At 72.0% G+C, this 113485-nt stretch carries 98 protein-coding genes and 1 tRNA gene (2 of these 99 only partly in view); 37 read left to right on the plus strand and 62 right to left on the minus strand.

Annotated features, from left to right (window positions below):
- On the minus strand, positions 1-119 hold the start of the coding sequence (locus JQC91_RS04395; protein ID WP_203285580.1) for a DM13 domain-containing protein. Its footprint begins 268 nt before the window's first position; 119 of the gene's 387 nt are visible here — the first part of the coding sequence; its start codon is at positions 117-119; its stop codon lies beyond the left edge, outside the window.
- Positions 120-281: 162 nt separating this feature from the next.
- On the opposite strand from JQC91_RS04395, the gene hslU reads away from it, so the two are divergent.
- Both hslU and JQC91_RS04405 read left to right on the plus strand, forming a co-directional pair.
- Positions 282-1583 carry an ATP-dependent protease ATPase subunit HslU gene (gene hslU / locus JQC91_RS04400; protein WP_203285581.1) on the plus strand — a complete coding sequence of 434 codons (1302 nt, stop codon included), beginning with the start codon at positions 282-284 and terminating at the stop codon, positions 1581-1583.
- Positions 1584-1711: 128 nt separating this feature from the next.
- Positions 1712-2992: an HWE histidine kinase domain-containing protein gene (locus JQC91_RS04405; RefSeq protein ID WP_203285582.1), complete on the plus strand. Its 1281-nt coding sequence runs from the start codon at positions 1712-1714 to the stop codon at positions 2990-2992.
- On the opposite strand, the gene JQC91_RS04410 is transcribed toward JQC91_RS04405, so the two are convergent.
- Genes JQC91_RS04410 through JQC91_RS04420 form a run of 3 tightly spaced genes read right to left on the minus strand, consistent with a single transcriptional unit; the run spans position 2982 to position 5077 of the window.
- On the minus strand, positions 2982-3581 hold the full coding sequence (locus JQC91_RS04410) for a Smr/MutS family protein (protein ID WP_203285583.1): 600 nt from the start codon (positions 3579-3581) through the stop codon (positions 2982-2984). The two genes, JQC91_RS04405 and JQC91_RS04410, sit on opposite strands and share 11 nt — an antisense overlap.
- Complete coding sequence (locus JQC91_RS04415) at positions 3578-4414, minus strand: MltA domain-containing protein (RefSeq protein WP_203285584.1); 837 nt, start codon at positions 4412-4414, stop codon at positions 3578-3580. Before JQC91_RS04415 ends, JQC91_RS04410 begins: the two co-directional genes overlap by 4 nt.
- 3 nt (positions 4415-4417) lie before the next feature.
- Complete coding sequence (locus JQC91_RS04420) at positions 4418-5077, minus strand: Tim44/TimA family putative adaptor protein (protein ID WP_203285585.1); 660 nt, start codon at positions 5075-5077, stop codon at positions 4418-4420.
- Between the two features lie 107 nt (positions 5078-5184).
- Here JQC91_RS04420 and JQC91_RS04425 point away from each other — a divergent pair, with 107 nt between their 5' ends.
- Together JQC91_RS04425 and secB are read left to right on the plus strand one after the other, a co-directional pair.
- Positions 5185-5682: an FxsA family protein gene (locus JQC91_RS04425; protein ID WP_203285586.1), complete on the plus strand. Its 498-nt coding sequence runs from the start codon at positions 5185-5187 to the stop codon at positions 5680-5682.
- 72 nt (positions 5683-5754) lie between these two features.
- The gene (secB, locus tag JQC91_RS04430; protein WP_203285587.1) at positions 5755-6270 is read left to right on the plus strand and encodes a protein-export chaperone SecB; all 516 of its coding nucleotides are present in this window, start codon (positions 5755-5757) and stop codon (positions 6268-6270) included.
- An 89-nt stretch (positions 6271-6359) separates the two neighbouring features.
- On the opposite strand, the gene dnaQ is transcribed toward secB, so the two are convergent.
- From dnaQ to JQC91_RS04450, 4 genes are read right to left on the minus strand one after another with little or no spacing between them, the layout of a single operon-like run.
- The gene (dnaQ, locus tag JQC91_RS04435; RefSeq protein WP_203285588.1) at positions 6360-7049 is read right to left on the minus strand and encodes a DNA polymerase III subunit epsilon; all 690 of its coding nucleotides are present in this window, start codon (positions 7047-7049) and stop codon (positions 6360-6362) included.
- Positions 7046-7615, minus strand: coding sequence for a dephospho-CoA kinase (gene coaE / locus JQC91_RS04440; RefSeq protein WP_343069901.1), 570 nt, complete (start codon positions 7613-7615; stop codon positions 7046-7048). Before coaE ends, dnaQ begins: the two co-directional genes overlap by 4 nt.
- Positions 7612-8415, minus strand: a complete 804-nt coding sequence (locus tag JQC91_RS04445) for a shikimate dehydrogenase (protein WP_203285589.1) — start codon at positions 8413-8415, stop codon at positions 7612-7614. The genes coaE and JQC91_RS04445 overlap by 4 nt, the downstream gene beginning before the upstream one ends.
- Positions 8412-8984, minus strand: a complete 573-nt coding sequence (locus JQC91_RS04450) for a nucleoside triphosphate pyrophosphatase (RefSeq protein WP_203285590.1) — start codon at positions 8982-8984, stop codon at positions 8412-8414. The genes JQC91_RS04445 and JQC91_RS04450 overlap by 4 nt, the downstream gene beginning before the upstream one ends.
- 508 nt (positions 8985-9492) lie before the next feature.
- On the opposite strand from JQC91_RS04450, the gene rho reads away from it, so the two are divergent.
- From rho to JQC91_RS04480, 6 genes are read left to right on the plus strand one after another with little or no spacing between them, the layout of a single operon-like run.
- The gene (gene rho / locus JQC91_RS04455) at positions 9493-10773 is read left to right on the plus strand and encodes a transcription termination factor Rho (protein ID WP_203285591.1); all 1281 of its coding nucleotides are present in this window, start codon (positions 9493-9495) and stop codon (positions 10771-10773) included.
- Between the two features lie 12 nt (positions 10774-10785).
- Positions 10786-12063, plus strand: coding sequence for a tRNA uridine-5-carboxymethylaminomethyl(34) synthesis GTPase MnmE (mnmE, locus tag JQC91_RS04460; RefSeq protein ID WP_203285592.1), 1278 nt, complete (start codon positions 10786-10788; stop codon positions 12061-12063).
- A 9-nt stretch (positions 12064-12072) separates the two neighbouring features.
- Positions 12073-13929: a tRNA uridine-5-carboxymethylaminomethyl(34) synthesis enzyme MnmG gene (gene mnmG, locus JQC91_RS04465; RefSeq protein ID WP_203285593.1), complete on the plus strand. Its 1857-nt coding sequence runs from the start codon at positions 12073-12075 to the stop codon at positions 13927-13929.
- The gene (locus JQC91_RS04470; RefSeq protein WP_203285594.1) at positions 13926-14519 is read left to right on the plus strand and encodes a 16S rRNA (guanine(527)-N(7))-methyltransferase RsmG; all 594 of its coding nucleotides are present in this window, start codon (positions 13926-13928) and stop codon (positions 14517-14519) included. Before mnmG ends, JQC91_RS04470 begins: the two co-directional genes overlap by 4 nt.
- Positions 14497-15303 (plus strand): ParA family protein, encoded by an 807-nt coding sequence (locus tag JQC91_RS04475; protein ID WP_203285595.1) that lies wholly within the window; start codon positions 14497-14499, stop codon positions 15301-15303. Before JQC91_RS04470 ends, JQC91_RS04475 begins: the two co-directional genes overlap by 23 nt.
- Positions 15296-16183 carry a ParB/RepB/Spo0J family partition protein gene (locus JQC91_RS04480; protein ID WP_203285596.1) on the plus strand — a complete coding sequence of 296 codons (888 nt, stop codon included), beginning with the start codon at positions 15296-15298 and terminating at the stop codon, positions 16181-16183. Before JQC91_RS04475 ends, JQC91_RS04480 begins: the two co-directional genes overlap by 8 nt.
- Here JQC91_RS04480 and hemW read toward each other — a convergent pair.
- The 3 genes from hemW to rph are packed head-to-tail and all read right to left on the minus strand — an operon-like array spanning position 16178 to position 18707.
- Positions 16178-17323, minus strand: coding sequence for a radical SAM family heme chaperone HemW (gene hemW / locus JQC91_RS04485; protein ID WP_203285597.1), 1146 nt, complete (start codon positions 17321-17323; stop codon positions 16178-16180). The genes JQC91_RS04480 and hemW overlap by 6 nt on opposite strands.
- Before the next feature lie 56 nt (positions 17324-17379).
- Entirely contained in the window at positions 17380-17991 is a 612-nt protein-coding gene (locus JQC91_RS04490; RefSeq protein WP_203285598.1) for a non-canonical purine NTP pyrophosphatase, read from the minus strand.
- Positions 17988-18707 carry a ribonuclease PH gene (gene rph / locus JQC91_RS04495; protein WP_203285599.1) on the minus strand — a complete coding sequence of 240 codons (720 nt, stop codon included), beginning with the start codon at positions 18705-18707 and terminating at the stop codon, positions 17988-17990. Before rph ends, JQC91_RS04490 begins: the two co-directional genes overlap by 4 nt.
- A gap of 143 nt (positions 18708-18850) precedes the next feature.
- On the opposite strand from rph, the gene hrcA reads away from it, so the two are divergent.
- The 3 genes from hrcA (at position 18851) to JQC91_RS04510 (ending at position 22183) form a co-directional block, all read left to right on the plus strand.
- Positions 18851-19906 (plus strand): heat-inducible transcriptional repressor HrcA, encoded by a 1056-nt coding sequence (hrcA, locus tag JQC91_RS04500; RefSeq protein ID WP_203285600.1) that lies wholly within the window; start codon positions 18851-18853, stop codon positions 19904-19906.
- A gap of 8 nt (positions 19907-19914) precedes the next feature.
- Complete coding sequence (locus JQC91_RS04505) at positions 19915-20511, plus strand: nucleotide exchange factor GrpE (protein WP_203285601.1); 597 nt, start codon at positions 19915-19917, stop codon at positions 20509-20511.
- A 199-nt stretch (positions 20512-20710) separates the two neighbouring features.
- The gene (locus tag JQC91_RS04510; protein ID WP_203285602.1) at positions 20711-22183 is read left to right on the plus strand and encodes a calcium-binding protein; all 1473 of its coding nucleotides are present in this window, start codon (positions 20711-20713) and stop codon (positions 22181-22183) included.
- Between the two features lie 16 nt (positions 22184-22199).
- Here the strand turns inward: JQC91_RS04510 and mutS are convergent, their stop codons facing one another.
- Positions 22200-24794 (minus strand): DNA mismatch repair protein MutS, encoded by a 2595-nt coding sequence (mutS, locus tag JQC91_RS04515; protein WP_203285603.1) that lies wholly within the window; start codon positions 24792-24794, stop codon positions 22200-22202.
- A 66-nt stretch (positions 24795-24860) separates the two neighbouring features.
- On the opposite strand from mutS, the gene JQC91_RS04520 reads away from it, so the two are divergent.
- Positions 24861-25700 (plus strand): haloacid dehalogenase-like hydrolase, encoded by an 840-nt coding sequence (locus JQC91_RS04520; RefSeq protein WP_203285604.1) that lies wholly within the window; start codon positions 24861-24863, stop codon positions 25698-25700.
- On the opposite strand, the gene JQC91_RS04525 is transcribed toward JQC91_RS04520, so the two are convergent.
- The gene (locus JQC91_RS04525; RefSeq protein ID WP_203285605.1) at positions 25697-26221 is read right to left on the minus strand and encodes an inorganic diphosphatase; all 525 of its coding nucleotides are present in this window, start codon (positions 26219-26221) and stop codon (positions 25697-25699) included. The genes JQC91_RS04520 and JQC91_RS04525 overlap by 4 nt on opposite strands.
- Before the next feature lie 185 nt (positions 26222-26406).
- Between JQC91_RS04525 and JQC91_RS04530 the strand changes: the two genes are divergently transcribed.
- Complete coding sequence (locus tag JQC91_RS04530; protein ID WP_203285606.1) at positions 26407-28677, plus strand: NADP-dependent malic enzyme; 2271 nt, start codon at positions 26407-26409, stop codon at positions 28675-28677.
- Between the two features lie 71 nt (positions 28678-28748).
- The gene (locus tag JQC91_RS04535; protein ID WP_203285607.1) at positions 28749-29636 is read left to right on the plus strand and encodes an NAD(P)-dependent oxidoreductase; all 888 of its coding nucleotides are present in this window, start codon (positions 28749-28751) and stop codon (positions 29634-29636) included.
- Between the two features lie 18 nt (positions 29637-29654).
- Here JQC91_RS04535 and JQC91_RS04540 read toward each other — a convergent pair whose 3' ends face one another.
- From JQC91_RS04540 to ugpC, 6 genes are all read right to left on the minus strand, one after another.
- A complete protein-coding gene (locus JQC91_RS04540; RefSeq protein ID WP_203285608.1) occupies positions 29655-30551 on the minus strand; it encodes an SMP-30/gluconolactonase/LRE family protein in 897 nt (298 codons plus the stop codon).
- 1 nt (position 30552) lies between these two features.
- Entirely contained in the window at positions 30553-31275 is a 723-nt protein-coding gene (locus JQC91_RS04545) for a cytochrome b561 domain-containing protein (protein ID WP_343069902.1), read from the minus strand.
- Between the two features lie 43 nt (positions 31276-31318).
- Entirely contained in the window at positions 31319-32179 is an 861-nt protein-coding gene (locus tag JQC91_RS04550; protein ID WP_203285609.1) for a carbohydrate ABC transporter permease, read from the minus strand.
- On the minus strand, positions 32179-33096 hold the full coding sequence (locus JQC91_RS04555) for a sugar ABC transporter permease (RefSeq protein WP_203285610.1): 918 nt from the start codon (positions 33094-33096) through the stop codon (positions 32179-32181). Before JQC91_RS04555 ends, JQC91_RS04550 begins: the two co-directional genes overlap by 1 nt.
- A gap of 134 nt (positions 33097-33230) precedes the next feature.
- Positions 33231-34559, minus strand: a complete 1329-nt coding sequence (locus JQC91_RS04560; RefSeq protein WP_203285611.1) for an extracellular solute-binding protein — start codon at positions 34557-34559, stop codon at positions 33231-33233.
- Between the two features lie 2 nt (positions 34560-34561).
- Entirely contained in the window at positions 34562-35665 is a 1104-nt protein-coding gene (gene ugpC / locus JQC91_RS04565; protein ID WP_203285612.1) for a sn-glycerol-3-phosphate ABC transporter ATP-binding protein UgpC, read from the minus strand.
- Positions 35666-35793: 128 nt separating this feature from the next.
- Between ugpC and JQC91_RS04570 the strand changes: the two genes are divergently transcribed.
- Positions 35794-36816 (plus strand): LacI family DNA-binding transcriptional regulator, encoded by a 1023-nt coding sequence (locus JQC91_RS04570; RefSeq protein ID WP_203285613.1) that lies wholly within the window; start codon positions 35794-35796, stop codon positions 36814-36816.
- Here JQC91_RS04570 and JQC91_RS04575 read toward each other — a convergent pair.
- Genes JQC91_RS04575 through hmgA form a run of 5 tightly spaced genes read right to left on the minus strand, consistent with a single transcriptional unit; the run spans position 36813 to position 44412 of the window.
- Entirely contained in the window at positions 36813-40268 is a 3456-nt protein-coding gene (locus JQC91_RS04575) for a CheR family methyltransferase (protein ID WP_203285614.1), read from the minus strand. The genes JQC91_RS04570 and JQC91_RS04575 overlap by 4 nt on opposite strands.
- 28 nt (positions 40269-40296) lie before the next feature.
- Positions 40297-40500 carry a DUF2783 domain-containing protein gene (locus JQC91_RS04580; RefSeq protein ID WP_203285615.1) on the minus strand — a complete coding sequence of 68 codons (204 nt, stop codon included), beginning with the start codon at positions 40498-40500 and terminating at the stop codon, positions 40297-40299.
- A complete protein-coding gene (locus tag JQC91_RS04585; RefSeq protein ID WP_203285616.1) occupies positions 40494-42092 on the minus strand; it encodes an FAD-dependent monooxygenase in 1599 nt (532 codons plus the stop codon). The genes JQC91_RS04580 and JQC91_RS04585 overlap by 7 nt, the downstream gene beginning before the upstream one ends.
- Entirely contained in the window at positions 42089-43045 is a 957-nt protein-coding gene (locus tag JQC91_RS04590) for an MBL fold metallo-hydrolase (protein ID WP_203285617.1), read from the minus strand. The genes JQC91_RS04585 and JQC91_RS04590 overlap by 4 nt, the downstream gene beginning before the upstream one ends.
- A gap of 8 nt (positions 43046-43053) precedes the next feature.
- Positions 43054-44412: a homogentisate 1,2-dioxygenase gene (hmgA, locus tag JQC91_RS04595; protein WP_203285618.1), complete on the minus strand. Its 1359-nt coding sequence runs from the start codon at positions 44410-44412 to the stop codon at positions 43054-43056.
- 63 nt (positions 44413-44475) lie between these two features.
- Here hmgA and JQC91_RS04600 point away from each other — a divergent pair, with 63 nt between their 5' ends.
- Complete coding sequence (locus JQC91_RS04600; protein WP_203285619.1) at positions 44476-44925, plus strand: MarR family winged helix-turn-helix transcriptional regulator; 450 nt, start codon at positions 44476-44478, stop codon at positions 44923-44925.
- A 14-nt stretch (positions 44926-44939) separates the two neighbouring features.
- Here the strand turns inward: JQC91_RS04600 and JQC91_RS04605 are convergent, their stop codons facing one another.
- From JQC91_RS04605 to JQC91_RS04680, 16 genes are all read right to left on the minus strand, one after another.
- On the minus strand, positions 44940-46562 hold the full coding sequence (locus JQC91_RS04605) for an alpha-D-glucose phosphate-specific phosphoglucomutase (protein ID WP_203285620.1): 1623 nt from the start codon (positions 46560-46562) through the stop codon (positions 44940-44942).
- Positions 46559-48637, minus strand: a complete 2079-nt coding sequence (gene glgX / locus JQC91_RS04610) for a glycogen debranching protein GlgX (protein WP_203285621.1) — start codon at positions 48635-48637, stop codon at positions 46559-46561. The genes JQC91_RS04605 and glgX overlap by 4 nt, the downstream gene beginning before the upstream one ends.
- Positions 48634-50025: a glycogen synthase GlgA gene (gene glgA / locus JQC91_RS04615; protein ID WP_203285622.1), complete on the minus strand. Its 1392-nt coding sequence runs from the start codon at positions 50023-50025 to the stop codon at positions 48634-48636. Before glgA ends, glgX begins: the two co-directional genes overlap by 4 nt.
- Positions 50022-51275, minus strand: a complete 1254-nt coding sequence (gene glgC / locus JQC91_RS04620) for a glucose-1-phosphate adenylyltransferase (protein ID WP_238941324.1) — start codon at positions 51273-51275, stop codon at positions 50022-50024. Before glgC ends, glgA begins: the two co-directional genes overlap by 4 nt.
- Before the next feature lie 214 nt (positions 51276-51489).
- Positions 51490-52260 carry a hypothetical protein gene (locus JQC91_RS04625; protein WP_203285624.1) on the minus strand — a complete coding sequence of 257 codons (771 nt, stop codon included), beginning with the start codon at positions 52258-52260 and terminating at the stop codon, positions 51490-51492.
- The gene (locus JQC91_RS04630) at positions 52208-53848 is read right to left on the minus strand and encodes an N-6 DNA methylase (RefSeq protein ID WP_203285625.1); all 1641 of its coding nucleotides are present in this window, start codon (positions 53846-53848) and stop codon (positions 52208-52210) included. Before JQC91_RS04630 ends, JQC91_RS04625 begins: the two co-directional genes overlap by 53 nt.
- 114 nt (positions 53849-53962) lie before the next feature.
- Positions 53963-56146 (minus strand): 1,4-alpha-glucan branching protein GlgB, encoded by a 2184-nt coding sequence (glgB, locus tag JQC91_RS04635; RefSeq protein WP_203285626.1) that lies wholly within the window; start codon positions 56144-56146, stop codon positions 53963-53965.
- Positions 56147-56237: 91 nt separating this feature from the next.
- Entirely contained in the window at positions 56238-58571 is a 2334-nt protein-coding gene (locus JQC91_RS04640) for a glycogen/starch/alpha-glucan phosphorylase (RefSeq protein ID WP_203285627.1), read from the minus strand.
- A 108-nt stretch (positions 58572-58679) separates the two neighbouring features.
- Positions 58680-60290: an alpha-amylase family glycosyl hydrolase gene (locus tag JQC91_RS04645; RefSeq protein WP_203285628.1), complete on the minus strand. Its 1611-nt coding sequence runs from the start codon at positions 60288-60290 to the stop codon at positions 58680-58682.
- 83 nt (positions 60291-60373) lie between these two features.
- Positions 60374-61390, minus strand: coding sequence for an enolase C-terminal domain-like protein (locus JQC91_RS04650; protein ID WP_203285629.1), 1017 nt, complete (start codon positions 61388-61390; stop codon positions 60374-60376).
- Complete coding sequence (gene dgcN, locus JQC91_RS04655; RefSeq protein ID WP_203285630.1) at positions 61384-62385, minus strand: N-acetyltransferase DgcN; 1002 nt, start codon at positions 62383-62385, stop codon at positions 61384-61386. Before dgcN ends, JQC91_RS04650 begins: the two co-directional genes overlap by 7 nt.
- Before the next feature lie 52 nt (positions 62386-62437).
- Positions 62438-63442: a serine hydrolase gene (locus JQC91_RS04660; RefSeq protein WP_203285631.1), complete on the minus strand. Its 1005-nt coding sequence runs from the start codon at positions 63440-63442 to the stop codon at positions 62438-62440.
- Positions 63443-63558: 116 nt separating this feature from the next.
- Entirely contained in the window at positions 63559-64863 is a 1305-nt protein-coding gene (locus tag JQC91_RS04665; protein WP_203285632.1) for a TRAP transporter large permease subunit, read from the minus strand.
- A complete protein-coding gene (locus JQC91_RS04670) occupies positions 64860-65552 on the minus strand; it encodes a TRAP transporter small permease subunit (RefSeq protein WP_203285633.1) in 693 nt (230 codons plus the stop codon). The genes JQC91_RS04665 and JQC91_RS04670 overlap by 4 nt, the downstream gene beginning before the upstream one ends.
- Positions 65553-65706: 154 nt before the next feature.
- Complete coding sequence (locus tag JQC91_RS04675) at positions 65707-66678, minus strand: TRAP transporter substrate-binding protein (protein ID WP_203285634.1); 972 nt, start codon at positions 66676-66678, stop codon at positions 65707-65709.
- 31 nt (positions 66679-66709) lie between these two features.
- The gene (locus JQC91_RS04680; protein ID WP_203285635.1) at positions 66710-67942 is read right to left on the minus strand and encodes an FAD-dependent oxidoreductase; all 1233 of its coding nucleotides are present in this window, start codon (positions 67940-67942) and stop codon (positions 66710-66712) included.
- On the opposite strand from JQC91_RS04680, the gene JQC91_RS04685 reads away from it, so the two are divergent.
- Positions 67941-68771: an aspartate/glutamate racemase family protein gene (locus JQC91_RS04685; RefSeq protein WP_275296980.1), complete on the plus strand. Its 831-nt coding sequence runs from the start codon at positions 67941-67943 to the stop codon at positions 68769-68771. The genes JQC91_RS04680 and JQC91_RS04685 overlap by 2 nt on opposite strands.
- 21 nt (positions 68772-68792) lie before the next feature.
- Here JQC91_RS04685 and bchO read toward each other — a convergent pair whose 3' ends face one another.
- Genes bchO through JQC91_RS04705 form a run of 4 tightly spaced genes read right to left on the minus strand, consistent with a single transcriptional unit; the run spans position 68793 to position 72911 of the window.
- Positions 68793-69635, minus strand: a complete 843-nt coding sequence (bchO, locus tag JQC91_RS04690) for an alpha/beta fold hydrolase BchO (protein ID WP_203285637.1) — start codon at positions 69633-69635, stop codon at positions 68793-68795.
- The gene (locus JQC91_RS04695; RefSeq protein WP_343069903.1) at positions 69632-71236 is read right to left on the minus strand and encodes a magnesium chelatase subunit D; all 1605 of its coding nucleotides are present in this window, start codon (positions 71234-71236) and stop codon (positions 69632-69634) included. The genes bchO and JQC91_RS04695 overlap by 4 nt, the downstream gene beginning before the upstream one ends.
- A complete protein-coding gene (gene bchI / locus JQC91_RS04700) occupies positions 71233-72228 on the minus strand; it encodes a magnesium chelatase ATPase subunit I (protein ID WP_203285638.1) in 996 nt (331 codons plus the stop codon). Before bchI ends, JQC91_RS04695 begins: the two co-directional genes overlap by 4 nt.
- On the minus strand, positions 72225-72911 hold the full coding sequence (locus JQC91_RS04705; protein ID WP_203285639.1) for a spheroidene monooxygenase: 687 nt from the start codon (positions 72909-72911) through the stop codon (positions 72225-72227). The genes bchI and JQC91_RS04705 overlap by 4 nt, the downstream gene beginning before the upstream one ends.
- Before the next feature lie 80 nt (positions 72912-72991).
- Here JQC91_RS04705 and JQC91_RS04710 point away from each other — a divergent pair, with 80 nt between their 5' ends.
- Genes JQC91_RS04710 through JQC91_RS04720 form a run of 3 tightly spaced genes read left to right on the plus strand, consistent with a single transcriptional unit; the run spans position 72992 to position 76060 of the window.
- Positions 72992-74548, plus strand: coding sequence for a phytoene desaturase (locus JQC91_RS04710; protein WP_203285640.1), 1557 nt, complete (start codon positions 72992-72994; stop codon positions 74546-74548).
- Positions 74545-75573 carry a 15-cis-phytoene synthase gene (locus tag JQC91_RS04715; protein WP_203285641.1) on the plus strand — a complete coding sequence of 343 codons (1029 nt, stop codon included), beginning with the start codon at positions 74545-74547 and terminating at the stop codon, positions 75571-75573. The genes JQC91_RS04710 and JQC91_RS04715 overlap by 4 nt, the downstream gene beginning before the upstream one ends.
- Positions 75574-75604: 31 nt before the next feature.
- Positions 75605-76060, plus strand: coding sequence for a TspO/MBR family protein (locus tag JQC91_RS04720; protein ID WP_203285642.1), 456 nt, complete (start codon positions 75605-75607; stop codon positions 76058-76060).
- A 128-nt stretch (positions 76061-76188) separates the two neighbouring features.
- Here JQC91_RS04720 and infB read toward each other — a convergent pair whose 3' ends face one another.
- The 6 genes from infB to JQC91_RS04750 form a co-directional block, all read right to left on the minus strand.
- Entirely contained in the window at positions 76189-78648 is a 2460-nt protein-coding gene (gene infB / locus JQC91_RS04725; protein ID WP_203285643.1) for a translation initiation factor IF-2, read from the minus strand.
- A complete protein-coding gene (locus JQC91_RS04730; protein ID WP_203285681.1) occupies positions 78645-79277 on the minus strand; it encodes an RNA-binding protein in 633 nt (210 codons plus the stop codon). Before JQC91_RS04730 ends, infB begins: the two co-directional genes overlap by 4 nt.
- An 18-nt stretch (positions 79278-79295) precedes the next feature.
- A complete protein-coding gene (gene nusA, locus JQC91_RS04735; protein WP_203285644.1) occupies positions 79296-80933 on the minus strand; it encodes a transcription termination factor NusA in 1638 nt (545 codons plus the stop codon).
- Positions 80933-81526: a ribosome maturation factor RimP gene (gene rimP / locus JQC91_RS04740; RefSeq protein ID WP_203285645.1), complete on the minus strand. Its 594-nt coding sequence runs from the start codon at positions 81524-81526 to the stop codon at positions 80933-80935. The genes nusA and rimP overlap by 1 nt, the downstream gene beginning before the upstream one ends.
- A 138-nt stretch (positions 81527-81664) precedes the next feature.
- A complete protein-coding gene (locus tag JQC91_RS04745) occupies positions 81665-82348 on the minus strand; it encodes an ABC transporter ATP-binding protein (protein ID WP_203285646.1) in 684 nt (227 codons plus the stop codon).
- Positions 82349-82364: 16 nt separating this feature from the next.
- The gene (locus JQC91_RS04750; RefSeq protein ID WP_238941325.1) at positions 82365-83804 is read right to left on the minus strand and encodes a sugar transporter; all 1440 of its coding nucleotides are present in this window, start codon (positions 83802-83804) and stop codon (positions 82365-82367) included.
- Positions 83805-83853: 49 nt separating this feature from the next.
- Between JQC91_RS04750 and JQC91_RS04755 the strand changes: the two genes are divergently transcribed.
- Both JQC91_RS04755 and JQC91_RS04760 read left to right on the plus strand, forming a co-directional pair.
- Complete coding sequence (locus tag JQC91_RS04755) at positions 83854-84690, plus strand: ABC transporter permease (RefSeq protein ID WP_203285647.1); 837 nt, start codon at positions 83854-83856, stop codon at positions 84688-84690.
- A gap of 110 nt (positions 84691-84800) precedes the next feature.
- On the plus strand, positions 84801-87656 hold the full coding sequence (locus JQC91_RS04760) for a hypothetical protein (RefSeq protein ID WP_203285648.1): 2856 nt from the start codon (positions 84801-84803) through the stop codon (positions 87654-87656).
- A 31-nt stretch (positions 87657-87687) separates the two neighbouring features.
- On the opposite strand, the gene dnaJ is transcribed toward JQC91_RS04760, so the two are convergent.
- Together dnaJ and dnaK are read right to left on the minus strand one after the other, a co-directional pair.
- Positions 87688-88854 carry a molecular chaperone DnaJ gene (gene dnaJ / locus JQC91_RS04765; protein WP_203285649.1) on the minus strand — a complete coding sequence of 389 codons (1167 nt, stop codon included), beginning with the start codon at positions 88852-88854 and terminating at the stop codon, positions 87688-87690.
- Positions 88855-88922: 68 nt separating this feature from the next.
- Positions 88923-90836, minus strand: a complete 1914-nt coding sequence (gene dnaK, locus JQC91_RS04770; protein WP_203285650.1) for a molecular chaperone DnaK — start codon at positions 90834-90836, stop codon at positions 88923-88925.
- A gap of 183 nt (positions 90837-91019) precedes the next feature.
- Between dnaK and JQC91_RS04775 the strand changes: the two genes are divergently transcribed.
- Positions 91020-91592 carry an alpha-ketoglutarate-dependent dioxygenase AlkB gene (locus tag JQC91_RS04775; RefSeq protein WP_238941326.1) on the plus strand — a complete coding sequence of 191 codons (573 nt, stop codon included), beginning with the start codon at positions 91020-91022 and terminating at the stop codon, positions 91590-91592.
- A gap of 9 nt (positions 91593-91601) precedes the next feature.
- Here JQC91_RS04775 and JQC91_RS04780 read toward each other — a convergent pair whose 3' ends face one another.
- Positions 91602-92228, minus strand: coding sequence for a hypothetical protein (locus JQC91_RS04780; protein WP_203285652.1), 627 nt, complete (start codon positions 92226-92228; stop codon positions 91602-91604).
- 16 nt (positions 92229-92244) lie between these two features.
- Entirely contained in the window at positions 92245-93066 is an 822-nt protein-coding gene (locus JQC91_RS04785; RefSeq protein WP_203285653.1) for an ABC transporter permease, read from the minus strand.
- Between the two features lie 134 nt (positions 93067-93200).
- On the opposite strand from JQC91_RS04785, the gene cysQ reads away from it, so the two are divergent.
- The 6 genes from cysQ (at position 93201) to JQC91_RS04815 (ending at position 100084) form a co-directional block, all read left to right on the plus strand.
- The gene (gene cysQ / locus JQC91_RS04790; protein WP_203285654.1) at positions 93201-93998 is read left to right on the plus strand and encodes a 3'(2'),5'-bisphosphate nucleotidase CysQ; all 798 of its coding nucleotides are present in this window, start codon (positions 93201-93203) and stop codon (positions 93996-93998) included.
- A gap of 1 nt (position 93999) precedes the next feature.
- A complete protein-coding gene (locus JQC91_RS04795; protein WP_203285655.1) occupies positions 94000-94899 on the plus strand; it encodes a UTP--glucose-1-phosphate uridylyltransferase in 900 nt (299 codons plus the stop codon).
- Positions 94896-95909, plus strand: a complete 1014-nt coding sequence (locus tag JQC91_RS04800) for a glycosyltransferase family 2 protein (RefSeq protein ID WP_203285656.1) — start codon at positions 94896-94898, stop codon at positions 95907-95909. Before JQC91_RS04795 ends, JQC91_RS04800 begins: the two co-directional genes overlap by 4 nt.
- 118 nt (positions 95910-96027) lie before the next feature.
- Positions 96028-97035, plus strand: coding sequence for a glycosyltransferase family 2 protein (locus tag JQC91_RS04805; RefSeq protein ID WP_203285657.1), 1008 nt, complete (start codon positions 96028-96030; stop codon positions 97033-97035).
- Positions 97032-98726 carry a beta-1,6-N-acetylglucosaminyltransferase gene (locus JQC91_RS04810; protein ID WP_203285658.1) on the plus strand — a complete coding sequence of 565 codons (1695 nt, stop codon included), beginning with the start codon at positions 97032-97034 and terminating at the stop codon, positions 98724-98726. The genes JQC91_RS04805 and JQC91_RS04810 overlap by 4 nt, the downstream gene beginning before the upstream one ends.
- On the plus strand, positions 98723-100084 hold the full coding sequence (locus JQC91_RS04815) for a nodulation protein NodH (protein ID WP_203285659.1): 1362 nt from the start codon (positions 98723-98725) through the stop codon (positions 100082-100084). The genes JQC91_RS04810 and JQC91_RS04815 overlap by 4 nt, the downstream gene beginning before the upstream one ends.
- Here the strand turns inward: JQC91_RS04815 and JQC91_RS04820 are convergent.
- The 7 genes from JQC91_RS04820 to JQC91_RS04850 form a co-directional block, all read right to left on the minus strand.
- Positions 100081-100545 (minus strand): PTS sugar transporter subunit IIA, encoded by a 465-nt coding sequence (locus JQC91_RS04820; RefSeq protein ID WP_203285660.1) that lies wholly within the window; start codon positions 100543-100545, stop codon positions 100081-100083. The genes JQC91_RS04815 and JQC91_RS04820 overlap by 4 nt on opposite strands.
- Positions 100546-100586: 41 nt before the next feature.
- Positions 100587-101150, minus strand: a complete 564-nt coding sequence (raiA, locus tag JQC91_RS04825; RefSeq protein WP_203285661.1) for a ribosome-associated translation inhibitor RaiA — start codon at positions 101148-101150, stop codon at positions 100587-100589.
- Positions 101151-101260: 110 nt separating this feature from the next.
- On the minus strand, positions 101261-102007 hold the full coding sequence (gene lptB, locus JQC91_RS04830) for an LPS export ABC transporter ATP-binding protein (RefSeq protein ID WP_203285662.1): 747 nt from the start codon (positions 102005-102007) through the stop codon (positions 101261-101263).
- Positions 102004-102480 carry a lipopolysaccharide transport periplasmic protein LptA gene (gene lptA, locus JQC91_RS04835; protein ID WP_203285663.1) on the minus strand — a complete coding sequence of 159 codons (477 nt, stop codon included), beginning with the start codon at positions 102478-102480 and terminating at the stop codon, positions 102004-102006. Before lptA ends, lptB begins: the two co-directional genes overlap by 4 nt.
- Positions 102477-103100: an LPS export ABC transporter periplasmic protein LptC gene (gene lptC, locus JQC91_RS04840; RefSeq protein WP_203285664.1), complete on the minus strand. Its 624-nt coding sequence runs from the start codon at positions 103098-103100 to the stop codon at positions 102477-102479. Before lptC ends, lptA begins: the two co-directional genes overlap by 4 nt.
- A gap of 17 nt (positions 103101-103117) precedes the next feature.
- Positions 103118-103741 carry a ribonuclease D gene (locus JQC91_RS04845; RefSeq protein WP_203285665.1) on the minus strand — a complete coding sequence of 208 codons (624 nt, stop codon included), beginning with the start codon at positions 103739-103741 and terminating at the stop codon, positions 103118-103120.
- 62 nt (positions 103742-103803) lie between these two features.
- Positions 103804-103890, minus strand: a tRNA-Leu gene (locus JQC91_RS04850).
- Between the two features lie 136 nt (positions 103891-104026).
- Here JQC91_RS04850 and JQC91_RS04855 point away from each other — a divergent pair.
- Both JQC91_RS04855 and JQC91_RS04860 read left to right on the plus strand, forming a co-directional pair.
- The gene (locus JQC91_RS04855; protein WP_203285666.1) at positions 104027-105013 is read left to right on the plus strand and encodes a complex I NDUFA9 subunit family protein; all 987 of its coding nucleotides are present in this window, start codon (positions 104027-104029) and stop codon (positions 105011-105013) included.
- Positions 105014-105162: 149 nt separating this feature from the next.
- The gene (locus tag JQC91_RS04860) at positions 105163-106524 is read left to right on the plus strand and encodes an MATE family efflux transporter (RefSeq protein ID WP_203285667.1); all 1362 of its coding nucleotides are present in this window, start codon (positions 105163-105165) and stop codon (positions 106522-106524) included.
- On the opposite strand, the gene JQC91_RS04865 is transcribed toward JQC91_RS04860, so the two are convergent.
- Positions 106515-107315, minus strand: a complete 801-nt coding sequence (locus tag JQC91_RS04865) for an undecaprenyl-diphosphate phosphatase (protein ID WP_203285668.1) — start codon at positions 107313-107315, stop codon at positions 106515-106517. The two genes, JQC91_RS04860 and JQC91_RS04865, sit on opposite strands and share 10 nt — an antisense overlap.
- 271 nt (positions 107316-107586) lie before the next feature.
- Here JQC91_RS04865 and JQC91_RS04870 point away from each other — a divergent pair, with 271 nt between their 5' ends.
- The 4 genes from JQC91_RS04870 to gltB form a co-directional block, all read left to right on the plus strand.
- Entirely contained in the window at positions 107587-109065 is a 1479-nt protein-coding gene (locus JQC91_RS04870; protein ID WP_203285669.1) for an NAD(P)-dependent oxidoreductase, read from the plus strand.
- Between the two features lie 88 nt (positions 109066-109153).
- Complete coding sequence (locus tag JQC91_RS04875; protein ID WP_203285670.1) at positions 109154-109567, plus strand: GFA family protein; 414 nt, start codon at positions 109154-109156, stop codon at positions 109565-109567.
- A 200-nt stretch (positions 109568-109767) separates the two neighbouring features.
- On the plus strand, positions 109768-110472 hold the full coding sequence (locus JQC91_RS04880) for a hypothetical protein (protein WP_203285671.1): 705 nt from the start codon (positions 109768-109770) through the stop codon (positions 110470-110472).
- Between the two features lie 56 nt (positions 110473-110528).
- A protein-coding gene (gene gltB, locus JQC91_RS04885; RefSeq protein WP_238941342.1) for a glutamate synthase large subunit crosses the window boundary here: on the plus strand, positions 110529-113485 show its 5' portion. 1534 nt of this gene lie beyond the right edge of the window; 2957 of the gene's 4491 nt are visible here — the first part of the coding sequence; its start codon is at positions 110529-110531; its stop codon lies off the right edge, out of view.

The raw sequence follows: 113485 nt of genomic DNA on the forward strand, positions 1-113485 counted from the left end.
TTCGACAGGCCTCGGAACGTGCCGAGGCGCCCGTGGCCCCCGGCGAGGGCGGGCAGCGCGGAAGCGGCAGTGGCGGCGACGGCGCCGGTGGCGGCGGCGAGGAAGGAGCGGCGGTTCATGGGCGTGGTCCTTTCGGGGACGGTGGAGCCTCTGGGGGCGATGGAGGCACCCTGCCCCGCCCCCGCCCGCCCGCGATAGCCCCCCTCCCGCCCCCGTGATCGGCGTTGCGTTTCCGTGAGCGGCGCATAGGTGGGCGCCAAGGCCCGCCCTCGGAGATGCCCATGACCACCCTGACCCCGCGCGAGATCGTCTCGGAACTCGACCGCTTCATCGTCGGCCAGAAGGACGCCAAACGCGCCGTGGCGGTCGCGCTGCGCAACCGCTGGCGGCGGCGGCAACTGCCCGAGGACCTGCGCGACGAGGTCTACCCGAAGAACATCCTGATGATCGGCCCCACCGGGGTCGGCAAGACGGAGATCAGCCGCCGGCTGGCCAAGCTGGCGCAGGCCCCCTTCCTCAAGGTCGAGGCGACCAAGTTCACCGAGGTGGGCTACGTGGGCCGTGACGTCGAGCAGATCATCCGCGACCTGGCCGAGGCGGCGCAGGTCATGGTCCGCGACCGGATGCGCGAGGAGGTGCGCGCGACGGTGCACGGGGCCGCCGAGGACCGGGTGATCGCCGCGCTGGCGGGCGAGGACGCGCGCGAGGGCACGCGCGAGGCGTTCCGCAAGAAGCTCCGGTCGGGCGAGCTGGACGACAAGGAGATCACCTTGGAGGTGGCCGACACGTCGAACCCGCTCGGCGGCATGGAGATCCCGGGCCAGCCGGGCATGGCGCAGATGGCCGACCTCGGCTCGCTCTTCGGCAAGGCGTTCCAGCGCACCGTCAAGAAGCGCATGACCGTGGCCCAGTCCTACGAGGTGCTGATCGACGAGGAGGCGGACAAGACGCTCGACGACGAGGCCGTCAAGCGCGAGGCGATCCGCGCCGTCGAGGAGGACGGGATCGTGTTCCTCGACGAGATCGACAAGGTCGCCAAGGGCACCGAGAACCGCTCCGGCGACGTCTCCCGCGAGGGGGTGCAGCGCGACCTGCTCCCCCTGATCGAGGGGACGACCGTCTCGACCAAGATCGGGCCGGTCAAGACCGACCACATCCTCTTCATCGCCTCGGGCGCCTTCCACGTCGCCAAGCCCTCGGACCTCCTGCCCGAGCTGCAGGGCCGCCTGCCCATCCGCGTCGAGCTGCGCGCGCTGACCGAGGCCGACTTCGTGCGCATCCTGACCGAGACGGACAACGCGCTCACCCGGCAATACGCCGCGCTGATGGGCACCGAGGAGGTCACGGTCGAGTTTACCGAGGACGGCATCGCCGCCCTCGCCCGGATCGCCGCGCAGGTGAACGGCTCGGTCGAGAACATCGGCGCGCGCCGCCTCTACACGGTGCTGGAGCGGGTGTTCGAGGAACTGTCCTTCGCCGCGCCCGACCGGGGCGGCGAGTCGGTGACGGTCGATGCCGCCTTCGTCGAGGGCCAGGTGGGCGACCTCGCCGCCTCCGAGGACCTCAGCCGCTACGTGCTGTGATGGATCGCCATACGCGCGATGCGGCGCTCGCCAACGCGCGCGGGGACCGCTAACCCTCGTCCCGGATGACGCGCGACGACCGAACGACCGAACCGGGGCATCCGGCGCTTCGCTGGGCCCTGCCCCCCGTGGCAGTCGGCCTCGCCGCCCTCGTCCGCGTCGCGCTCCTGCCGGTGGTGGGCACCGCCGCGCCCTTCTCGACCTTCGCGCTCGCCACCTTCGCGGTGGCCTTCCTCGCCGGGCGCTGGCCCGCGGTGGCGACCATCGCCCTCGCGGTGCCGACGGGCTGGTGGCTGCTGATCGGCGCGACCCCCGGCTGGTCGGCGGACGCGGACGAGGTGGTGGGCAACGTCGGGCTGTTCGTCGTCATCGCCGGGGCGGGCGTCGGCCTCGTCGGGTGGCTCCGGCAGGCGCTGCGGCGCGCCCGCCGCTTGGAGGCCGAGCTCGAGGCCACGCGCAGCCGCCTCGAGGGGGCGCTGAAGGCCGGCGACATGGGCACCTACGAGTGGAAGGTGGAGGACGACCGCGCGACGTGGGACGAGACCGCCTACGCCCTGTGGGACGTGCCCCCCGGCACGCCGGTGACGAGGGGCATGGTCCGGGCCCGCGTCCACCCGGACGACGTGGCCGCGTTCGACGCCGACATGGCGCGGGCGATGGATCCGCAGGGCGACGGCCTCCGCGAGGTGACGTACCGCGTGATGAGCCGCGACGGGGAGCGGGTGCTGCGCTGGCTGCACGTGCGCGCGCAGATGGAGTTCGCGCCCGACGGCACGCCGTCGCGCATGGTCGGGGTCAACCGCGACGTCACCGACCTCAAGCGGGCCGAGGCCCAGCGCGAGCTGCTGATCCGCGAGCTGGACCACCGCGTGAAGAACCTCTTCGCCGTGATCGTCTCGATCCTCTCGCTCGCCCGGCGGCGGCACGGCGACTCGGACGCGCTGGTCGCCGCGGTGCGCCCCCGGATCGAGGCGCTGGCCCGCGCCCACGGCTCCTCGATCGGGCGCCATGCGGCGGAGGAGGGCGTGGCGCTCGAGACGCTGCTCGCGAACGTCCTCGCGCCCCACCGCGACGGCACCGGACGGATCGCCCTGCGCGGCCCGGCGGTCGACCTCCCCGTCTCGGCGATCACGCCCTTGGGCCTCACGGTGCACGAGCTCGCCACCAACGCCGCCAAGCACGGGGCGCTCTCGGTCGAGGGGGGGCGGGTCGCGGTCACGTGGGAGGTCGCCGACGGCACCCTCGCCATCGACTGGCGCGAGACGGGCGGCCCGGCGGCGGAGCGGACGGCGGGCGGCTTCGGCGCGACCCTGCTGGAGGCGACCACGGCGCAGTTGCGCGGCACCCTCGAAACGGAGACCGGCGCGGACGGCCTGCGCGTCCGCATCGCCTTCCCCGTCAGCGCCTGAGGTAGACGTAGTAGGCCCCCTGCCCGCCCTGCGTCCGGTGCGCGGTCCGCACCTGGAGGACCAGCGGGGCGAGCGGGGCCATCCCGAGCCACGTCGGCACCTGGTGGCGCAGCACCCCGTGCCGCGTGGGGATCGGCCCGTCCTCGTCGCGGCGCTTCCCCTTGCCGGTCACCACGAGCAGCAGGCGCAGCCCCTTGGCGTGCCCGTCCATAACGAAGCGGGTCAGCCGCGGCTGCGCCTGCGCCAAGGTCATGCCGTGCAGGTCCAGCTTTGCCTCCGGCGCCAGCTTGCCGGCCGTCATCTTGCGGTGGCGCTTGGCGTCCATCCGGAGCGGCTGGCGCGACACCTCCTGCTCGACCGGCGCGGCGAAGTCGTTGGCGGGGGGGCGCTTGGGCGCCCGCGACCCGATGCGCAGCTTGGGCTGCGGCGCGGGGATAGGCGGCGGACGCGGGATGGCGGTCGAGGTGGGCGGCGACGGCGCCGCGCCCATCTCGCGGTTGCGCGGACGGTCGCCCAAGGGCTTCGCGGTCTTGGCGTAGGCCGCCCACAGGTCGCGGTCCGCCTGCGTCAGCCCGCGGCGGCGGCTCATGGCAGCAGAGGGACCAGCCGTCCCCCGTGGTTCAGCGCCCCCGCCGCGACCCCCGCCGCCGCGCCCGTCCCGTAGAACAGGTCCGCCCGCGCGCCCTTGATCGCCGAGCCGACGTCCTGCGCCACCACCAGCCGCCGGATGGGGGTCGGCGCGTCCACCTCGATCCAGCAGGGCGTGCCCAGCGGGATCTCTTCGGGATCGACGGCGATCGTGCGTCCTTCGGTCACCGGCAGGCCCAGCGCCCCCGGCGGCCCCTCCTCGGCGCGGGCGCGCAGGACGCGGAACATGACGTAGGACGGGTTCTCCCGCATCAGCGCCACGCCCCGCGCGCGGTCCGCGCGCAGCCAGTCCTTCAGGCCCTCGGCGGTGATCGTCGCCGCGTCCATCGCGCCGCGCGCGATCAGCAGCTTGCCGATCGAGACGTAGGCGTGCCCGTTCTTCGCCGCGTGGGTCAGCCGCAGCACGCCCCCCTCGACCAGCCGGATGCGGCCTGATCCCTGAACCTGCAGGAAGAAGCGGTCCACCTCGTCGCGCAGCCACGCGACCTCGTGGCCACGCAGCAGGTCGCGCCCTTCGATCTCCGCGCGGGGCGCGCCGGCGCCGCCCGGCGGCTCTGCATGGACGGGGACCGGGAAGGCGTCGGACCGCGACAGGGCGCCGTCGATCTCGGGCTCGAAGTAGCCGGTGAAGTGGACGTCACGCGCCCGTCCGGGCGTCAGCGCCGCCAAGGCCGCGGCGACGCCCCCCGCGGGGACGTCGCGCAGGGGATGCCCGACGGGCAGGTTCCCGAGCGCGGGGCGCAGGGCCTCCGCGTCGTCCTCCGCCCAGAGCATCGCTCAGCCGCCGGTGGCGACGAGCTTCCAGTTGGGATCGTCCGCCCCCATCGTCCGCGCGAAGGTCCAGACGTCGCGGGACTTCTTGATCTCGTTGGGATTACCCTCGACGATCTCGCCCTCGGCGTCGCGCACCACGCTCGTCATCTCGCCGACGAACTTGATGGTGATCTGACCCTCGTCGGTGGCGCGGTCGAACTCCGCGTCGGTGAGCTGCGTCTCGCGCACCCCGATGAAGTTGGCCTCGACGCGCAGGCCCTTGTCCTCGCGCTCGGCGACGACCCCAAGGAACGCCTCGTAGACCTCCTCGGACAGGAAGGGCTGCACCTCGGCGAGGTCGCCGTTCTCGAAGGCCATCAGGATCATCTCGTAGGCGCCGCGCGCGCCCGACACGAACTCGGTCACGTTGAAGCCCGGCTCGGCCAGCTTCATCGCCGCCAGCGCCTTAGCCGCCTCCGACCCGTCGGGGACGTGGTCGGTGATGTCCGTGTCCGGCCCGCCCTCGATCACCTCGAAGTCGCGACGCACGTCGCGTGCGGGCGCGGGGCCGGTCACGGGCGGCTTCTCGAAGCCGGTGCGCGTGCCGAGCACGTTCTTGAGCCGGATGATGAGGAAGAGGGCGATCCCGGCGAGGACCAGAAGCTGAAGCATCGCGGAATCCATGTGACGTCGTTCTCCCTCCGGGGTTCCTCCCCGGAGTCCCGCACATATGTAAGAGGCCGGTGGGGTCAAGCAAACCCGGCTCCGGCCCGCCAGAGGAGGTTCGTGCCATGTGGCTCTTCGCGCTGTTCCTGATCGTCCCCTTGGTGGAGATCGGCCTGTTCATACAGGTCGGCGGCTGGCTCGGGCTCTGGCCGACCTTGGGGATCGTGATCCTGACGGCGCTGCTCGGCACCGTGCTGGTGCGGCGACAAGGCGCGGCCGAGCTGGCGCGGCTGCGCGGCTCGTTCGAGCGGCTGTCCGACCCGACGCGGCCCTTGGCGCACGGCGCGATGATCCTCGCCTCGGGGCTGCTGCTGCTGACGCCCGGCTTCTTCACCGACGCGGTGGGCTTCGCGCTGCTGGTCCCCGGCGTCCGGGACGCGTTGATGAAGGCGATCGGCCAGCGCATCAAGGTCGAGAAGCTGCGGATGGGGCCGCAGCCGGGTCCGATGCGCCCGGCCCGCGAGGAGGTGGTCGAGGGCGAATGGGTCGAGGAGCCCGCGCGCCCGCGCGATCCCGACGCGCCGCCCTCCGGCTGGAGCCGGGGCGGGGATCGGCTGCACTGAGGCGGGCCGCGTTGCGGGATCGCGGGCCGCGCGGTAAGTGGTCCGCCGACCTATTTCGAGGGGACATGAAGAATGGCTGAGAACGAGCAGGCGAACGGCGCGGCGCAACCCAACGGCGAGGCGCAGGCGGCGCCGTCGCTGAAGGTGGTGGGGCAGTTCATCCGCGACCTGAGCTTCGAGAACGTGGCCGCGCAGAAGGGCAAGATGGCCAGCGCGGGCCAGCCGGAGATCGCGGTTCAGGTGGGCTTGGACGCGAAGAAGGGCGACGCGGAGGACCGCTTCGAGGTCGCCATCAAGCTGAACGTGAAGGCGAAATCCAGCGAGGACACGATCTTCGCGCTGGAGCTGGACTACGCGGGCCTGTTCCAGATCGGCAACGTGCCGCAGGCGCAGATGCACCCGTTCCTGCTGATCGAGTGCCCGCGTATGCTGTTCCCCTACGTGCGCCGGATCGTGGGCGACGTGACGCGGGACGGGGGCTTCCCGCCGCTGAACCTGGAGACGATCGACTTCGTTCAGCTCTACCGGCAGGACCTCCAGCGCCGTGCCGCGGCGCAGCAGGCCGAGGGCGCGCAGGCCGCGAACTGAGGCTTCGGGGCCCGGTTCCGTACGGAACGTACGGGCCCCCGCAGGCCATCTTCACGGTCCGTACGGAGGATGTACGGACCGTCCCCGCGTTACGATGTAACGGTGGACCAGACCGCGTCCTCGCCCAGCCCCGCGACGAAGGCGGCGTGGCGCTCGGCCTCGGCGGGCGTCACGCGGGAGGGCAGGGGCCTCGGGCGCGGCGACGGGCGCCAGTCGGAGGCGGAGGGGCCGGACGCGCGCGAGGCGGCCTCAAGCATCATGCCGGGCTGACGGCCGCCGATCAGCTCGAGGTAGACCTCGGCGAGGATCTCGGAGTCGAGCAGCGCGCCGTGGAGCGTGCGGTTGGAGTTGTCGATGCCGAACCGGCGGCAGAGCGCGTCGAGCGAGGCGGGCGAGCCGGGGAACTTGCGTCGCGCGATGGCGAGCGTGTCGACGGCGCGCTCCATGGGGAGGGGGGCGAGGCCCATCCACTCCAGCTCGGCGGACAGGAATTTCATGTCGAAGGCGGCGTTGTGGATGACGAGCTTGTCGTCCGCGATGAAGTCGAGGAACGCCTGCCCGACCTCCTTGAACACCGGCTTGTCGGCGAGGAACTCGTCGCCCAGCCCGTGCACCGCGAAGGCATCCGCCGGCATCGACCGCTCGGGGTTGATGTACTGGTGGTAGGTGCGCCCGGTGGCGACGTGGTTCATTAGCTCGACCGCGCCGATCTCGACGATGCGGTCGCCTTCGCCGGGCTCGAAGCCCGTGGTCTCGGTGTCGAGGACGATCTCTCTCATGCCCACTCCGCGATGATGCGCTCCACCATATCCTGTGCGGTGGCGCGCGTCGACGTGTCGATGATGTAGTGCGCCCGTGCCCGCTTGTCCGCATCGGGCATCTGGCGGGACAGGATGGCCGCGAGATCGGCCTCGGTCATCGTGCCGCGCGCGAGGACGCGCTGGCGCTGGGTCGCGGCATCGGTCGAGACGACGGCCACGCGGTCCACCGCGGCGTCGAGGCCGGTCTCGAAGAGGAGGGGCACGTCGAGGACGACGAGGGGCGCGTCCGTCGCGGCGAGGAAGGCGGCGCGGTCGGCGGCGACGAGCGGGTGGACGATGGCGTCGATGCGGTCGAGCGCGGAGGGGTCGGCGGCGATGATCTTCCGGAGCGCATCTCGATCGACCGCGCCGTCCACGGTGGTGCCGGGGAAGGCCGCTTCGAGCAGGGCGGGGGCGGGGCCGTCCGGGGCGTAGAGGCGGTGGACGGTGGCGTCGGCGTCCCAGACGGGGACGCCCCGGTCGCGGAACATCGCGGCCGTCGTGGTCTTGCCCATGCCGATGGAGCCGGTGAGGCCGAGGATCACGCGAGGACCGCCGCGCGGAGCGCGCCGTCCACCATCGGCTCGACGCCGAACCAGCGCCGGAAGCCGGGAGCCGCTTGGTGCAGGAGCATCCCGAGGCCGTCCACGGTGCGCAGGCCGCGGGCCTTGGCCGACGCGAGGAGCGGCGTCTCGAGGGGCGCGTAGACGATGTCGGTGACGAGCGCGTCGGAGGGCAGGGGAGCGAGGTCGAGGTCGAGCGGCGGCTGGCCCTGCATCCCCAGCGACGTGGTATTCACGACGAGGCCCGCGTCGGCGAGGTCGGGGGCGGCGAGGGGGGTCGTGGCGATGCCGCGGCCGAGCTCGTCCGCCAGCGCGGCGGCGGTCGCCTCGGTCCGGTTGGCGAGGCGGATGGCGGGGAGGCCGCGCTCCTGCAGGGCGACGAGGACGGCGCGGGCCGCGCCGCCCGCGCCGAGCACGACGGCGGGGCGGTCGGTGGGCCAGTCGCCCGCCGCGTCGAGATTGGCGAGGAAGCCGGGCGCGTCGGTGTTGTCGGCTTCGATCCCGTCGTCGGTGAAGGTGAGCGTGTTGGCCGCGCCGATGCGGCGGGCGCGGTCCGTGGCGGAGGTGGCCGCCGCGAGCGCCGCCGCCTTGTGCGGGATGGTGACGTTGACGCCCGCGAAGCCGAGGCGGGGCAGGAGGCGCAGCGTGTCGGCGAGGTCGTCGGGGCGGACGTGGAGGGGGACGTAGGCCCCGTCGATGCCGTGCCGCGCGAGCCAATGGCCGTGGAGGCGCGGCGACTTGGACTGGGCGATGGGATCGCCGAGGACGCCCGCGAGGATCATGCGTAGCCCCGGATGTGGAGGTGGCGGAGCAGCGGGATCAGCGGCATCCCGAGGATGGTGAAGTGGTCGCCGTCGATGCGGTCGAAGAGGCGGACGCCCTCGGCCTCGATCAGGTAGCCGCCGACGGAGTGGCGGATGTCGTCCCAGTTGCGGTCCACGTAAGCGGTCAGCCAGTCGTCGGGCACGTCCCACATGGTCAGCCGCGCGCGGGAGACGTGGCGCCACGTCGGGCGCCCCTCCTCGACGATGACGGCGGCGGAATGCAGTTCGTGGGTGGAGCCGCGCAGGCGGCGGAGGTGGTCGAGCGCTTGCTCGGGGCTGTCGGGCTTGGAGAGGAGGCCGCCCTCGTGGGCGAGCACTTGGTCGGAGCCGAGGACGAGGGGGGCGCGGACCGAGAGCGCCTTCATCTCCGCCAGCTTGTCGGCCACGTCGCGCGGCGGCGCGCCCTCGGCCACGAGGCTGTCGCGGACCATCGCCTCGTCGATGCGGGCGGGGCGGACCTCGTGGGGGATTCGGGCGGCCTCGAGCATCTGGCGGCGGGTGGCGGAGCCGGAGGCGAGGACGAGCATGGGGAAAAGCCTGTGGGTCCGGGGCGGGAGAGCGTGTGGGGTTCTTAGGCCGCGCGACCCCTTGGGGAAAGCGGCGGAGTTCCGCGCGGGTTCGAGGGTGAGTCGTCCCCCCGGCGCGGGGGTGGGGGGAAGCGCGGGAGGGGGGGTGCGCGGCGGGCGGACCTCCACCGATTCCAACGAGTTCCGCACAGGGGGCATCCGGCGCAAGCCCTTGAAAAGACGTCCGGATGTTCCGATTCGCCCCCGTTCCCCGGACGTTCTCCCCCGCGCCGCGCGGGCGGGTCCGGCCCGTCCTGTTGGAAACCCGATTCCTCCCCGTTCTCCCCAGCCCCTAAATCATCATCATCCTTCTTCTTTCTCTTATATTTATGGAAGGACGGCCGGATTGACGGGTGCCCGCGCGCTGCCTAGATGCGAGGAAACGGCGGGTCGTCCTGACCCGGATGCCGTTCCCCGATGACATGACGATGCGCGCGCCCCGGGGCGGGGTGCGCCTTGGAGCACGCATATGCGCGACGACCACACCGAGACCCTGCACCTCCGCGACCTGAAGGCGACGCCCGCCAAGGACCTCGTGCAGATGGCCGAGGACCTCGAGATCGACAACGCCTCGACGATGCGGAAGGGCGAGCTGATGTTCTCGATCCTGCGCGAGCGGGCGGACGAGGGCTGGGAGATCTCGGGCGAGGGCGTGCTGGAGGTGCTGCAGGACGGGTTCGGCTTCCTGCGGAACCCGGAGGCGAACTACCTGCCCGGCCCCGACGACATCTACGTGAGCCCCGAGGTGATCCGGGCGCATTCGATGCGGACCGGGGACACGGTGGACGGCGTGATCCAGGCGCCGGACGACAACGAGCGCTACTTCTGCCTGACGAAGGTGACGTCGATCAACTTCGAGGAGCCGGAGAAGGCGCGGCACAAGGTGTCGTTCGACAACCTGACGCCGCTCTACCCGGACGAGCGCCTGACGATGGAGATCGAGGATCCGACGATCAAGGACCGCTCGGCGCGGATCATCGACCTCGTGGCGCCGATCGGGAAGGGGCAACGCTCGCTGATCGTGGCGCCGCCGCGGACCGGCAAGACGGTGCTGCTGCAGAACATCGCCAAGTCGATCGAGACGAACCATCCCGAGTGCTACCTCATGGTGCTGCTGATCGACGAGCGGCCCGAGGAGGTGACGGACATGCAGCGGTCGGTGAAGGGCGAGGTGATCTCCTCGACCTTCGACGAGCCGGCGACGCGGCACGTGGCGGTTTCGGAGATGGTGATCGAGAAGGCCAAGCGCCTCGTGGAGCACAAGCGGGACGTGGTGATCCTGCTCGACTCGATCACGCGCCTCGGGCGGGCGTTCAACACGACGGTGCCGTCCTCGGGCAAGGTGCTGACGGGCGGCGTGGACGCCAACGCGCTGCAGCGGCCGAAGCGGTTCTTCGGCGCGGCGCGGAACATCGAGGAGGGCGGCTCGCTCACGATCATCGCGACCGCGCTGATCGACACGGGCAGCCGGATGGACGAGGTGATCTTCGAGGAGTTCAAGGGCACCGGCAACTCGGAGGTCGTGCTCGACCGCAAGGTGGCCGACAAGCGCATCTTCCCGGCGATGGACATCCTCAAGTCCGGCACCCGGAAGGAGGACCTGCTGGTCGATCCGGCCTACCTGCAGAAGACGTTCGTGCTGCGCCGCATCCTGAACCCGATGGGGACGACGGACGCGATCGAGTTCCTGATCGGGAAGCTGAAGCAGACCAAGACGAACTCGGACTTCTTCCAGTCGATGAACAGCTGACGGCGCGGGCCGATGGAGACGATCCACGCCCTCGCCACCGGCCGGGGGCGGGCCGGGGTCGCGGTGATCCGGGTGTCGGGGCCGTCGGCATGGGCCATCGCGGACCGGATGGCCGCGCCGCTGCCCGCGCCGCGGGAGGCGGGGCTGCGGACGATCCGGGACGGGGCGGGGACGGCGCTCGATCGGGGGCTCGTGCTGCCCTTCGCGGAGGGGGCGAGCTTCACCGGCGAGCCGGTGGTCGAGTTCCACGTGCATGGCGGGCCCGCGGTGGTCGAGGCGGTGCTGCGGTCCTTGGGCGAGCTGGGCCTGTCGCGGATGGCGGTGGCCGGCGAGTTCACGCGGCGGGCGCTCGAGAACGGGGTGCTCGACCTGACCCAGGTGCAGGGGCTCGCGGACCTGATCGACGCGGAGACCGAGGAGCAGCGGCGGACCGCCCTGCGGGTGGCCGACGGCGCGTGGTCGGAGATGCTGTCGGGTTGGCGCGCCGCGCTCGTGCGGGCGCGGGCGCTTTTGGAGGCGACAATCGATTTCGCCGACGAGGACGTGCCGCAGGACGTGCTGCCGGAGGTGCGTGACCTCCTCGTCGGGGTCCGGGACGGGATCGGCGCGCAGATCGCGGGCGCCGCGCGCGCGCGCGCGGTCCGGGAAGGTGTCGTCGTCGCCGTCATCGGGCCACCGAACGCCGGAAAATCAAGCCTTATCAATAGGTTGACGTCCCGCGACGTGGCCATCGTGTCGGATCGGGCCGGGACCACGCGGGACGTGATCGAGGCGCGGATCGAACTCGACGGCATCCTCGTGACGCTGCTGGACACCGCTGGCCTGCGGACGACGGCGGACGAGGTCGAGGGGCTCGGAATAGATCGCGCGAAGGCTCGGGCGCGGGACGCCGACCTCCGGCTGTTCCTCCGCCTCGCCGACGAGGCGCCCGACCCGGACCTGTTCCGCGCCGACCGCGACCTCGTGCTGCGGGGGAAGGCGGACCTCGGCGGGGGGGACGTATCGGCGGTGACGGGCGTCGGAGTCGATCGGATCGTCGAGTGGATCGGAAAGCACGTCGAGGACGGGGGCGTCGGGGATTCGTTCGTGTCGCGAGAGCGGGATCGGATCATGCTGGAGGAGGCGGCGTCCGCGATCGAGGCGGCGATAGACCAAGCGGGCGCGGACGAAGCGGAGCTCGTGGCGGAGGATATCCGCCGAGCGACGACGGCGCTGGAGCGCATTCTGGGTCGCGTCGACGTCGAGGAGGTGCTAGGCGAGATCTTCTCTTCGTTCTGCCTCGGGAAGTAGGTGTTTCACGTGAAACATGATGTCGTGGTGATCGGCGGGGGTCATGCCGGCGTAGAGGCCGCGATGGCCGTCGCACGGATGGGGGGCACCGTCGCGCTCATGACGCTGCGCGGGGCCGACTTGGGCCAGATGTCGTGCAACCCGGCGATCGGCGGGCTCGGGAAGGGTCATCTCGTTCGGGAGATCGATGCGCTTGGTGGCGTGATGGGTCTGGCGGCGGACGAGGCCGGTATCCAGTTCAGGCTGCTCAACCGGCGCCGCGGCCCGGCGGTGCAAGGGCCCCGGGCGCAGGCCGACCGCACGCTCTTCGCGGCGGCCGTGCGGCGACGGGTCGAGGACGAGCCGAAGGTCGACGTCGTGGAGGGCGAGGTCGTCTCGGTCGAACCGCTGGATCGCGGCGTGATCGTCCACCTCGCGGATGGCGCCGAGCTGCAGGCCGGGGCCGTCGTGCTCGCGACGGGAACCTTCCTCGGCGGCACGATCCATATCGGGGACCGGTCCGTCCCGGCGGGACGCATGGGGGATCGAGCGGCGACCCGACTGTCATCGTGGCTCCGCGAGGTCGTGCCCGCCGTCGGACGTCTGAAGACCGGAACGCCGCCGCGTCTCGACCGCCGGTCGATCCGGATGGACGGCCTGGACCAGCAGGTCGGAGATGCGGACCCGGTCCTGTTCTCGTTCCTGTCCGATCGTCCGGTCGCGCGGCAGGTGTCTTGCGCGATCACCCATACGAACGAGCGGACGCACGAGATCATCCGCGCGAACCTCTCCCGATCCGCCATGTATGGGGGCCATATCGACGGCGTAGGGCCGCGCTACTGTCCGTCGATCGAGGACAAGGTCGTCCGGTTCGCGGAGAAGACGTCGCATCAGATCTTCCTCGAGCCCGAGGGGCTCGATCTCGATACGGTCTATCCGAACGGCATATCGACGTCGCTTCCGGAGGAGGTGCAGGAGGATTACGTCCGATCCATCGCTGGGCTGGAGAATGCCCGGATCCTGCAGCCGGGATATGCGGTGGAGTACGACTACGTCGATCCGCGGGCGTTGGATGCTAGCCTCGCGCTGCGCGGCCATCCCTTCGTCTTCTTGGCCGGACAGATCAACGGGACGACCGGGTACGAGGAGGCGGCGGCGCAGGGTCTCGTGGCCGGGATGAACGCGCTCCGGCATGTCCGGGGGGAGGGCCCGGTGCGGTTCTCGCGGACCGAGAGCTACATCGGCGTGATGATCGACGATCTCGTATCGCGTGGGGTGCTCGAGCCGTATCGCATGTTCACGTCGCGTGCGGAGTATCGCCTCACGATCCGGGCGGACAATGCGGACCAGCGGCTTACTCCGTTGGGGATTGAGCATGGCCTCGTCGGTTCCGCGCGTCGTGCGGCGTTCGAAGCGAAGATGGATGCGCTTGCGCGAGGTCGGAGCGATCTTGAATCCTTGTCGGCGACGCCCGCGCAGTTGAACGCGCGTGGGGCGGACGTGCGGGAGGATGGCCGACGCCGGACCGCTTGGGATCTCTTGGGGCAGGGGGGGGACGGGATCATCGCCGTTCGGCGGGCGTGGCCCGAGACGGCGGAGATGGACGCCGACGTGGTCGCCCAGCTTCGCATCACGTCGCTCTATGAGCGGTATGAGACCCGCCAAAGGAACGACGCGGAGACGCTTCGGCGCGACGAGATGCAGGAGATTCCGCCCAATTTCGACTTCAGGATGGTCGGAAGTCTATCGGGCGAGTTGCGGCAGAAGCTGAGCGAGCGGCGCCCGCGTACGGTCGCGGAGGCCCGGGCGATCGACGGGATGACGCCGGCGGCCCTCGTGGCGGTTCTGATGGAGATGAAGAAGGCCGAGACGCGGGCATCCGCATGAACGTTTCACGTGAAACAACGGAACTGGAGGCCGCGTATCTCGACCTCGTCCGTCGATGGTCTCCTCGCATCAATTTGGTTTCCCGTACCGATCTTCCGCGCCTCGAAGAGCGCCATCTTCGAGACAGCCGTGCGGTTGTCGATGTCGCGCCGGTATCTGCCGACTGCTGGGTCGATCTCGGGAGCGGTGGGGGTTTCCCTGGCATCGTCGCGGCGATCCATCGCCGGTCGGAAGGAACCTCCGTACACCTCGTCGAGAGCGATGTCCGGAAGGCGATGTTCCTTCGTACGGTCGCGCGTGAGCTAGATCTGAACGTCGTCGTGCATTCGGATCGGATCGAGCAGGCCGAGGTCCCCGTGCCGGACGTGCTGTCCGCCCGCGCCCTCGCGCCGCTTCCGAAGCTCCTGTCGCTCGCGCATCTCCATTGCGGTCCTCGGACCGTCATGGTGTTCCCGAAGGGCGTCACATGGCGCGCGGAACGCGACGCTGCCCTTCCGTCGTGGCGATTCTCGCTCCAGACCCACCCCAGTCCGACGCAGCCGGACGCCGCAATCCTCGTGCTCACCGATGTCGAACCTCTCTCGTCCTAGGGTCATCGCGATCGCCAACCAGAAGGGGGGCGTCGGGAAGACCACCACCGCGATCAACCTCGGCGCTGCCCTCGCGGCGCGGGGGCGGCGGGTCTGCGTGATCGACCTCGACCCGCAGGGGAACGCCTCGACGGGGGTGGGGATCGAGCGCGAGGATCGTCGCGTCACGAGCTACGACGTGCTCCTCGAGGGGGCGGCGATCGGGGACGCGGCGCTTCCGCTCGGGACGCCGAACCTCACGCTCGTGCCCGCGACGACGGATCTCAGCTCGGCGGACGTGCAGATGATGTCGTCCGGGCGCCGGACGCAGCATCTCCGGGCGGCGCTCCTGCGGTCGGCCCCGGATGCGGACGTGGTCCTGATCGACTGCCCGCCGTCGCTGAGCCTGCTCACGGTGAACGCGCTCGTGGCGGCCGACTCGGTCCTCGTGCCGCTCCAGTCCGAGTTCTTCGCGCTGGAGGGGCTCTCGCAGCTCCTGCTGACAGTGCGGGAGGTGCGGCAGACGGCCAATCCCGGCCTACGGCTCGAGGGCATCGTGCTCACGATGTTCGACGGCCGGAACCGCCTGTGCCAGCAGGTCGAGGAGGATGCGCGGTCGAACCTCGGCGAGCTCGTGTTCGAGACGCGGATCCCCCGGAACGTGCGGCTAAGCGAGGCGCCGAGCCACGCGAAGTCGGTCCTGGACTACGATCCGGACAGCAAGGGGGCGATCGCCTATCGTGCGCTGGCGGGCGAGCTGCTGCGCCGTCTCGCGCGGGACACGAAGGAGGAAGTCGATGGCTGACAAGACGGAACGTCGCGGCCTCGGGCGGGGCCTGTCCGCGCTGATGGCGGACCTGCCGCAGGGGGACGCCCCGCCGCGGGCGCCGGACCGGGACGTGCCGATCGCTACCGTGCGACCCAACCCGGACCAGCCGCGCCGCCACTTCGACGACGGCGACCTGTCCGACCTCGCGGCGTCGATCCGGACCCGCGGCGTGCTGCAGCCGATCATCGTCCGGACCGATCCGGCGGACGGGGCCTATCTGCAGATCATCGCGGGCGAGCGCCGGTGGCGCGCGGCGCAGATGGCCGGGCTGCACGAGATCCCCGTGCTGGTGCGCGAGATGGACGACGCCGCCGTGCTGGAGGTCGCGATTGTCGAGAACATTCAGCGGAGCGACCTGAACCCGCTCGAGGAGGCGGTCGGGTACAGGACGCTGCTCGATCGCTACGGCCACACGCAGGAGCGGCTGGGCGACCTCGTGGGACGCAGCCGAAGCCACATCGCCAACGCGCTCCGCCTCACCACCCTGCCGGACGACGTGCAGGCCCATCTCCGCAGCGGCGCCCTGACCGCCGGGCATGCGCGCGCGCTCGTCGGGGCCGACAACGCCGGCGACCTCGCGAAGCGGATCATCTCCGGCGGCCTGTCCGTCCGCGAGACCGAGCGGCTCGTGAAGTCCGACGCCGAGGGGAAGCGCGTCTCGGCGCGCCGTCCGGCCCCCGAGAAGGACGCAGATACGGCCGCGCTGGAGCGCGACCTCGGCGCGGCGCTTCGGATGCGGGTGTCGATCGACGCCAAGCCCGGCGGGGAAGGGCGCGTGACGATCACGTACAAGGATCTCGATGCGCTGGACGACCTGTGCCAACTGCTCGCGCCCGGACGCCCGGTCCAGTCATAGCAGGCGGCGCACCGCCTCGTTGAGGAGCGGGCGGCCCCGCGGGGTGGTCCGCAGGCGTCCGTCCGTCACCACGCAGAGGCCGAGATCCGTCACGTCGCGGACGCGATCGGCGTCCGGCGCCCATCCGATCCGATTTAATCGTTCTATATCAACGCCTTCCGAGATACGAAGGCCCATCATGAGGGCTTCCTCGGCCCATTCGGTCCGGGTCTCCGCGCTCACCTCCGCGTGACCCTCGCCCGTCGTCGCCGCCGCGAGCCATGCCGCGGGCGCGGCGACGTTGCGCATCTCGTGCCGCTGTCCGGCCTTTGTGAACCGCCCGACCGCGCCGGGGCCGATCCCGACCCAGTCCCCCGCCCGCCAGTAGGTCAGATTGTGCCGCGACTCCCGGCCCGGCACCGCGTGGTTCGACACCTCGTAGGCCGGAAGCCCCGCCGCCCCGCAGATCTCCTGCGTCATCTCGTAGAGGGTCGCGCCGCGGTCCTCGTCGGGCAGCCCCGGCAGGCGCCCCGCGGCCGCGCGGGTGTGGAACATCGTCCCCGGCTCGATGGTCAGCTGATACAGGGACAGGTGGTCGGGCCCCAAGGCGAGGGCGCGGGCCAGCTCGTCCGCCCACGCGACCTCGTCCTGGTGCTGGCGGGCGTAGATCAGGTCGAAGCTGACCCGCTCGAACGTGGCGCGCGCCGTGTCGAGCGCGCGCAGGGCCCCCGCCGCGTCGTGGGTCCGCCCCAAGGCGCGCAGCGCCGCGTCGTCGAGCGCCTGCACCCCGAGGGACACCCGGTTCACGCCGGCGGCGGCGAAGGCGCGGAAGCGGTCCCGCTCGACGGAGGTGGGGTTCGCCTCCAGCGTCACCTCCAAGGCGTTCGACGTGCCCCAGACGCGGCGCGCGGCGTCGAGCACCGCCTCCACGGTGGCGGGCTCCATCAGCGAGGGCGTCCCGCCGCCGAAGAACACGGAGCCGAGGGTGCGGCCGGGCAGGCGCTCCGCCCAGCGCTCGATCTCCACTACGAGGGCGGCGCGCCATGCGGCATGGTCGACGGTCCGGGAGACGTGGCTGTTGAAGTCGCAATAGGGGCACTTGGCCTCGCAGAACGGCCAGTGGACGTAGAGGCCGAAGCCTCCGATCTGCCAGTTCTCCATCCCGCCGCCCCCCGCCGCGCCTCGTCCGCCGGGCGCAGATGGGGACGCGGGGCGGATCAGTCCAGCCCGAAGACCGGGGCCAACGCCCGCAGCGCGGCGCCCCGGTGGCTGCGCGCGTTCTTCTCGTCGAAGGTCATCTCGGCGAAGGTCCTCGTCTCGCCCGCGGGGACGAACATCGGGTCGTAGCCGTGGCCCACCGCGCCGCGCATCGGCCAGACGACGCGCCCCTCGCACCGCCCGTCCACGACCTCGGCGTGCCCGTCGGGCCAGAGCACGGCCATCACCGCGCGGAACCGGGCGGTCCACGGCTCCGGCACGCCGCGGTCCACGAGCTCCCGATGGGCGCGGCCCATGGCCATGACGAAGTCGCGCCCGCCGCCGGTCTCGGCCCAGTCCGCCGTGCGGACGCCGGGCGCGCCGTCGAGCCCGTCGATCTCGATCCCGCTGTCGTCCGCGAGCACGGGCAGGCCCGTCGCCCCCATCGCGGCGTGCGCCTTGATCAGCGCGTTGCCCTCGAAGGTGGATTCCGTCTCGTCCGGCTCCCCGAGGTCGAAATGGCGGTTGGTGAGCACCGCGATCCCCGCCGGGGCGAGCAGGGCCGCCACCTCCTCGGCCTTGCCCGCGTTGTGCGTGGCGAAGAGGAGGCGGTCGCCGTCGAAGCGTCTCACCCCCGCCCCGTGGCGGTCGCTTGGGCGCCGACGAGTTGGCCCACGCCGAGTTCCGCGAGGCGCAGCAGCTCGTCCAGCGTGGCCCGCGGGAAGGTGGCGCCCTCGGCACTGGCCTGCACCTCGACGATGCCGCCCTTGCCGGTCATCACGAAGTTGCCGTCCGTGCCGGCCTGCGAGTCCTCGTCGTAGTCGAGGTCCAGCACCGGCTGGCCGGCATAGACCCCGCAGGAGACGGCGGCGACGTGGTCGAGGATCGGGTCGCTCGTCAGCGCGCCCGCCGTCATCAGCGTGTCCACCGCGAGCCGCAGCGCGACCCAGCCGCCGGTGATCGACGCGCATCGGGTGCCGCCGTCCGCTTGGATCACGTCGCAGTCCACGGTGATCTGGCGCTCACCCATCGCCTGGCGGTCGATGCAGGCGCGCAGGGACCGCCCGATCAGGCGCTGGATCTCCTGCGTGCGGCCCGACTGCTTGCCCGCCGCCGCCTCGCGGCGCCCGCGGGTGTGGGTGGCGCGCGGCAGCATCCCGTACTCCGCCGTCACCCAGCCTTGGCCCGAGTTGCGCAGGAAGGGGGGGACGCGCTCCTCGACGGAGGCGGTGCACAGCACGTGGGTGCCGCCCATGCGGATCATGCAGGACCCCTCGGCGTGGCGGGTCACGCCGGTCTCGATCGAGACCTCGCGCATCTGGTCCAGGTCGCGGTTCGACGGGCGCATGGGCATCCTCCTCGGGCGTGTCGCCGCCCCCGTAGCGGGGGCGCGCGGCGGGGGGCAACCCGGGCGGCCCCGATTGACCCGCCCGGTCGCGCCGAATACATGCCGTCGGCCCGCGCGACCGGCGGGTTCCTGCAGAAAGCGTCATGGACCAGACCCCAGACCTCCTGTCCGAGATGAACGACCGCTCCCGCGAGGTCTTCCGCCGGGTGGTCGAGGGCTACCTGTCGGACGGCGAGCCGGTGGGGAGCCGGACGCTGACGCGGAGCCTGTCGGAGCAGGTCTCGGCGGCGACGGTGCGCAACGTGATGCAGGATCTCGAGCTTCTCGGCCTGCTGCGCGCGCCGCACGTCTCGGCGGGCCGGGTGCCGACCGAGCGGGGGCTGCGACTCTTCGTGGACGGGCTGCTGGAGGCCAAGCTGGGCGAGGACGACCGCGAGGCCATCGACGCGACGATGGGCGGCGCCGCCGACGCGGCCAAGCTGCTGGACCGGGTGGGCGGGGCGCTGTCGGCGATCACGGGGTCGGCCTCGCTGGTGCTGGCGCCCAAGCGCGAGGCGCCGATCCGGCACATCGACTTCGTGGGCCTCGCCCCCGACCGGGCGCTGACGGTGCTGGTCTTCGCGGACGGGCACGTGGAGAACCGCGTCTTCGCGCCGCCGCCCGGCGCCACGCCGTCGTCGATGCGCGAGGCGGCGAACCTGCTCAACGCGCTGATCGAGGGGCGGACGCTGTCGGACCTCAAGGGGCTGATGGCAACGGACGTGGCCGCGCGCCGCCGCGAGATCGACGCGCTGGCCGCCGACCTGATCCAGAGCGGCCTCGCGGTCTGGGAGAACCGGGGCGAGCGCGAGGAGCGCCTGATCGTGCGCGGGCGCTCCAACCTGCTGGAGGCCGACGTCGAGGGGCTGGACCGCATCCGCGCGCTGTTCGACGACCTCGAGCGCAAGCGCGACATCGCCGAGTTCCTCGAGCTGGTGGAATCTGGCGAGGGCGTGCGCATCTTCATCGGCTCCGAGAACAAGCTCTTCTCGCTCGGGGCCTCCTCGGTCGTGGTGTCGCCCTACACCGACCCCGACCGCCGCATCGTCGGCGCCGTGGGGGTCATCGGCCCCACGCGCCTGAACTACGGCCGCATCGTCCCGATCGTGGACTACACGGCCCAACTCGTCGGCCGGATGCTGTCCGGCCCGCAATCCTGAGGACCATCATGGCTGATCCCCGCGAGCACGACCCCGAATCCTTCCTCGACGACCCGGAGGCCGTCGAGGAGGAGGATCTGGACGAGGAGGTCGAGATCACCGGATCGCCCTCGGGCGCCCCGTCCAACGACGACGCGGCCCCGTCGGCGGCCGTCGAGGCGGTCATCGCCGAGCGCGACGAGATGCGCGACCGCATGATGCGCGCGCTGGCCGAGGCCGAGAACGCGCGCAAGCGGGCCGCGCGCGACCGCGACGAGGCCAGCCGCTACGGCGGCACCAAGCTGGCGCGCGACCTGCTGCCGGTGCACGACAACCTCAAGCGCGCGATGGAGGCCGCCGAGGGCGTCGCGGGCTCGGAGGCGATCCTCGAGGGGCTGCAACTGACGCTGCGCTCGCTGGAGGACACGTTCGAGAAGCACGGCGTGACCGTCGTGGCCCCCGCCGAGGGCGACGTGTTCGACCCCGAGATCCACGAGGCGATGTTCGAGGCCCCGGTGCCCGGCACGGTGAAGGGCCAGGTCATCCAGCTCGTGTCCGAGGGGTTCCTGCTGCACGACCGGCTGCTGCGGCCCGCGAAGGTGGGCGTCTCCTCGACCCCCGCCTGATCCGCCGATCGGGCCGTCCCGCGTCGGCAGCGCCGTGCCGACCGGCGCGGGACGGGCTTGGATGCGCGGAGAGCGGCGCAGCCGCGCGGGCCGCTGCGGCGGCGGACGGCCCATCGCGGGACGCGCGGTGGGCGCGCCTCGCGGGAGGGGGGCGGCAGCGGGTTGAAGGGCGCGACCATCCTTCAACCGGAGACCTCCCATGTCCGACCGCGCCAACCTGTCCACCATCACCGAGACCGTCCTCGCCGACGAGGGGATCCAGTTCCGCGTCTCCGACGCCGACCTCGCCGGGGCCGAGGACGCCGCCGAACTGATGAACGACGTGATCGCGGCCGCGATGGCGGCCACGGGGGTCAACGACGACGGGCGGCTGACGCCCGAGGACCTCGCCGCGCTGTCCCGCCACATCCGAGCGGACGACGCGCTCTACGCCGACTTCCTCGAGGGGCACGGCGACGACGAGGGCGACCTCGAGACGGGCTACCACCTCGTGCAGGGCGACGGGGGGACGTCGCTCTTCCAAGGGCGCCGCCTCGTCGACACGATCGGGGACGCGATCTACCACGTCGGCTTCCGCATCGTGGACGGACGCTTCCAGAACGAGGACGGGGACCAGAACGAGACGGTGGCCGACGTGGCGGGCTGGCTGAACTGGTTCGTGAACGGCGAGAACGTCGTCTACGGCTCGAACGCGTCCGAGACGCTGAACTCCGGCACCTACTCCGTCTCGCTCGCCGCCGCGGAGGACGAGGTGTTCCTCGCGGGCGGCGGCGACGACTCCGTGTGGGCGAGCTACGGCGACGACACCGTCGACGGGGGGTCCGGCGACGACGTGATCGGCGGGCAGGAGGGCGACGACTCCCTCGCGGGCGGGACGGGCGCCGACTCCATCTGGGGGGGCGAGGGCGACGACCGGCAGAAGGGCGAGGGCGGCGACGACGTGCTGGGGGGCCAAGCCGGCGACGACCGGCTCTCGGGCGGCGACGGCAACGACCGGCTCGCGGGCGACGACGGCGCGGACCGGCTGAACGGCGGGGCCGGGACCGACACGCTCTGGGGCGGGGACGGCAACGACCGGCTCGCCGGCGGGACCGGGGCGGACAGCCTCGCGGGCGACGAGGGCCGCGACCGGCTCTCGGGGCAGGACGGCATGGACACGCTCTGGGGCGGCGACGGCGCGGACCGGCTCTATGGCGGGGACGACGCGGACCGGATCGGCGGCGGCGCGGGGGACGACCGCGCGTCGGGCGGGGACGGGAACGACCTCGTGACCGGCGAGGAGGGGGACGACGTGCTGCGCGGGAACGACGGCGCCGACACGGTGACCGGCGGCGACGGGCGCGACCGGATCGACGGGGGCGCGGGCGCCGACCTGCTGCTCGACTGGGAGGAGGTGGACGCGGCGGACGTGTTCGTCTTCGGCACCGGGGACAGCGGCCTCGGGAGCGGGGCGGACACCGTGCGCGGCTTCGACAGCGGGCAGGATCAGCTGGACCTGCGCGGCTACGGCGACTTGGAGTACGCGGGCGCGGCCCTGTCGGGGTCCGGCGCGTCGGTCGCCTTCGCGGACCGGACCCTGCAGGTCGACCTCGACGGGGACGGCGCCGCGGACGAGGTGGTGATCCTCGAATGGGTGGACGCGATCGGCGCGGACGACCTCATCCTCGCGTGACGGCGCGGGGCTGGCCCTACCCGGTCAGCCCCTTCAGCTCGTAGAGCAGGTCCAGCGCCTCGCGCGGGGACAGGTCGTCGGGGCGCAGGTCGCGCAGGCGCGCCTCGACCCCGCTGTCGCGCGGCGGGGCCGGGGCGGGGGCCGCGCGGAACAGGGGCAGGTCGTCGATCAGCGCGGCGGGCTGGGCGCCCTGCTCCCCCTCCTCCAAGGCGCGCAGCACCTCGCGGGCGCGGGAGACCGCCGCGTCGGGCAAGCCCGCCAGCTTGGCCACTTGCACCCCGTAGGAGCGGTCGGCGGCGCCCTCGCGCACCTCGTGGAGGAACACGACGTCGCCCTCCCATTCCCGCACGGCCACGGTCCGGTTCTCGACCCCGTCGAGCCGGGCGGCCAGCGCGGTCAGCTCGTGGTAGTGGGTCGCGAAGAGCGCGCGGCAACGGTTCACCTCGTGCAGGTGCTCCAGCACGGACCACGCGATCGACAGGCCGTCCCACGTCGCGGTGCCGCGCCCGATCTCGTCGAGGATCACGAGGGAGCGGTCGTCGGCTTGGTTCAGGATGGCCGCCGTCTCGACCATCTCGACCATGAAGGTGGACCGCCCGCGGGCGAGGTCGTCGGAGGCGCCCACGCGGGAGAAGAGGCGCGACACGACGCCGATCTCGGCGGCATCCGCGGGGACGTAGCTGCCCGCCTGCGCGAGCACCGCGATCAGCGCGTTCTGGCGCAGCCACGTGGACTTGCCGCCCATGTTCGGCCCCGTCAGCAGGCGGATCGCGGCGCCGCCGTCGGCGCCCATCTCGCAGTCGTTGGCGACGAAGGGCTCGCCCGTGCGGCGCAGTGCGGCCTCCACCACCGGGTGGCGCCCGGCCTCGACGCGGAAGCCGCGCCCGTCGTCCACCTTGGGGCGGCACCAGCCGCCTTGGCGGGCGAGGTCGGCGAGGGCGGTAGCCACGTCCAGTTCCGCGAGGGCGGCGGCGCAGGCGCGCAGCGCGTCGGCGGCCGCGAGGCAGGCGTCGCGGAGGCGGGCGAAGACCCGCGCCTCGATCTCGGCGGCGCGGCCCCCGGCGTTGAGAATGCGCGTCTCGAGGTCGGACAGCTCCAAGGTCGTCCAGCGCAGTTGCGACGCGGTGGTCTGCCGGTGGATGAAGGTCTCCGGCAGGGCGCGCATCGTCGCCTCGTGGGTGACGGTCGTCTCGACGAAGTAGCCCAGGACGTTGTTGTGCTTGACCTTGAGCGAGGCGATGCCGGTGAGGTCGCGGTAGGTCCCCTCCAGCGACAGGATCACGCCGCGCCCCTCGTCGCGGAGCGTGCGCGCCTCGTCGAGGTCGGCGTCGAACCCCTCGGCCACCATCCCCCCGTCGGACAGGCGCACCGGCGGGGCGGCGACGAGCGCGTCCGAGAGCAGCCCCTCCAGCGCCGCGTCCCCGGCGAGGCCGGACAGGTCGAGGAGGAGGTCCGTGGCGTCCAGCGCGCCCCGCAGGCGCGCGCCCGCCGCGAGGCCGTCGCGCAGGGCCGAGAGGTCGCGGGGGCCGCCCCGCTCGACCGAAAGGCGGGAAAGGGCGCGCTCCATGTCCGCCGTGCCGCGCAGGGCGGCGCGGACGTCCTCGGCGCGGTCGGAGTGGTCCACCAGCCAGCCGACCGCGTCGAGCCGCGCGCGGATCTCGGCCACGTCCGTCGAGGGCGCGCCGATGCGGCGCTCCAGCAGGCGCGCGCCGCCCGCCGTCACGGTGCGGTCCACGCTGGCGAGCAGGGAGCCCGCGCGCCCGCCCTCGGGGCCGCGCACGAGTTCGAGGTTGCGGCGCGTGGCGGCGTCGATGCGCATCGACGCTTCGGCGCGCTGCACCATGGGGGGCCGCAGGGCGGGCAGGCGCCCGCGCTGGGTGGTGCGGACGTAGCCCACGAGCGCGCCCATCGCCGACAGCATGGCGCGGTCGAACGTGCCGAACCCGTCGAGCGAGGCCACGCCGAACGCCTCGCGCAGCTTGTCCGCCCCGTTCGCGCTGTCGAAGGCGGGGGCGCCCAGTTCGGTGAGCGCGCAGCCCTGCGCCTCGGCCAAGGCGTCGAGGGGGGCCGTCGCCTCGGCCACGCAGAGTTCCGACACGCCGAGGCGGGCGATCTCGGGGCCGAGCGCATCCGCCGGGCAGTCCGCCACGCGGAAGGCCCCCGTCGAGATGTCGGCCCACGCCAGCGCGCCCGCGCCGCGCACCTCGCCCCACGCGGCCAGCCAGTTGGACGCCCGCGCCTCCAGGAGCGCGTCCTCTGTCAGCGTGCCGGGGGTGACGACGCGGACGATGCCGCGCTTCACCACCGCCTTGGACCCGCGCTTCTTGGCCTCGGCAGGGGATTCCAGCTGCTCGCAGACCGCGACGCGGTGGCCGCGGCGGATCAGCGTCATCAGGTAGGACTCGGCGGAGTGGACCGGCACGCCGCACATCGGGATGGGCCGGCCCTCGTGCTTGCCCCGCGTGGTCAGCGCGATGTCGAGCGTGGCCGCCGCCGCCTCCGCGTCCGCGAAGAACAGCTCGTAGAAGTCGCCCATCCGGTAGAACAGGAGGGCGTCGCCCGCCTCCTCCTTGATCCCCAGGTATTGCGCCATCATCGGCGTCGCGGCCATGCGTGTCCCTCCCCGCTGCCGGTCTAGAGGGGGGGAACCGGGACCGGAAGGGCGCGTTCGGCCCGCATGGCCGCCAAGCATCCCCACATCCCCCGCATCCTGCTCGCCTTCGACTTCGACCGGACGCTCGCCACCGACAGCGTCGAGGCGATCTGCGCGGCCTACGGCATCTCGCGCGACGAGTGGGAGCAGGAGTTCGAGGCGCCGCTGGGCGACGGCTGGGACGAGATCGTGCGCCGGGGGCAGGCGCTGATCGACCTCGGGCGGGCGAAGGACCGCCCGCTGTCCAAGGCGGTGATGCGGGACGCGGCGGGGGAGATCGACCTGTATCCCGGCGTGCTGGAGATGCCGGACCGGCTGCGGCAGGCGGCCGCGGAGGTCACGGACTGCGAGCTGGAGTTCGTGGTCCTGTCCTCGGGCTACGACGAGATCATCGCGGAGACGGGGGTGGCGGACGCCTTCGACCGCATCCTCGCCTCGGGCTTCGAGAGCGACGAGGAGGACCGCCTCTTCTGCGTCAAGCGCATCGTCGGGCACCCCGCCAAGGCGCTCTACCTCGAGGCGCTGGGCAAGGGCCTGCCGCTCGACGGGTCGAACGCGCCGGAGCGGGCGGGCGAGCGGGTGGAGGACGCGGACATGCACTGCCCGTTCGACCAGATGATCTATCTGGGCGACGGGGCGTCGGACCTGCAGGCCTTCGCCTTCCTCACCGGGGCGGGGGGCCTTGCCATCGCGCTCGACAAGGACGGGGACTACGCGCGGGACGCGGACCCCACGCCCGCGCAAAGGGTCGATGCGGTGCTGCGACCCGACTACTCCGAGGGCGCGCCGCTCTACGAGGCGCTGCGCCACGCGGTGCTGTCCTGCGCGCACCGCATCGCGCTCCGGGGGACGGAGCGGGGCTAGGCCTCGCCCATCGCCTCGCGGAGCATCTCGCGCGCCGCCTCGCGGTCGCCGCGGCCCACCTTGCGGAAGTCGCGCTCGATCATCGCGTTGTAGCTGTCGAAGAACCGCTCCATGTCCCAGACGAAGCCCGAGCGCATCTGCTCGAGGTCGTCGTAGTCCGAGAAGATGCGGCTCATGCCCGCGATGGCGACGACGCGGTCGTTGCGGACCATCTCGCCGTCCTCCTCGTTCTCCATCTGCAGCACGCCGATCACCCGCGCGTCGATCAGCGCGCCGTGCGGCACCGGCCCGTCGGTCAGCAAGAGGATGTCGAGCGCGTCGCCGTCGGGGGCCTTGGTGTTGGGGACGAAGCCGAAGGAGAAGGGGAAGCGCATCCCCTCGGGCAGCGAGAGCGCGATCTTGAACAGGCCGGAGGGGTCCAGCTCGTACTTGTGGCGGCTGTCCATGGGCGTCTCGATGAAGACGTTGATGGAGCCGTCGTCGTTGAGGGCGGGCACGGATTCGAGGGCGGTGGCGAACATGGGCGGTCTCCGGGTGGGGCGGGGGTCCAATGCGCGGGACCGCCCCCCCGTTTCGCCGCCCCCTCATCTTGGCGGAAATACCTCGGGGGTGAGGCCGCAGGCCGAGGGGGCGGCGCCCCCTCCCGGCGGTTGCCCCCCTCGACCCCCTCGCCCATGGTGTCCGGACGGCAGGGGAGGAGACCGACATGCCCGACAGCAAGGGCCGCGGCCGCGTCACGCGGGAGGAGGCGCTCGCCTACCATCTGGAGCCGCGGCCGGGGAAGCTGGACATCCAAGCCTCGACCCCGATGGGGACGCAGCGCGACCTCAGCTTGGCCTACTCGCCCGGCGTGGCCGTCCCCTGCGAGGAGATCGCGGGCGATCCCGCGCTGGCCTACGACTACACGACGAAGGGCAACCTCGTGGCGGTCATCTCGAACGGGACCGCCGTCTTGGGCCTCGGCAACCTCGGGGCGCTGGCGTCCAAGCCGGTGATGGAGGGCAAGGCCGTCCTCTTCAAGCGGTTCGCGGACGTGAACTCGGTCGACATCGAGCTGGACACCGAGGACGTCGACGAGTTCGTGCAGGCCGTGCGCCTGATGGGGCCGACCTTCGGGGGCATCAACCTCGAGGACATCAAGGCGCCCGAGTGCTTCATGATCGAGTCCCGCCTCAAGGAGGTGATGGACATCCCCGTGTTCCACGACGACCAGCATGGGACCGCCGTAATCTGCGCGGCGGGGCTGATCAACGCGCTGCACCTGTCGGGCAAGCGGATCGAGGACGTGCGGATCGTGCTCAACGGCGCGGGCGCGGCGGGGATCGCCTGCATCGAGCTGCTCAAGTCGATGGGGGCCAAGCACGAGAACTGCATCACCTGCGACACCAAGGGCGTCATCTACCAAGGCCGGACCGAGGGGATGAACCAGTGGAAGTCGGCCCATGCCGTCGCCACGGACCTGCGGACGCTGGAGGACGCCATGGCCGGCGCGGACGTGTTCCTCGGCGTGTCGGCCAAGGGGGCGGTGACGCCAGCGATGGTCGAGAGCATGGCCGAGGATCCGGTGATCTTCGCCATGGCCAACCCCGACCCGGAGATCACGCCGGAGGAGGCGCATGCCGTGCGCGCGGACGCCATCGTGGCGACGGGGCGCTCGGACTACCCCAACCAGGTCAACAACGTCTTGGGCTTCCCCTATCTGTTCCGGGGCGCGCTGGACGTGCATGCGCGGGCCATCAATGACGAGATGAAGATCGCCTGCGCGCGGGCCTTGGCCGACCTCGCGCGGGAGGACGTGCCCGACGAGGTGGCGGTGGCCTACGGGCGCAAGCTGACCTTCGGGCGGGACTACATCATCCCGACGCCGTTCGACCCGCGCCTGATCCACGTCGTGCCGCCCGCCGTGGCGAAGGCGGGGATGGACACGGGCGCCGCCCGACGGCCGATCGTGGACATGGAGGGCTACCGCGACGCGCTGGCCCGGCGGATGGACCCGACGGCGAGCATCCTGCAGGGCATCTCGGCCCGCGCGCGGGCGGCGCAGGCGCGGATGATCTTCGCCGAGGGCGACGACGAGCGGGTGCTGCGCGCCGCCGTGGCCTACCAGCGGCAGGGCTACGGCAAGGCGCTGGTCGTCGGACGCGAGGACGACGTGCGCGAGAAGCTGTCGGCGGCGGGCCTGTCGGACGCGGTGCGGGAGCTGGAGGTCGTGAACGCGGCCAACACCCGGCACCTCGACGCCTACAAGGACGCGCTCTACGCCCGCCTCCAGCGGCAGGGCTACGACGCGCAGGACGTGCACCGCATGGCGACGCGGGACCGGCACGTGTTCTCGGCGCTGATGCTGGCGCACGAGCACGGCGACGGGCTGATCACCGGGGCCACGCGCAAGTCGGCGCAGGTGATGGACCTGATCGGCCACGTGTTCGACGTGGACGAGACGACGGACGCGGTGGGGATCACCGCGCTGATCCACCGGGGCCGCATCGTGCTGATCGGCGACACGCTGGTGCACGAGTGGCCGGACGAGGAGGAGCTGGCGCTCATCGCCGAGGCGGGGGCCAAGGTGGCGCGCGCGCTGGGGCTGGAGCCGCGGGTGGCGTTCGTGTCGTTCTCGACCTTCGGCTACCCGGTGTCGGAGCGGGCGACGAAGATGCACCGCGCGCCCAAGGTGCTGGAGGCGCGGGGCGTGGACTTCGAGTACGAGGGCGAGATGACGGTGGACGTCGCGCTCAACGCGGACATCGCGGCGAACTACCCGTTCTCGCGGCTGACGGGGCCGGCAAACGTGCTGGTGGTGCCCGCGCGGCACTCGGCCTCGATCTCGACCAAGCTGATGCAGGAGATGGCGGGCGCGACCGTCGTGGGGCCGATCCTGACGGGCGTGGACCGGCCGATCCAGATCGCGTCCACGGGGTCCACGCAGTCGGACATCCTGAACATGGCGCTTCTGGCGGCGTGCCGCGTGGGGGTCTGAGCGGCAGGGGGCCCCGCCCTCGGCCCTGCGGGCCGCCCCCGGAGTATTTCTGGAACATCGAAGGTGGCGAGATGACGGAGACGGTGGTGGCCCTGATCGGGGCGGGCGCGATGGGGCAGGCCATCGGGGGACGGCTGTTGGAGTGCGGGGTCGGGGTGCGGGTGTTCGACCGCAACCCGCCCAAGCGCGCCGCGCTGGCGGAGAAGGGGGCGGTGGACTGCGCCTCCGCCGCCGAGGCCGGGCAGGGGGCGGACGTGGTGCTGACCTCGCTCAACTCGGCGGAGGCGGTGCGCGCGCTGACCGTGGGCGAGGACGGGGCGCTGGGCGACGCGACGATGGTGATCGACATGTCGTCGATCGATCCGGATGCGACGAGGGGCTTGGCCGAGGAGGCCGAGGGCCGAGGGGTCGCGTGGGTGGACTCGCCGCTCTCCGGGGGCGCGCCCAAGGCGGCGAAGGGGACGATGACGCTGATGCTGGGCGGGTCGGAGGCGGCCTGCGCCGAGGCCGAGCGCCGCGTGCTGACGCATCTGGGCGCGAACATCACGCGGATGGGGCCGTCGGGGGCGGGGCAGGCGACCAAGCTGGTGAACCAGGTGCTCTGCGGCATCCACTTCCTCGCCACCGCCGAGGCGACGGCCTTGGCGGAGCGGACGGGCGTGGACGCGGCGCTGATCCCGCAGGCCTTGGCCGGGGGCCGCGCGGACAGCGCGATCCTGCAGGAGTTCATGCCCCGCATGGCCGCGCGCGACTACGAGCGGACGGGGCGGATCGACAACATGATCAAGGATCTGGAGGGGGCGCACGCCTTGGCGCGCTCCACGATGACCGCCATGCCCGCGACGGCGCTGGCGCTGGAGGTGCATCGGATGCTGACGGCGTGGGGCTGGGGCGGCGAGGACGAGGTCGCGCTGATGGAGATGTTCGGCGGCCCGGACGAGGCGCGGCGGCCGGGATGAGGATGGGGTTCTACCCCATCATGGCCATTGCACCCCGCGGCGGGCGAGGGCGACCGAGTAGATCGAGGTCGTCCCCGTCATGTAGAGGACGTGCTTCCTGCGCCCGCCGAAGCACAGGTTGCTGACCGTCTCGGGGACGAGGATCTTGCCGAGCAGGGTCCCGTCCGTGTCGAAGCAGTGAACGCCGTCGCCCGCCGAGGACCAGAGCAGCCCGTCCTCGTCGCAGCGGATGCCGTCGGCGATGCCGACGTCCGGCTTGGCGAAGTCGCGGCCGTTCGCGGGGCGCCCGTCCAACATGTCGTAGACGCGGATGTGTTGGGGGTCGTCGGACCACATGCGGCCGGTGTCGGCGACGTACATCAGGGACTCGTCGGGCGAGAGGCAGAGGCCGTTGGGGCATGCCATGTCGGTGACCACCTGCTCCAGCGCGCCGGTCGCGGGGTCGAGGCGGTAGACGACGCGCGCGTTCTCCTCCTCGGCGCGCTCGCCTTCGTAGTCCATCATGATCCCGTAGTGCGGGTCGGAGAAGAACACCGTCCCGTCCGAGGCCACGATCACGTCGTTGGGGGAGTTGAGGGGGCGCCCCTCGTAGGAATCGGCCAGCACGGTGATCGTGCCGTCCCATTCGGTGCGGGTCACGCGGCGGGTCCGGTGCTCGCAGGAGATCAGGCGTCCCTGCCGGTCGCGAGTGTGGCCGTTGGCGTTGTGGGACGGGCGGCGGTAGGTCGAGACGCCCGTCTCGGGCGACCAGCGGTGGATCGTGTCGTTGGGGATGTCCGAGAAGAGCAGGCACCCCGCGTCGCCGAACCAGACCGGCCCCTCGACCCAGTCGAACCCGGTTGCCAACCTCTTGACCGGGGCGTTGCCCAGCACGAAGCGGTCGAAGCGGGGGTCGTGGGATTCGAAGAAGGCCATCTTACTCTCCGGGGTGGTGGCGGTCGCGCCGGGGCGCGCGGGTGTTGCCGGGATGGTTGGGGTCCGGCCCCCAGATCGCGCGGTAGGTGTCGACCACCATGCCGCGCCGCTGGAGCAGGACGAAGATGACCGCGAGGCCGGACCACCACAGGCCGAGGACCAGCCACATCCAGCGCGGCGCGTTCGCCTGCCAGAGGCCCGTGGTCACCGTGACGACGGAGAGCAGGAGGACGGAGTAGCCCACCGTCTTGTGGAACCGCTCGAAGGCGAGGCGGCGGGGGGTCATGTCGTAGTGGTCGCCCCGGAAGCGCCCCCGTGGGTCGTTCGGGCCGCCCTTGGAGCCGCGGAAGAGGCCCGAGAGGCCCTGCGCCGCGCCGAGCGCGATGATCGCCCATCCGAGCCAGCCGTGCAGGTCCACCCACGCCGTCGCCGAGGGGGAGGGCGGGGCGTAGAGGACGAGCGCCATGCCGACGCCCATCAGCGCGAGCGACGTCCACTGGGCGGTCAGGTGCGTTCGCCACCAGACCCGGCTGTCGATCACCTCGGGGTAGCGCTGCCGGGGCAGCACCTTGAAGAAGCGCGCCGCGATGACGCCGATGGGGACGAGCACGCCCCATGCGAGGACCATCGCGCGCCCGTGCCATGCGATGCCGACCGAGACGTCGTGCGGGCGCGTCGCGTCGATGGAGGCGAGCAGCCAGTCGAGGAGGGCCGGGGCAATCACGGGCAGAGCCTCCGTGTCGCGCCTCCCGTGTGGAGCGCGCGGCTCATCCCTTGACCGCCCCTGCGGTCATCCCGGTGATGATCTGCCGCGAGGCGACCAGCGTGAACAGGATGGGCGGGACGGCGAGCAGCATGCCCGTCGCCATGATCGCCCCCCAGTCGATGGAGTATTCCGTGATGGAGTTCACGATCACGACCGGCACCGTCCGCGTGCTGCGGTCGGAGAGCGCGTTGGCGAGCAGGAACTCGTTCCACGCGATGCGGAAGGTGAAGATCGCCGCCGCCGCCAGCCCCGGCTTGATGAGCGGCAGGACCACGAGGAAGAAGGTGCGGAACGGCCCCGCCCCGTCGATGCGCGCGGCCTCCTCCAGCTGGACGGGGACCTGCACGATGAAGGACTGCAGGATCCAGATGACGAAGGGCAGGTTCATCGCCACGTAGACGAGGATCAGGCCCCCGCGCGTCCCGTCGAGGCCATACTGGAACGTCCAGATGCCGAAGACCGGCACGAGCAGCACGGCGGGCGGGACCATGCGGACCATCAGCGTCGTGAGCGAGGTGACCCCGCGCCCCATGAAGCGGAACCGCACCAGCGCGTAGGCCGCCATGCAGCCGAGGATCAGCGTGATCGCGGTGGAGACGGACGAGATGATGAGCGAGTTGACCAGCGCCCGCCCGAAGGTCCTGTCGCAGCGGCGGACGTGCTCGGGCTCGTACCAGAGCCAGTCGCAGAGCACCGTCTCGTAGTTCTGGAGCGTAGGGACGAAGAAGAGGGCCGACGTTCCTTGGATGATGTCGACGTTCAGCTTCAGCGACGTCGCCAGCATCAGCCAGATCGGCCCGACGGCCATCAGCACGAGGCAGATCAGCAGGACGTAGAAGGCCGGGTTGGGCGCGCGGTCCATCAGCCGACCTCCGCTTCCTTGGCCGCCGCGAGGCGGGCGGCGCGGGCGTCCGCCCACCGGGTGTAGCCGAACATCGCGATCGTCAGCGCGAGGAGCAGGAGGAGCAGGAGGTTCGACATGGCCGAGGCCACCCCGAGGTCGCGGAACTCCTGCGCCGTGCGGGCGATGCGGAGCGCGACGATCTCCGTCGACAGGCCCGGCCCGCCGTTGGTCAGCACGAGGATCACCTCCAGCACCTTGAAGGCGTCGATCAGGCGCAGCAGCGCGGTGACGATCAGCACCGGCATCATCAGCGGGATCTTCACGTGCCAGATCAGCTGCCAGCCGTTGGCGCCGTCGATGCGCGCGGCCTCCATGGCGGAGCGGGGCAGCGACTGGAGCGCGGCCAAGGCGAGGATGAAGATGAAGGGCGTCCACTGCCACACGTCGGCGATGATGATCGACGCGAAGGCCCAGTCCCCGTCCGACAGCCACGGGGCCGGGGGCAGGCCGAGGTCCGTGAGCGTGCGGTTCAGCGTGCCGACGGTGGGGTGGTACATGTAGCGCCACATCAGGCCGACGACGATCGGCGCGATCATCATCGGCAGGATGAAGACGGTGCGCAGGACGGTCATGCCGCGCAGCTTGCGGTCGAGGAGGAGCGCGAGGCCCACGCCGAGGACCATCTCGATGGTGACGACGATGGCGGCGAAGCGGATGGTGACCCAGAAGCTCTCGCGGAAGGCCGCGTCGCCCAGCAGGTACGCGTAGTTGCGCAGGCCGACCCACTCGGCCTCGCCGATGCGCTGCGAGGGGTTCCAGTCGAGGAACGAGGCGTAGATCGCGTAGCCCAGCGGGTAGAGCAGCGCCACGACCATCACCGCCACCGCCGGGGCGAGGAACAGGTAGGGCGTCAGGCGGGAGGCGTTGGCGAGCATCGAGGCGCGATCCGTACGGGGTGGGGTCCATCGTCCCCGGTCCCGGCCCGACGACCTCGTGGGGGCAGGCCGCGGCGGTTCCGGGGACGATGGGGGAGGGGGCCGGCCCGCTCGCGGGCCGGCCCTGTCTCAGGTCACTCGGCGTCCTGCCAGACGTAGTAGCCGGCCTCGTCCATCAGCGCCTGCGTCCGCTCGGCCACGCCGTCCAGCGCCTCCTGCGGGTCGAGGCCCTCGGTCAGCACCTGGCTCATGGTGGTGCCGATGTCCGAGTTGATCTGACCCCAGGTCGGGATGATCGGGCGCCAGTCGGGGTCGGCGTACTTCAGCGCCTCGCCGAAGGTCTCGGCATAGGGGAAGGCGGCCTGCACCTCGGGATCGGCATAGGTCGAGAAGCGGGACGGGTTGCCCCCCTCCATCGCCACCAGCTTGTCGCCCGCCTTGGAGGTGAGCCACTGCATCAGCAGGAAGGCCGCCTCCTTGTTGGGGGCGTTGGCGGGGATGGCGAGGCCGAAGCCGCCGGTCTGCGACGCGCGCTGCACGCCCATCGGGTGGAGCGCGTAGCCGACGTTGCCCGCGACCGTGGACTGGCTGGGATCCTCGAAGCCCGCCGCGAAGGCGATGGAGTCGAGGAACATCGCCGCCTGACCGGCCTTGAAGGCCGCCGCGGCCTCGGACGGGCCGAAGGTGGTGCCGCCCTCGGGGCCGCAGTCCACGATGGTCTTCAGCGCGTTGGCCGCGGCCACGCCCGCCTCGTCGTTGATGCGGGGCTGCCAGTTGTCGTCGAAGACGCGCCCTCCCAGCGGGGCGAGGTGCAGCAGGAAGGCGTGGGACGCTTGGTGGCCGGAGGCCGCGCGGGACGCCATGCCGCCCATGCCGGGCTCCAGCTCGGGGATCTGGCAGGCGATCTCCAGCAGTTCGTCGTAGGTCTCCGGCGCGGCGATGCCGTGCTTCTCGAAGATGTCCTTGCGATAGGCGAGGACCGAGGTCTCGGAGCCGAACGGGATGCCGTAGGCGGAGCCGAGCTGGCCGGGCAGGTAGCCCTTCTCGCCGCCCGCGACGCCGATATTCTGGACGTAGCCGGGGATCAGGTCGCCTTGGTCGTAGGTCGGGTCGGCCAGCGCCGGGTTCATGAAGTACTTGGCGAGGTTCTCCAGCTGGTCCGCGTAGACGTAGTCCGCCTTCGAGAACACGACGTAGGAGATCAGGTCGTAGTCGCCCTCGTCCTTCGTCAGCTCGAGCGTCTGCGCCTCGCGCATCCGCAGGTACTGCAGCTGGTCGACCTCGACCTCGATGCCGGTCTGCTCGGTGAACTCGTCGAGCACCTCGATCGCCGCGTCGTAGTGCGGGTGCGCGGGGAACATCACGGTGACCGTGGTGCCGGCGTAGGGCTCGTAGGGGTTCGCCAGCGCGGTGCCGGCGAGGAGGGCCGCGCCGAGCGCGCCCCCGGTGATCGTCTTCAGCATGTTCATCCTCCCGTTGGATGCTGAGGGACGGCGAGGCGGCGCCCCGTCTCCCGGTCGAAGAGCAGGATCGCGTCCGGCGGCACCGCGAATGTCGCGGTCTCGCCGGGCTTGAACCTGCGGGTGCTGGCGACCTCGGCCAGCACCTCGTGGGGACCGCAGCGGGTCACGAGGACCGACTGCGCGCCCAGATACTCCGCCACGCTGACGCGCAGCTCGACGGGCGCGCCCGCGCCCATGTCGGTGGTGAAGGACGACGGGCGGATGCCGATCTCGACCTCCCGCGCCCCGCTTTCGATCGCTTGCCGCGGCCCCGCCAGCGGCAGCGCGAAGCCCTCGCCCTCGGCGACCAGCGCGCCGTCGCGCTCTTGGATCGTGGCGGGCAGGAAGTTCATCGTCGGGCTGCCGATGAAGCCCGCGACGAAGCGGTTCACCGGGTTCTCGAACAGTTCCTCGGCGCTGCCCTGCTGCTGGATCGCGCCGTCCTTGAGGACCACGATCCGGTCGCCGAGCGTCATCGCCTCAACCTGGTCGTGGGTGACGTAGACCATGTTCTTGTCGATCCGCGTCCGCATCTCGCCCAGCTCGACGCGCATCCGGGCGCGGAGCTTGGCGTCGAGGTTCGACAGCGGCTCGTCGAACAGGAACACGGAGGCGTCGCGCACCAACGCCCGCCCCATCGCGACCCGCTGGCGCTGGCCGCCGGAGAGGGCGGCGGGCTTGCGGTCGAGCAGGTGGTCGATGCCCAGCGTCGTGGCGGCCGCGTGGACGCGGCGCTCGATCTCGGCCTTGTTCTCCCGGGCGAGGCGCAGGGCGAAGGACATGTTCTTCGCCACGCTCATGTGCGGGTAGAGCGCGTAGTCCTGGAACACCATCGCGATGTCCCGCTCCTTCGGCTCAAGCGTGTCGATGCGGCGGTCGTCGAAGCGGATCTCGCCGCCCGAGAGCGTCTCCAGCCCCGCGAGGAGGCGCAGCGTCGTGGACTTGCCGCAGCCCGACGGACCCACGAGCACGGTGAACTCCCCGTCCTCCAAGGTCAGGTCCAGCGGCGGCAGCACCTCGGTCGGGCCGAAGCTCTTGCGCACGCCGTCGAAGACGATCTGCGGCATCCATCCTCCCCACGGTCCCTCCCCGGACCGAATGTCGCAGAGGATGTTGCGCGGGGGGGCGTCGGGGAAGGGACTTTCGCCGCGAACCGCGTTAACGTTAACGTTGGGCGGGGCAAGGGACTGACGACATGGGGCGAATCCGGAACCGTCCGCCGGGCCTGCGCGAGGTGGCGCAGCGGGCGGGCGTCTCGATGATGACGGTCAGTCGCGCGCTGCGCGGGGTGGACGGCGTGTCGTCGGCCACCCGCGCGCGGATCGCGGCCCTCGCCGCCGACCTCGGCTACGTCCCCGACGGGCACGCCCGCGCCTTGGGGGCCGCCGACAGCCGGATCATCGGAATCTCCGTCCCGAACCTGTTCAACGACGTCTTCGCCCAGATCCTCGACGGGATGCGCCGGACCCTCGAGACGGCGGGCTACTCCTCCGTGGTCGACACCACCGACTATGACCTCTCGCGGGAGCAGGCGTGGTGCGACCGGATGGCGGCATGGCGCCCCGCCGCCTTGGTGCTGACCGGCTGCGCCCACGCCCCCGCCCTGCGCGAAGCGCTGCGCGCGACGGGGCGACCGGTGGTGGAGCTGTGGGACGTGTCCGACGATCCGATCGACGTCTGCGTGGGGCTCGACCACCGCGCGGCGGGCGCGGCGCTGGCGGCGCACGTCGTCGCGCTGGGCCACCGCCGCCCGGCCTTCGTCGGCCCGCCCGAGGGGGTCGATCCCCGGGCTGACGCCCGCTTCGCCGGGATCGCCGCCACCTTCGCGGCGGCGGGCGCGGGCGCGCCGGGGCGGGTGGGGGTCGACGACCAGTCCGCCTTCGGAGCGGGGGCGCGGGGCATGACCGCCCTCTTGGCTCAGGGGCCACGCCACGACGTGGTGTTCTTCCACAACGACAACACCGCCTTCGGGGGTCTGATGACCGCCGAGGCCGCGGGCCTGCGGGTGCCGGAGGACATCGGGATCGCGGGCTTCAACGGCTTGGACCTGACGCGGGTGATGCCCCGCCCGCTGACCACGCTGAAGACGCCCCGTCGCCAGATCGGCCTCGTGGCGGGGCAGCACCTGCTCGCCCGCCTCAACGGAGTCCGGCCCCCCGCCCGGACGGTGCTCGCGGGGCGGCTCGTGCCCGGCGCGACGGTCGCTCCCCAGCCCTAGGCGGGTCCGCCCCGCACCGGGCCGGGCGCGAAGCGCAGGCGCGCGCGGAACGCGCCGTCCCGGATGCCGCCGTCGAACGTCCCCTGCAGCTGCCGGGTGCTGAACCCGATCAGCTTGGTGCCGAAGCCGTCCTCCGCGCCCCCGTCGGCGCCCGCGTCGCCCGGCGGGCCCTCTGCCCAGTCGAGCACCACCTCCTCGCCGTCCCACCGCCACGTCACGTCGAGCGTGCCGTCGGGGCGGGCCAAGGCGCCATGCTTCAGCGCGTTGGTCGCCAGCTCGTGCAGGAACAGGCCCATCGGGGTCAGCTTGGAGACGGGCACGTCCACGGTCGGTCCCTCGATCCGGAGGTCGGCCGTCTCCGTGTGGGCGCGCACGATGGTGTCCACGAGATCGTGGAGCGGCACGCTGCCCGCCTCGGCCTCCGCCCGCGCGAGGTCGTAGACCCGACCGAGCGCGGCCACCCGGCGGCGCAGCGGGGCCGCGAACTCCTCCGCCGTCAGGCCGTCCTTCGGCATCGTCCCGATGAGCGACAGCAGGACCGCGAAGAGGTTCTTCACCCGGTGGCTCATCTCTTGGAGGAGCACCTCGCGCATCACCATCGCCTCGCGCTGCTCGGTGATGTCGTAGTTGAGGCCGTAGATCCGCGCGGGGCCGTCGCCGCCGGCGATGCGCTTGCCGAGGCCGCGCACCCATCTCTCCGTCCCGTCCTCGGCACGGACACGGAACTCCTCGTCGTAGACCGCGCCGTCGTCGACGGCCTGCTGGAACCCCGCCGCGGTGCGGGACCGGTCCTCGGGGTGGATCCGCTCGAACACCTCCTCGAAGTCCGGCTGCCGCTCGTCACCGAGGTCGAACAGCTCGGACACGCGGGCGTCGATGCTCGTGACCCCGGTGTCGATCTCGAACTCGAAGGCGCCGATCTCGGCGGCCGCGAGCGCGAGGGCCGAACGCTCGGTCTCGACCTTCAGGTCGTCCTCCAGCGAGCGCAGGCGCGTGACGTCGCCGAAGGTGATCGTCGCCCCGTCGACGGCGTCGTCCGCCGCGCGATACGGCAGGATGCGCAGCACGTAGATCCGCTCCCCCTCGCGGGTCCGGACGATCCGCTCGAACGGCTCGTCCTCGGCGATCACGTGGGCGACGTGGCGGGGCAGGGCGTCGAGGTCGATCCCGTGGTTCATCTCGGCGATGCCGCGCCCCCGGTCCGTGGGCTGGAGCGGGAACAGGGCGCGGGCGGCGTCGGTGTAGTGGCGGATGCGCGAGTTGCGGTCCACGATCACGATGGCGAGGTCGGTGGACTGCATGAACGTGTCGAGGTCGGCGTTCGCCACCGCCAGCTCGTCGACCTTGTTCTTGAGCTCCTCGTTCGCCGTCGTCAGCTCCTCGTTGGCCGACTGGAGCTCCTCGTTCATCGACATCATCTCTTCGTTCGACGACTTGAGCTCCTCGTTGGCGGTCTCGACCTCCTCCACGGTGGACTTCAGGCGGAAGCGGGTCGCGCGGAGGTCCTCCTCCAGTTCGGCGACCCTCGCATCGCGGCTGGCGGGGGCGACGGCATACTCGTCCACCTCCGCCTCGAGGCGCCCGCGCGCGACGAACACGACCGCCACGGTGCCGTCCTTCATGGGATGGGCGATGACGTCGGCCGTCTGCGTGCCGAAGGGCGACGTCGCCTCGACGCCGCGCAGGGCGACCCGCCCCCCGCCGTCGCGCGCTTGGCCCACCAAGGGGGTCAGCTTGTCGCGCAGGCCCTCCCGCGCGAGCGCGCCCAAGGTGCCCTCGCGCGTCGGCGCGGACAGCAGGAACAGCGACAGGTCGCCCGAGCTGTCCCGGATGACCCCGTCCGCGTCCACGCGGACGAAGGGCGGGGCGTAGGCCTCGTAGATCTCGCGGTTGGTGGCCTCCGCACGGGTCTGCTCGGGGAAGTCCTCGTCGCGGGGCATCACCTCGAAGCTGCGGCGCCGCCGGGCGTCCTGCCCCACGGGAAGGTCGAGCGGGTAGCGCGCGGGGGCGTCCAGCCGCCGGAAGATGCGGGCGCGACGGCTGATCGGCTCGAAGAGGTCGGCGCGGCGCGTGATGTTCTCGGAGGTGCCGAGGAACAGCGTCCCGCCCGGCTTGAGCGCGAAGTGCATCAGGGGGATCACGCTGCGCTGCACCCGGTCGCCGAGGTAGATCAGCATGTTCCGGCAGGAGATCACGTCGATCTTCGAGAACGGCGGGTCCTTGATCAGGGAGTGGACCGAGAAGCGGACCATGTCCCGGATGCGCGGCGCGATCTGGAACTGGCCGTCCAAGCCGATGGTGTAGGCCTCGCGCAGGTCCGGGGGGATGTCCCGCAGGGCCGAGGCCGAGTAGCGCGCCTCGCGCGCGGTGGCGATCATGCGCGCGTCGATGTCCGTGGCGAAGATCTGCACCTGCGGGCGGCGGGTCCGGTCCCTCAGCTCGGCGTCGACGAGCATCGCGATCGAGTACGCCTCCTGCCCCGACGAGCAGCCGGGCACCCAGATGCGGATCTCGTCGGCGGCGGTGGCGTTCTGGACCATCGGCCCGATCACCCTCTCGCGCAGTTCCTCGAAGTGCTCGGGATCGCGGAAGAACGCCGTGACGTTGATCAGCAGGTCCTCGAACAGGGCCTCGCACTCGTCGTCCGACTTGCGGATGTGGTCGAGGTACTCGCGCGCCGTGTCGACCTCGAGGATCTGCATCCGCCGCTCGATCCGGCGCTTGATCGTGGACGGCTTGTAGCCGCCGAAGTCGTGGCCCACGACCTCCCGCAGGGTGTCGCAGATCGATCCGATCACCTCCGCCACGTCCTCTGCCTCTGCCAGTGCCTCCGGGTCGAGGCGGCGGTCGAAGAACGAGCGCAGGCGCGGGACGATGTCCCGCACCGGCAGGGCGAAGTCCACGAGCCCCGTCGCGATGGCCGCGGAGGGCATCCCGTCGTAGCGCGCCTCGTCGGGATCCTGGGCCACGCAGACCCCGCCCGCGTCCTTGACCGCGCGCATCCCGGAGGAGCCGTCCGCCCCGGTCCCCGACACGATCACCGAGGCCGCCATCGGCCCTTGGGCCTCCGCCAAGGACTGGAGGAAGCCGTCGATGGGCCGCCGCAGGCCCCGCGGCTCGGAGAACTCGGCGAGGACGAAGCGCCCGTCCTCGATGCTCAGCGAGCTTCCCGGCGGGATCACGTAGAGGTTGTCGGTCTCGATCGAGTCCCCGTCCTCGATCTGCCGCACCGCGAGCTGCGTCTTGCGCGACAGCAGCTCCGCCATCATCGACTCGTGGTTCGGGTCGAGGTGCTGCACCAGCACGAAGGCCATGCCCGGCGCCTGCTCGACGGCGCGGACCAGTTCGGTCACCGCCTCCAGCCCGCCGGCGGAGGCCCCGACGCCCACGATGGGGAAGTCGAGCTGCGGCTCCGTCAGCGTCGGCAGCTCTTCCGTCTGATCGTCCGGCATTTGCACGACTCCCCCGCTCGGGGGAGGTCTAGCCTGTCGTGCGCCCTCCGCCCACCCGCGATGCGGCAAGGGCTTGGCGCACCACGTCCCGGTCGCCGACGTGGTTGGCGAGGATCAGGACCAGCCGTGCGTCCAGCGCGGCCGATTCCGCATCCGACAGGCCCGCGTGGGCGCGCAGCAGCTCGTCGTAGAACCCGTCCGGGTCGGGGATGTTGGGCGCGGTGATCAGCATCGCCCGATGGCCCCGGCGATGGCGCGGGCCACGGCCTCCGGGTCGAAGCCGGGCCAGCGCGCCACGACGTGCTGGTCGGGACGGATCAGGTAGACGGCGCACGGCGCCCCACCGAGGTAGTGGTCGCGCAGGGCCCCGGCGGGCAACGGGACGGCCCGCGCCGCGACGCCCGCGGAGACGACGTCCTCCGCCGCCGTGCCGAGGGCGAGCAGCACCCACCCGTCCAGCCGGTCGAGGAGCGATCCGCCCTCCAAGGCGACGTCGGGGCAGGGGGCCCCGGGAGCCGTCCCCGGCGGCCCGTCGAGCGCGTCCGGCCCGAGGCCGGGGGTCCCCGCGTAGCGGCACGGCACCGACAGGCGGCCCGAGTTGATGAGCGGGCGGGCGAAGGCGTGGTCCCGCGCGAGGTGGAGCACCGCGTCGCGGTAGCGCCGCGCGGCCCCCGACTTGGGCGTCATGAAGTCGGTCGCCCGCGACGAGTTCAGGATGTTCTCGTCCGCAGCCTGCTCCCGCTCCGCGGCGTAGTGGTCGATCAGCGCCTCGGGCGCCGCCCCGCGCGCCACGAGGTCCAGCCGCCACCCCAGCGCGTCCGCGTCCTGCACGCCCGAGTTCGCGCCGCGCGCGCCGAAGGGCGACACCTGATGCGCGCTGTCCCCGGCGAAGAGGACGCGCCTGTGGCGGAAGGTCCGCATCCGGCGGCACTGGAACGTGTAGATCGACGTCCAGACGAGGTCGTAGTCCGGCACCGCGCCCAGCCGGTGGCCCAGCATCTCGTCCACGCGGGCGCGCACGCGGTCCTCGCGCAGCTCCGCCGCGCGGTCGATGTCCCAGCCCAGCTGGAAGTCGATGCGCCACACGTCGTCGGGCTGCTTGTGCAGCAGCGCGCTGGCCCCCGACCCCTCGAAGGGCGGCTCGAACCAGAACCAGCGCTCGGACGGGAAGTCCGCCGTCATCCGCACGTCGGCGATCAGGAAGTTGTCCTCGAAGACCCGCCCCTCGAAGTCGAGGCCCATCCGCTCGCGCGTGGGCGAGCGCGCCCCGTCGCAGGCCACCAGCCAGTCGGCCTCGAGGTCGTAGGGGCCGTCCGGGGTGTCCACAGTGAGGCGGACGTGGTCGCCCCGCGCCTCCTGCGCGACGACGCCGTTGGCGCCCCGGACCTCGATCGGCGCGCCCTCGGCTTGGGCCGCGCGGATGCGGTCCATCAGCGCCTTCTCGAACTTGGGCTGCTGCAGGTTGACGAAGGCCGGGTTGCGCGCGCCGGGCTGCGGCTGAAGGTCGAACGCGAACACCTCGTCGTCGCGGTGGAACACGCGCCCCACCTTCCACGTCACGCCCATGTCGGCGATGCCCCGGGCGCCCAGCCGGTCGCAGATGTCGAGCGTGCGCTGGGCGAAGCAGATCGCCTTGGACCCCGACCCCGGCCCCTCGTGGTCGTCGAGGACCAGCGCCGGCGTCCCCCGCAGCCCGAGGTCCAGCGCCAGTGTCAGCCCCACCGGCCCCGCTCCCACGATCACGACCGGGTGGCGCACCACTTCGCGCCGCTCCACCGCCGCGTAGGGGTAGAGCGTGAACTCAGTGGCGTAGCGGGCCTTCATCCCTCGCCCTGCAGCGCCGCCCACATCTCCTTGTCGCGGGCGGCGGTCCAGATGCGCGGGCGGTCCATCCCCTGCGCCTCGTCGTAGGCGCGGGCGACGTTGAAGGGCAGGCAGTGCTCGTAGATCGCGTAGTCCCCGAACTTCGGATCGCAGACCGCACGGCAGGCGGCCATCGCCTCCTGCAGGGTGCCGCCCCGGGCCGCCACGCGGGCTACGGGGTCGTAGGTGGAGCGCACGAACTCCTCCGTCGAGGCGATGGCGCGCGCCACGGCGTCGGACCCGACCAGCGCGCCGCCGCGCCCCGGCGCGATGGCGTGCGGTTTCATCGCGGCGATGCGCGCCAGCGTCCCCGGCCAGTCCGCGAAATGCCCGTCGCCGCAGTAGCAGGCCGAGCGGTCCTCCACGATGTCGCCGGTGAACAGGACGCCCGCGTCCGGCACGGAGACGACCATGTCGCCGGCGGTGTGCGCGCGGCCCACCTGCATCAGGTCCACGCGCCGCTTGCCCAGCCAGACCGACATGGAGCCGGTGAACGTCGTCGTGGGCCACGTCAGCCCCGGTATCTCGTCATGCCCCTCGAACAGCCGCGGGAAGCGGTCGAACTCGCTGTCCCAGTCCTCCTGCCCGCGCTCGGCCACCATCGCGCGGGCCGCGTCGGACATCAGCACCTGACCCGCCCCGTAGGCCGAGGCGCCCAGCACGCGCACGGCATGGTAGTGCGTCAGCGCGAGATGGGTGATCGGCTTGTCCGTCACCTCGCGCACCTTCTCGATCACCATCCGGGCGAGGCGCGGGGTCGCCTGCGCCTCGACGATCATCACCGAGTCGTCGCCCACGATGACGCCCGAGTTGGGGTCCCCCTCGGCGGTGAAGGCCCAGAGCCCCTCGCCGATCTCGTCGAACGAGACGGTCTTCTCGGACAGGTCGCCCTGCGACGCGAATGCCTTGGCCATCGGGCCTCCTATTTGCGGCCCGGGGTGCCGTCGAAGAGCTTGGGGAGGTCCGCCCACACGTCGACGTAGTCCTCCTGCAGCGGAGCCTCCGTCGCGGCGAAGCGGGTGAGGTGCTGCGGGAAGCGGGTCTCGAACATGAAGGACATCGTGTCCTCCAGCTTCTGGGGCCCCAGGTCCGCGTTCGACGCCCCCTCGAAGGCCGCGCGGTCCGGTCCGTGGGGCATCATCATGTTGTGCAAGGACAGCCCGCCGGGGACGAAGCCCTGCGGCTTGGCGTCGTAGACCCCGTGGATGTTGCCCATCAGCTCGGACATGATGTTCTTGTGGTACCAAGGCGGGCGGAAGGTGTCCTCGGCCACCATCCAGCGGTCGCGGAACAGCACGAAGTCGATGTTCGCCGTCCCCTCGACCCCCGAGGGCGCCGTCAGCACCGTGAAGATCGACGGGTCCGGGTGGTCGAACAGGATCGCGCCCACGGGGCAGTAGGTCCGCAGGTCGTACTTCACCGGCGCGTAGTTCCCATGCCACGCCACCACGTCCAGCGGGGAGTGGTCGATCTCCGTCTCGTGGAAGCGGCCGCACCACTTCACCGTCACGGTGCAGGGCGCGTCGCGGTCCTCGAAGGCGGCGACGGGCGCCTTGAAGTCGCGCCGGTTCGCCATGCAGTTCGCGCCGATCGGCCCGCGGCCCGGCAACTCGAACTTCTGGCCGTAGTTCTCGCAGACGAAGCCCCGCGCCGGCCCGTCGATCAGGTCCACGCGGTAGACGAGGCCGCGCGGGATCACGGCGATCTCCTGCGGCTCGAGGTCGATCACGCCCAGTTCGGTGCAGAACCGCAGCCGCCCCTCCTGCGGCACGACCAAGAACTCGCTGTCGGCCGAGTAGAAGTAGCGGTCGCCCATGCCCTCGGTCACGAGGTAGACGTGCGCGGCCATGCCCACCTGCGTGTTCACGTCGCCCGCGGTGGTCATCGTCCGCATGCCCGTCAGCCAGTCGAGGCCGTCCGCGTGCGGCACCGGATCCCAGCGGAACTGCCCCATGCTCACCACGTCCGCGGCCACGTCCGGCGCGGTGCGCCACATCGGCAGGTCCACGGTGCGGAACCGTCGGACGTGGCGGACCGAGGGGCGGATGCGGTAGCACCACGTCCGCTCGTTCCGATGGCCAGGCGCGGTGAAGGGCGTGCCGGACAGCTGCTCGCCGTAGAGGCCGTACTCGACCTTCTGGGGGGAGTTCATCCCCTGCGGCAGCGCGCCGGGCAGCGCCTCCGTCTCGAAGTCGTTGCCGAAGCCCGGCATGTAGCCCTCGACGGTCCCCTGCGACGGGGCGAGGGTGAGTCCGTGGTCGATCTCGGAATGGTCGCGCATGGGGGCCTCCGCCCGCCGGGATAACGGTTGCAAATGCAACTGTCCATCGGCACGGAAGGTCGCATGTCCGATTTCCCCGCCGACTTCGACGTCGCCGACTTCCTCCCCTACCTGCTGGCCCAGGCGGCGGAGGCCACCTCCCGCCGCTTCTCCCGCGTCTACCGCGATCGCCACGGGATGCTGCGGACCGAGTGGCGCGTCCTGTTCCACCTCGGGCGGTTCGGCGAGATGACGGCGGGGGCGATCTCCGCGCGCGCCATGATCGAGAAGTCCAAGGTCAGCCGCGCCGTCGCGCGGCTCGCCGACGGCGGGATGGTCGCCGCCGCCGCGGATTCCGCCGACCGCCGCCGGGCGATCCTCTCCCTGACCGCGCGCGGCTTGGAGGTGTTCGCCGAACTGGAGCGCGAGGCCGCGGCGTTCGAGGCGGAGTTGCGGGCGCGCCTCGGCCCGGACGACGTCGCCGCGCTCAAGCGCTCGCTCAGGTCGCTGTGGTCCGCCTACGCGGACCGCTGACGCCGCCTAGCCCGTCACGTCACCACGTCGGGCCCGTCCCGACCCGTGCGCGCGCGTATCCCGGCCAGCGCCTCCGCCGCGTCGACGACCCCGGCCAAGGCCTCCGCCGGGTCGAGGTCCACCCGGTCCTCCGCCTGCTCGAGGTAGACCCGCAGCGTGGCCCCCTCGGTCCCGGTCCCCGACAGGCGCAGCACGATCCGTCCGCCGCCCGACAGCACGACGCGCAGGCCTTGCCCCTCCGAGCGCGACCCGTCCACCGGGTCGTCGTAGGCGAACTCGTCCGCCGCCTCGACCGTCCGCCCCGCCGCCTCGGTCCCCGGCAGGGACGGCAGCCGCGCGCGCAGGTCCCCGACCAGCGCGCCCGCCGCCTCGGCGTCCACCCCCTCGTAGTCGTGCCGCGAGTAGTAGACCCGCCCGTAGCGGTCCCAGAACTCCGCCATCAGGTCCGCGACCGACAGGCCCGTCGCGGCCAGCACGTTGAGCCACGCGAGCACCGCCCATAGCCCGTCCTTCTCCCGGACGTGGTCGGCCCCCGTCCCGGCCGATTCCTCGCCGCAGAGCCGCACCCGCCCGTCGTCGAGCAGGTTGCCGAAGAACTTCCATCCGGTCGGCGTCTCGTAGAGGCCGAGGCCCTCGGCCCGCGCCACCCGGTCCACCGCGGTCGAGGTCGGCATGGACCGCGCCACGCCGACCAGCCCGTCGCGGAACTGCGGGATCGCCGCGGCCCGCGAGGCCAGCAGCGCGAGGCTGTCCGACGGGCCGACGTAGATCCCCTTGCCGACGATCATGTTGCGGTCGCCGTCCCCGTCCGACGCGGCCCCGAAGTCGGGCGCGTCCGGCCCCATCATCTCGTCCATCAGCGGCTTGGCCCAGATCGGGTTCGGGTCCGGATGGCCCCCGCCGAAGTCCTGCGACGGCGTGCCGTTCGCCACCGTCCCCCTCGCGGCCCCGAGCCGCCCTTCGAGGATCTCCGTCGCGTACGGCCCCGTCACCGCGTGCATCGCGTCGAAGCGCATGGTGAACCCGCCCGCGAAGAGCGACCGGATCGCGTCGAAGTCGAACAGCTCCTCCATCAGCGCGGCGTAGTCGGCGACCGGATCGACGATCTCGACCGCCATGTCGCCCATGCGCGCCTCGCCCGTCGTCGACAGGTCGGCGTCGTGCGCCTCGAGGATGCGATAGGACGAGATCGTCTTCGTCGCCTCGAACATCTTGGCCGTGACGTGCTCCGGCGCGGGGCCGCCGTTGGGCATGTTGAACTTGATGCCGAAGTCCTCGTCCTCGCCGCCGGGGTTGTGCGAGGCCGACAGGATGATCCCGCCATCCGTCCCCCGCCGGCGGATCAGGTTCGACGCGGCGGGCGTCGAGAGCAGGCCGCCCCGTCCCACGATCACCCGCGCGGCGCCCTCGGCGGCGGCCATGCGCAGGATCACCTGCACCGCGCGCTCGTTGAAGTAGCGCCCGTCGCCGCCCACCACGAAGGTCTTGCCCGCCGCCCCGCCGATGGCCGCGAAGATCGAGGCCACGAAGTTCTCGAGGTAGTGGTGCGCCATGAACTGCCGCGTCTTCTTGCGCAGGCCGGAGGTGCCGGGCTTCTGGCCCCCGATGGGGCTGGTCTCGACGGTGATGACGCTCATGCGGGGTCTCCTTCTCCATCGGCCTCTAGCACGAACGCCAGCACCGCGTCGCCCGGGCACGCGGCCGAGCCGCGCTCCGCGGTCGGGCCGTTCTCGGGCGCCGCCGTGTCGATCGTCCGCGTCCAGTGGAGGCCGTCGGGGGCGGGCGGCAGGACCACGTCCGCCGGGGGGCCGCCGTTGAACACGAGGAACAGGGCGGTCTCGCTGTCGGCATAGTCCGGCGTGCCCGACGCCATCCGCTTCTCGACGCAGATCAGGCGCCGCTCCGGGTCGGACCAGTCCTCGTCCGCCATCTCGCCGCCGTCGCCGTTCCACCAGATCAGGTCGCCGATCCCGTCCTCGGTCCGCGCGCGGGAGTGCAGCCACCGCTTCTGGCGGAGAACCGGATGCGCGCGGCGGAACGCCACCATGCGCCGGACGAAGTCGAGGAAGCCCGGATCGGCCCCCGCCCAGTCCAGCCACGTCGTCTCGTTGTCCTGCGCGTAGGCGTTGTTGTTGCCGCCCTGCGTGTGGCCCAGCTCGTCGCCGGCGAGGATCATCGGCGTCCCCTGCGACAGCAGCAGCGTCGCCATGATGGCCCGCCGCCGCCGGTCGCGGGCGGCGTTGACGCCCTCGTCCTCCGTCGGCCCCTCCACCCCGAGGTTGTCGCTCAGGTTCTCGCCGTGCCCGTCGCGGTTGTCCTCGCCGTTCGCCTCGTTGTGCTTCTCGGCGTAGGAGACCACGTCGCGCAGGGTGAAGCCGTCATGGGCGGTGACGAAGTTCACGCTGGCCGTCGCGGGGCGGCCCGAATGGTCGAACTGCCGCGACGAGCCCGCCACCCGGTCGGCGAGCCCCCGCACCTTGTCCCGGTCCCCGCGCCAGTAGGAGCGCACCGTGTCGCGGAAGCGGTCGTTCCATTCGAGGAAGGGCGGCGGGAAGGCCCCCAGCTGGTAGCCGCCGGGCCCCACGTCCCACGGCTCGGCGATTAGCTTCTTCTGCGTGAGGACCGGATCCTGCCGCACCGCGTCGAAGAAGGCCGCGCCCCGGTCGAACCCCTCCGGCGTTCGCCCCAGCGTCGCAGCGAGGTCGAAGCGGAACCCGTCCACCCGCATCGTGCCCGCCCAGTAGCGCAGCGAGTCCATGATCATCCGCAGCACCATCGGATGGTCCACGTTCAGGGTGTTCCCCGTGCCCGTGTCGTTCACGTAGTGTCGCTTGTCCTCCAGCAGCCGGTAGTAGGAGGCGTTGTCGAGGCCCCGATAGGCCAAGGTCGGGCCGCGGTGGTCGCCCTCGACCGTGTGGTTGTAGACCACGTCGAGGATCACCTCGATCCCGGCGGCGTGGAAGCGCGCGACCATCTGCTGGAACTCGGCGACGTCGTTCCCGTCCATGTAGCGCGGCTCGGGCGCGAAGAAGCCCAGCGACTGGTAGCCCCAATAGTTCGTCAGCCCCTTCGCCACGAGGAACTGGTCGTCCGCGAAGGCATGCACGGGCAGCAGCTCGATCGCGGTCACGCCGAGGCCGGTCAGATGGTCGAGGATCGGGTCCGAGGCGAGGCCGAGGAAGGTGCCGCGCGGGCGCGCGGTGGGATGGCGCATGGTCAGGCCCTTCGCATGGGCCTCGTAGATCACCGTCTCCTCGATGGGCGTGTCCGGCGCGGCGTGCTCCCCCCACGAGAAGGCCGGGTCCACCACGAGGGAGCGGGGCACGAAGGGCGCGCTGTCGCGCGGATTGGCCTCGTCCGGCGCGTCCTCCCGGTGGCCGAACACCGCGCCGTTCCACTCGACCCGGCCCGACAGCCGCTTGGCGTAGGGGTCGATCAGCAGCTTGGCCGGGTTGAACCGATGCCCCTCCTCCGGGGCCCACGGCCCATGCGCGCGGAACCCGTAGGCCTGCCCCGGGCGCAGGCCCGAGACGTAGCCGTGCCACACGTCCCCGTCCCGCTCCGGCAGCGGCAGACGCGTCTCCGCGCCGCCGTCGAACAGGCACAGATCCATGCCGGTCGCGTTCGCGGAGAAGACGGCGAAGTTCACGCCGTCGCCGTCGAAGGTCGCGCCCAAGGGCGCGGCCCGGCCTGCGGTGATGGGATGGGTCATGCGGTCGCGCGATCCTCGAGAAGACCCGCATATAGGTCGGCATAGGCCCGTGCCGAGACATCCCAGCCCACCGGATGCCGCATCGCCCGGCGCCGCATCGCGCCCCACGTCTCCGGGTCGCGCCACAGGCGCAGCAACTGGTCGAACGCCCGGCTCAACGCATCCGCCGTCACCGGCATGAACTGCACCCCCGTGGCGGCCTCGGCCAAGAGGCCCGCCGGCGTCGCCGGGATCACCGTGTCCACCAGCCCGCCGGTCATCGCCACCAGCGGGATCGTCCCGAACCGCAGCCCGTAGAGCTGGGTCAACCCGCAGGGCTCGAACCGGGAGGGCACGAGGATCGCATCCCCGCCCGCCATCATCCGCCGGGCCAGCGCCTCGTCGTAGCCGATCCTCACGGCGACGTTCGGATGGGCCGCCCATTCCGTCCAGCGCCGCTCCAGCGCCGCATCGCCCGACCCCAGCATGACGAGCTGCCCCCCCTCGTCCACCAGCCGGGGCAGGGCGTCGGCCAGCACGTCCAGCCCCTTCTGCTCCGTCAGCCGCGAGACCACGACGCAGAGCGGGCCGTCCGTCGCCGGCAGACCCATCTCCGCGCGAAGCGCGGCGGTGTGCCTCGCCTTCCCCTTCGCCGTCTTGAACGGGGGCGTCCATGCTTCGAGGTCGATGCCGTTCAGGATGCCCGACATCACGTCCGCCCGGCCCCGGAGCACCCCCTCCATCCCCATGCCGAACTCGGGCGTCATCAACTCGCCCGCGTAGGTGGGCGAGACGGTCGTGATCCGGTCCGCCTGCGTCAGCCCTGCCTTCAGCGAGGAGATCTTGCCCCAATACTCGAACCCGTCCCGCGTCATCAGATCGGGCGGCAGGCGCAGCGCCTCCAGCCGGTCGGCGGGCGCGAGGCCTTGGAACGCGACGTTGTGGATCGTCATCACCGAGGGCGCGTCCGCCCAGACCGGCATGAACCCCGCTTGCCAGTCGTGCCCGTGCAGGATGTCTGGCGTCCACCGCCCCGCGCCCGTCCGCCCGATCCGCGCGGCCACCCACGAGAGCGCCGCGAACCGCTCGGGGTTGTCGACCCAGTCGCCGTCCGGCCCCGCGTAGATGTTGCCCGGCCGGTCGTAAAGATGCGGCGCGTCCAGCACGAGCAGGTCCAGCCCCGCCGCCTTCGCCCTCAGGACGCGGGCGTCGCCGCCGAACAGCCCGCGCTCCCCCATCACCTCCTTGGCGTCGCCGAGCGCGGCCATCACCGTCGGATAGCCCGGCAGCAGCGTCCGCATCTCGACCCCGTGCGGCGCCAGCGCGGCGGGCAGGGCGCCCGCCACGTCGGCCAGCCCGCCGGTCTTGACCAGCGGCGCGCATTCGGAGGTGACGGAGAGGACCTTCACGACATGCGGTCCAGCATCTCCTGCGTGATCAGCGTGACGCCCGCGTCGGTGACGCGGAAGTGCTCGGCGTCGGCGGCATGGTCCTCGCCCACCACCAAGCCGTCCGGGATCACGACGCCCCGGTCGATCACGACGTCCGTCAGCTGCGCCTTCCGCCCGATCTGCACGTCGGGCAGCACCACGGCGCGGGTGAGCGCCGAGAAGCTGTGCGTCCGCACGTTGGTGAAGAGCAGGGACTCCCGGACCTCGCTCCCCGAGATGATGCAGCCTCCCGACACCATCGACGAGATCGCGAAGCCGCGGCGGTCGCCCTCGTCGTGGATGAACTTCGCGGGCGGCACGCTCTCCGAATAGGTCCAGATCGGCCACGACGTGTCGTAGAGGTCCAACTCCGGCGTGAAGTTGGTGAGGTCGATGTTCGCCTTCCAATAGGCGTCCACCGTGCCGACGTCCCGCCAGTAGGCCTCGGCGCCCCCGGCCCGGACGCAGCTGTCGGTGAAGCGGTGCGCCTGCGCCCGGCCCTGCTCGACCAGCGCGGGGATGATGTCGTGCCCGAAGTCGTGGGACGACCGCTCGTCCGCGTAGTCCCGCAGCAGCAGCTCGCGCAAGAACTTCCACGAGAAGACGTAGATGCCCATCGAGGCCAGCGTGCTGTCCGGGTCGTCGGGCATCCCCGGCGGATCGGCGGGCTTCTCGAGGAAGGACGTGATGCGGTCGCTGTCGTCCACCGCCATCACGCCGAAGGCGCTCGCCTCGCCGCGCGGCACCGTCAGGCAGCCGACCGTCACGTCCGCCCCGCTCTCCACGTGCTGCCGGACCATCACCTCGTAGTCCATCTTGTAGATGTGGTCGCCCGCGAGGATCAGGACGTGGTCGACGTCGTAGCTGTCGATGATGTCGACGTTCTGCGCCACGGCGTCGGCGGTGCCGCGATACCAGTTCCCCTCGTCCATCCGCTGCGAGGCGGGCAGGATGTCGAGATACTCGTTCCGCTCCGCCCGGAAGAAGGACCAGCCGCGCTGGCAGTGCCGGATCAGGCTGTGCGCCTTGTACTGCGTTGCGATGGCCATCTTGCGGATGCCGGAGTTCAGCGCGTTCGACAGCGCGAAGTCCACGATCCGCGTCTTGCCGCCGAAGTGGACCGCGGGTTTCGCCCGCCGGTCCGTCATCTCCTTAAGCCGGGAGCCCCGCCCCCCCGCCAGCACGAACGCCATCGTGCGCCCCATCATCCGCTGGGATGGTCCTGACATGGTCGTCTCCTCCTCCGTCCGCGTCATGTGGGGCACAACTCGGGAGGTGGCGCAACGTTCATGGGGGGTGGGGGATGTTGCGGAAGGGTTTGGACGTCGGGGCGATTGCGTTCCGATCCGTCCATCCCAACCCACGCAAGACGCGTGGATGGTGCCATCCCGTCGTCCCGCTGGGCTGCGCCGCAGCGACGCGCGGCCTTTTGGCTCTGAAATACTACAGCTTCCCCAACTGCCCGCCCTCGTAGAGGTAGAAGTCCGGATTCCGCACAGCGACGATTTCGATCAACTGGTCGATGACCTGCTCCATCGGAACCTGGTTATCTTTGTCGCCGACGGCGAACGCTCTGAGGCTGGAATGGGCGGCGCCGGCGTCGAGGAGCAGTAGGAAGAACCGCTCGAATTGTTCGTCGCGCCCAGCCGGGTCGTCCCGCCCGGCGAAGAGCTTGAGCCGTAGATGGGCATTCTCGAAGGTCGAACGACGCTGCGCGGTGTGGTCGGTCTCAGCGTCCTTGTCGAGAAACAGGAGCCCTGCGAGGACCGAGTAGGGGAACCGCCGGTGGAGGGTCACAGCCTCGATCAGCATGTCGCCACGACGGTTCGTTAGGTTCTTCTGAAAGTTTCCCGACTTCTTGTCCCGGAAGTTGATGGTTTTTACCGAGATGCCCAGAAGCAACCCGGACTCCTCGGTGGCCCAGGTGACATCCACCTTCTTGGCACCGATCCCCCCGGCCATGCGCCGCTCGGCTCCTGAATCGCCTATAACGCCTGGCGGAGCGGGTCGCGCACCAGCAAGCCCTCTCTGACGAAGCTCCTCTGCGATCGCAGCAGCCACCGCCTCGGAGATACGCTCGCTGTAGCGCTTCTTGATGGATGCCTGGGCCGTATCGTCAGGCTTATCTCCGACTGACCTAAGGGCCTGGTCGAGAAGGTCGTCAATTCGCGCCACGGCCTGCCCTCGTTCGCCGCCGCTGGAACTGAACTTCACGCGCAGCCCGCAAGCCTTCGAGGTCGGACGCATCGGCTTGCGGGAATAGGATGGGATCGATCAGCCGCGTGGCGGCATCGATGTCGTTCTGCCTCAAGCATGTGCCAAGCTGAGGGGCGACAGCCTCCAGCTTCGTAAGGTTTGCTTCGATTGCGGCCAGCGAAGGAACCGGCAAAGTATCGGCTTCGCGGGGTTCCAGCTTCAGAAGACCTCCGCCGTAGGCTCGCCCGACCATTTCGGCTCCGAGGAGCGTCACGCTGTTCAGGCAGGCAAGGGGAAGCAAGGACATTCCAACATCCCGCCGATCATCCTGTAGCTTCACGCCATAGATGGAGTTGAGGATTTGGGCCTTCGCCTCGTTCGCAACGAGGCGTGGACGGTCATGATTCATGTAGGTTAGGAAAAGGTCGGGTACGTCCACTAAAGGAACGCGCCACCACGGCGCGCGCATCCTGGCCTTGTAGCCCTTGGAAACCCCGGCCGCTTCTCCCTGCGCGACATAGGCACGGGAGGCGTCCGAAAGATATTCATCGGAGGGTCTGAACAGATACGTCGCGCCGCCTTGTTTCGTAGCCGCTCGCCACGATGCGTCGCTGAAGACAAGACCCCGCAGATGCCGGGCGCCGGGAGGCGAGATGCGAACTAGGTCGGAGCAGGGAATGCCGTGCTCCACGACATCTGCCTCCTTCAGACTGAAGAACCGATTATTCCCGGTGACAGCCCCGAGATACGTTCGGCCCCAGGCAGCAAGATCCTCACAGTTCGCGTCCTGAAGTTGCCGATAAATGGCGAAGGCATCGCTCGCCACGAGAGCAGGCGTCCATTTGGCGCCATCGTCGGGGCTGTAGGCTGTCCAGGCGGCGGCGTCGGTCAGAAGCGTCTCGGCGTTCCGCGTCTGGTGTAGTTCGAAGCAACTTGCACCACCCGTTCCTTCGGCCAAGAGCAAGACGACGTCTTCGAGGACTCCTGGGAAAAGGCGCTCCTCGAAGGCGACGAGCTTCAGGGAGGCGAACCGGCGCAAAAGAAAGCGCCTGACCTCGGCGGCGTAAGACACGCTCAACAGCTCCGCAGGAAGAACCAGTGCGAGGCGTCCTTGCGCAGTGAGATGCTGGGCCGCCTTCACGACGAAGGCGGCCCAAGAGCTGGACAATCCAGAGAGTCGGACGCCCTGAGCCAAGGCAGCCTCCAGGCTACGGGCGCGGGCGGGACCGGAAAAGTCCTGATACCGGACGAAGGGGGGATTCCCCAGGATCACGTCAAACACACGCTCGGGCTCATGCTCGAAGAAGTCCCCGACGTGGATGTCGGCAGCCTCACCGGCGTCCTCGAGGATCGTCCTAGCAGTAGCAGCGGAGGCTTCATGCAACTCGACGCCGTGCAAGCGGCAGGCCCCACCCTCTGACCCGACCTGCGACAAACGGCGGGCAGCCGCAGACAGAAAAACGGCCTCACCGCAGGACGGCTCCAGCACATGGTCGCTCTCGGATCGAATGGCCCAATCCGCGAGGTACTGCGCGATGGCAGGCGGCGTGAAGAAGGCACCGCGCGCCTTCTGATCGGGGGTTCCCGCCATGCTGATCGTCTCCACCCATACGTTCCGAACGCGCCGCTTCGGAAGGGCAGCACTTTCCGTGAACATTAGGTGAAGATACCTAGGATGTCTCGGGTCATCTCACGCCTTGGGTTCAGATGAATGTACACGTCACTCCCCCACCGGCATCAGCATCACCGTTGACAGCGGCGGCAGCGTCAGCACGGCGTGGGCGGGTTGCGCGTGGCGGCCCTCCCCGACCGCCTCCACGCGTCCCATGTTGCCCCGGTTGCCGCCTCCGTAGAGGTCGGCGTCGGTGTTCATCACCTCGCGCCACGCGCCGCCCTGCGGCAGCCCGAGGGCGTAGCCGGTCCGCTCCACCGGGGTCATGTTGCAGACCACCACCACCGGCGGGTCGCCCTCGGCGCCGCGCCGGACCCAAGCGAAGACGCTGTTGGCCGTGTCGTCCCCCACGATCCAGTCGAAGCCCTCCGCCTCGCAGTCCCTGACGTGCAGCGACGGCGTCCCGCGGTAGAGTGTGTTGAGGTCCCGCACGAGCCGCTTCAGCCCCCCGTGCAGCGGGTCGTCCAGCGCGCCCCAGTCCAGCTCCGCGTCGTGGTCCCACTCGGCCCACTGCCCGAACTCCTGCCCCATGAAGAGCAGCTTCTTCCCCGGATGCCCCCACATGAACCCGAAGTAGGCCCGCAGGTTGGCGAACTTCTCCCACCGCTCGCCGGGCATCTTGCGGATCATCGACCCCTTCCCGTGCACCACCTCGTCATGGCTGATCGGCAGGATGAAGTTCTCGCTGAAGGCGTAGTGCAGGCCGAAGGTCATCTGGTGGTGGTGGTGCCGCCGGTGGATCGGCTCGCGCGACATGTAGTCGAGGGTGTCGTTCATCCACCCCATGTTCCACTTGTAGCCGAAGCCCAGCCCGCCCGCGTCCACGCGGCCGGAGACCTGCGGATAGGACGTCGACTCCTCGGCCACCGTCATGATGCCCGGCACCTCGCCATAGGCCATGACGTTGGTGCCCTGCAGGAAGCCGATCGCCTCGTAGTTCTCGCGCCCGCCGTCCTTGTTGGGGATCCACTCCCCCTCCTGGCGGGAGTAGTCGCGGTAGAGCATCGAGGCCACGGCATCCACGCGCAGCCCGTCGAGGTGATACTCCTCCAGCCAGTAGAGCGCGTTGGCCTGCAGGTAGTTGCGCACCTCCGCGCGCCCGTAGTTGTAGATCAGGGTGTTCCAGTCCTGGTGGAACCCCTCCTTCGGGTCCGCGTGCTCGTAGAGATGCGTCCCGTCGAACAGCGCCAGGCCGTGCGGGTCGGTCGGGAAGTGCCCCGGCACCCAGTCGAGCAGCAGGCCGATCCCCCGCGCATGCGCCGCCTCGACGAAGGCGCGCAGCTCGTTCGGCGTCCCGTAGCGGATGGTCGGCGCATAGAGGCCCACGGGCTGGTAGCCCCACGACCCGTCGAAGGGATACTCGCTGATGGGCATCAGCTCGATATGGGTGAAGCCCATGTCGGCCACGTAGTCCACGAGGTCCGAGGCCGCCTCGAGGTAGGACATCCGCCGCCCGTAGGGCCGCCGCCACGATCCAAGATGCACCTCGTAGACGCTGATCGGCGCGGTCCGGGCCTGCCGGTCGGCCCGCACGCCCATCCAGTCGCCGTCGGCCCAGTCGTGCCCCGACAGGTCGCGCACCACCGACGCCTGCTCCGGCGGATGCTCCGCCCCGAAGCCCACGGGGTCCGCCTTCAGCGGCTGCGCCGTGCCGTCCGGGCCGGTGATCGCGTACTTGTAGAACGTGCCCTCGCCCACGCCGGGGACGAACACCTCCCACACGCCGGTCACGCCCCGCCGCCGCATCCCGCCGCGCCGCGGATCCCACAGGTTCCAGCCGCCCACCACGGCCACGCGCCGCGCGCTGGGCGCCCAGACGGCGAAGCGCGTGCCTTGGACGCCCTCGTGCTCCATCGGCTTCGCGCCCAGCACGTGCCACAACCGCCGGTGCGACCCCTCCGAGATGAGGTACTCGTCGACCTCGCCCAGCACGGGGCCGAAGCGGAACGGGTCGTCCGCCTCCCACGCCGCGTCGCCGTTCGTGCCGGCCAAGCGGTAGTCGCGCGACGGCACTGGCCCCCTGAACACCCCGTCGCCCTGCGGCGCCAGCGGATGATCCGCGCCGTCGATACGCGCCGCGAGCGCGGTCGCGCCGGGGTCGAAGGCGGTGACGTGGAGGATGCCGTCGATCTCGTGCGGGCCGAGGATGGCGAAGGGGTCGTCGTGCGTGCCCTCGACGATCCGCGCGGCCGCTTCGGAGGGGACGGGCGGAACGGGGGCGTCGGCTGTCATGTCGGGCGCTATCGGCGGTGGCGGCATCCCGAGTCAACAACGGGGTGCGACACTCCGTTCCCCCGCCCCCGGGACGATGCGTCCGGGGGCGTCACCCGATCGCCTCGATCCCCCAGATATCGGCCATGTAGCCCCGGATCGTCCGGTCCGACGAGAACCAGCCCGACCGCGCCACGTTGCGCGCCGCCATCCCGGTCCAGCCGTCCCCCGCGAAGGCCTCGTCCGCCGCCCGCTGCGCCCGCCAGTAGTCCGCGAAGTCCGACGCCACGAGGAAGTAGTCCGGCCCCGCCACGTTGTCCGCGATCCAGCCGTGCCCGTCGCCGAACGCCCCCGAGCGCACGGCGTCCAGCGCGCGGGCCAGCCGGGGCTCGTCGGCGATGGCCTTCGCCGCGTGGTGGTCGACGGCGCGCCGCGCGTCCACCTCGTCGGCCTTCAGCCCGAACAGGAAGAAGTTCTCCGCGCCCACGTGCTCCCGGATCTCGACGTTGGCGCCGTCCAGCGTCCCCACCGTCACCGCGCCGTTGAGCGCGAACTTCATGTTGCCGGTGCCCGACGCCTCCTTTCCGGCGGTGCTGATCTGCTCGGACAGGTCGGCGGCGGGGATCAGGCGCTCGGCCAGCGTCACGTTGTAGTTGGGCGGATAGACCACCTGCAGCAGGTCGCGCGTCACCGGGTCCGCGTTGATGACCCTAGCGGCGTCGTTGATCAGCCGGATGATCCCCTTGGCGAAGTGGTAGCCCGGCGCCGCCTTGCCCCCGAACACCTTCACCCGCGGCGTCCAGCCCGCCCCCGGATCGTCGCGCATCGCCTGCCACAGCGCGACCGTCTCCAGCAGGTTGAGGTGCTGGCGCTTGTACTCGTGGATGCGCTTGATCTGGACGTCGATCATCGCCGCCGGGTCGATCCGCACGCCCGTCCCCGCCAGCCACGCGGCGAGGTCGGCCTTGTTCGCCCGCTTCACCGCGTCGAACCGCTCGAGGAAGCCCGCGTCGTCCACCGGGAGGTCCGCGAGGCGTTCGAGGTCCGCCTGCCAGCCCTCGCCCACCGCCTCGGTCAGCAGCGCGGCGAGGCGTGGGTTGCATCCTTGGATCCACCGGCGCGGCGTGACCCCGTTCGTCTGGTTCACGATCCGGTCCGGGTGCAGCCGGTGCAGTTCGGCGAAGACGGACCTGGTCATCAGGTCCGAGTGCAGCGCCGACACCCCGTTCACCTTGTGCGCCATCACGAAGGCCAGCGGCCCCATGCCCACTTGCCCGTGCTCGCGGATGGCGACCTTGCGGTCCGGCGCCCGCGCCGCATGCCACTCGTCGATCATCGCGATGATCTCGGCATGGCGCGGCAGCAGGTGCGCCATCAGCCCCTCGGACCACCGCTCCAGCGCCTCGGGCAGCAGGGTGTGGTTCGTGTAGGCGAGGCAGCGGCGCGCCACGTCCACCGCCTCCTCGAAGGACAGCCCCCGCTCGTCGTGCAGCAGGCGGACCAGTTCCGGCCCCGCGATGGCCGGGTGCGTGTCGTTGAGCTGGACCGCCACGCGGTCGGGCAGGTCCTCGGTCGCGATCCCGTCGGTCAGGTCCGCGAGCGCGGCGGCGGTGAAGAAGTATTCCTGCCGCAGGCGCAGCTCCTCGCCCGCCGGGTTGTTGTCGTCCGGGTAGAGCACCCGCCCGATGGCCCGCGCCGCCATCTCGCCCGACTGCGCGCCGACGTGGTCGCCGCCGTTGAACCGCCCGAGGTCGAACGGATCGACCGCGCGCGGCTGCCACAGGCGCAGCACCGCGGCGTGCTGGCCGCCCCAGCCCGGCACCACGAGGTCGTGCGGCTCGGCCTCCAGCACCTCGGCGGGGCGCCAGCGCGCGCGGTCCCCGTGCTCGACATGGCCCCCAAAGCCCACCATGCGCCGCGCGGCGGGCTGCTCGACGGCCCAGACCGGGCGGCGGCGCAGCCAGTCCTCCGGCTCCTCCACCTGGTGCCCGTCCTCGAAGCGCTGCCGGAACAACCCGTGCTCGTAGAGGATGCCGTGCCCCATCGCGGGCGCCCCGATGGTCGCCAGCGACTCGAGGAAGCACGCCGCCAGCCGCCCCAGCCCGCCATTGCCCAGCGCCGGGTCCGGCTCCTCGTGGAACACCGCGTCGGGCGCGAAGCCCAAGGCCTCGATCTGCGCGCGCGCGTCGTCCAGCAGCCCGAGGTTCGACAGCCCGTCCTCCAGCACCCGGCCCACGAGGAACTCCATCGACAGGTAATGCACCCGCTTCATCGTCCCCGCCGCGTCGTCCGTCGCCAGCCGCAGCGCCGCCAGCCGGTCGTTCAGCGCCAGCGACAGCGCCACCCGCACGTCGTCCGGCGAGGCCGTCGCGGGCGTGGCGTGGACGCGGGCGAGCGCCGCATGGAGGTCGAGCGGGGCCGTCGTCACGGGGGCATGGGCGTTCATCGGGCAGGTCCAGCGAAGGGGGGTCGGATTGCGCTAACGGGCGGCGGCGCGGGGCGGAAGGGCCAAGCGACGGGAGCGGCGGGTTTCCCCGACCCCGTCGCATCGACGTCACGTCGTGGCGGGCACGTCCCCGTCGAGATAGGCGTGGCCCGAAGGCGGCAGGGTCAGCACCCCGTCCGACAGGTCCGCGTGGCGCGGCCCGGTCAGCGCCGCGTCGCCCACCGTCACGGCCTTCGCCTCGCTCGACAGGTTGAACAGGCAGGTCAGCGCCGCGCCGTCCTTCTCCCGCACGAAGCCGAGCAGCGGCTCGGGCAGGTCGAGGAAACGCGTCGTCCCCAGCCGGAGCACCTCCGACCCCTGCCGGAACGCGATCGCCGCGCGGTAGGCGTGCAGCACGGAGTCGTTCGACGCCTCCTGCGCGTCCACTGCGCGCGCCGCCTGCTCGGGGCGGACCGGCAGCCACGGCGTCCCCCCGGAGAACCCGGCGTGGTCGGCCCCGGCCTCCCACACCATCGGCGTCCGGCACCCGTCGCGGCCCTTGATCTCCGGCCAGAAGCGCAGCGCCTGCGGGTCCGTCAGCTCGCCATACTCCAGCTCGGTCTCGGTCTGCCCGACCTCCTCGCCCTGGTAGATGCCCACCGACCCCTCGAAGGCCATCAGCATCGCCACCGCCTGCTTGGCCACCGCGTCCACGCTCTCGCCATGCGCCGCCCAGCGCGTCGCGTGCCGCACCACGTCGTGGTTCGAGAACGACCACGACGGCCACCCGTCCGGCGCCAGCCGCCGGAACCCCTCGATCTGCTTGCGGAAGTGGGCGGCGGTGAAGTCCCAGCCCAGCATCTCGAAGCTGTAGGTCATGTGCAGGCGGCCCGGCTCGGTGTACTCGGCCATCAGCTCGATGGCCTTGTCCCCGTCGTCGCCCACCTCGCCCATCAGCGCGCGGTCGTCGTACTCGTCCGTCATCGCCCGCATCCGCTCGAGGAAGGGGACGTTCTCCGGCTGGTTCTTGGAATGCACGTGGGTCTGGAACCCGTAGATCGTCATGGCCCGGTCCCGCTGCGCCTGCGGGGCGGGGGGGTCGGAGCGCAACCGCGCGTCGTGGAAGTAGTAGTTCACCGTGTCCAGCCGGAACCCGTCCACCCCCCGCTCCAGCCAGAAGCGCATGGTGTCGAGCATCGCGGCGCGGACCTCCGCGTTGTGGAAGTTCAGGTCCGGCTGCGACGCGAGGAAGTTGTGGAAGTAGTATTGCCGCCGCGCCGGCTCCCAGTCCCAAGCCGGTCCGCCGAAGATGCCCGCCCAGTTGTTCGGCGGGCTGCCGTCCTCCTGCGGGTCGGCCCAGACGTACCAGTCCGCCTTGGGGTTGTCGCGCGAGCGGCGCGACTCCTCGAACCACGGATGCCGGTCCGACGAGTGCGAGATCACCTGGTCGATCACGACCTTCAGGCCCAGCCCGTGCGCCCGCGCCACGAGCGCGTCGAAGTCCGCCAGCGTGCCGAACAGCGGGTCCACGTCGCCGTAGTCGCTGACGTCGTAGCCCATGTCGTCCTGCGGGCTGGTGAAGAACGGCGACAGCCAGATGCCGTCCACCCCCAGCGAGGCCACGTGGTCCAGCCGCCGCGTGATCCCCGGCAGGTCGCCCACCCCGTCGCCCGTGCTGTCCTGGAACGAGCGCGGGTAGATCTGGTAGATCACCGCGCCCCGCCACCATTCGTCCGCCATCACCGCGCTCCTCGCTCCGCACCCGAAGCGCCCCTATCCCCGCGGGGTTCCCTCCGGAAGCGCTTTCAAGCGAAACGTGACCTTCAGCCCCAGAGCGCCGCCTCCGGCACCGACACCGTCCCGTCCACCGCGACGATCCCCGGCGCCTCGTCCTCCGCCAGCCAGAGCGGCCCGTCCAAATCGACCGGATCGGCCCCGGCGGCCGCCGCCAGCACCGCCCCCGGCGCCATCGCCAGCGACGAGCCCAGCATGCAGCCCACCATGACCGACAGCCCCGCCGCCCGCGCCGCCGCCGCGTCCACCAGCGCCCGCGTCAGCCCGCCGGTCTTGTCCAGCTTCAGGTGCACCGCGTCGTAGGCCCGCGCCAGCGCCGCCATGTCGGCGTCCTTGCGGCACGACTCGTCGGCGCAGAGCACCAGCCCCTCCAGCGCCCCGTCGGCCCGCAGCCGCTCCAGCATCGGCTCGGACCCCTCCGGCACGGGCTGCTCCACCAAGTCGACCCGCGCCGCGCGGCAGGCGTCGAGCAGGTCGTCCAGCTGCCCCTCCGGCGTCCCCTCGTTGGAATCCGTCATCAGCCACGCCTCCGGCCGCGCGTCCCGCACCGCGCGGATGCGGTCGCCGTCGCGCCCGTCGCCTTGGCCCAGCTTCACCTTGATCGCGTCCGTCGGCAGGGTCCGGGCCGCGGCGGCCATCGCCGCCGGATGGTCGATCGACAGCGTCAGCACCGAGCGCATCGCCCCCGGCGCGGGCACGCCCGCGATCTCCCAGACGCGCCGCCCCTCCAGCTCGGCCTGCAGGTCCCACAGCGCGCAGTCCAGCGCGTTGCGCGCGGCGCAGGGCGGCGCGGCGGCCAAGAGACCTGCCCGCGCCGTCTCCGGCCCCTGCCGCAGCGCGTCCGACAGCCAGCCCGCCATCCCCTCGACCTGCGCGGCCACGCCCTCGGGCGTCTCGCCGTAGCGGGCGTAGGGCGCGCACTCCCCGCGCCCCGCCGCACCCTCCCATTCGACGCGGCACCGCACGACCGGCTGCTCGGTCCGCGCGCCCCGCGCGATGGCGAAGGTCCGCGCCAGCGGCAGGCGGTGGACCGCGACGCTCAGCATCTCTGCAGCTCGGCCACGATGGCATCGACGCCGAAGCGCACCGGGTCCGTGGTCGGCAGCCCGTGCTCCGCCTCGATCCCGGCCAGCACCTCGCGCGCCTCCGCCTCCGACAGCGCGGCGGTGTTCACGCAGATGCCAGCGGGCGCGATGTCCGGGTTCGTCACCCGTCCCATCAGCACCGTGGCGTCGATTACCTGCCGGATCGTCGGCAGCGGCGCCTCGACGCCCCGCATGTGCGTCCGCGTCGGCTCGTGGCACACGACGAAGCGGTCCGGCTGCGCCCCGTGCAGCAGGCCCAGCGTCACCCCCGCGAAGGACGGGTGGAACAGCGAGCCCTGCCCCTCCACCACGTCCCAATGGTCGGGGTCCGCGTCGGGCGTCAGCCATTCGGCCGCGCCCGCGATGAAGTCGGCCGCCACCGCGTCCACGGCCACGCCCCGCTCCGCGATCAGGCGCCCGGTCTGGCCCGTCGCGCGGAAGTCCGCGTCCATCCCCGCCGCGCGCATCCCCTTCTCCAAGGCCAGCGCGGTGTACTTCTTGCCGACCGAGCAGTCGGTCCCCACGGCCAGCACCCGCTTGCCCGACCGCTTGGTCCCCTTGCCGGTGGCATAGACCCGGTCGGGCAGGCGCAGGTCCGTGAGGTGCCGCCCCTGCCGGTCCGCGATCTCGCCGAGGTCGGCCACGTCGCGCAGGCGCACGTGCATCCCCGCCGCGATGTCCAATCCCGCATCCAGCGCCCGGCGCAGGTCGTCGATCCACGCCTCCGGCAGCACCCCGCCCGCGTTGACCACGCCGACCACCAGCGTGCCGACGCCCGCCGCCACCGCCTCCTCCGGGGTCATGTCCGGCAGGTCCAGCCGCACCTGCGCCCCGTCGCGCCGCCATTGCGCCGCGCACCACTCGGGGCGCCAATCGAGCACGCCCTGCCCCATCTTCAGGGCCAGCTTGTCCGGCGCGTCGCCGAGATACAGCAGGTAGGGCTTCGTCAGGCTCATCGGATCCTCCGCGCGGGTCGCCCCCGCGTCCTGCGCCCGCCCCGCGCGGCGATCAAGCGCCGTCCGCGACCACCGCGCGGGCGATTTCGTCCATCAGGCCGACGAGGTCGCCGAAATATCCGCCCGAGCGCGCGGGCCGCGTCGGGTCCGAGGTGATGGCGACCGTCAGCCCGAGGTCCGGCACCACGGCCAGCACCTGCCCGCCATAGCCCCGCCCGTAGGCCGCGAAGCGTCCGCCCAGCCGGGTCAGGAACCAGCCGTAGCCGTAGGAGTCGCCCGACCACGGGGACCGCGCGCGCGCCTCCCACGAGGTCCGCAACCACGCCGCCGGCACGACCCGCGCGCCGTCCCACGTGCCGCCCTGCCGCACCATCTCGCCCACGCGGGCGAGGGCGCGCGGCGTCAGCGCCATCTGGTTGCCCCCGAGGTAGCGCCCCTGCGGGTCGCGCTCCCAGCGCGGCAGGTCGATCCCCAGCGGCGCCGCAAGCCAGTCGGTGGCGAGGTCGTGCAGGTCCCGCCCCGTCGCCTCCGCCAGCACCGCGCCCAGCACGTGCCACGTCCCCGTCGAGTAGGTGAACCGCCCGCCCGGCGCGCCCGTGGGCTCGGCGTCCAGCACGTAGCCCACCCAGTCGTCGCTCCCGACCCACGCGCCGTAGTTCGGCCCCGAGGTCGAGGGCAGCCCCGTCCGCATCGACAGCAGGTGCCCGACCGTCAGGTCGTCGCGCGCGTCCCCCGCAGGCGCCCGGCCCAGCAGGGGCAGAACCCGCGCCTCCGGCCCCGCCAGATGCCCCCGCTCGATGGCGATCCCGGTCAGCAGCGCGAGCAGCGTCTTGGACACCGACTTCACGTTCGCCACTCGGGCAAGCCCCGGCCCGCGCGGCGCCGTCGCCAGCACCTCCGCCCCGTCCCGCATCACGATCAGCGCGTGCAGTTGCTCCAGCCCCGCCGCCCGCGCCGCGACCCCCTCCAGCGCGGCCCCCTGCGCGCGGAGCAGGGAAGGCGCCACGACGGGCGCGGCGAGGAGCGGGGCGAGCAGGGCGCGGCGGGACAGGGTCATCGCGGGGAGGTGGGGCCGGGGTCCCCGGATGGAAAGGACGCCCTCACGGTATCGTCACCCCCCTTTCTTGGCGGAAATATCCCGGGGGTCCGGGGGCTGGCCCCCGGCGCCCCCCGCTACCGCTGCCGGATCGTCTCCGGCAGCCACGTCGCCAGCTGCGGGAACGCCACGAGGATCACCACCATCAGCAGCATCAGCCCCACCATCGGCAGCGCGACGCGTGCGATGTAGCCGATGTCGTGCCGCGTCATCCCCTGCAGCACGAAGAGGTTGAACCCGATGGGCGGCGTCACCTGCGCCATCTCCACGACGACGACCACGAAGATGCCGAACCAGATCAGGTCGATCCCCGCCTGCCGCACCATCGGCTCGACGATGGCCATGGTCAGCACGACGGACGAGATGCCGTCGAGGAACATGCCGAGGATGATGTAGAACACCGTCAGCGCCGCGATCAGCGTGATCGGCGACAGGCCCATCCCGTCGATCCACGCCGCCAGCGCGCGGGGCAGGCCGGTGAACCCCATCGAGAGCGACAGGAACGCCGCCCCCATCAGGATCAGCGCGATCATGGCGCTCGTCCGCGTCGCCCCCATCAGCGCCGTGGCGAAGGTCGTCCAGTTCAGCGACCCTTGCGCGAAGGCCAGCACCAGCGCCCCGATCACGCCCACGGCGGCGGCTTCGGTCGCGGTGGCGTAGCCCAGATACATGGACCCGATCACGGCCGTCACCAGCAGCAGCACGGGGATCAGGAAGCGCGACTCGGCCAGCGTCTCGCCCCAGCCCATGCGCGGCTCGGGCGCGGGCCGCTGGTCGGGCCGCACGTAGTGCCACCCCACGATGTAGAGCGCGAAGAGCGAGGCCAGCACGAGGCCGGGGATCACCCCCGCCATGAAGAGCTGCGTGATGCTCTCGTTGATCGACACCCCGTAGACGATCAGCGTCAGCGAGGGCGGGATCATCAGGCCCAAGGTCGCCGCCCCCGCCAGCGTCCCGATGATCATCGGCTCGGGATAGCCGCGCCGCCGCAGTTCCGGGATCGACATCTTGCCCACCGTCGTCAGCGTCGCCGCCGACGACCCCGACACGGCCGCGAAGATCGTGCAGCCCGCGATGTTGGTGTGCAGCAGCCCGCCCGGCAGCCCGCGCAGCCACGGCGCCAGCCCCCGGAACATGTCCTCCGACAGCCGCGTGCGATACAGGATCTCGCCCATCCAGATGAACAAGGGCAGCGCCGTCAGCGTCCACGACGAGGACGCCGCCCAGATCATCGTCACCATCGCGTCGCCCGCCGGCCGCGTGGTGAACAGCTCCATCCCCACCCACGCCACGCCCATCAGCGCCAGCCCGACCCAGACGGACCCGCCCAAGAGCGCGAACAGCACGAACAGGAACACCGCCGTCGCCATCAACTCGGTCATTCCACCACCTCCCCGCGGATCGCCGTCTCGCGCGTGGCCAAGAGCCGCGTCAGCATGTCCCACAGGCACGCCGCCAGCAGGATCGCCCCCGCCGACATGGCCAGCTGCGGGATCCAGATCGGCGTGTAGACCCAGCCCTCCGCCGCCCCGATTCCCGCGAGGTCCAAGGAGAACAGCGCCACCACCCATTCCGGCAGGTAGTCCTGCCCCTGCGTCCGGTCGTTCAGCATCTCCGACAGGATGTTCGCCTTCACCGCGAACCGCGCGAAGTAGGTGGCCGTGAGCGCGGCGATCCACGTCGCCACCGCGTCCAGCCCGTAGGTGAAGCGGGGGCTCGGCACGTTCAGCAGGATGCCCACCCGGATATGCGCCCCCCGCGTCAGCGCGTGGGCCAAGGCGAAGAACGACGTCGCCGCCATCGCGTAGCCCGCGTAGTTCGTCGACCCCGAGAAGGTGATTCCCGCCCAGCGCGCGATCATCTGCGCCACGATCAGCCCGAGGATCGTCACCATCCCGCAGGCCGCCACCACGCCCGCGGCCAGGTAGACCCGGTCCAGCACCCGCCAGACGGGCCGCAGCGCGGCGGCCATCGGCCCCGGCGCCACCGCGCAGGCGACGGCCAAGAGCGTCGGCAGAACGAATAGCCACGCCCACAGCGGCAGCCCCAGCCACGGTTGCCAGTCCCTCATGCGACCCCTCTCATGCGAACGCCCCGGCCCCCGGGCCGGAGCCTCCCTCGAACCCCTGCGCCATCCTCGCGGAGCGGGAGGCGTCTGTCGATGGAGGCCCCGGCCCGCGGCCGGGGCGTGTGGTCCCGCGGCCCCGCATGGGGCCGCGGACCGGTCAGTTGCCCATGTACGCGTCCATGATCGCCTGTCCCGCCTCGCCCGTGTCGGCCAGCCACTGCTCCTGCATCGACGCGCCGATCTCCTGCAGCTGGTCCGCGAACGCGCCGCTGGCGTCCGTCACGGTCATGCCGTTCTTCTCCAGCTCCTCGAAGTAGAAGTTGGTCAGCTCCTCGGACTTGGCGCGGCACGCCTCGCCCGTCTCGGCGGCGGCCTGCTCCACGCCCGCGCGCACCTCGTCGGACAGCTCGTCCCACGCGCCCGCGTTCACCATGACGTAGTTGCGCGGCATCCACGCGTTGACCTTGTAGTAGTGGGACAGGTGCTCCCACACCTTGCGGTCGTAGCCCGTCGCGCCCGACGAGATGAACGCCTCCGCCACGCCCGTCGCCAGCGCCTGGGACAGCTCGGCGGCCTCCACCTGCACCGGCACCATGCCCAGCGCCTCGGCGAAGGTCGCCGTCGCCGTGTTGTAGGAGCGGAACTTCACGCCCTGCGTGTCGTCCGACGACTCCACCGCCTTGTTGAAGTAGAAGCCCTGCCCCGGCCACGGACAGGTGTAGAGCACCACGAGGTTCTGCTCGCCCAGCACCTCCTCGACGGTCGGCTTGGCCGCCTGCCACAGCGCCTCGTTCTCGTCGAAGGAGGTCGCCACGAAGGGCACGTTGTCCCACGCGAGGATCGGATCCTCGTTGGCATGCGCCGACATCAGGCGCTCGCCGATCGGCACCTGCCCGGTCTGCACGGCGCGCTTGATCTCGCCGCCCCCGAACAGGCTGCCGCCCGGATGGACCGTGATGTCCAGCGCGCCGTCCGTGTACTCGCGCACCTTGTCCGCGAACTCGACGCCCATCTCCGAGTGGAAGTTGGAGGCCGAGTAGGCCATCGGCATGTCCCACGCGGTCGCGTGCCCGTCGGCCAGCGCGCCGGTCGCCACCATCGCCAGAGCGGCGGTCATCATCGTCTTCATCGTTTCTCTCCCCGTCGGACTCGGTTCGGTCCTAGACGAACCTAAGCGGATCGAAGGGCGCCCTGTCCACGTTCGATCTTCGCCCCGCGATCACGTCCGCCACCATGCGCCCCGTCTTCGGCCCCGCCGTCAGGCCGACGTGATGGTGCCCGAAGGCCGCGATCACGCCCGTCTCCCGCACCTCCCCGATCAGCGGCAGGCTGTCGGACGGCGCGGGACGGAAGCCCAGCCACGCCTCGTCCGGCTCCGCCGTCAGGCCGGGGAAGGTTTCCCGCACCCGCCGCCTCATCAGGTCCAGCGCGGGCCTCGACCGCGCGCCGTCCATGCCCCCCAACTCCACGATCCCCGCGCAGCGCAGCCCCGCCGCGACGGGGGTGGCGACGAACTTCGCCCCCGCCAGCATCAGCGGGATCGAGGGCCGCACCTCCGGCGCGCGCCACACGAGGTGATACCCCCGCTCGGCGGCCAAGGGCACGTCGATCCCCAGCCGCATCATCAACGGCCCCGACCACGCCCCCGCGGCCACCACGACCCGGTCGCAGGGGATCGGCCCCTCCCCGGTCTCGACCGCCACGACGCGCCCGCCCTCCAGCGTCACGTCCCGCACCTCCGCGCGGCGCACCGTCCCGCCCTCGCGCTCCAGCTGCGCGGCCAAGGCGGCGACGTAGCCGCCGGGGTCCAGCACCATCCCATGCTCGCGCAGCACCGCCATCAGCCCCGCCGCCGGCCCCAAGGACGGCTCCCGCTCCCGCACGGCGGCGCCCTCGACGATCTCCGGCACGAACCCGGCTGCGGCGCGCAGGCCCCAGCCATAGGCGTCCGCCTCCCACGCCGCCCGGTCCGCATAGACGTAGGCGTAGTCGCAGGCCGCGAGGTATCGCGCCGCCTCGGTCCCCGCCGCCAAGGCCTCGTGCTGCTCCACGCTGTCGGCGACGACATGCGCCAGCCCGTCGGCGATCCGCGCCGTGTCGGCGGCGTTCGCGTGGGACAGATACCGCGCCAGCCACCCCGCCATCCCCGGCAGCTTGGCCCAGCGCAGGAACAACGGCTCGCTAGGGTCCAGCGCCATCCGCAGCCCCCGCCGCATCAGCCCCGGCGTCGTCACCGGCACGACCGAGCACCGCGCGAGCACCGCCCCGTTGCCGTAGGACGCCCCCGCCGCCGGCCCCTCGCGGTCCACCAGCACCACCTCGTGCCCGTCCCGCCGCGCCCAGAGCGCCGACGCCACGCCCACGATCCCCGCCCCGATCACCACGACCTTCATGGGCCGACGCTGCCGCCCGCCCCGCGCACCGTCCACCCCCCTTTCTTGGCCGAAATATCCCGGGGTCCGGGGCAGCGCCCCGGTCGCCCTCCGCCTTCCCGAACGGCCCGGAATCGCGCACACCGCCCCCATGATCGGCATCCTCATGCTCGACACGCGCTTCCCCCGCCCGCCGGGCGACGCGGGGAATCCCGCGACGTGGCCCTTCCCCGTCACCATCCGCCGCGTCCCCGGCACCACGCCCGAGGCCGCCGTCCGCCGCGACCCGGACGCCCTCCTCGACGCCTTCGCCGCCGAAGGCCGCGCGCTGGTGGCCGGGGGCTGCGCCGGGCTGGCGACGACCTGCGGCTTCCTCGCCCCGCTCCAGTCCCGCCTCGCCGCCGCCTGCGGCGTGCCGGTCGTCGCCTCCGCGCTGACCCTCTGCGCCCCCTTGGCCGCGACGGTCCCCGGCGGGCGGGTCGGCATCCTCACCATCGAGGCCGCCTCCCTGACCCCCGCCCACCTCCACGCCGCCCGCGTCCCCGAGGGCACCCCCGTCGAGGGCCTCGACGGCACCCACATGGCCGACCGCATCCTGTGCGATTCGCCCGACCTCGACGTCGCGCGGGCCCGCGTCGAGATGGTCGCCGCCGCCCGCCGCCTCGCCGCCCGCGCGCCGCTCGGTGGGATCGTCCTCGAATGCGCGAACATGGGCCCCTACGCGGCGGACGTAGCCGCCGCGACCGGGCTGCCGGTCCACTCGATCCTGACCGCCGTGGGGTGGCTCCACGCCGGGCTGCGGCCCAGTGCATGGGCGCATCCGCCGGGGGTGCCCCTCGTTACAAGGTAACACCCGCTCCGGCCCGGACCGTTACAGTATCACAGGGCGCATCGCCTCCAGCACCGTCTCCGGGGCCTCCTCGTGGGCCAGATGCCCCAGCCCACCGAGCACCTGCAGCGAGGCGTCGGGCAGCCGCGCCAACATCTCCCGGCTCACCTTCGGCGGCACGGTCCCGTCCCTGTCGCCGGCCAGCAGCAGCACCGGCGCCCCGTGCCGCGCCGCGTCCCGGTGCAGCCGCCGCAGGTCCCACGACGCCATCTTCGCGAGCGCCCCGGACACGTGCGCCCGGTCCGACAGCAGCGCGTGATAGAGGCGCAGCCCCTCCTCGTCGATCCGGCTCCCCGTCCGCTCCAAGAGCTGGCGCGTCCGCCGCGGCGACGACATCGCGGTGAACAGCGGGACGGTCAGCGGGTTCACCGCCAAGGCCTTGGCCATGAAGGGAAACAGCCACGCCGCGAAGCCGTCGAACAGCGCCCACGCCCCGTTGATCGCCGCCACGGGCCGCGGCCCCCGGTCGAGCGACAGCCGCAGCGCGACCGTCGCTCCGGCTGAGTGCCCGACGAGGGCGGACGGCTCCACCTCCAGCACGTCCAGCAACGTCCCCAGATCCTCCGCCATCGCGTCCAGCCCCGCCCGCCCCGGCACCGACGTGGTAAACCCGTGCCCCGGCAGGTCGACCGCGATGCAGTCGTGCGTCTCGGCCAAGAGCGGCATCAGGCCACGCCACGAATGCGTCGCCGCCCCCGCCCCGTGCAGCAGCAGCAGCACCGGCCCCTGTCCCATCCGCTGCACGTGCCACCGATGCGGCCGCGCATCCACGAAGCGGCTGTGCGCGGCGTGGGGCCAGCGGTCGGCCCACTCGCTCCAGTTCACAGCGCGTCCACCAGCCGCCCCTTGTCCGCGCGCGGCAGCGGGATGCACGGCCCGTCCATCAGGCCCGCGAGGTCGCGCAGTTGCGGCGTCGGGCGGGTGCCGGTGTCGACCACGAGCGCGGGCACGCCGCGCGACCGGACGAGGCGGGACATGGCCTCGGCGTCGGACCACGCCTGCGGGCGGCCCGGCGTGCCGTCGCGCGCCACGTTGGGCCGCCCGTCGGTCATCAGCACCAGCGCGGGGTCGAGGCCGTGGCGCCGGGCCTGCAGCGAGAGCGTCAGCGCGGCCTCCAGCCCCGCAGCCAGCGGCGTCCCCCCGCCGCCGGGCAGCCCGGCGAGGCGGCGCTTGGTGCGCACGAGCGAGCGGGTCGGCGGCAGCAGCACCTCGGCCCCGTGCCCCCGGAAGCCCACCAGCGCGACTTGGTCCCGCTTGGCGTAGGCCTCGGCCAAGAGCAGCTCGACCGCGCCCTTCGCCTCGGCCAGCCGGTGCGCGGCGGCGGAGCCGGAGGCGTCGACGACGAACACGACCAGCCGCTCGGAGCGGTCCTCGTGGCGGCGCCAGCGGAAGTCGGCGGCCCGAACCTTGAGGCCCGCCTGCAGCGATCCGCCCCGCAGACGCTGCCACGGGGCCGCGGCGCGCAGCGTGGCGAGCAGGTCGAGGCGGCGCCCGTCCCGGCGGCCCGGACGCGGCGGAAGCGGTCGGCCCCGCTTGGCGTCCCGGCGCGCCGCGCCGGAGCCGTCGCCCGAGGAGCGGTGCGTCGAGGCGAGGCGGGCGAGCAGGTCCTCGGGCAGGACCGCGCGGGCCGCGTCGAGCAGGCGGTCGGGGGCGGGGCCGGTGGCCTCGGCGCTCTCGCCTCCGGCCTCGCGCGGCTCGACGGGCGGGGGAGGGGGCGCGTCGGCCTCCTCCGCCTCCGGGAGGCGGGTGGCGCGCGGGGCGAGCACCGTCTCGACGGCGAAGCGGAGGTGATCGTCGGTGACGTCGCCGCCCGTCGCGACGGCGGCGGCGCGGGCGACGCGCAGGGCGAGGGCCGGAGCGCGCAGCGAGGCGATCCCGAGGGCGAAGGCGGTCTGGACGAGGCGCGGCGCGGCGTCGTCGGGCATCCGGGGGGTGCCGTGCGGTTCGAATCCGCCCAGCGGGTCCGCGACCGCGCCCCACGGGAGGCCGTCGAGGTCGAGATGGAAGGCGAGGCGGTCGAGCAGGGCGGCGGGGGCCGTGGCCTCCTCCCCCTCGTCCAGCGCCACCAGCGCGCGCCCGTCGTCCAGCGCGCGGGCGAGGCGGCCGGCGAGGGCAGGCGCGCATCGCTCCGCCATGGGGAGCACGAGCAGGCCATCGCGGGCCAGCAGCCCCGCGCGGTGGATCGGACGCCCCGCCTCCAGCGTGGCCGTCAGGTCGAGCCCGCCGAGCAGCGCCTCGTCCCCGATGTCGGGATGCAGGCGGACCTGCGGGGCGGGCAATCCAGCGCACCAGAGGTCGCGGACGGGACCGGCGCGGGCGCGCAGGTGCGCGCCGAGGCCGGGATCGACGTGCAGGCACCGCAGCGCCAGCGCGGCGCGCGCCCAGCGGGCCCCGTGAGCCTCGTGGGCCGCGCGGGCCTCGATCACGCCAGCACCTCCTCCACCGCGCGCCCGACGCGCGCGCCGCTGCCCGCCTCGTCCAGCGGGTCGCGGCGGAGGCGGTGGCGCAAGGCCATCGGCGCCACCCGCCGGACGTGGTCGCGGGCGACGCGGTCCGCGCCGTCATGGGCGGCCAGCGCGCGGGCCGCGCGCAGCAGCGTGAGCTCGCCGCGCAGACCGTCGGAGCCGAGCGCGATGCAGAGTTCCGCGCAGTCGCGCAGCACGTCGTCGCCCGCCACGACATCGCGCACCCTCTCGCGGGCGGCGACGACAGCCGCGCGCGCGGCGGCCTGCGCCTCCGCCCAGTCCGCGCGGTAGCCCGCGGGATCGCGGTCGTAGGCGTCGCGGCGGCGCACGACCTCGACCCGCTCGTCCACCGTGCCGGGCGAGGCGACCTCGACCGACAGGCCGAAGCGGTCGAGCAGTTGGGGCCTGAGTTCCCCCTCCTCGGGGTTGCCGGAGCCCACGAGGACGAAGCGGGCGGGGTGGCGGACGGACAGGCCCTCGCGCTCGACGACGTTCTCGCCGGACTGGGCGACGTCGAGCAGGAGGTCGACGACGTGGTCCTCCAAGAGGTTGATCTCGTCGATGTAGAGGTAGCCCCGGTTGGCGCGGGCCAGCAGCCCCGGCTCGTAGGCCTTGCGCCCCTCGCGCAGCGCCGCCTCGATGTCGAGCGCGCCGGTCACGCGGTCCTCCGTGGCGCCGAGGGGCAGGTCCACGACGGGGGTGGGACGGGTGGTGGTCGCGCCGGTCTCGCCGACCCAGTCGGGCACGTCCTCGGGCCGGGCGGAGTTGCAGGGGCAGCCCTCGACCACCTCGATCGGCGGCAGCAGGTCGGCCAGCGCGCGCACGGCCGTCGACTTGCCCGTGCCGCGGTCCCCGAACACGAGGACGCCGCCGACGCCCGGGTCGATGGCGGTGAGCGTGAGAGCAAGACGCATCTCGTCCTGACCGACGATGGCGGCGAAGGGGAAGGTCATGCGAAGGCCTCCGCCGGGGTGCCGTTCCACGTGCCGCGCGCGCCGGTCACGCGGAAGCGGGCGTAGAGATCCTCGGAGAAGAGGCTCTCCTCGCGCACGGCGCGGATGGCGCGGGCATGGGGGGTGTCGCCGCGCGCGAAGCGGGCCATCGCCGCCGCGTCGGGCCAGAGGGTGAAGGTCGCCTGCCGGAGGTAGGGCAACTCGCCCAGACCCACGCGGAAGGTCATGGCCGACGGCTCGATCGTCGGGTCAATGCGCGGGACGTGGGCCCAGAAGCGCCGCGCCTTGGTGGGGCGGATCGTGCCGCGGGTGAGCGAGGCGAGGGGGCCGTCCGCCGCCGGGGCGGGCTGGAACGGCGCCTTGCGCGACCAGCGCCCGCGCGACGCGGTGGGCGTCATGGTCAGGTCCATCGTCTCGTCCGCCCGTCCGCGCCACGCGTCGAAGACCGGCGCGGCGAGGCCCCGGGCGGCGGCGCGGGCGTCGCGCCAGACGCACAGGATCGCCCAAACGGCGGTGTTCGGCACCGGGCGGAAGCCGAGGCCGGAGCCCGAGCCCATGAGCTTGAAGAAGGAGAGGTCCGGCATCGCCGACAGCGGCAGCCGGGCGGCCCCCATCTGGAGGAACGCCCAAGCGCGGTCGCGCCACCGCGGCAGGCGGAACAGCGAGAGGGTCACGGTCTGCATGATCGTCTCCGGTCGTCGCGGTCAGTAAACCTTGTGGGGCACCCGAGTGTCAATCATACTAGACACCCGGAGGTGCCCGCATGACGCGACACGAGCAGACGACCCCCGACGCCCGCTCCCACGCCGTGGTGATCGGCGCGGGCCTCGGCGGGCTGGCCGCCGCGATGCGGCTAGGCGCGCAGGGCTGGCGGGTGACGGTGGTGGACCGGCTCGACGTGCCGGGCGGGCGCGCCTCGTCGATCTCCTCCGGCGGGCACCGCTTCGACCTCGGGCCGACGATCGTGACCGCGCCGTCGGTGTTCCAGCGGCTCTGGGCCGCCTGCGGGCTGCGGTTCGAGGACGACGTGGACCTGCGCCCCCTCGACCCGTTCTACCGGATCGCGTGGCCGGACGGATCGCATCTCGACTGCACCGGGGACGAGGAGCGGATGGCGGAGGAGGTGGCCCGCCTGTCGCCCAGCGACGTGGCGGGGTGGCGGCGGTTCCTGCGGGACTCGGAGGCGCGCTACCGCGTCGGCTACGAGGGTATGCTCACCAAGCCGATGCACCGGCTCCGGGCCACGGCCGAGGTGCTGCCGACCTTCGCGCGGCTCCGGGCCGACGAATCGATCCACACCTTGGCGTCGAAGCGCGTGAAGGACGCGCGGCTGCGCATGGCGCTGTCGTTCCACCCGCTCTTCATCGGGGGCGACCCGACCAAGGTGACGTCCATGTACGCGCTGGTCTCCCACCTCGAGGCCAAGGAGGGCGTCCACTACTGCATGGGCGGCGTCGGCGCGATGGCATGGGCGATGGCCGGGGTCGTGGCGCGGCAGGGGGGCTCGGTCCGGCTCGGGGCGCAGGTCGATTCGATCGTCCTCGACGGCGGCCGCGCGGCCGGCGTGAGGCTGACCGACGGCGCGTCGATCCATGCGGACGCGGTGGTGTCCAACGCGGACCCCGGCCATCTCTACGACACGCTGCTGCGGGACGCGCCGCGCAAGCGCTGGACCAAGCGCCGCCTGAAGCGGTCGAAGTGGTCCATGGGCCTGTTCGTCTGGCACTTCGGCACCGAGGGCACGCGCGATCTCTGGCCCGAGGTGGGACATCACACGATCCTGTCCGGCCCCCGCTACACCGGCCTGCTGCGCGACGTGTTCCGCGAGGGGCGGCTGGCGGAGGACATGAGCCTCTACGTCCACCGGCCCTCCGTCACCGATCCCACCAGCGCGCCCAAGGGGGGCGACACGTTCTACGCCCTCTCGCCGGTGCCCCATCTCGGCCACCGCGATCCGGTGCGCTGGGCCGAGGAGGCGGAGCGCTATCGCCGCCGGGTGCAGGACGTCCTCGAGGAGCGGCTCCTGCCGGGGCTCGGGGCCCGCGTCACGCAGTCCATGTGCCTGACGCCCGAGGACTTCCGCGCGCGCTACCTCTCGCCGCACGGCTCGGGCTTCTCGATCGAGCCGCGCATCCTGCAGTCGGCGTGGTTCCGGCCCCACAACCTCTCGGAGGAGGTGCCGGGCCTCTACCTCGTCGGCGCGGGGACCCATCCCGGCGCGGGCCTGCCGGGCGTGGTCGCCTCGGCGGAGGTGGTCGCCGCCCTCGTCCCGCCCGCGAACGCGGTCGAGGCGCCCGCCTTCCGCGAGGCCGCCGAATGAGCGACGCCGACCTCGACCACTGCCGCGCCGCGATCCGCACAGGCTCGCACAGCTTCCACGCCGCCTCCCGCCTGCTGCCCCGCCGCGTGGCCGATCCGGCCAAGGTGCTCTACGCGTTCTGCCGCCTCGCCGACGACGCCGTGGACGAGACCGCGCCCGATCACCGCGCGAGCGCCGTGCTGCGCCTGCACGACCGCTTGGAGCGGGTCTACGCCGGCCGGCCCATGGAGGCGCCGACCGACCGCGCCTTCGCCCGCGTGGTCGAGGCGAGCGAGATGCCGCGCGCCCTCCCCGAGGCGCTGCTGGAGGGGCTGGCGTGGGACGCGCAGGGGCGGCGCTGCGCCACGCGGTCCGACCTCCTCGCCTACTCGGCGCGCGTGGCCTCCTCCGTGGGCGCCATGATGTGCGTGCTGATGGGGGTGCGCGACCGCGACGCGCTGGCGCGGGCCTGCGACCTCGGGGTGGCGATGCAGCTGACCAACATCGCCCGCGACGTGGGCGAGGATGCCCGGGCGGGACGCCTCTACCTGCCGCTGGACTGGCTGGCCGAGGCGGGCGTCGACCCGGTGGCGTTCCTGTTCGACCCCTCGGCCACCCCGGAGATCCGAGCGCTCACGGCGCGCCTCCTCGACGAGGCGCAGCGGCTCTACTGGCGCTCCGAGGCGGGGGTGCGCGCGCTGCCCCTCGGCGCGCGGCCCGGCATCCTCGCGGCGCGGCACGTATACGCGGCGATCGGAGGGCAGGTGCGCCGCGGCGGGCACGACAGCGTCGCGCGGCGGGCGGTGACCTCGAAGGGCCGCAAGGTCGGCCTGCTCGGCGTGGCCTTCGCGCAGGCCGCGCTGACCGCCCTCCTGCCGCGGTCCGCCGTGCTCCATGCCCGCCCCTTGGAGGAGACCGCGTTCCTCGTCGACGCCGCCGCGGCGCCCGACCGCCCGGGCTGGTCCGCCCCCGTGCTCGACGCGCTGGCGCAGCTCGCGGCGCAGGACCGCGCCCGCGCCGGCGCCGTCGCCGTTGCGGCGGAGTAGACGCGCCGCCGCCGCGGCATAGGTGCGGCGCATGGACTGGACGCTTTTCGCCCTCTTCCTCGCCGCCTGCGGGGCCGCCGCCGCCACCGGCTCGATGTTCCCGCCGGACGAATGGTACCGCCGCCTCGACAAGCCCGCGTGGACCCCGCCGGACTGGCTCTTCCCGATCGCGTGGACGCTGCTCTACCTCGCCCTCGCCGTGGCGGCGGCCCGCGTCGCACGCCTTCCGGACGCCCATTACGCGCTGGCGTTCTGGGCGGTGCAGATCGCGCTCAACACGCTCTGGACGCCGGTCTTCTTCGGCTTGCGCCGCATGGGTGCGGGGCTGGTGGTGATCGGGCTGCTGTGGCTCGCGGTGGCGGGGCTGCTGTGGGCGCTCTGGCCGCTCGACGCGCTCTCCTTCTGGATCGTCGCGCCCTACCTCGTCTGGGTCAGCTACGCCGCCGCCCTGAACGCCAGCCTCCGGGCGCGGAACCCGGACGCCTGACCCCCCTTTCTTGGTCGAAATATCCCGGGGGTCCGGGGGCGGCGCCCCCGGCGGGTCGCCCCGCAGGGGCGAACGGAAAAAGGGGCGGCCCGACGGACCGCCCCTTCCCATCGCGTATCGGCCCGGGGTCAGGCGAGCGTGCGCTCGACCTCCTCGCGCTCGAAGATCTCGATGACGTCGCCCGGGCGGATGTCCTCGTAGTTCTCGAAGGCCATGCCGCACTCTTGGCCCGACTGGACCTCCTTCACCTCGTCCTTGAAGCGCTTGAGCGTCTTGAGCGTGCCCTCGTGGATCACGGTGTCGTCCCGCAGGAGGCGCACCCCCGCCGAGCGGCGCGCGACGCCCTCGGTCACCAGGCAGCCCGCCACGTTGCCGACGCCGGTGACGCGGAACACCTCCTTGATGTTCGCGTAGCCGATGAAGTTCTCGCGCACCTCGGCCGACAGCAGGCCGGAGGCCGCCGCCTTCACGTCGTCCACGAGGTCGTAGATCACCGAGTAGTAGCGGATCTCCACGCCCTTCTGGTTGGCCGCCGCGCGCGCGGGCGCGTTGGCCCGGACGTTGAAGCCGATGACCGGCGCGCCGGACGCCTCGGCGAGGCCGATGTCCGACTCGGTGATGGCGCCGACGCCCGAATGGAGCATCCGCACCCGCACCTCGTCGTTGCCGATCTTCTCCATCGCCTGCGCGATGGCCTCGGCGGAGCCCTGCACGTCGGCCTTCACGAGGATCGGGAGCTCGGACACGTTCTCGTCGGCCTTGGCCTTGGCCAAGAGCTGGTCGAGCGTCGTCGCCGCGCCGAGCGCCGCGCGCTTGTCCTTCGACTGCTGCTCGCGGAACTCCGCGATCTCGCGCGCCTCGCCCTCGGTCTTGACGACGTTGAGGACGTCGCCCGCCTCGGGGGTGCCGTTCAGGCCCAGCACCTCGACGGGGACGGAGGGACCCGCCTCCTTCACGCGCTTGCCTTGGTCGTTCTCCATCGCGCGGACCTTGCCCCACTGCTCGCCCACGACGAAGATGTCGCCCTGCTTGAGCGTGCCGTTCTGCACGAGCACGGTCGCCACGGGGCCGCGGCCCACGTCGAGCTGCGCCTCCACCACGGCGCCGATGGCGGCGCGGTTGGGGTTGGCCTTCAGCTCGAGCACCTCGGCCTGCAGCGCGATGGCCTCCAGCAGCTCGTCGAGGCCTTGGCCCGTGGCGGCCGAGACCTCCACGTCCTGCACCTCGCCCGAGAGCTTCTCGACGATGACCTCGTAGCGCAGCAGGTCCGAGCGCACCTTGTCGGGGTCCGCCGCCGGCAGGTCGACCTTGTTGATCGCCACGATCATCGGCACCTCGGCCGCCTTGGCGTGGTTGATGGCCTCGATGGTCTGCGGCATGACCGCGTCGTCCGCCGCCACCACCAGCACCACGATGTCCGTCACCTGCGCGCCGCGGGCGCGCATGGAGGTGAACGCCGCGTGGCCGGGCGTGTCGAGGAAGGTCAGCGTCGCGTCGCCCTGCTTCACCTGGTAGGCGCCGATGTGCTGGGTGATGCCGCCCGCCTCGCCCGCGACGACGCGGGTCTTGCGGATGGCGTCCAGCAGCGACGTCTTGCCGTGGTCGACATGGCCCATGATCGTGATGACCGGCGCGCGGGACTCGAGATCCTCGGCGCGGTCCTCCTCGACCTCGATGGCCTGCTCCACGTCGGAGGCGCTGACGCGCTGCACCTTGTGGCCCATCTCCTCGATGACGAGCTCGGCCGTGTCGGCGTCGATCGTCTGGGTCTGGGTCGCCATGATGCCGTTCTGCATCAGCGTCTTGACCACGTCGGCCGCGCGCTCGGACATCCGGGAGGCCAGCTCGCCCACCGTGATCGCCTCGGGCAGCTGGACCGTGCGGACCACCTTCTCCTGCGGGCCGGACGAGCCGCCGCCGCGCTGGCGCTGCTGCTTGCGCCGCATGGAGGCGAGCGAGCGGGTGCGCCCCTCGCCGCCGCGCAGGGCCTGGTTGACCGTCAGCTTGCCGCCCCGGCGCTCGCCGCCGCGCGGCTTGCCGGAATCGTCGTCGCGGCGGCGCGGCGCGTCGCGCCCGCCGGGCTTGGCGTCCGGGCCGAGGTTGCGCTGGCGCTGCGGCGCGCCCGCGTCCTGCTTGGCGGTCGGCTCGGCAGGGCGGGGGTTCTTCGCCTCCTCGGCCTCGCGCTTGCGCCGGGCGTCCTCCTCGGCGCGGGCGCGGGCGAGTTCCTCGCGCTCCTTCTCCTCGCGCTCCTTGGCCTCGAGCTCGGAGCGGCGGCGCTCGCGCGCCTCCTGCGCCTCGCGGGCGGCGGCCTCGCGCTTCTCGGCCTCCTCGGCCTCGCGCGCCTTCGCGAGCTGGAGCGCCTTGAGGCGGCGCTGCATCTCGGCGTCGGTCGTCCCGCCCGCCGACTTGCCCCCGGCGGCGTTGTCGCGCGCGGGGTTCGAGGCGGTCGGCTTCGGCGCCATCACGCGCTTGCGCTTGGTCTCCACGACCACGTTCTTCGTGCGCCCGCGGGCGAAGCTCTGCTTCACCTGCCCGCTGCGCGCGCCCCCGGAGAGACCGAGGGGTTTCCGTCCGTCAGAATCGCTCATGCGTTCAGTCGTTCCTTTCCGGAGGCGCGGTCGCCCCCGTCATTTGCACGTATGCCTTTGAGCCTTGCGGCGTCCTCTACAACCCTTCGCCCCAGCGCGCCAGCCGCCACCACCGCGTGCACCACGCGGTCGCGGCCGAACGCCAAGCCGATCTCGTCGGCCGTCAGGTGGCCGATCCAGCGCGCCCCCTCCGGGGTCCAGAGCTTGCCCTTGCCCCGCTCGGAGCCGTCCGTGGCCTGCAGCAGCGCCGCCACCGGCCACGAGGCCAACGCGTCGCGGACCTTCTCGTAGCCCGACACGGCCGCCCCCGCCTTGCGGGCGAGGCCGATGGCGTCCTGCACCCGCTTGAGCAGGCCGTCCTCCACAATGTCCAAGAGCCCCTCGGGGACCGCGACCTGCGCCTTGGCCCCCTTGGAGAACATGCGCTTGGAAATCGCGCGTTCAAGGACCGCCCGGTCGGCGGCCACGTAGATCCCCCGGCCCGGCAGCTTGGCCGCCAGATCGGGGACGACCGTGCCGTCCGGCCCGGCCACGAACCGGATCAGGCCGGCCTTGGGGCCGGTCTCTCCGGTGACGATGCAGCGGCGCTCGGGCTCGCTACGATCCTTGGATTTGCCACCTCGGCCCAGGAAGACGATCCGGGGCGATCACGCCCCGGCCTCCTCGGTCTGCGGGGCGTCCTCGCCCTCGGCCTCGTCGTCCTCGCCTTGGCCGAGCGCCTCCTCCGGGGTGATCATGCCGACCATCACGCGCGCCGTCATCACGAGGTCGCGCGCCTCCTCCAGCGACAGGTCGAACTGCTCCAGCAGGCCCTCCTCCTTGACGCGCTGGTCGTCGATGGTGGTCCAGCCGCCCGCCAGCTCCCAGTCCGCGCAGCGCGCGAACTCGGCGATGTCGGTGACGCCGTCCTTGGCCAGCACCTCCAGCATCTGGGGCGTGAGCCCCTCGAAGGCGGCGAGGTCGTCCTCGAGCCCCGCCTCGCGGGCACGCTCCATGGCGAGGCGGTTCTGCTCCTCGATGTGGTCGCGGGCGCGGGCCTGCAGCTCGGAGGCGGTCTCCTCGTCGACGCCGTCGATCACCGTGAGCTCGTCGATCTCGACATAGGCCACCTCCTCGAGGTTGGTGAACCCCTCGGAGACGAGCAGCTGGGCGAAGAACTCGTCCACGTCGAGTGTCTCCTGGAACAGCTTGGTGCGGGCCTCGAACTCGGCCTGGCGGCGCTTCGATTCCTCCTCCTCGGTGAGGATGTCGATGTCGAGGCCCGTCAGCTGCGACGCGAGGCGCACGTTCTGGCCGCGCCGCCCGATGGCGAGCGACAGCTGCTCCTCGGGGACGACGACCTCGATCTTCTCCTCGTCGTCGTCGAGCACGACCTTGGAGACCTCGGCCGGCTGCAGCGCGTTCACGAGGAAGGTCGGCAGGTCCTCGTTCCACGGGATGATGTCGATCTTCTCGCCCTGCAGCTCGTTGACGACGGCCTGCACGCGGGAGCCCCGCATGCCGACGCAGGCGCCGACCGGGTCCGTGCCCGAATCGTAGGAGATGACGGCGATCTTGGCGCGCGACCCCGGATCGCGGGCGCAGGCCTTGATCTCGACCACGCCGTCGTAGATCTCCGGCACCTCCATCTTGAACAGCTCCTCCATGAACTCCGGCGCGGTGCGCGACAGGAAGATCTGGGGGCCGCGCGGCTCGCGGCGGACGTCCTTGATGTAGACGCGGATGCGGTCGCCGGGGCGGTAGGCCTCGCGCCCGATCTTCTCGTTGCGGCGCAGCACGGCCTCGCCCGCGCCGATGTCGATGATGATGTTGCCGTACTCCTCGCGGCGCACGGTGCCGTTGATGATCGTGCCGGCGCGGTCCTTGAACTCCTCGTACTGGCGCTCGCGCTCGGCCTCGCGGACCTTCTGCAGGATGACCTGCTTGGCCGACTGGGCGGCGATGCGGCCCATCTCGACCGGCGGCACCTCGTCGACCAGCTCGTCGCCCACGGCGGGGTCGGCCTTGTACTGCTTGGCCTGCTCGACGGTCAGGTAGGCCTTCTCGTTCTCCAGCTCCTCGGCATCGTCCTCGACGACGGTGCGGACGCGGGTGAAGGTCGCGTGCCCGGACTTGCGGTCGATGGACACGCGGATGTCCATCTCGCTGCCGTAGCGGGACTTGGCGGCGCGGGCGAGGCTCTCCTCCATGGCCTCGATCACGAGGCCCGGGTCGATCATCTTCTCGCGCGCGACCGCGTCGGCGATCTGGAGCAGCTCCAGCTGGTTGGCGGACGTGATGGCCATCAGGCGTCTCCGTCGTTGGATGTGTCGGTCAGGATTTCGTCGTAGTCGCTCTCGTCCACGTCGGCGGACTTGCCCGCCGCCTTGCGGGCGCGCAGCGTCTCGCGGATCAGCTCGTCGGTCAGCACGAGCTTGGCGTCGGCCAGGAGGTCGAAGGTCAGGCCGATCGTCACCGCCCCGCCGGGACGGTCGATCTCGATCAGCACCTCCTCGCCCTCGGTGCCCATGATCGTGCCCTTGAAGCGCTTCTGCCCGTCGATCAGGTCGACGGTCTCCAGCTTGGCCTCGTGCCCCTCCCACGCCTCGAAGTCCTTGAGCCGCGTGAGCGGGCGGTCGATGCCGGGGCTGCCGACCTCCAGCGTGTACTCCCCGTCGATCGGGTCCTCCACGTCGAGCACGGCCCCCAAGGCCGTGTTGATCTCGCCCAGCAGGTCGACCTCGATCCCGTCGGGCGTGTCGGCCATGATCTCCAGCAGGGGCGTCCGTCCGCCCTGCAGGCGCAGGCGCACCAGTTCGGCGCCCATGTCCTCGATCACGGGACGGACGATCTCGGCGAGGCGCCGGTCCATGGCTGTCTTGGCGACGAGGTCGCGCATGGTCTCTCCTCTCGCGGGCGGCCCCGAAAACGAAAAAGGCGGGCTTCGCGGCCCGCCTTCTTTCCGGTGGGTCCGCCGGGGCGGACGCCGCTGTCGAGGGCTACATAGGCGGGGGCGCGGAGCGGCGCAAGGGCCGGCTCAGTCGTCGTCGCGCGGCGCGCCGCGGGCGCCGAGGATCTCCTCGTGGAACTGGATGCCCTCCTCCACGTCCTCGAAGAAGCGCAGCCGCCCCTCGTGCAGCACCGCCGCCTGGTCGCAGATGCGCTTGATCATCGCGAGGGAGTGCGTGACCATGATCGCGCCCCGCGTCTTCATCCGGGCGCGGAACAGGATCTCGCTCTTCTGCCGGAACGCGGCGTCGCCGACGGCGGTCACCTCGTCCACGAGGTAGTGGTCGAAGTCGATGCCCATCGACGTCCCGAAGGCGAGGCGCGCGCGCATCCCCGACGAGTAGGTCCGAACCGGCATGTCGAAGTGCCGCCCGAGCTCGGCGAAGTCCTCGACGAAGTCGCTGAGCTCGTAGCTGTCGACGCCGTAGACGCGGGCGAGGAAGCGGGTGTTCTGGCGCCCGGTCAGCTCGCCGTGGAACGACCCCGCGAAGCCCACCGGCCACGAGATCGTGCCGTCGGAGGTGACGGTGCCGGAATCCGCGTCGAGCACGCCCGCGATGACGCGCAGCAGCGTCGACTTGCCGGCCCCGTTCCGCCCGAGCAGGCCCACGGTCCGGCCGCTCGGGAAGACGGCGTCGATGTTGTCGGCCACCACCTTGGCGGAGCCGCCCTCGGTCCAGTACGCCTTGGTCAGCCCGTTGAGCGCGATCACGGTCGGATCCCCGCCGTCAGCGCCGGTCGCGGACGCTGTACCACGCCAGCATGATGGTCGCCCACGTCACGAACAGGAACACCACCACGAGCGCGAGCAGGAGCGGGCGCCGGGGGTAGGCGGGCGTCTCGGCCAAGGTCGGGCCGACATAGGCGGCGAGGTAGCGGGACTGCCGCTGGGCCTCGGCCTGCGCGGCGTCGAGCGCGGTGAGCGCGGCGGCGTACGCGGCCTGCGCGAACTCGAGGTCGACCGACAGGCGCTCGTACTCGCCCACGAGGCGGGAGTAGTCCGTCGCGCCCCCCCCGTCGGTCCGCCCGCCGAACTTCTCGCGCTCGAGGTCGATGCGCGCCTGGATCGCGTCGATGCGCTGCTGGGCCTGCACGAGGCGCGGATCGCCCTCGCGGGTGGCGTCCTGCAGCAGGTCGAGCTCGATGAACGCCTCGGCGAGCTGGCCCTGCAGCGAGTTGAGCACGCCGAGCAGGACGGTGAGGTCCTGCAGCGGATCGACGATCTGGTTGTCGCTCCGGAACCGCAGGAGCTGCGCCCGCGCGTCCTTCAGCCGCTCCAGCGCGCGCTCCAGCTCCTCGCGGGCGTAGCGCGTCGCGTCCTCCCGCGCGATGGCGGTGAGGCGGTTGATCGTGGCCGAGCTCTCCTCGAAGACCGCGAGCGCGATGGCGCGCGAGTCCTCGGGGTCGAAGGACAGGACGCGCACCTCGAGCAGGTTCGACGAGGAGTCGAGCGCGACGCTGACCATGCGGCCCCAGTAGTCGACGAGATCCTCCAGCGAGGCGTCCGGCGCGAGGGCGAAGACGGGATCCTCGTCGTGGGGCGGCGACCAGATCGCGCGCAGGTCCAGCCGCTCGTCGAGCCGCTGCACGAGTTCTTGGCTGCGGGCGTAGTCGTGCACGATGTCGGCGTCCGTCTCGGCCCCCGTCGCCGCGCCGAGGCCGCCGAGGCCGCCGAACACCGACTCGATGGAGGAGGTCACGTCCTCGGCCCGGATCGAGAAGCCGATATAGGAGGCGTACTGGTCCGTCGCGCGGGTCCAGAGGTACCACGCCGCCATGATGGACGGCAGGATCACGCCGACGATCAGGGTCATCACCATCAGGACGTGGCGCCCGCGCGGCGCGCTGGGCCGGGCGGGCGGGCGCACGGCGGGGGGCGGCTTGGCGGCCTTGGCCTTCTCGGCCCGCTCCGCGACCTTCGCCTCGGCCTTGGCCGCCGCCTTGGCGGCCTTGGCCTCGGCCCGCGCCTCCTCCTTGGCCGCCCTCGCCTCGCGGCGCCTCTTCTTCTCCGCCGGATCGCGGCGCGGGCGCGCGGGGGCCTCGGCCTCGCGTCGCGCCGGCCCCTCCGGCCCGACCACGGCAGGAGGTTCCCCGGCCGCGTCGGGCGCGGCCCGGTCCGGCCCGGCGGTCGCGCGCGCCGCGGCAGATCTGTCGGCGGTGTCTTCCAAATCCGGTCCGATGCGGTAACTCTGGGACCTCGGACGATAGGGGCATCGCATGGCGGATACCAGCGCCGACCCGACCGGCGGGCCGATGGCCGGGGTCATGCCGCCGCGCGCGCCGCGGAACCGGCGCCTGCAGATGATCCGCACCATCGGCGCGCTGATGCTGCGCGAGATGTCGACGACCTACGGCAAGTCCTCGCTCGGCTACTTCTGGATGATCGCCGAGCCCATCGCGAGCATCATGCTGCTGACGGTGGTGTTCAGCATCATGCTGCGCTCGCCCTCGCTGGGGGACAACTTCCCGCTCTTCTACGCCTCGGGGGTGATGACCTTCAGCATCTGGTCGCTGATGGTCGGCAAGATGGGCCAGTCGCTGATGTTCTCGCGGCAGCTCATCTCCTACCCCGGCGTGACCTACCTCGACGCGCTGATCGCGCGGTTCCTGCTGACCGCGCTGACGCAGACGATGGTGGCCTACATCATCTACGGCGCCATCATCGTGACCTACGATGTGGACGTCACCCTGCGGATCGAGTGGATCGCCCTCGCGCAGGGGCTGTGCTTCCTGTCGGCGGCGGGGCTGGGGACGCTCAACGCGTTCATGCTCCCCGCCTTCCCGTGGTACCGCCCGATCTACTCGATCATCATGCGCCCGATGTTCCTGGTCTCGACGACGATCTACATCTACGAAGAGGTGCCGTCGCCCTACGACCAGTGGCTGCTGATCAACCCGCTGGTCCACATCATCGGCATCGCGCGGCGGGGGTTCTACATCACCTACGAGGCGGCGTGGGCCTCGCCGCTCTACGTGGTGGGCCTCGCGATGGTGTCGCTGACGGTGGGCCTCGCGCTGCTGCGGCGGGACGTGCGCATGGTCCTCGACCGCTGACCCCCGCTTCGTTCGCACCTTAGGCGTTCGCCCCGGTTCCGCCGCATCCCCGGCCCGGCGCCCGTCGGGGCGGCGCCCGATCCTCGCGTCCGAGTCCATCGGAGGTCGGCATGGCGGGGTTCGGACACTACGCGACGCTGGGCGGCGGCGCGTCGCACGCCCTCCTCGGCGAGGGCGACCTGCACGTGCGGACCGGGCCGGAGGGGGCGCGCCTGCACGCGGTGACCTCCGAGGGCGGGACGCTGTCGACCTTCGAGATCCGGGCCGACGGATCGCTGCGCCACCTCGGCGAGCGTGAGCTGGGCGACGAGGTGCATGTCGGCGTCGCGCCCGAGATCGTCGAGTTCGACGCGGGGGGCGGGCCGCTCCTCTCCACCGCGGGGCTCGGCCTCGGGACGGGCGGCGGGCACGCCCTCGACGGCGGCGGGCGGCCGGGCGCGGGGAACGGGTCGCTGCTGGGCCTGCCGGACGACCTCGGCGGCGTCGCGACGCTGGAGACGGCGGACGGCGCCTTCGCCTACGGCCTGCGGCCCGGCGAGGACGGCATCTTCAGCTTCCGGCTCGACGCGGGCGGGCAGGCCACGCAGATCGGCGCGAACGCCCTCGCGCGGGGCGACGTGGTCTCGACCCTCGCCACGGCGGAGGTGGGCGGGCAGGCCTTCGTCCTCGCGGGATCGCTCGACGGGGACGCCGTCGTGGCCCATCGGGTGACCGCGACCGGCGCCTTGGAGCAGGCCGCCCGCGTCGGCGCGCCCAACGGCTTGGGCCTCTCGGACCCTTCGGCCCTCGCCGTCGCGGAGGTGGACGGCGCGACCTACGTCGTCGCGGCCGGGTCCGGCAGCGGATCGCTCTCGGTGATGGAGCTGATGCCGTCTGGGTCGCTGCGGGTGGTCGACCACGTGATCGACGACCTCGACACCCGCTTCGCGGACGCCACCGCCATCGAGACGATCACCGTGGGCGAGCGGACGTGGGTCGCCGTCACCGGGTCGGACGACGGCCTCTCGCTGCTGGCGCTCCTCCCCGGCGGGCGGCTGATGGCGGTCGACGACGTCGCGGACACGAACTCGGCCGGCCTACAGAACGTGACCGCGCTGGCCGTCTGGGCCGAGGGCGGCGAGGCGGTGCTCTGGACCCTGTCGGGCAGCGAGGCCGGCCTGACGCGGATCGACCTCGACCTCGGGACGCCAGGCCTCGCGCGCGGGGGGACGGACCACGCGGACGTGCTCGACGGGGGCGCGGCGGACGATGCCTTGGCCGGCGCGGCCGGCGACGACGTCCTGCGCGGGCAGGCCGGGGACGACGTGCTGATCGACGGGGCGGGGCGCGACACGATGTGGGGCGGGGCGGGGGCGGACACCTTCGTGCTGCATTCCGACGGGGAGGTGGACGACATCCGCGACTTCGACGCGTCCGAGGACGCGCTGGACCTCTCGGCCTTCCTGTTCCTCTACGACGCCGCGCAGCTCACGCTGCTCGAACGGTCGTGGGGCGTCGAGGTCCGGTTCCGCGACGAGACGGTCCGTCTCTTCGCCGAGGAGGGCGGGACGCTGACCGCCGCGGACGTGGCCGCGCTGGACCTGATCCCGCTGGACCGCCCCCCGGTGGGCGGCGTCGCGGCCGCCGTCGCAGGCGACGGCGCCGACGAGTGGCTGCAGGGCGGCTTCGGGGACGACGTCCTGTCGGGGATGGGCGGGGACGACACCCTCGTGGGCGGGGTGGGCTCCGACGTGCTCGCGGGCGGGGACGGCGACGACCGCCTGCACGGCGCGTTCGACGACGACGTCATGCGCGGGGGCGCGGGGGCCGACAGCCTCTATGGCGGGACGGGCACGGACGTCCTCGACGGGGACGCGGGCGACGACCTGCTGCGCGGCGACGCGGGCGACGACACCCTGCGCGGCGGCGACGGCGACGACACCCTCGTCGGGCAGGACGGGAGCGAGCGGCTCGAGGGTGGGCGCGGGCGCGACGACCTCGCCGGGGGCGCCGGAGACGACCGGCTCTACGGAGATGGCGGGCGGGACGTGGTGCGGGGCGGCGACGGGAACGACCGCGTCGCGGGCGGAGGGAGCCACGACCTCGTGGAGGGCGGGGACGGGCGGGACAAGGTCTATGGCGGAGGCGGCCGCGACACGATGAGCGGCGGCGCGGGGGACGACGTCGTCCGGGGAGGGAACGGCAGCGACGCGATGGAGGGCGGCGAGGGCGACGACGGCCTCTACGGGGGTCGGTCGAGCGATACGATCCACGGCGGGGCGGGCGCGGACTCCCTCGACGGCGAGGACGGCTCCGACCTCCTGCGGGGCGGGGACGGCGACGACGACCTCGTCGGCGGCCGGAGCGGCGACATCCTCCACGGCGACGCGGGCGCGGACCGGCTCTGGGGCGGGGACCAGCGCGACACCCTCGACGGGGGCGCGGGGGACGACCGCCTCTGGGGCGAGCAGGGGAACGACGTGCTCGACGGCGGATGGGGGCACGACGCGGCGTGGGGCGGCGACGGGGCGGACTCGCTGACGGGCGGCGCGGGGAACGACGCGCTCGACGGCGGGCGGCACGCCGACACCCTGCGCGGCGGGGCGGGCGACGACACGGTGGACGGCGGCGACCACGACGACTGGCTCTACGGCGACGAGGGGGACGACGCGCTCGTGGGGGGCTGGGGCAACGACGTGCTCGTGGGCGGCCGGGGGGACGACCGCCTGGACGGCGGCGGCGGGGTGGACAGCTACCGCATCGCGGACGGGGACGGGGCGGACACGATCGAGGGGTTCGACCCGAGCCTCGACGGCGAGGTGATCGACCTGTCGCGCATCTCGGCGATCTCGGGCTGGTCCGACCTCGAGGCGAACCACATGGCCGACACGGCGGACGGGGTGCTGATCGACCTCGGCGCGGGCGGCTCGCTCCTGGTGGCGGGCCTGCGGAAGACGGACCTCTCCGCCGCCGACTTCGAGCTGTGAGGGCCGCCCCCGCGCGGGGGCGGCCCTCCGGTCACTGGGTCATGCCGTCCCAGAAGCCCTTCACCTTGGCGAAGAAGCTGTCGCGGCGGGGGTTGTTGCGCTCGCCGATCTCCTCGAACTCGCGCAGCAGCTCCTTCTGGCGGGTCGTCAGGTTCACCGGCGTCTCGACGATGAGCTCGATGAACATGTCGCCCGGCGCCCCGCCCCGCAGGGCGGGCATCCCCTTGCCGCGCAGACGCATCTGGCGCCCCGTCTGGCTCCCCTCGGGCACCTTCACGCGCGAGCGCCCGCCGTCGATGATCGGCACCTCGACGTCGCCGCCCAAGGCCGCCGCGCCCATCGACACCGGCACCTGGCAATAGAGCGTCGTGCCGTCGCGCTGGAAGATCGGGTGATCCTCCACCTCCACGAAGATGTAGAGGTCGCCCGACGGCCCGCCGCGCAGCCCCGCCTCGCCCTCGCCGGACAGGCGGATGCGCGTGCCCGTCTCCACCCCGGCGGGGATGTTGACCGACAGCTGCCGCTCCTTCTCGACGCGGCCCACGCCGCCGCAGACCTTGCAGGGGTTCTTGATGATCTGCCCCGCGCCCGAGCAGGTCGGGCAGGTCCGCTCGACGGTGAAGAAGCCCTGCTGCGCGCGCACCTTCCCCATGCCCGAGCAGGTCGGGCAGGTCGCGGGCTCGCTCGCCCCCTCGGTGCCCTTGCCGTCGCACGCGCCGCACTGCACCGCCGTGGGCACGGTGATCGTCTTCTGGGTGCCGCGGAAGGCGTCCTCGAGATCGACGCGCAGGTTGTAGCGCAGGTCCGAGCCCCGCGTGGCGCGCGTCCGCCCGCCCCCGCCGCCGCGACCGGGCTGGCCGCCCATGAAGTCGCCGAACAGATCCTCGAACACGTCCGAGAACGCGCTCGCGAAGTCGCCGTTCTGCCCCGGGTGCATCCCGCCGCGCGGGCCGCCGCCGCCGCCCATGCCGCCCTCGAAGGCGGCGTGGCCGAAGCGGTCGTAGGCGGCCTTCTTCTCGGGATCCTTCAAGACGTCGTGCGCCTCGTTGACCTCTTTGAACTTGGTCTCCGCGTCCGCGTCGTCCTTATTCCGGTCGGGGTGCAGCTCCTTGGCCTTCTTGCGGTAGGCCTTCTTGATCTCGTCGGCGCCCGCCCCCCGCGCGACGCCGAGCGTCTCGTAGTAGTCACGTTTCGCCATGTCTCTGTCCTCTCACGCAAGGGCCGGCCCATGGGGGCCGGCCCTCTCGTCTGGGGTGTCCCGACGGATCAGCCCGCCTTGCGGTCGCTGTCGTCGAGATCCTCGAAGTCGGCGTCGAGGATCTCGTCGTCCGACCCGCCCTCGGGGGCCTCGCCGTCCTCCGACGGGGCCTCCGACGCGGCCTGCGCCTTGTAGATCGCCTCGCCCAGCTTCATCGCGGCCTCGGACACGTTCTGGATGCCCGACTTGATCTTGCCCGCGTCATCGCCCTGGAGCGTCTCCTCCAGCGCGGAGACGGCCAGCTCGATCGCCTCGACCGTGGACGGGTCGACCTTGTCGCCATGCTCCTCCAGCGACTTGCGCGTGGAGTGCACGAGGCTCTCGCCTTGGTTCTTCACGTCGACCAGCTCGCGCCGCGCCTTGTCGGCGTCCGCGTTCTCCTCGGCCTCGCGCACCATCCGCTCGATGTCCTCGTCGCTCAGGCCGCCCGAGGCTTGGATGGTGATCTTCTGCTCCTTGCCGGTGCCCTTGTCCTTGGCCTGCACGGAGACGATGCCGTTGGCGTCGATGTCGAAGGTCACCTCGATCTGCGGCATGCCGCGCGGCGCGGGCGGGATGTCCTCCAGGTTGAACTGGCCCAGCATCTTGTTGTCCGCCGCCATCTCGCGCTCGCCTTGGAAGACGCGGATGGTCACCGCCGACTGGTTGTCCTCGGCGGTCGAGAAGACCTGGGACTTCTTGGTCGGGATCGTGGTGTTGCGGTCGATCAGCCGGGTGAACACGCCGCCCAGCGTCTCGATGCCAAGCGACAGCGGCGTCACGTCGAGCAGCACCACGTCCTTCACGTCGCCCTGCAGGACGCCCGCCTGGATGGCCGCGCCCATGGCGACGACCTCGTCGGGGTTCACGCCCTTGTGCGGCTCCTTGCCGAAGAACTTGGTCACCTCCTCGATGACCTTCGGCATCCGCGTCATGCCGCCGACGAGCACCACCTCGTCGATCTCGTCCTTGGAGACGCCCGCGTCCTTGAGCGCGGCGGCGCAGGGCTTGAGCGACTGCTTGATGAGGTCGCCCACGAGGCTCTCGAGCTTCGCGCGGGTGAGCTTCATCACCATGTGCAGCGGCTGGCCGTTGGAGCCCATCGAGATGAACGGCTGGTTGATCTCGGTCTGCTGGGACGAGGACAGCTCGATCTTGGCCTTCTCCGCCGCCTCCTTGAGGCGCTGGAGGGCCATCTTGTCCTCGCGCAGATCGGTGCCGTGCTCCTTTTTGAACTCCTCGGCGAGGTAGTTCACGATCCGCATGTCGAAGTCCTCGCCGCCGAGGAACGTGTCCCCGTTGGTCGACTTCACCTCGAACAGGCCGTCGTCGATCTCGAGGATGGACACGTCGAACGTGCCGCCGCCGAGGTCGTAGACCGCGATGGTGCGTGAGTCGCCCTTGTCGAGCCCGTAGGCCAGCGCGGCGGCCGTCGGCTCGTTGATGATGCGCAGCACTTCCAGACCGGCGATCTTGCCGGCGTCCTTGGTGGCTTGGCGCTGGGCGTCGTTGAAGTAGGCGGGCACGGTGATGACCGCCTGCGTCACGTCCTCGCCGAGATAGGACTCGGCGGTCTCCTTCATCTTCTGGAGGATGAGCGCGGAGACCTGCGCGGGCGAGTACTTCTCGCCGCGGATCTCGACCCACGCATCCCCGGACTGGGAGACGACGTTGAAGGGCAGGTTCTTGGCGTCCTTGGCCAGATGCTCGTCGTCGAAGCGACGGCCGATCAGGCGCTTGATGCCGAAGACGGTGTTCTCGGGGTTGGTGACGGCCTGCCGCTTGGCGGGCTGTCCGACGAGCTTCTCGCTCTCGGTGTAGCCGACGATGGAGGGCGTCGTGCGCGCCCCTTCGGCGTTCTCGATCACGCGCGGCTGGCTGCCGTCCATGATCGCGACGCAGGAGTTCGTCGTGCCGAGGTCGATGCCGATGACTTTGGCCATATTATCCTCTCTGGCGATGGCTGCGGCGTCCGGTCCCGGAGGCCCCGATCCGCCTGATCCCACTGTCGTCCGGAGGCGATCTCCGGGCTGCGGCGTCATATAGGAAGGGCCATTTTCGCTCGCAAGGACGTGATGACGATTCAGACCACAAGGGGAGAGCCCTTGGAAATCAGGGGATTCCGGATGTGGCCCGGATACCTCGACCGCGCCGCCCAAGAGGCCATGGTGGGCGACCTCCGGGCCGTGATCGCCGCCGCCCCGCTTGTGCGCCCGGTGACGCGGCGCGGACAGGCGCTGTCGGTGCGGATGACCTCGGCCGGGGAGGTCGGCTGGGTCAGCGACCGGCGCGGCTACCGCTACGAGGACCGGCACCCCTCGGGCGTCGCGTGGCCGCCGATCCCGGCCAGCGTGCGGGCGGTGTGGGACGCGGTGGCGCCGGGGGCCGCGGCCCCGGATTCGTGCCTGGTCAACTGGTACGCGCCGGACGCGCGGATGGGGATGCACCAGGATCGGGACGAGGCGGACCTCGGGCAGCCCGTGGTGTCCATCTCGCTGGGCGACGACGCGCGGTTCCGGATCGGGAACGTCGAGCGGGGCGGCCCGACGCAGAGCGTGGTCCTCCGCTCGGGGGACGTGGTCGTGATGGGCGGGGCGGCGCGGCTCCGGCACCACGGGATCGACCTGATCGTGCCGGGCACGGGCGACCTGCTCGGGGCGCCGGGGCGGATCAACGTGACGCTCCGGGTCGCCCGCTAGCGCGCCCCGTCACCGCGCGATCGAGCAGCACCCCGCCAGCGCGCGGGGCGCGCCGCCATCCTCCACGAGCAGCGTGCCCTCGATCCCGTAGACCGTGTCCGCCATGCCGTCGGAGCAGTGGGGCGGCCCGTAGACGGCGCGGGTGAAGAGGGTCAGGCGGCTGTCCCCCTCCGCGCCGGACCAGACCTGCACGCGGCGGTCGCTCAGGGTGAGGAAGGGGCCCTCCAGCGGCACGCCCACCTCCCTGTCCGTGCCGAGGTCGCGCAGGATCATCCGTCCGCGCAGCAGCGTCACGTCCCAGAACGGCTCGGCCCCGAAGCACCGGGTCAGCGGGACGACGGCGCCGAGGTAGCTGTCCGGATGGCGCCGCAGGTAGCGCAGCGACACGTAACCCGCCTGCTCGCCCACGTTCACGATCCCCCACCTGTCGTCCGCGGCGGCGGGGCCGATCACCTCGATCCCGGTGGCGTCCGGGGCGAACTCCGCGATAACGGGGTGGGACGCCCCCGGCCCCGCGCGGACGTTCAGGACGTCGCCCGCCGCCACGCCCGTCACGTCGTGCAGCGCGGGCCATCCGTCCTGCGTGGCGAGGGCGGGCGAGGCGAGCAGGGCGAGGAGCAGGAGGAGGGTGCGCATGGCCGCCCTTACCACGTCACCGGCTGGCGAACCACGACAGCGAGGCGCGGCGGCGGGTGTAGAACTCGCCCATCAGCCCGATCAGCAGCAGCGCGAGGGCCAGAAGGATCGGATAGACCCAGTTGGTGTGATGCGGGTTGTAGTTCACGAACACGTAGCCGCGCGCCTGGTCGATCGTGTGGAAGAGCGGGTTCCACGACAGCGACGCGATCAGCCATCCCGGCATCATGTTGACGACGAACATCTTGCCCGAGGCCAGCATGTTCACCCGGCTGTAGATCGACGAGCCCAGCGAGGTGACGTTCGGCGCCCACGGCTTGAGGGCGTAGAACACCGTGCCGATGGCCACGCCGGAGAACCACGACAGCAGCAGCATCATCATCGCGCCCACCGGGTCGTCGATGACGACGGGGTTCAGCATCGTGTGGACCGCGAACAGGATCAGCAGGATCGACAGCACCTGGATGTAGAGCGCCGACAGCGCGGCCGAGCCGATCGCGACCAAGGTGTTCATGGGCGCGTGCTTCATCATCTGCGAGGCCGGGCCGTCGGCCCCCGCGACCGCGCCCATCGCCTTGATGTGCGTCATGAACAGGAACACGCCCGACAGCAGGTAGAGGACGAAGTCCCCCCGGATCGCCGCCCGGCGCATGTCGAGCAGCGTGAAGAAGAAGTAGAACGCCGCGACGAGGATCACGGTCTGCATCATCGCCATGCCGAGCGCGAGCAGCGCGTTGCCGTGGCTCTTGCGGGTCTGGCGCGCGGCCCCGTGGAAGATCAGCGTCGCCATGCGGCCCGCGACCTCCAGCCCGGAGCGGGGGGTGCGCTGTTCGAACATGGGCGTCTCCCCTCCTCTCGGGCGCGAGCGCGTGGCGTTCCCTTGCCGTGGCGGGGGGCCGCCCCCATAAGCGCCCCACCTTACCGGCGGAGCGCCCGCGCTCCAACCGGGCCGATCCGACACGGGGTATCGCCTTGGATTACGACAAGATGATGGTCGAACTTCGGGCCCTCGCCGTGCTCGCGGGGCGCAAGATCATGGAGATCTACGAGTCGGACGACTTCGACGTCCGCGCCAAGTCCGACGACAGCCCCGTGACGGCGGCCGACGAGGCGGCGGACGCGATCATCGCGCAGGGCCTGCGCGCGGCCTTCCCCGACGCGGCCATCGTCACCGAGGAGCAGGCCGCCACCCACGCCGAGACGGCGCGCGACTTCTTCATCGTGGACCCGCTCGACGGCACGAAGGAGTTCGTGCAGCGGCGCGGCGACTTCACCGTCAACATCGCGTGGGTCGAGGGCGGCGTCCCCGTCCGCGGCGTGGTCTACGCCCCGGCGCGCGGACGGATGTTCCTGACCGACGCCGCCGGCGTCTCGCGCGAGGAGACGGGGCCCTTCGATCCCGACCGCATGGGCGCGACGACGCCCATCACGGTGCGGACCCCGGACGAGTCGGCGCTCCTCGTGGTCGCCTCCAAGTCCCACCGCGACGCGGCCACGGACGCCTACATCGCGAAGTACGCCGTCGCCGACAGCCGCGCGGCGGGCTCGTCGCTGAAGTTCTGCCTCGTCGCCACCGGCGAGGCCGACCTCTACCCCCGCCTCGGGCGCACCATGGAGTGGGACACCGCCGCGGGCGACGCGGTGCTGCGCGGCGCGGGGGGCCACGTCGTGCGCTTCGACGACCACGCGCCGCTGCGCTACGGCAAGCCCGGATTCGAGAACCCGTTCTTCATCGCCCACGCCCCCGGCGTGACCCTTCAGGAGGGCTGACATGACGCGCCGCGTGACCAAGGCGATCTTCCCCGTGGCCGGGATGGGGACGCGCTTCCTGCCCGCCACCAAGTCGGTCCCCAAGGAGATCATGACCCTCGTGGACCGCCCGCTGATCCAGTACGCGATCGACGAGGCGCGGGCCGCCGGGATCGAGGACTTCATCTTCGTGACGTCCAAGGGGAAGTCCGCGCTGGAGGACTACTTCGACACGTCGCCCGAACTGGAGGCGACGCTGGAGCGGAAGGGCAAGGACGACCTGCTCGGCGCCCTGCGCGCGACCAACATGGAATCGGGCGCCATCTCCTACATGCGCCAGAACGAGGCGCTGGGCCTCGGCCACGCCGTGTGGTGCGCGCGCAAGCTGCTCGGCGACGAGCCCTTCGCGGTGATCCTGCCCGACGACGTGATCGCGGCCGACACGCCCTGCCTCGAGCAGATGGTCGACGCGCACGAGGGGACGGGCGGCTCGATGGTCGCCGCGATGGAGGTGCCGGAGGCGGCGACCTCGTCCTACGGCATCCTCGACCTCGCCGAGGGCGACCCGGACGCGCGCGCCCGTAAGGTGCGCGGCATGGTCGAGAAGCCCGCGCCGGGGACCGCGCCGTCGCGGCTGGCGGTGATCGGGCGCTACATCCTGACCCCCGCCGTGATGCGGCACCTCGACGAGAAGAAGGCCGGGGCCGGCGGCGAGATCCAGCTCACGGACGCCATCGCCCGCGAGATCGACGGGCCGGAGGGCGTGCATTCCTTCCGCTTCGAGGGGCAGCGTTTCGACTGCGGCTCCAAGGCCGGGTTCCTGCAGGCGACGGTGGCGTTCGGGCTGCAGCGGCCCGACCTGCGCGACGAGCTGCGCGGCTTCCTGCACGACGTGATCGCGATGGAGGAGGCCGCCGAGTGAGCCTCCGCGCGGCGCTGCGCCAGCGCTGGCGGCGTCGGCGGCTGCTCTGGCGGGCGCTCCGGGCGCGGCACGCCCTCGACCCGGTCCGCGTGGACGTGCCCCGCGGCGGCATCCTAGGGGCCTTGGTGGTGCGCGACGAGGCCGAGCGCCTGCCGTGGTGCCTCGCCCATCACCGGGCGCTGGGGGTGGGGCATTTCCTCGTCGTGGACAACGGCTCGACGGACGGCACGGCCGCGTGGCTGTCGGACCAGCCGGACGTCTCCCTGTGGCGGACGGACTCCGCCTACCGCGAGAGCCGGTTCGGGCTGGACTGGACCAACTGGCTGCTGACGCGCTGGGGCGCGGGGCGGTGGTGCCTGACGCTGGACGCGGACGAGGCGCTGGTCGTCCCGCATCACGGCGAGCGGGGGCTGGCGGCGCTCTGCGCCCATCTCGACGCGACCGGGCGGCGGGCCTTCGGGGCGCTGATGCTGGAGCTCTATCCCGAGGGGCCGGTCGGGGCCGGGGCCTACGCGCCCGGCACGCCGTTCGAGGACGCGCTGCCGTGGTTCGACGCCGGGGGCTACCGCGCGGTGCGCCAGCCGGGGGCGCGGAACCTCTGGCTGCAGGGCGGCCCGCGCGACCGGGCGTTCTGGGCCCACGCGCCGGAGCGGGCGCCCACGCTCAACAAGCTGCCGCTCGTCCGGTGGCGCCGGGGCGACGTCTATCTCAACTCGACCCATTCCATGCTGCCGCCGCGCCGCAACCTCGCCTATGACGGGCCGCCCGCCGTCTCGGGCGAGGCGCGGCCCTGCGGGGTGCTGCTCCACGCGAAGTTCCTGCCCTCCATCGCGGCCAAGTCGGCGGAGGAGCTGGAGCGCCGCCAGCATTTCGGCGACCCCGACCTGCACGCGCCCTACCACCGCGCGCTGACGGACGGGCCGGTGCTCTGGCACGACGGCGCGACCCGCTACGAGGGCTGGCGGCAACTGGAGCGGCTGGGGCTGATGACGCGCGGCGACTGGGCCTGATCCGAGGGGCCCGCCGCAATCTCGCCCCACCCCGGTCGCGCGGGGCGGGCATCCATCGTAGAAACGATTCCCGTGCCCCGACGGGATTGGCCACAGACACGAGCCGGAGACGCCTCTCATGGGCATCCTCTCCTCCTACCAGATGCGCATCCGCCGTCGGCGGCACTGCCTGCGCGCGCGGCGCAAGTCGCGCGAGCTGCGCGCCGTGGTGGACCGGACGGGGACGATCCGGCGCGGCGCGATCCTCGCCATGACGACGCTCCGCAACGAGCGGGTGCGCCTGCCCTTCTTCCTCGACTACCACCGCCGCCTCGGGGTCGGGCACTTCCTGATGGTGGACAACGGGTCCGACGACGGCAGCGCCGACTACCTGCGCGAGCAGCCGGACGTCTCGCTGTGGCGGACGGGCGCCTCCTACAAGGCCAGCCGGTTCGGCATGGACTGGCTGAACTGGCTGGGGCACCGGCACTGCCACGGGCACTGGACCCTCACGGTCGATCCCGACGAGTTCCTCGTCTTCCCGTTCTGCGACGTCCGCCCGCTCAAGGCGCTGACGGACTGGCTGGACGGCTCGAACGTCCGGTCCTTCGGGGCGATGCTGCTCGACATGTATCCCAAGGGCCCGATCGACGCGCAGCCCTACCGCGAGGGCGACGACCCCTTCGAGATCGCCGCGTGGTTCGACGGCGGCAACTACATGATCGAACGGAACGCCACCTACGGGAACCTGTGGATCCAAGGCGGGCCGCGCGCGCGGGCCTTCTTCGCGGACCGCCCCAAGGACGCGCCCGCGCTGAACAAGACGCCGCTGGTCAGGTGGCGGCGCGGATACGCCTACCTGTCCTCGACCCACACGCTGCTGCCGCGGGGCCTGAACCAGACCTACGACCGGACGGGCGGCGAGAAGGCGACGGGGGTGCTGCTCCACGCCAAGTTCCTCGACACGCTGGGCGCGAAGGCCACCGAGGAGATGGAGCGCGGGCAGCACTACCGCTCCTCGACCGAGTACCGCGCCTATGCCGAGCGGGGGGGCGGCCTCGACCTGTGGACGGAGTGGTCGGAGCGCTACGTGAACTGGCGGCAGCTCGAGATCCTCGGCCTGATGTCCAAGGGGAACTGGGCATGAGCCTCGGCATCCTGATGATGGTCCACACCGCGTTCGGGCGGGCCGCGCAGGTCGCGCGCCACTTCGCCGAGCGGGGCTGCCCCGTGGTGATCCACGTCGACCGCCGCGTGCGCGCCAAGGTGGTCAAGGGGTTCCGCCAGTCGCTCTACGGCGCCGGGGACGTCCACTTCACCCCCCGCGTCCGGGTCGAATGGGGCGCGTGGTCGATGGTCGAGGCGACCCAGATCGCCGCCGAGGAGATGCTCGCCCGCCATCCCGAGGTGCGCCACGTGATGCTCGCGTCGGGCTCCTGCCTGCCACTGCGCCCCGTCTCCGAGCTGATCGACTATCTCGACGCCCATCCCGACACGGACTTCATCGAGTCGGTCACGACCGAGCAGGTGACGTGGACCATCGACGGCTTGGAGGAGGAGCGGTTCACCCTGCGCTTCCCGTTCTCGTGGCGGCGGCACCGGCGGCTCTTCGACGGCTACGTGAGGCTGCAGCGCCGCATCGGGTTCGAGCGGCGCGTCCCCGCGGGGATCGAGCCGCACCTCGGCAGCCAGTGGTGGTGCCTGACCGCCGACACGCTGCGCGCCATCCTCGAGGATCCGGACCGGCCCGCGCACGACGCCTACTTTCGGCACGTCTGGATCCCCGACGAGAGCTACTTCCAGACGCTCGCCCGGGGGCGGTCCCACCGCATCGACAGCCGGTCCCTCACGCTCTCGAAGTTCGACGTGGGCGGCAAGCCGCACGTGTTCTACGACGACCACCTGCATCTGCTGCGGCGCAGCGACTGCTTCATGGCCCGCAAGATCTGGCCGGGGGCCGATCTGCTGTACGAAACGTTCCTTTCCCCCTCCGCGGAGCGTACGAAACGTACGGAACCCGACCCCGGCAAGATCGACCGCGTCTTCGCGCGCGCCAACGCGCGGCGGGCGCACGGTCGGCCCGGCCTCTACAACCAAGGGCGGTTCCCGCACTGGGGCTGGGAGGGGCGGCGCACCGCGGCCCGCTACACGGTGCTGTCGGGGTTCGACGACCTGTTCGAGGACTTCCCCGCGTGGTTCGCCAAGCGCGCCGGCGGGCGCGTCCACGGCCACCTCTACCACCCCGACCGCGTCGAGTTCGCGGGTGGCGAGCGCCTCGTGCGCGGCAACCTCACCGACGACGCGCGGCTGCGGGATCATCGGCCGGAGCAGTTCCTCTTCAACCTGCTCTGGTCCACCCGGGGCGAGCGGCAGACCTTCCTCTTCGGCCCCGGCGACAGGCAGCGCGTGGCCGATATGATGATGGGCGACCCCGACGCGACCTTCGGGATGGTGACCGGCGCGTGGATCGTCCCGCTCCTGCGCTCGGGGCGTCCGTTCCCCGAGGTGCAGGCCGAGGCGGCGCGGCTGCAGCGGGCGGAGATGCGGCTGATCGAGATGTCCAAGGCGCGCTGGGCCCGGGCGCGGGTGCTGTCGTGGTCGCTGGCCGAGCTCGTGACCGCGCCGATGGACCGGCTGCAGGCGCTGCTCGACGAGGTGGCGCCGCGCGACCGGGCCCAGCCGACGGAGGCGCCGGTGATGCACGGCCTCGACGGGCTGCCGGACCTCCTGCGCCGCCTGCGCGACAACGGGGTCAAGCCGGTCGTGATGGGGGATCTCCGCCAGATCGAGCGCGGGCCGACCGCGACGATGCCCACCCTGCGTCCGGCCGCGGGATGAGCTTCCGCGGCTTCGTCCTGTTCGCGGAGATGCGGACCGGCTCCAACCACTTGGAGGAGTCGCTCGGCACGCTGCCCGACGTCACCGGCCACGGCGAGGCGTTCAACCCCGTCTTCCTCGGGGCGCACAACCGGACGGAGCTCCACGGGATCGACATGGCGGCGCGGGACGCGGACCCCGTGCCGCTGCTCCGCGCGATCCTCGACGCGCCGGGGATCACCGGCTTCCGCTTCTTCCACGACCACGACCCGCGCGTCCTCGACCCGGTGCTGCGCGACCGGACGGTCGCCAAGGTGATCCTGTCGCGCAACGCGGTGGACAGCTACGTGAGCCTGCGGATCGCCTCGGAGACGGGGCAGTGGCGGCTGACCAACCCGAAGATGGCGAAGGACGCGAAGGTCGCCTTCGACGGCGGGGCGTTCGACGAGATGCTGGCCCGGCAGGCGGCGTTCCGGGGGCGGGTGCACCGGACGCTGCAGGAGACGGGGCAGGCGCCGTTCCTGATAGACTACGCCGACATCGGGGACGTGGACGTGGTGAACGGGGTGGCGGCCTTCCTCGGCTCGGCCCACCGGCTGGACGCCCTGCCGGGACGGCTCAAGCGGCAGAACCCCGGCGGGCTGGAGGACAAGCTCACCAACCACGGGGAGATGGTCGAGCACGTCGCGGGGCTCGACCCGTTCGAGCTGCACGGCCTGCCGGGGATGGACCCGCTGCGCGGCCCGTCCGTGCCGTCCATGCTCGCGGCGGCGGCCTCGCCCCTGCTCGTGCTCCCGCTGCCGGGCGGGCCGGACCTGCGCGGCTGGCTGGAGGCGCTGGACGGGACGGCGCCGCGGGACGGGCTGAACCAGCGGGACCTGCGGGCGTGGCTGCGGTCGAACAAGGCGTTCGAGGCGCTGGCCGTCCCGCGCCATCCGCTGCTGCGGGCATGGCACCTGTTCGAGGCGCGGCTCGTGCCCGCCAAGGGCGGCGCGATACAGGCGGTGCGGCAGGTCCTCGCGCGTCATCACGGGGTCGAGTGGGGCGCCGGCATGGACGAGCGGTCGGCCTTCGCGGCCTTCCTGCGGTTCCTGCGCGACAACCTCGGCGGACGGTCCGGCCTGCCGGTGGACGCGCTCTGGGCGAGCCAGACGGCCACGCTGCAGGGGATGGCGTCGGTCATGATGCCCACGCGGGTGGTCCCGGAGGACCGGATGGCCGACGAGCTGGAGGCGCTCGCCGCGCGGCTGGGACGCCCCGCGCCGCCGCGCCCCGCGGTGCCGGGCCTGCCGGACTGGGTCGACGACGAGGTCGCCGGGCTGGCCGTCGAGGCCTACCGGCGGGACTACCTGTCGTTCGGGTTCCGCAAGCGGCCCTAGGCCGCCTCGGAGGCCTGCGCCTCGGTCAGGATCGTGTGCAGCACCTGCGCGTCGCCGTTGGCGCGCAGCTTGGCGCAGATGCCGGGGTCGCGCAGCGTCCGCGACACGAGGGCCAGCGCCTTGAGGTGCGCCACGCCGGCGCCCTCGGGCGCCAGCAGCGCGAAGACGAGGTCGACCGGCTTGCGGTCCGGCGCGTCGAAGTCGAGCGGCGTCTCCAGCCGCAGGAAGACCCCGCGGACGTGGTCCAGCCCGTCGAGCCTCGCGTGCGGGAGGGCGACGCCGCCGCCGACGCCGGTCGGCCCGAGCGACTCGCGCTCGCTCAAGGCGGCGAACACCTCCGGTTCGGGGATGCCATAGGTGCCGGACGCCGTTTCCGCGATCTCGCAGAAGAGCCGCTTCTTGCTGGCCGCCTTGTGCGACAGCCGAACGGCCCGGAGGTCCAGAATCTCCGCAAGATTCATGTGCCTGTTCCTCGTCCTCGCCGTCTGCGCGGCGTGTCTGCTCAGGGCGCGGGGTCGATCCAGCCGACGTTTCCGTCGTCCCGCCGGTAGACCACGTTGAGCGCGCCCCCCTTCTCGTTCCTGAAGACGAGCGCCGGGGCGCCCGCCAACTCCATCTGCATCACCGCTTCGCCGACGGACAGGGACGGCAAGCGCGTCTCGGTCTCCGCGACGATGACGGGCTGGAGCGTCTCCGGCTCCTCTCCCCCGTCCTCGGGCGCGAGGATATAGGAGGACGCCCCCTCGGACGCAATGGGCGTGGACCGGGCGGCGTGATGGTCCTTCAGGCGCCGCTTGTAGCGGCGCATCTGCTTCTCCATCTTCTCGGTGCAGGCGTCGAAGGCGGCGTAGATCTCGCCCGCCCGCCCGGTCGCAGCGACGTTCATCCCGGTCGACATGTGCACCACGGATTCGCAGACGAACTCGTGCCCCGACTTGGAGAAGACCACCTGCGCGTCCGTCGGTCGCCGGGCGTACTTGTCGAGGACGGCCTCCAGCGCCGTCTTCACGTGGCCTTGCAGGGCCTGCCCGATGTCGATGTGCTTGCCGGTGATCTGGGTGCGCATGACGCCTCCGTCCTGAATGGTCGAGCCCATAGGATGCCCCCGGCGGGGGGCGGCGGGTCAAGGCAAATCGGACGGATGCCGCCGCCGGGCGCCTTTGCGGGCCGCGTCCGTCAGGAGAAGCTGTCGCCGAGGTAGACGCGGCGCACGTTGTCGTCGGCGACCACCTCGTCCGGGGTGCCCGACATCAGGACCGTGCCGTCGTGCAGGATGTAGGCGCGATCGACGATCTGCAGGGTCTCGCGGACGTTGTGGTCGGTGATGAGGACGCCGATGCCCCGCTCGGTCAGGTCCGCGACCAGCCCGCGGATGTCGCCGACCGAGATCGGGTCCACGCCGGCGAAGGGCTCGTCCAGCAGCAGGTAGCGCGGGTTCGCCGCGAGGCAGCGCGCGATCTCGACGCGCCGCCGCTCGCCCCCGGAGAGGGCCAACGCGTTGGCCTGGCGGAGGTGGCCGATGTCGAAGCCCGCGAGGAGGTCGTCGAGGCGCTGGCGGCGGCGGGCGCGCTTGGGCTCGGACACCTCGAGGATGGCCATGATGTTCTGCTCGACCGTCAGGCCCCGGAAGATCGACATCTCCTGGGGCAGGTATCCGATCCCCGCGCGGGCGCGCCGGAACATCGGCAGCTGCGACACGTCGCGCCCGTCGAGCGTGACCTGCCCCCCGTCGGGCCGCACCAGCCCCGCGATGGCATAGAAGGTCGTCGTCTTGCCCGATCCGTTCGGGCCGAGCAGCGCCACCACCTCGCCGCGCGCGAGGTCCATGGACACGTCGCGGATGACGGGGCGCTTGCGATAGGACTTCTTGAGGCCGCGCACGCGCAGCCCGCCGGACCCCTCGATGGCCGAGAGCGCGCTCACGGCTGCAGGGTGGTCCGCACGCGGCCGGTCACCGTGCCGGCCCCCGAGTCGAGGTCCACCGACAGCCGGTCGCCCGCGAGCACGGCCCCGTCCTGGGTCACGAGCACGTCGCCGGCCATGTCGATCGTCCCCGAGCCGAGGCGGTAGGTCGCCGACGCGCCCTCGGCGGCGTCGTCGCCCGCGACGATCACCACGTCGCCCGTCGCCTCGATCCGGTCGATCTGCCGCTCCCCGCCCTCCGGGGTGGCGTAGAACACCTCGACCCGGTCCGCCGAGAGGCGCATCTCGTCCTGCGACACGACCACGTTGCCGGTCAGGACCGCTTGGCCCGAGGCTTGGTCCACCTCGAGGGAGTCCGCCGCGACCTCCACGGGGGCGCCGCGGTCGAACTGGCCCGCGCCGAAGCCCACGGCGGCGGTCTGGGCGAGGGCCGGGGCCGCCAGCAGGGCGAGCGGGACGAGGATGCGGATCATGGGCGCTCCGATGCGGACGGCGGCGGGGGGAGGGGCGGTGTCGACAGAGGGAGATATAGCAGCTCGACGCCGTCGGTGAACAGGAGGCGCTGGCCGCGCGGCGTCTCGGTCAGGCGCATGGCCCCCGCCCGCAGCCGCCCGAGGGGGCCGTCGCCCTCGACCCGGCCGGGCGCGCGCAGGTCCAGCCGCTCGAGCGATCCCTCCATGCGCTGCGTGCGCAGGTCGTAGCCGTCGGCGGTGCCGAGGCGCACGTCGCCCTCCATCGTGACGGTGCGGTCCCCCGTGTCCACGATCGTCCCGTCGGCCCGCACCGCCGCCCGGCCCGCCGCGCCGTCGAGGACGAGGAAGGTCCGGTCCGCCGAGAGGCGCTGCGGACGCTCCGGATCGGGCCGCGCCGCGTCGGAGGTGAGCCGGTAGGGCGTGCCGGCCGAGGTCACGCCCGCCACGCGGGGCTTGGTCAGCTGCTGGTCGCGGGCGCGCTCGGAGACGTCGAAGGTCGCGTAGGGGAGCGCGTCGTCCGGATCGACGGTCCGCGCCAGCAGGAACAGCGACGACAGGAGCCCCAGCGCGATCAGGGGCAGGACGATCCGCAGCGCGGCGACGATTCTCGTGCGGTCCATGGGGCGGGTCCGGTCCCTCAGGAATGCGCGAAGATGTCCGTCTCGGGATAGCCGACCAGGTCGAGCCGCGCCCGCATCGGCAGGAAGTCCCAGCACGCCTGCGCCATCTCCATCCGGCCCTCGCGGACCAGCATCTCCTCCAGCTTGGGCTTGAGCGCGTGGAGGTGGAGCACGTCGGAGGCGGCATAGGCCATCTGCGCCTCGGACAGGTCGGCGGCGCCCCAGTCGGAGGTCTGCTGCATCTTCGAGATGTCGACGCCCAGCATCTCGTGGAGCAGCGCCTTGAGGCCGTGGCGGTCGGTGTAGGTCCGCACCAGCCGCGACGCGATCTTGGAGCACCAGACCGGCGTCGCCAGCGCCCCGAAGGCGTGGAACATCGCGGCGATGTCGAAGCGCCCGTAGTGGAACAGCTTGAGCACGCCCTCGTCGCGCAGCAGCGCCTCGAGGTTGGGGGCCGAGGACTGGCCGCGGGCGACCCGCACGAGATGCGCGGTGCCGTCCCCCGCCGAGAGCTGCACGAGGCAGAGGCGGTCGCGGTGCGGGTTCAGGCCCATCGTCTCGCAGTCGATGGCGACGGAGGCGCCGAAGGAGAGGCCGTCGGGCAGGTCGCCCTCGTAGAGCGTGATGGACGGTTGGCTCATGGACGACCCCTCTAACGCACGAACGCCCGGTCCGCGAGGGACCGGGCGTTCGGTGATACCCGTGGTGCCCAGGAGAGGACTCGAACCTCCACGTCCATACGGACACTGGCACCTGAAGCCAGCGCGTCTACCAATTCCGCCACCTGGGCGGCCCACGGTGGGGCGGCGCTTACCGGCGGTGCGATGGCCCGTCAATACGGGGACGGGGGGATATTTCGCGCGTCCCTTGCCGGGTGTCGTGGCGCGGTCTATCCCGCCCGTCGACCGGACCGGAGGACGACCCACATGCAACGGCTCTGCACCATCTTCGGCGGCTCGGGCTTCGTGGGCCGCTACGTCGCCCGCCGCCTCGCCAAGCGGGGCTGGCGCGTCCGCGTGGCCGTGCGCCGCCCGAACGAGGCGCTGTTCGTGCGCACCTACGGATCGGTGGGGCAGGTGGAGCCGGTCTTCGCCAACATCCGCGACGACGCCTCGGTGCGGGCGGCGCTGATGGGGGCGGACGCGGTGGTGAACTGCGTCGGGATCCTGTCGGAGGACGGGCGCAACACCTTCTCCGCGGTGCAGGCCGACGGCGCCGCGCGCGTGGCGCGCATCGCCGCCGAGCTTGGGCTGGAGCGCTTGGTCCAGATCAGCGCGATCGGCGCGGACGCCGGGGCGGAGGCCGACTACTCCCGCACCAAGGCGGAGGGCGAGGCCGCCGTCCTGCGCCACACGCCGCAGGCGACGATCCTGCGGCCCTCCATCGTGTTCGGCCCCGAGGACCGGTTCTTCAACCGCTTCGCGGGCATGGCCAAGGGCATCCCGGTCATCCCGCTGGTCGGCGGGGACACCCGGTTCCAGCCGGTCTACGTCGACGACGTCGCCGCCTGCGCCGCGCGCGCGGTCGACGGCGTCGCGGCGCCCGGCATCTACGAGCTCGGCGGACCGGAGGCGATGACCTTCCGCGAGCTGATGCGGACGATGCTGCGGGTCATCCGCCGCCGCGCGCTCCTCCTGCCGGTGCCGTTCTGGGCGGCGTCGCTGATAGGGTTCGGCCTCGACCTCGCGCAGACGGCGACGTTCGGGCTGTTCCACAACGGCGTGCTGACCGCCGACCAGGTGAGGAACCTGAAGCGCGACAACGTGGCGACCGGCGCCCATCCGGGGCTGGAGGCGTTCGGGGTCGAGCCCTCGGCGCTGGAGCCGATCCTCGACGACTACCTCTGGCGGTTCCGCCCCTCGGGGCAGTACGCGGAGATCAAGGAATCGGCGCGGCACCTGCGGGGGTCGTGACCCCCCGCTCCCGCGGCCCGTCGCGGCGCCGCGCCGCCTAACCGGGGCGGAGGTCGTGCGCCCGGTCGCGCGGGGCCGGCTGCCACCCCCTCGCGCGCTACCGCACCATCGCGCCCGGAACGCCTCGTCCCGCGCCCCGGTTGACGTGCATGTCCAAGTCCAGCCTCAACGCCCTCTCCGTCCCCCGCGCCCTGCTCAAGGTCGCCGGACCGATGGTCGTCGGAATCCTCGCCGTCCTGTCCGTCGGCCTCGTGGACGCCTTCTTCCTCGGGCGGCTGGGGGGCGACCCGCTGGCGGCGGTGGGGTTCATCTTCCCCGTGACGATGGCCATCGGCTCGCTCTCCATCGGCCTCTCGGCGGGGGCGAACGCGGTCATCAGCCAAGCCATCGGGCAGGATCGCGACGACGACTGCATCACCCGCATGGGCCTGCACGCCGTGGGCCTCGGCGTCGTTTTCGCCGTCCTCGCGGCGATGGCGTTCTTCTTCCTCGACGCGTGGCTGCTCGGCCTGATCGGGGCCGAGGGCGGCCCTCTGGAGGAGGCGCTGACCTACACGCCGTGGTGGTGCCTCTCCTTCCCGTTCCTCGTCACCCTGATGCAGTGCGGCGCGATCTTCCGCGCCCACGGCGAGGGGACGACGGCGGCGGGGGTCATGGTGGCCTCGGCGGTCGTCAACATCGCGTCCACGCCCGTGCTGATCTTCGGCCTCGGCCCCCTGCCCGAGATGGGCACCGCGGGCGCGGCGGCGGCGACGTTCCTCGCGCAGTCGCTGGCCGCGATGCTCTCGCTGACGATCGCGTGGCGGAAGGGCTTCCTCGCGCCGTGCGACGACGTCTGGGCCGAGCTGGGCGCGAACGCCCGCAGCATCGGCGGCGTGGGCGGCCCCGCGGCGCTTTCGAACGCGATCAACCCGGCGGGCATGGCGGTGGTGACGGGGGCCGTGGCCTCCGTGGGGGCGGCCTATGTCGGCGGGTTCGGCGCGGCGACCCGCGTCGAGAGCCTCGCCATGGTGCCGATGCTCGCGCTGTCGGCCGGGATCGGCCCCGTCGTCGGGCAGGCGTGGGGGGCGGAGGACCACGACCGCGCCCGGGAGGCGCTGAGGACCTGCCTGCTGATCTGCGTGGGCTACGGGCTGGCCGTGGCGCTCGCCCTGACCTTCGCCGCCGGACCCATCGCCACGCTCTTCTCCGAGGACGAGACCTCGCGGCAGGCGACCGCGACCTACCTGCGGATCGCGGCATGGTCCTTCTTCGCCTACGGCATCCTCGTCGTCGGCAACGCGGCCCTCAACGCCATCAGCCGGGCCGGCCTGTCGATGACGGTCTCCATCCTGCGGGTGGCCGCGATCTACGCGCCGCTCGCGTGGCTGGGGGTGACGCTGTTCGGCTATGCCGGGATCGTGGGCGCCACCGTGGTCGCGAACGTGGCGGCGGCGGGGATGATCGTGGTCGCGGCGCGGCGCTCCGGCCTGATGGCGTCGGGCGGCGACGCGGTCCCGGCTCAGGCGTAGGCCCACCAAAGCAGGAACACGCCCAGCCCCATGCGGTAGATCACGTAGGGGGTGAAGCTGACCGAGCGGAGCAGGCGCATCATCAGGTGCAGCGCCGCGAGGGCGGCGACGAAGGAGAAGGCCGCGCCGATGGCCGCGTCGCGCATCAGGGGCCAGTTCGCCTCGGCCACGACGTCGCCCACGAGGATCGTGCCGGAGGCGAGGATCGTGGGGATCGACATCAGCATGGCGAGGCGCGCCGCCTCGTGGCGCTCGTAGCCCAGCATCCGCGCGCCGGTGATCGTGGTGCCCGAGCGGGAGGCGCCGGGGATCAGCGCGGCCGCCTGCCAGAGGCCGAAGACCAATGCATGCCTCGGGGACCAGTCGGCCTCGGTCCGGGTGGCGGGGCCGTAGCGGTCGAACGCCCAGAGCGCGATCCCGAAGGCCAGCGTGGCCCAGCCGATGACGGCGAGCGAGCGGAGGGCCTCCGCGCCGAGCAGCACCTTCACGGCGAGGCCCGCGATCACGATGGGGACCGTCGCGATCAGGAGGTTGAGCGCGAGGCGCTCGTCCGCGCCCCGTCCGCCCCGGAAGAGCCCGAGCGTGCCACGCGCGGCGCGGGCGACGTCGGTGCGGAAGTAGAGGATCACCGCGCCGAGGGTGCCGACGTGGACGGCGACGTCGAGGAACGTGCCTTGGTCCGGCAGGCCCGTGAGTTCGGGCACGAGGATCAGGTGGGCCGAGGACGAGACGGGGAGGAACTCGGTGACGCCTTGCACGACCGCGAGAATCAGCAGGTACCAGAGGGGCATCGGTCGCTCCGAATCGGGATCCGCGGGGCTTGTGGCCCGGAGGGCGACTCGGGGGAAGGGATGCGGTTTGGTCCGGATCGGACCTGTTGCATGGTGCGGGGAGATGGAGCGGCGGCCCGCCGCCGTCTTCGCATAATATTTAGGTCAGTATTGTTGCCCTATATCGCCTATGGGGGCTTCCCCATGGGGAAGGGGGGCGGTATGGGGGCGGCCTGAATGCCGGAGCGAGGGGTCCGAGGGGCCGGCCGGTGGGTGCCCGGGAGGTGAGACGATGGCGAATCCGATGCTGAAGTTCGTGAACGTGCCGCGGATCACGCCGGAGAAGCGGGACGCGCCCGACCGGACGGACGACTTCGGCGAGATCTACCGCGAGTTCGCCGCCGAGCGCGCCGCCGAGCAAGCCTCGCGCTGCTCGCAATGCGGGGTGCCCTACTGCCAGTCGCACTGCCCGCTGCACAACGACATCCCCGACTGGCTGCGCCTGACCGCCGAGGGGCGGCTGCGCGAGGCCTACGACCTGAGCCAGATGACCAACACCTTCCCCGAGATCTGCGGGCGCATCTGCCCGCAGGACCGGCTGTGCGAGGGCAACTGCGTCATCGAGCAGTCGGGCCACGGCACCGTCACCATCGGGGCGGTCGAGAAGTACATCACCGACACCGCCTTCGACGAGGGCTGGGTCCAGCCCATCGCGCCGAGCGTGGAGCGGGCGGAGTCGGTCGGCATCATCGGCGCAGGACCGGGCGGGCTGGCCGCCGCCGACATGCTGCGGCGCGCGGGCGTCCAGGTCACGGTCTACGACCGCTACGACCGGCCCGGCGGGCTGCTGTCCTACGGCATCCCCGGCTTCAAGCTGGAGAAGGAGGTCGTGGAGCGGCGCAACCGGCAGATGGCGGAGGGCGGCGTGGAGTTCGTCACCAACTGCGAGGTCGGTCGGGACGTCACCTTCGCCGACATCCGCGCTAAGCACGACGCGGTGATCGTCGCCACGGGCGTCTACAAGTCCCGCGAGCTGGGCGAGGAAGGCGCGGACGCGGACGGGGTGGTCAAGGCGATCGACTACCTGACCGCCTCGTCGAAGAAGTACTTCGGCGACGACGTGCCGGAGTTCGAGTCCGGCGAGCTGAACGCGGAGGGCAAGCGCGTGGTCGTCATCGGCGGCGGCGACACCGCGATGGACTGCGTCCGCACCGCGATCCGGCAGGGCGCGACCTCCGTGAAGTGCCTCTACCGCCGGGACCGGGCGAACATGCCGGGCTCCCAGCGGGAGGTGATGAACGCCGAGGAGGAGGGCGTCGAGTTCGTCTGGCTGACCGCGCCGGGCGGCTTCGTCACCGAGCAGGCCGTGCGCAACGCCGAGCTGGGGCAGGTGTCCGACGCGGCCACGGTCTCGGGCGTGCGCGTGCTGAAGATGCGGCTGGGCGAGGCGGACGCCACGGGGCGGCAGCGCCCCGAGGTGATCGAGGGGGCCGACTACGTCGAGGACGCGGACCTCGTCGTCAAGGCGCTGGGCTTCGAGCCCGAGGAGCTGCCGACGCTGTGGGACTGCCCCGAGCTGGAGGTGACGCGCTGGGGGACGATCCGCGCCGACTTCCGCACCCACGAGACGGGGCTGGAGGGCGTCTACGCGGTGGGCGACATCGTGCGCGGCGCCTCTCTGGTCGTCTGGGCGATCCGGGACGGGCGCGAGTGCGCCGAGGCGATCCTCGAGCGGTTCGCGGCCGGGTCCGCGGCGGTGGCGGCGGAGTGATGCCCGTCGCGCCCTCGGTGGGGGCAGGACCGGGGCTCCGCCCCGGACCCCGGGATATTTCGGCCAAGAAAGGGAGGGCGGGCGCGTGATGCGCGGTGCCTGCCTCTGCGGGGCCGTGACGGTGGAGGTGCGGGGCGACCATGCCGCGCAGGCCGCCGACCTGTCGGCCTGCCACTGCGATCCGTGCCGCCGCTGGGCGGGCGCGGTGCTGTGGGGGTTCGAGGCGGCGCGCGGCGACGTGGACGTGACGGGGGAGGTTGCGTCCTACGCCTCGTCGGAGTTCGCGGAGCGGGTGTGGTGCCCGGCCTGCGGGACGCAGCTGTGGTTCGCCGATCTGGACGGGCCGTACGAGCTGAACCCGGGGCTCTTCGAGGAGACGCGGGACTGGCCGCTGGCGCGGGTGGTCTATGCGGACCGGGCGGCGGCGCACGCGGAGATCGCGGGGGACCATGCCCGCCGGACCAAGGCCGAGTACGAGGCCACCGAGAGGCATGCCCCGTGACCGGCGCTGCGGAGAGCGAGCGTGCGGTCAAGCGGACGGTGCGGAGCCATGCGTTCGGCGCGTGCGGGCCGGTGGCGGGGCGGGCTGCGGCCCCCGCCGCAGGGGGGCATATGGCGTGCATCCCCCGTACACCCCCTGTACATACGGGCGTGCATACGTCCCGGTATGCGCGGGGCGCAATGGGTCAGGGGGGCTGACCCATGAAGCGGAGCCTTGACCTCATCCTGCGCGACGACCTGCTCGCGCTGCGCTGGCTGCCCGGGACGACGGGGCGGATGGTGGTGGTGTTCACGGGCCTGAAGCTGGGCGTCGGGGGCGGGCACCCGACGGAGTTCGCGGGCAGCGCCTCGCAGGACGGGGACGCGGTGCTGTTCGTCACGGACCGGACGTCGTCGTGGTACTCGGCCCCCGGCCTGTGGCGTAGGGTCGTGACGTGGGTGCGCTACGTCCGGCGGTCCGAGCGCATCCGCGAGGTGCTGTCCTTGGGCACCTCGATGGGGGGCTACGGGGCGATCCTGCTGGCCAAGCACCTGCCCGTCACGCGCGTCGTCGCCTTCAGCCCGCAGGTGACGCGGGACGACGCCGTGCTCGAGGACGCGCGGTGGCGCGCGCTGGAGCATCCGCTGCCGGAGCGCGACCTCGCCGCCGCCTGCGTGGACCGGACCGAGTACCTGCTGCTGGCCTCGGAGGGCTGCACCCTCGACCGGCGGCACATCGCGCGGATGCCGCGCACGCCGAACGTCCACCGGCTGCTGCTGCCGGGGCACCATCACAACGCGGCCGGACGGCTGAAGGCGGCGGGCCTCTTGGCCCCCGTCGTCGCCGCCTGCCTGAGCGGCGCGCGGGCCGAGGCCCGCCGCCTGATCGACACCGGGCTGCGGCCCGAAGCGGAGGCGCTGTCATGACTCAATCCCACGGTCCCCAAACCCAGCCCTGGTTCACGGATTTCGAGCGCGACGAGATGGCCCGCCGGGCCGCGACGGGCGGCCTGCACCATGCCGAGCACGAGCACGCGTCGTGCGGCGTGGGCCTGATCGTCGACATCAAGGGCCGCCGTTCGCGCAAGGTCGTGGAGGCGGGCATCGAGGCGCTGAAGGCCGTGTGGCACCGGGGCGCGGTGGACGCGGACGGCAAGACCGGCGACGGCGCGGGCATTCACGTGCAGATCCCCGTGGCCTTCTTCCGCGACCAGATCGAGCGGACGGGCCACGCGCCGCGCGACGAGCGGATCGCGGTGGGCATGGTGTTCCTGCCGCGCACGGATTTCGGCGCGCAGGAGGTGTGCCGCACGATCGTCGAGGCCGAGGTCCTGCGGATGGGGCATTCCATCTACGGCTGGCGCCACGTGCCGGTGAACATCGACGTGCTGGGCGAGAAGGCGAACGCGACGCGGCCCGAGATCGAGCAGATCCTGATCTCGAACGCGAAGGGGTTGTCGGAGGACGATTTCGAGCGGGAGCTCTACGTCATCCGGCGGCGGATCGAGAAGGCGGCCATCGCGGCGCAGGTGCCGGGGCTCTACCTCGCGTCGCTGTCCTGCCGGGGGGTGATCTACAAGGGGATGATGCTGGCCGAGCAGGTGGCGGAGTTCTACCCGGACCTGAAGGACGAGCGGTTCGAGAGCGCGTTCGCGATCTACCACCAGCGCTACTCGACCAACACCTTCCCGCAATGGTGGCTGGCGCAGCCGTTCCGGATGCTGGCGCACAACGGCGAGATCAACACGCTGAAGGGCAACGTGAACTGGATGCGGAGCCACGAGATCCGCATGGCGTCGGGCGCGTTCGGGGAGATGGCGGAGGACATCAAGCCGATCGTGCCGTCGGGGGCGAGCGACAGCGCCGCCTTGGACTCGGTGTTCGAGGTGCTCGTGCGGGCCGGGCGGATCGCGCCGATGGCGAAGACGATGCTGGTGCCCGAGGCGTGGTCCAACGCCGCGACCGAACTGCCCGAGGCGTGGCGGGACATGTACGCCTATTGCAACGCGGTGATGGAGCCGTGGGACGGGCCGGCCGCCTTGGCGATGACGGACGGGCGCTGGGTCTGCGGGGGGCTGGACCGGAACGGGCTGCGGCCGATGCGCTACGTGGTGTCGGGCGACGGACTGCTGATCGCGGGGTCGGAGGTGGGCATGGTGCCCACGGACGAGGCGACGGTGATCGAGAAGGGCGCTTTGGGGCCGGGGCAGCTGATCGCGGTGGACATGGAGGCGGGCAAGCTCTTCCACGACGCGGAGATCAAGGACGCGATGGCCGCCGACGCGCCGTTCGGGGACTGGGTCGAGAAGATCACCGACCTGGAGGAGGTCACGGGCGGCGTGACCGAGGCGGCGGTGCATTCCGGCGACGAGCTGCGCGCGCGGCAGGTGGCGGCGGGCTACACGATCGAGGAGCTGGAGCAGATCCTCGCGCCGATGGCGGCGGACGGGAAGGAGGTCGTGGTCTCGATGGGCGACGACACCCCGGCGGCGGTGCTGTCGGAGAAGTATCGCCCGCTGAGCCACTTCTTCCGGCAGAACTTCAGCCAGGTGACGAACCCGCCGATCGACTCGCTCCGCGAGTATCGGGTGATGAGCCTCAAGACGCGGTTCGGGAACCTGAAGAACGTGCTGGACCAGGATTCCAGCCAGACGGAGATCCTCGTCCTCGACAGCCCGTTCGTGGGCAACGCGCAGTTCCAAGCGATGTTCGACCACTTCGCGGAGTCGGTGACGACCATCGACTGTACCTTCGCGCGCGGCGAGGCGGGCGCGCTGCAGGCCGCGCTGACGCGGGTGCGGGCCGAGGCGGAGGACGCCGTGCGCTCGGGCGCGGGGCACATCGTGCTGACCGACCGGTTCCAGGACGCGGACAAGGTGGCGATGCCGATGATCCTCGCCACCAGCGCGGTGCATTCGTGGCTGACGCGCAAGGGGCTGCGGACGTTCTGCTCGCTCAACGTGCGCTCGGCGGAGTGCATCGACCCGCACTACTTCGCGGTGCTGATCGGCTGCGGGGCGACGACGGTGAACCCGTACCTGGCGCAGGACAGCCTCGCGGACCGCATCTCCAAGGGGCTGATCGACGGCAACCTGACGGAGGCTGTCGCGCGCTACCGCAAGGCGATCGACGCAGGCCTCCTGAAGATCATGTCCAAGATGGGCATCTCGGTCGTGTCCTCCTATCGCGGCGGGCTGAACTTCGAGGCCGTGGGCCTGAGCCGGGCGATGGTGACGGAGTATTTCCCCGGCATGCTGAGCCGCATCAGCGGCATCGGGGTGAACGGGCTGCAGCGGAAGGCCGAGGAGGTGCACGCGCAGGCGCATCGCGGGGCGTCGAACGTCCTGCCGATCGGCGGGTTCTACAAGGCGCGGCGGCGGGGCGAGACCCATGCGTGGGAGGCGCAGGGGATGCACATGCTGCAGGCCGCCTGCGACCGCTCCTCCTACGAGCTGTGGAAGCAGTACTCGACCAAGATGCAGGGCGGCGAGCCGATCCACCTGCGCGACCTCTTGGCGATCAAGCCCTTGGGCAAGTCGATCCCGCTGGAGGAGGTCGAGTCGATCACGTCCATCCGCAAGCGGTTCGTGACGCCGGGCATGTCGCTGGGCGCGCTGTCGCCTGAGGCGCACAAGCTCCTCAACGTGGCGATGAACCGGATCGGTGCGAAGTCGGACAGCGGCGAAGGTGGGGAGGACCCGGCGCACTTCGTGCCGGAGCCCAACGGCGACAACCCGTCGGCCAAGATCAAGCAGGTCGCGTCGGGGCGCTTCGGCGTGACGGCCGAGTACCTGAACCAGTGCGAGGAGCTGGAGATCAAGGTGGCCCAAGGGGCCAAGCCCGGCGAGGGCGGGCAGCTGCCGGGGATGAAGGTCACGGACCTGATCGCGCGGCTGCGCCACTCGACCAAGGGCGTGACGCTGATCTCGCCGCCGCCGCA

The sequence above is a fragment of the Jannaschia sp. Os4 genome (genome assembly GCF_016820245.1).
In the GTDB taxonomy this organism is placed as follows: domain Bacteria; phylum Pseudomonadota; class Alphaproteobacteria; order Rhodobacterales; family Rhodobacteraceae; genus Jannaschia.

What these genes read in the sequence shown, in the direction of transcription:
- hemW (WP_203285597.1), bottom strand. Translation starts at nt 17,323, where the DNA reads ATGGAGAACTGGCAGATCGGAGGCTTCGGCCTCTACGTCCACTGGCCG.
- glgC (WP_238941324.1), bottom strand. Translation starts at nt 51,275, where the DNA reads ATGTCAGGACCATCCCAGCGGATGATGGGGCGCACGATGGCGTTCGTG.
- JQC91_RS04510 (WP_203285602.1), top strand. Translation starts at nt 20,711, where the DNA reads ATGTCCGACCGCGCCAACCTGTCCACCATCACCGAGACCGTCCTCGCC.
- JQC91_RS04810 (WP_203285658.1), top strand. Translation starts at nt 97,032, where the DNA reads ATGAGCCTCGGCATCCTGATGATGGTCCACACCGCGTTCGGGCGGGCC.
- JQC91_RS04420 (WP_203285585.1), bottom strand. Translation starts at nt 5,077, where the DNA reads ATGGATTCCGCGATGCTTCAGCTTCTGGTCCTCGCCGGGATCGCCCTC.
- JQC91_RS04645 (WP_203285628.1), bottom strand. Translation starts at nt 60,290, where the DNA reads ATGGCGGACGAATGGTGGCGGGGCGCGGTGATCTACCAGATCTACCCG.
- JQC91_RS04715 (WP_203285641.1), top strand. Translation starts at nt 74,545, where the DNA reads ATGAGCGACGCCGACCTCGACCACTGCCGCGCCGCGATCCGCACAGGC.
- JQC91_RS04600 (WP_203285619.1), top strand. Translation starts at nt 44,476, where the DNA reads ATGTCCGATTTCCCCGCCGACTTCGACGTCGCCGACTTCCTCCCCTAC.
- lptC (WP_203285664.1), bottom strand. Translation starts at nt 103,100, where the DNA reads ATGGACCGCACGAGAATCGTCGCCGCGCTGCGGATCGTCCTGCCCCTG.
- JQC91_RS04580 (WP_203285615.1), bottom strand. Translation starts at nt 40,500, where the DNA reads ATGCTGATCACCGCGCCCAACATCCCCGACCCGGACGGGTTCTACGAC.
- glgB (WP_203285626.1), bottom strand. Translation starts at nt 56,146, where the DNA reads ATGACAGCCGACGCCCCCGTTCCGCCCGTCCCCTCCGAAGCGGCCGCG.
- JQC91_RS04805 (WP_203285657.1), top strand. Translation starts at nt 96,028, where the DNA reads ATGGGCATCCTCTCCTCCTACCAGATGCGCATCCGCCGTCGGCGGCAC.
- JQC91_RS04530 (WP_203285606.1), top strand. Translation starts at nt 26,407, where the DNA reads ATGCCCGACAGCAAGGGCCGCGGCCGCGTCACGCGGGAGGAGGCGCTC.
- glgX (WP_203285621.1), bottom strand. Translation starts at nt 48,637, where the DNA reads ATGACCCATCCCATCACCGCAGGCCGGGCCGCGCCCTTGGGCGCGACC.
- JQC91_RS04780 (WP_203285652.1), bottom strand. Translation starts at nt 92,228, where the DNA reads ATGCGCACCCTCCTCCTGCTCCTCGCCCTGCTCGCCTCGCCCGCCCTC.
- JQC91_RS04680 (WP_203285635.1), bottom strand. Translation starts at nt 67,942, where the DNA reads ATGAAGGTCGTGGTGATCGGGGCGGGGATCGTGGGCGTGGCGTCGGCG.
- JQC91_RS04775 (WP_238941326.1), top strand. Translation starts at nt 91,020, where the DNA reads ATGTGGCCCGGATACCTCGACCGCGCCGCCCAAGAGGCCATGGTGGGC.
- JQC91_RS04540 (WP_203285608.1), bottom strand. Translation starts at nt 30,551, where the DNA reads ATGGCCTTCTTCGAATCCCACGACCCCCGCTTCGACCGCTTCGTGCTG.
- JQC91_RS04560 (WP_203285611.1), bottom strand. Translation starts at nt 34,559, where the DNA reads ATGCTGAAGACGATCACCGGGGGCGCGCTCGGCGCGGCCCTCCTCGCC.
- JQC91_RS04640 (WP_203285627.1), bottom strand. Translation starts at nt 58,571, where the DNA reads ATGAACGCCCATGCCCCCGTGACGACGGCCCCGCTCGACCTCCATGCG.
- JQC91_RS04535 (WP_203285607.1), top strand. Translation starts at nt 28,749, where the DNA reads ATGACGGAGACGGTGGTGGCCCTGATCGGGGCGGGCGCGATGGGGCAG.
- nusA (WP_203285644.1), bottom strand. Translation starts at nt 80,933, where the DNA reads ATGGCCATCACGTCCGCCAACCAGCTGGAGCTGCTCCAGATCGCCGAC.
- JQC91_RS04525 (WP_203285605.1), bottom strand. Translation starts at nt 26,221, where the DNA reads ATGTTCGCCACCGCCCTCGAATCCGTGCCCGCCCTCAACGACGACGGC.
- mnmE (WP_203285592.1), top strand. Translation starts at nt 10,786, where the DNA reads ATGGAGACGATCCACGCCCTCGCCACCGGCCGGGGGCGGGCCGGGGTC.
- hslU (WP_203285581.1), top strand. Translation starts at nt 282, where the DNA reads ATGACCACCCTGACCCCGCGCGAGATCGTCTCGGAACTCGACCGCTTC.
- rho (WP_203285591.1), top strand. Translation starts at nt 9,493, where the DNA reads ATGCGCGACGACCACACCGAGACCCTGCACCTCCGCGACCTGAAGGCG.
- JQC91_RS04425 (WP_203285586.1), top strand. Translation starts at nt 5,185, where the DNA reads ATGTGGCTCTTCGCGCTGTTCCTGATCGTCCCCTTGGTGGAGATCGGC.
- JQC91_RS04660 (WP_203285631.1), bottom strand. Translation starts at nt 63,442, where the DNA reads ATGACCCTGTCCCGCCGCGCCCTGCTCGCCCCGCTCCTCGCCGCGCCC.
- JQC91_RS04475 (WP_203285595.1), top strand. Translation starts at nt 14,497, where the DNA reads ATGTCGAACCTCTCTCGTCCTAGGGTCATCGCGATCGCCAACCAGAAG.
- JQC91_RS04875 (WP_203285670.1), top strand. Translation starts at nt 109,154, where the DNA reads ATGCGCGGTGCCTGCCTCTGCGGGGCCGTGACGGTGGAGGTGCGGGGC.
- JQC91_RS04820 (WP_203285660.1), bottom strand. Translation starts at nt 100,545, where the DNA reads ATGAATCTTGCGGAGATTCTGGACCTCCGGGCCGTTCGGCTGTCGCAC.
- JQC91_RS04705 (WP_203285639.1), bottom strand. Translation starts at nt 72,911, where the DNA reads ATGCAGACCGTGACCCTCTCGCTGTTCCGCCTGCCGCGGTGGCGCGAC.
- JQC91_RS04865 (WP_203285668.1), bottom strand. Translation starts at nt 107,315, where the DNA reads ATGCCCCTCTGGTACCTGCTGATTCTCGCGGTCGTGCAAGGCGTCACC.
- JQC91_RS04445 (WP_203285589.1), bottom strand. Translation starts at nt 8,415, where the DNA reads ATGATCCTCGCGGGCGTCCTCGGCGATCCCATCGCCCAGTCCAAGTCG.
- rimP (WP_203285645.1), bottom strand. Translation starts at nt 81,526, where the DNA reads ATGCGCGACCTCGTCGCCAAGACAGCCATGGACCGGCGCCTCGCCGAG.
- JQC91_RS04710 (WP_203285640.1), top strand. Translation starts at nt 72,992, where the DNA reads ATGACGCGACACGAGCAGACGACCCCCGACGCCCGCTCCCACGCCGTG.
- JQC91_RS04855 (WP_203285666.1), top strand. Translation starts at nt 104,027, where the DNA reads ATGCAACGGCTCTGCACCATCTTCGGCGGCTCGGGCTTCGTGGGCCGC.
- JQC91_RS04650 (WP_203285629.1), bottom strand. Translation starts at nt 61,390, where the DNA reads ATGCTGAGCGTCGCGGTCCACCGCCTGCCGCTGGCGCGGACCTTCGCC.
- JQC91_RS04505 (WP_203285601.1), top strand. Translation starts at nt 19,915, where the DNA reads ATGGCTGATCCCCGCGAGCACGACCCCGAATCCTTCCTCGACGACCCG.
- raiA (WP_203285661.1), bottom strand. Translation starts at nt 101,150, where the DNA reads ATGCGCACCCAGATCACCGGCAAGCACATCGACATCGGGCAGGCCCTG.
- JQC91_RS04785 (WP_203285653.1), bottom strand. Translation starts at nt 93,066, where the DNA reads ATGTTCGAACAGCGCACCCCCCGCTCCGGGCTGGAGGTCGCGGGCCGC.
- dnaK (WP_203285650.1), bottom strand. Translation starts at nt 90,836, where the DNA reads ATGGCCAAAGTCATCGGCATCGACCTCGGCACGACGAACTCCTGCGTC.
- JQC91_RS04870 (WP_203285669.1), top strand. Translation starts at nt 107,587, where the DNA reads ATGGCGAATCCGATGCTGAAGTTCGTGAACGTGCCGCGGATCACGCCG.
- JQC91_RS04755 (WP_203285647.1), top strand. Translation starts at nt 83,854, where the DNA reads ATGGCGGATACCAGCGCCGACCCGACCGGCGGGCCGATGGCCGGGGTC.
- mutS (WP_203285603.1), bottom strand. Translation starts at nt 24,794, where the DNA reads ATGGCCGCGACGCCGATGATGGCGCAATACCTGGGGATCAAGGAGGAG.
- JQC91_RS04720 (WP_203285642.1), top strand. Translation starts at nt 75,605, where the DNA reads ATGGACTGGACGCTTTTCGCCCTCTTCCTCGCCGCCTGCGGGGCCGCC.
- dnaQ (WP_203285588.1), bottom strand. Translation starts at nt 7,049, where the DNA reads ATGAGAGAGATCGTCCTCGACACCGAGACCACGGGCTTCGAGCCCGGC.
- ugpC (WP_203285612.1), bottom strand. Translation starts at nt 35,665, where the DNA reads ATGCCGCAGATCGTCTTCGACGGCGTGCGCAAGAGCTTCGGCCCGACC.
- dgcN (WP_203285630.1), bottom strand. Translation starts at nt 62,385, where the DNA reads ATGAGCCTGACGAAGCCCTACCTGCTGTATCTCGGCGACGCGCCGGAC.
- JQC91_RS04815 (WP_203285659.1), top strand. Translation starts at nt 98,723, where the DNA reads ATGAGCTTCCGCGGCTTCGTCCTGTTCGCGGAGATGCGGACCGGCTCC.
- dnaJ (WP_203285649.1), bottom strand. Translation starts at nt 88,854, where the DNA reads ATGGCGAAACGTGACTACTACGAGACGCTCGGCGTCGCGCGGGGGGCG.
- JQC91_RS04880 (WP_203285671.1), top strand. Translation starts at nt 109,768, where the DNA reads ATGAAGCGGAGCCTTGACCTCATCCTGCGCGACGACCTGCTCGCGCTG.
- hrcA (WP_203285600.1), top strand. Translation starts at nt 18,851, where the DNA reads ATGGACCAGACCCCAGACCTCCTGTCCGAGATGAACGACCGCTCCCGC.
- JQC91_RS04845 (WP_203285665.1), bottom strand. Translation starts at nt 103,741, where the DNA reads ATGAGCCAACCGTCCATCACGCTCTACGAGGGCGACCTGCCCGACGGC.
- JQC91_RS04570 (WP_203285613.1), top strand. Translation starts at nt 35,794, where the DNA reads ATGGGGCGAATCCGGAACCGTCCGCCGGGCCTGCGCGAGGTGGCGCAG.
- JQC91_RS04415 (WP_203285584.1), bottom strand. Translation starts at nt 4,414, where the DNA reads ATGCTCTGGGCGGAGGACGACGCGGAGGCCCTGCGCCCCGCGCTCGGG.
- JQC91_RS04760 (WP_203285648.1), top strand. Translation starts at nt 84,801, where the DNA reads ATGGCGGGGTTCGGACACTACGCGACGCTGGGCGGCGGCGCGTCGCAC.
- JQC91_RS04665 (WP_203285632.1), bottom strand. Translation starts at nt 64,863, where the DNA reads ATGACCGAGTTGATGGCGACGGCGGTGTTCCTGTTCGTGCTGTTCGCG.
- JQC91_RS04795 (WP_203285655.1), top strand. Translation starts at nt 94,000, where the DNA reads ATGACGCGCCGCGTGACCAAGGCGATCTTCCCCGTGGCCGGGATGGGG.
- JQC91_RS04550 (WP_203285609.1), bottom strand. Translation starts at nt 32,179, where the DNA reads ATGGACCGCGCGCCCAACCCGGCCTTCTACGTCCTGCTGATCTGCCTC.
- bchI (WP_203285638.1), bottom strand. Translation starts at nt 72,228, where the DNA reads ATGACCTTCCCCTTCGCCGCCATCGTCGGTCAGGACGAGATGCGTCTT.
- JQC91_RS04605 (WP_203285620.1), bottom strand. Translation starts at nt 46,562, where the DNA reads ATGAGCGTCATCACCGTCGAGACCAGCCCCATCGGGGGCCAGAAGCCC.
- rph (WP_203285599.1), bottom strand. Translation starts at nt 18,707, where the DNA reads ATGCGCCCGTCGAACCGCGACCTGGACCAGATGCGCGAGGTCTCGATC.
- JQC91_RS04450 (WP_203285590.1), bottom strand. Translation starts at nt 8,984, where the DNA reads ATGCTCGTCCTCGCCTCCGGCTCCGCCACCCGCCGCCAGATGCTCGAG.
- JQC91_RS04685 (WP_275296980.1), top strand. Translation starts at nt 67,941, where the DNA reads ATGGGCCGACGCTGCCGCCCGCCCCGCGCACCGTCCACCCCCCTTTCT.
- JQC91_RS04675 (WP_203285634.1), bottom strand. Translation starts at nt 66,678, where the DNA reads ATGAAGACGATGATGACCGCCGCTCTGGCGATGGTGGCGACCGGCGCG.
- infB (WP_203285643.1), bottom strand. Translation starts at nt 78,648, where the DNA reads ATGAGCGATTCTGACGGACGGAAACCCCTCGGTCTCTCCGGGGGCGCG.
- JQC91_RS04575 (WP_203285614.1), bottom strand. Translation starts at nt 40,268, where the DNA reads ATGCCGGACGATCAGACGGAAGAGCTGCCGACGCTGACGGAGCCGCAG.
- JQC91_RS04670 (WP_203285633.1), bottom strand. Translation starts at nt 65,552, where the DNA reads ATGAGGGACTGGCAACCGTGGCTGGGGCTGCCGCTGTGGGCGTGGCTA.
- JQC91_RS04410 (WP_203285583.1), bottom strand. Translation starts at nt 3,581, where the DNA reads ATGAGCCGCCGCCGCGGGCTGACGCAGGCGGACCGCGACCTGTGGGCG.
- JQC91_RS04470 (WP_203285594.1), top strand. Translation starts at nt 13,926, where the DNA reads ATGAACGTTTCACGTGAAACAACGGAACTGGAGGCCGCGTATCTCGAC.
- secB (WP_203285587.1), top strand. Translation starts at nt 5,755, where the DNA reads ATGGCTGAGAACGAGCAGGCGAACGGCGCGGCGCAACCCAACGGCGAG.
- JQC91_RS04860 (WP_203285667.1), top strand. Translation starts at nt 105,163, where the DNA reads ATGTCCAAGTCCAGCCTCAACGCCCTCTCCGTCCCCCGCGCCCTGCTC.
- hmgA (WP_203285618.1), bottom strand. Translation starts at nt 44,412, where the DNA reads ATGCGCGACCATTCCGAGATCGACCACGGACTCACCCTCGCCCCGTCG.
- JQC91_RS04585 (WP_203285616.1), bottom strand. Translation starts at nt 42,092, where the DNA reads ATGAAGGCCCGCTACGCCACTGAGTTCACGCTCTACCCCTACGCGGCG.
- JQC91_RS04555 (WP_203285610.1), bottom strand. Translation starts at nt 33,096, where the DNA reads ATGCTCGCCAACGCCTCCCGCCTGACGCCCTACCTGTTCCTCGCCCCG.
- JQC91_RS04590 (WP_203285617.1), bottom strand. Translation starts at nt 43,045, where the DNA reads ATGGCCAAGGCATTCGCGTCGCAGGGCGACCTGTCCGAGAAGACCGTC.
- JQC91_RS04520 (WP_203285604.1), top strand. Translation starts at nt 24,861, where the DNA reads ATGGCCGCCAAGCATCCCCACATCCCCCGCATCCTGCTCGCCTTCGAC.
- lptA (WP_203285663.1), bottom strand. Translation starts at nt 102,480, where the DNA reads ATGATCCGCATCCTCGTCCCGCTCGCCCTGCTGGCGGCCCCGGCCCTC.
- JQC91_RS04480 (WP_203285596.1), top strand. Translation starts at nt 15,296, where the DNA reads ATGGCTGACAAGACGGAACGTCGCGGCCTCGGGCGGGGCCTGTCCGCG.